Source organism: Paraburkholderia dioscoreae, from assembly GCF_902459535.1.
Classification (GTDB): Bacteria; Pseudomonadota; Gammaproteobacteria; order Burkholderiales; family Burkholderiaceae; genus Paraburkholderia; species Paraburkholderia dioscoreae.
Genome location: NZ_LR699555.1, coordinates 111204 through 204567 on the forward strand (window position 1 = coordinate 111204; position 93364 = coordinate 204567).

The 93364-nt window shown below is 60.4% G+C and carries 91 protein-coding genes, 1 tRNA gene and 2 pseudogenes (1 of these 94 running past the window's edge); 29 read left to right on the plus strand and 65 right to left on the minus strand.

Annotated elements, in window-relative coordinates; all coding sequences use genetic code 11:
- The 31 genes and pseudogenes from PDMSB3_RS36410 to PDMSB3_RS36555 form a co-directional block, all read right to left on the minus strand.
- Positions 1-272 carry the start of a ParB N-terminal domain-containing protein gene (locus PDMSB3_RS36410; RefSeq protein WP_165189956.1) on the minus strand. 2035 nt of this gene lie to the left of the window's left edge, so the window shows 272 of its 2307 coding nt (coding positions 1-272); its start codon is at positions 270-272; its stop codon lies beyond the left edge, outside the window.
- Positions 273-826: 554 nt separating this feature from the next.
- Positions 827-1021, minus strand: a complete 195-nt coding sequence (locus PDMSB3_RS36415) for a hypothetical protein (protein WP_062092946.1) — start codon at positions 1019-1021, stop codon at positions 827-829.
- A 41-nt stretch (positions 1022-1062) separates the two neighbouring features.
- On the minus strand, positions 1063-1536 hold the full coding sequence (locus PDMSB3_RS36420; RefSeq protein WP_165189958.1) for a hypothetical protein: 474 nt from the start codon (positions 1534-1536) through the stop codon (positions 1063-1065).
- 51 nt (positions 1537-1587) lie between these two features.
- Entirely contained in the window at positions 1588-1974 is a 387-nt protein-coding gene (gene bamE, locus PDMSB3_RS36425) for an outer membrane protein assembly factor BamE domain-containing protein (protein WP_062092944.1), read from the minus strand.
- A gap of 67 nt (positions 1975-2041) precedes the next feature.
- Complete coding sequence (locus PDMSB3_RS36430; RefSeq protein ID WP_137954140.1) at positions 2042-2320, minus strand: hypothetical protein; 279 nt, start codon at positions 2318-2320, stop codon at positions 2042-2044.
- Between the two features lie 582 nt (positions 2321-2902).
- Positions 2903-3274, minus strand: coding sequence for a hypothetical protein (locus PDMSB3_RS36435; protein ID WP_165189960.1), 372 nt, complete (start codon positions 3272-3274; stop codon positions 2903-2905).
- A gap of 9 nt (positions 3275-3283) precedes the next feature.
- Complete coding sequence (locus PDMSB3_RS36440) at positions 3284-3475, minus strand: hypothetical protein (protein WP_165189962.1); 192 nt, start codon at positions 3473-3475, stop codon at positions 3284-3286.
- Positions 3476-3478: 3 nt separating this feature from the next.
- Entirely contained in the window at positions 3479-3832 is a 354-nt protein-coding gene (locus PDMSB3_RS36445; RefSeq protein ID WP_165189964.1) for a hypothetical protein, read from the minus strand.
- A gap of 585 nt (positions 3833-4417) precedes the next feature.
- Positions 4418-4906, minus strand: a complete 489-nt coding sequence (locus tag PDMSB3_RS36450) for a hypothetical protein (RefSeq protein WP_165189966.1) — start codon at positions 4904-4906, stop codon at positions 4418-4420.
- A gap of 112 nt (positions 4907-5018) precedes the next feature.
- The gene (locus PDMSB3_RS38115) at positions 5019-5573 is read right to left on the minus strand and encodes a DUF5983 family protein (protein WP_232064457.1); all 555 of its coding nucleotides are present in this window, start codon (positions 5571-5573) and stop codon (positions 5019-5021) included.
- Positions 5574-5615: 42 nt separating this feature from the next.
- Positions 5616-6101 (minus strand): hypothetical protein, encoded by a 486-nt coding sequence (locus PDMSB3_RS36460; protein WP_165189968.1) that lies wholly within the window; start codon positions 6099-6101, stop codon positions 5616-5618.
- The gene (locus PDMSB3_RS36465) at positions 6098-6382 is read right to left on the minus strand and encodes a hypothetical protein (RefSeq protein ID WP_137960347.1); all 285 of its coding nucleotides are present in this window, start codon (positions 6380-6382) and stop codon (positions 6098-6100) included. The genes PDMSB3_RS36460 and PDMSB3_RS36465 overlap by 4 nt, the downstream gene beginning before the upstream one ends.
- A 583-nt stretch (positions 6383-6965) precedes the next feature.
- A complete protein-coding gene (locus PDMSB3_RS36470; protein ID WP_165189970.1) occupies positions 6966-7337 on the minus strand; it encodes a hypothetical protein in 372 nt (123 codons plus the stop codon).
- A gap of 65 nt (positions 7338-7402) precedes the next feature.
- Positions 7403-8218 (minus strand): class I SAM-dependent methyltransferase, encoded by an 816-nt coding sequence (locus tag PDMSB3_RS36475; RefSeq protein WP_165189972.1) that lies wholly within the window; start codon positions 8216-8218, stop codon positions 7403-7405.
- A 57-nt stretch (positions 8219-8275) separates the two neighbouring features.
- Entirely contained in the window at positions 8276-8557 is a 282-nt protein-coding gene (locus PDMSB3_RS36480) for a hypothetical protein (RefSeq protein ID WP_165189974.1), read from the minus strand.
- A gap of 574 nt (positions 8558-9131) precedes the next feature.
- Positions 9132-9359, minus strand: a complete 228-nt coding sequence (locus PDMSB3_RS36485; RefSeq protein WP_165189976.1) for a hypothetical protein — start codon at positions 9357-9359, stop codon at positions 9132-9134.
- Between the two features lie 47 nt (positions 9360-9406).
- Positions 9407-10012, minus strand: a complete 606-nt coding sequence (locus tag PDMSB3_RS38510; protein ID WP_407670670.1) for a methyltransferase — start codon at positions 10010-10012, stop codon at positions 9407-9409.
- Between the two features lie 72 nt (positions 10013-10084).
- Positions 10085-11362 (minus strand): annotated as a pseudogene (locus tag PDMSB3_RS36490) (DUF3560 domain-containing protein); the annotation flags it as partial.
- A gap of 565 nt (positions 11363-11927) precedes the next feature.
- Positions 11928-13001, minus strand: a complete 1074-nt coding sequence (locus PDMSB3_RS36495; protein ID WP_165189980.1) for a hypothetical protein — start codon at positions 12999-13001, stop codon at positions 11928-11930.
- 26 nt (positions 13002-13027) lie between these two features.
- Positions 13028-13204, minus strand: coding sequence for a hypothetical protein (locus PDMSB3_RS36500; RefSeq protein ID WP_165189982.1), 177 nt, complete (start codon positions 13202-13204; stop codon positions 13028-13030).
- Between the two features lie 814 nt (positions 13205-14018).
- Positions 14019-14459 carry a hypothetical protein gene (locus PDMSB3_RS36505; RefSeq protein WP_165189984.1) on the minus strand — a complete coding sequence of 147 codons (441 nt, stop codon included), beginning with the start codon at positions 14457-14459 and terminating at the stop codon, positions 14019-14021.
- Positions 14460-14582: 123 nt separating this feature from the next.
- A complete protein-coding gene (locus PDMSB3_RS36510) occupies positions 14583-14966 on the minus strand; it encodes a hypothetical protein (RefSeq protein ID WP_165189986.1) in 384 nt (127 codons plus the stop codon).
- 69 nt (positions 14967-15035) lie between these two features.
- On the minus strand, positions 15036-15569 hold the full coding sequence (locus PDMSB3_RS36515) for a hypothetical protein (RefSeq protein WP_165189988.1): 534 nt from the start codon (positions 15567-15569) through the stop codon (positions 15036-15038).
- Positions 15566-16075 carry a hypothetical protein gene (locus PDMSB3_RS36520; RefSeq protein ID WP_165189990.1) on the minus strand — a complete coding sequence of 170 codons (510 nt, stop codon included), beginning with the start codon at positions 16073-16075 and terminating at the stop codon, positions 15566-15568. Before PDMSB3_RS36520 ends, PDMSB3_RS36515 begins: the two co-directional genes overlap by 4 nt.
- 544 nt (positions 16076-16619) lie before the next feature.
- Entirely contained in the window at positions 16620-17294 is a 675-nt protein-coding gene (locus PDMSB3_RS36525) for a hypothetical protein (RefSeq protein WP_165189992.1), read from the minus strand.
- Positions 17295-17306: 12 nt separating this feature from the next.
- A complete protein-coding gene (locus PDMSB3_RS36530; protein ID WP_165189994.1) occupies positions 17307-17840 on the minus strand; it encodes a hypothetical protein in 534 nt (177 codons plus the stop codon).
- A gap of 600 nt (positions 17841-18440) precedes the next feature.
- Positions 18441-19097, minus strand: coding sequence for a hypothetical protein (locus PDMSB3_RS36535; RefSeq protein WP_165189996.1), 657 nt, complete (start codon positions 19095-19097; stop codon positions 18441-18443).
- A gap of 55 nt (positions 19098-19152) precedes the next feature.
- Positions 19153-20049 carry an ArdC family protein gene (locus PDMSB3_RS36540; protein ID WP_165189998.1) on the minus strand — a complete coding sequence of 299 codons (897 nt, stop codon included), beginning with the start codon at positions 20047-20049 and terminating at the stop codon, positions 19153-19155.
- Positions 20050-20057: 8 nt separating this feature from the next.
- Positions 20058-20264: a hypothetical protein gene (locus tag PDMSB3_RS36545; RefSeq protein ID WP_165190000.1), complete on the minus strand. Its 207-nt coding sequence runs from the start codon at positions 20262-20264 to the stop codon at positions 20058-20060.
- A gap of 668 nt (positions 20265-20932) precedes the next feature.
- Complete coding sequence (locus tag PDMSB3_RS37700) at positions 20933-21643, minus strand: DUF6884 domain-containing protein (RefSeq protein ID WP_197740327.1); 711 nt, start codon at positions 21641-21643, stop codon at positions 20933-20935.
- A gap of 55 nt (positions 21644-21698) precedes the next feature.
- Positions 21699-22826, minus strand: coding sequence for an adenine nucleotide alpha hydrolase family protein (locus PDMSB3_RS36555; RefSeq protein WP_232064458.1), 1128 nt, complete (start codon positions 22824-22826; stop codon positions 21699-21701).
- A gap of 125 nt (positions 22827-22951) precedes the next feature.
- Here PDMSB3_RS36555 and PDMSB3_RS36560 point away from each other — a divergent pair, with 125 nt between their 5' ends.
- From PDMSB3_RS36560 to PDMSB3_RS36570, 3 genes are all read left to right on the plus strand, one after another.
- Positions 22952-24052, plus strand: coding sequence for an IS5 family transposase (locus PDMSB3_RS36560; RefSeq protein ID WP_165187363.1), 1101 nt, complete (start codon positions 22952-22954; stop codon positions 24050-24052).
- Positions 24053-24760: 708 nt separating this feature from the next.
- Entirely contained in the window at positions 24761-25174 is a 414-nt protein-coding gene (locus PDMSB3_RS36565; RefSeq protein ID WP_232064459.1) for a hypothetical protein, read from the plus strand.
- Positions 25171-25380: a hypothetical protein gene (locus PDMSB3_RS36570; RefSeq protein WP_165190004.1), complete on the plus strand. Its 210-nt coding sequence runs from the start codon at positions 25171-25173 to the stop codon at positions 25378-25380. Before PDMSB3_RS36565 ends, PDMSB3_RS36570 begins: the two co-directional genes overlap by 4 nt.
- 27 nt (positions 25381-25407) lie before the next feature.
- Here PDMSB3_RS36570 and PDMSB3_RS36575 read toward each other — a convergent pair whose 3' ends face one another.
- The 6 genes from PDMSB3_RS36575 to PDMSB3_RS36600 all read right to left on the minus strand — a co-directional run bounded on the left by PDMSB3_RS36575 (position 25408) and on the right by PDMSB3_RS36600 (position 31666).
- Positions 25408-25683 carry a hypothetical protein gene (locus tag PDMSB3_RS36575; RefSeq protein WP_165190006.1) on the minus strand — a complete coding sequence of 92 codons (276 nt, stop codon included), beginning with the start codon at positions 25681-25683 and terminating at the stop codon, positions 25408-25410.
- Between the two features lie 1781 nt (positions 25684-27464).
- Positions 27465-28586: a replication initiator protein A gene (locus tag PDMSB3_RS36580; RefSeq protein ID WP_165190008.1), complete on the minus strand. Its 1122-nt coding sequence runs from the start codon at positions 28584-28586 to the stop codon at positions 27465-27467.
- A gap of 22 nt (positions 28587-28608) precedes the next feature.
- Positions 28609-29022: a hypothetical protein gene (locus PDMSB3_RS36585; RefSeq protein WP_165190010.1), complete on the minus strand. Its 414-nt coding sequence runs from the start codon at positions 29020-29022 to the stop codon at positions 28609-28611.
- A 71-nt stretch (positions 29023-29093) separates the two neighbouring features.
- A complete protein-coding gene (locus tag PDMSB3_RS36590; protein WP_165190012.1) occupies positions 29094-30452 on the minus strand; it encodes a ParB/RepB/Spo0J family partition protein in 1359 nt (452 codons plus the stop codon).
- Positions 30453-30462: 10 nt separating this feature from the next.
- Positions 30463-31248 carry a ParA family protein gene (locus tag PDMSB3_RS36595; RefSeq protein ID WP_165190014.1) on the minus strand — a complete coding sequence of 262 codons (786 nt, stop codon included), beginning with the start codon at positions 31246-31248 and terminating at the stop codon, positions 30463-30465.
- A 16-nt stretch (positions 31249-31264) separates the two neighbouring features.
- Positions 31265-31666, minus strand: a complete 402-nt coding sequence (locus PDMSB3_RS36600) for a hypothetical protein (RefSeq protein WP_165190016.1) — start codon at positions 31664-31666, stop codon at positions 31265-31267.
- Between the two features lie 584 nt (positions 31667-32250).
- On the opposite strand from PDMSB3_RS36600, the gene PDMSB3_RS36605 reads away from it, so the two are divergent.
- Both PDMSB3_RS36605 and PDMSB3_RS36610 read left to right on the plus strand, forming a co-directional pair.
- Positions 32251-32433, plus strand: coding sequence for a hypothetical protein (locus tag PDMSB3_RS36605; protein WP_165190018.1), 183 nt, complete (start codon positions 32251-32253; stop codon positions 32431-32433).
- An 87-nt stretch (positions 32434-32520) separates the two neighbouring features.
- Positions 32521-32763 (plus strand): helix-turn-helix transcriptional regulator, encoded by a 243-nt coding sequence (locus PDMSB3_RS36610; protein ID WP_165190020.1) that lies wholly within the window; start codon positions 32521-32523, stop codon positions 32761-32763.
- Between the two features lie 36 nt (positions 32764-32799).
- Here the strand turns inward: PDMSB3_RS36610 and PDMSB3_RS36615 are convergent, their stop codons facing one another.
- The 5 genes from PDMSB3_RS36615 to PDMSB3_RS36635 all read right to left on the minus strand — a co-directional run bounded on the left by PDMSB3_RS36615 (position 32800) and on the right by PDMSB3_RS36635 (position 39424).
- Positions 32800-34068 carry a replication protein O gene (locus PDMSB3_RS36615; protein WP_165190022.1) on the minus strand — a complete coding sequence of 423 codons (1269 nt, stop codon included), beginning with the start codon at positions 34066-34068 and terminating at the stop codon, positions 32800-32802.
- A gap of 267 nt (positions 34069-34335) precedes the next feature.
- Complete coding sequence (locus PDMSB3_RS36620; RefSeq protein ID WP_232064460.1) at positions 34336-35310, minus strand: ParB/RepB/Spo0J family partition protein; 975 nt, start codon at positions 35308-35310, stop codon at positions 34336-34338.
- Positions 35311-35316: 6 nt separating this feature from the next.
- Positions 35317-36501: a ParA family protein gene (locus PDMSB3_RS36625; protein ID WP_165190024.1), complete on the minus strand. Its 1185-nt coding sequence runs from the start codon at positions 36499-36501 to the stop codon at positions 35317-35319.
- 239 nt (positions 36502-36740) lie between these two features.
- A complete protein-coding gene (locus tag PDMSB3_RS36630) occupies positions 36741-38660 on the minus strand; it encodes a phage integrase family protein (RefSeq protein WP_165190026.1) in 1920 nt (639 codons plus the stop codon).
- Positions 38657-39424 (minus strand): hypothetical protein, encoded by a 768-nt coding sequence (locus PDMSB3_RS36635; protein ID WP_165190028.1) that lies wholly within the window; start codon positions 39422-39424, stop codon positions 38657-38659. Before PDMSB3_RS36635 ends, PDMSB3_RS36630 begins: the two co-directional genes overlap by 4 nt.
- A 428-nt stretch (positions 39425-39852) precedes the next feature.
- Between PDMSB3_RS36635 and PDMSB3_RS36640 the strand changes: the two genes are divergently transcribed.
- The 9 genes from PDMSB3_RS36640 to PDMSB3_RS36680 all read left to right on the plus strand — a co-directional run bounded on the left by PDMSB3_RS36640 (position 39853) and on the right by PDMSB3_RS36680 (position 59597).
- Positions 39853-40659 (plus strand): hypothetical protein, encoded by an 807-nt coding sequence (locus PDMSB3_RS36640; RefSeq protein WP_165190030.1) that lies wholly within the window; start codon positions 39853-39855, stop codon positions 40657-40659.
- 758 nt (positions 40660-41417) lie between these two features.
- A complete protein-coding gene (locus PDMSB3_RS36645; protein ID WP_165190032.1) occupies positions 41418-41813 on the plus strand; it encodes a hypothetical protein in 396 nt (131 codons plus the stop codon).
- Positions 41814-41849: 36 nt separating this feature from the next.
- Positions 41850-47012: a DEAD/DEAH box helicase gene (locus PDMSB3_RS36650; RefSeq protein WP_165190042.1), complete on the plus strand. Its 5163-nt coding sequence runs from the start codon at positions 41850-41852 to the stop codon at positions 47010-47012.
- Positions 47009-49864 carry a helicase-related protein gene (locus PDMSB3_RS36655; protein WP_165190044.1) on the plus strand — a complete coding sequence of 952 codons (2856 nt, stop codon included), beginning with the start codon at positions 47009-47011 and terminating at the stop codon, positions 49862-49864. Before PDMSB3_RS36650 ends, PDMSB3_RS36655 begins: the two co-directional genes overlap by 4 nt.
- Positions 49861-54177: an Eco57I restriction-modification methylase domain-containing protein gene (locus PDMSB3_RS36660; protein WP_165190046.1), complete on the plus strand. Its 4317-nt coding sequence runs from the start codon at positions 49861-49863 to the stop codon at positions 54175-54177. The genes PDMSB3_RS36655 and PDMSB3_RS36660 overlap by 4 nt, the downstream gene beginning before the upstream one ends.
- A complete protein-coding gene (locus PDMSB3_RS36665; protein WP_165190048.1) occupies positions 54161-56131 on the plus strand; it encodes a DUF2326 domain-containing protein in 1971 nt (656 codons plus the stop codon). The genes PDMSB3_RS36660 and PDMSB3_RS36665 overlap by 17 nt, the downstream gene beginning before the upstream one ends.
- Before the next feature lie 697 nt (positions 56132-56828).
- Positions 56829-58214: a Mu transposase C-terminal domain-containing protein gene (locus tag PDMSB3_RS36670; RefSeq protein ID WP_232064461.1), complete on the plus strand. Its 1386-nt coding sequence runs from the start codon at positions 56829-56831 to the stop codon at positions 58212-58214.
- An 8-nt stretch (positions 58215-58222) separates the two neighbouring features.
- Positions 58223-59092, plus strand: a complete 870-nt coding sequence (locus PDMSB3_RS36675; protein ID WP_165190052.1) for a TniB family NTP-binding protein — start codon at positions 58223-58225, stop codon at positions 59090-59092.
- Positions 59070-59597 (plus strand): TniQ family protein, encoded by a 528-nt coding sequence (locus PDMSB3_RS36680; protein ID WP_165190054.1) that lies wholly within the window; start codon positions 59070-59072, stop codon positions 59595-59597. Before PDMSB3_RS36675 ends, PDMSB3_RS36680 begins: the two co-directional genes overlap by 23 nt.
- 39 nt (positions 59598-59636) lie before the next feature.
- On the opposite strand, the gene PDMSB3_RS36685 is transcribed toward PDMSB3_RS36680, so the two are convergent.
- Both PDMSB3_RS36685 and PDMSB3_RS36690 read right to left on the minus strand, forming a co-directional pair.
- Complete coding sequence (locus PDMSB3_RS36685; protein ID WP_165190056.1) at positions 59637-60677, minus strand: hypothetical protein; 1041 nt, start codon at positions 60675-60677, stop codon at positions 59637-59639.
- A gap of 359 nt (positions 60678-61036) precedes the next feature.
- Positions 61037-62050 carry a MerR family transcriptional regulator gene (locus PDMSB3_RS36690; RefSeq protein ID WP_232064462.1) on the minus strand — a complete coding sequence of 338 codons (1014 nt, stop codon included), beginning with the start codon at positions 62048-62050 and terminating at the stop codon, positions 61037-61039.
- A gap of 174 nt (positions 62051-62224) precedes the next feature.
- On the opposite strand from PDMSB3_RS36690, the gene PDMSB3_RS36695 reads away from it, so the two are divergent.
- Positions 62225-63070: a class I SAM-dependent methyltransferase gene (locus PDMSB3_RS36695; protein ID WP_165190060.1), complete on the plus strand. Its 846-nt coding sequence runs from the start codon at positions 62225-62227 to the stop codon at positions 63068-63070.
- A 153-nt stretch (positions 63071-63223) separates the two neighbouring features.
- Here the strand turns inward: PDMSB3_RS36695 and PDMSB3_RS36700 are convergent, their stop codons facing one another.
- The 9 genes from PDMSB3_RS36700 to PDMSB3_RS36735 all read right to left on the minus strand — a co-directional run bounded on the left by PDMSB3_RS36700 (position 63224) and on the right by PDMSB3_RS36735 (position 70840).
- A complete protein-coding gene (locus PDMSB3_RS36700; protein WP_165190062.1) occupies positions 63224-63685 on the minus strand; it encodes a phage virion morphogenesis protein in 462 nt (153 codons plus the stop codon).
- A complete protein-coding gene (locus PDMSB3_RS36705; protein ID WP_165190064.1) occupies positions 63607-64119 on the minus strand; it encodes a phage tail protein in 513 nt (170 codons plus the stop codon). The genes PDMSB3_RS36700 and PDMSB3_RS36705 overlap by 79 nt, the downstream gene beginning before the upstream one ends.
- On the minus strand, positions 64112-64348 hold the full coding sequence (lysC, locus tag PDMSB3_RS38120; RefSeq protein WP_232064463.1) for an Rz1-like lysis system protein LysC: 237 nt from the start codon (positions 64346-64348) through the stop codon (positions 64112-64114). Before lysC ends, PDMSB3_RS36705 begins: the two co-directional genes overlap by 8 nt.
- Positions 64236-64631, minus strand: a complete 396-nt coding sequence (gene lysB / locus PDMSB3_RS36710) for an Rz-like lysis system protein LysB (RefSeq protein WP_232064464.1) — start codon at positions 64629-64631, stop codon at positions 64236-64238. Before lysB ends, lysC begins: the two co-directional genes overlap by 113 nt.
- 376 nt (positions 64632-65007) lie before the next feature.
- Complete coding sequence (locus PDMSB3_RS36715) at positions 65008-65430, minus strand: hypothetical protein (RefSeq protein ID WP_165190066.1); 423 nt, start codon at positions 65428-65430, stop codon at positions 65008-65010.
- Between the two features lie 192 nt (positions 65431-65622).
- The gene (locus PDMSB3_RS36720; RefSeq protein ID WP_165190077.1) at positions 65623-67104 is read right to left on the minus strand and encodes a diguanylate cyclase domain-containing protein; all 1482 of its coding nucleotides are present in this window, start codon (positions 67102-67104) and stop codon (positions 65623-65625) included.
- A 746-nt stretch (positions 67105-67850) separates the two neighbouring features.
- Positions 67851-68249, minus strand: a complete 399-nt coding sequence (locus PDMSB3_RS36725) for a host attachment protein (RefSeq protein ID WP_407670669.1) — start codon at positions 68247-68249, stop codon at positions 67851-67853.
- A gap of 46 nt (positions 68250-68295) precedes the next feature.
- Complete coding sequence (locus PDMSB3_RS36730) at positions 68296-69510, minus strand: alkene reductase (protein ID WP_197740328.1); 1215 nt, start codon at positions 69508-69510, stop codon at positions 68296-68298.
- A 502-nt stretch (positions 69511-70012) separates the two neighbouring features.
- Positions 70013-70840 carry an AraC family transcriptional regulator gene (locus tag PDMSB3_RS36735; RefSeq protein WP_165190079.1) on the minus strand — a complete coding sequence of 276 codons (828 nt, stop codon included), beginning with the start codon at positions 70838-70840 and terminating at the stop codon, positions 70013-70015.
- 142 nt (positions 70841-70982) lie between these two features.
- Between PDMSB3_RS36735 and PDMSB3_RS36740 the strand changes: the two genes are divergently transcribed.
- The 3 genes from PDMSB3_RS36740 (at position 70983) to PDMSB3_RS36750 (ending at position 74410) form a co-directional block, all read left to right on the plus strand.
- The gene (locus tag PDMSB3_RS36740; RefSeq protein WP_165190081.1) at positions 70983-72248 is read left to right on the plus strand and encodes an IS256 family transposase; all 1266 of its coding nucleotides are present in this window, start codon (positions 70983-70985) and stop codon (positions 72246-72248) included.
- 428 nt (positions 72249-72676) lie between these two features.
- A complete protein-coding gene (locus PDMSB3_RS38515) occupies positions 72677-72805 on the plus strand; it encodes a maleylacetate reductase (protein WP_165190083.1) in 129 nt (42 codons plus the stop codon).
- 1110 nt (positions 72806-73915) lie between these two features.
- Positions 73916-74410 carry an MgtC/SapB family protein gene (locus PDMSB3_RS36750; RefSeq protein ID WP_165190085.1) on the plus strand — a complete coding sequence of 165 codons (495 nt, stop codon included), beginning with the start codon at positions 73916-73918 and terminating at the stop codon, positions 74408-74410.
- 90 nt (positions 74411-74500) lie between these two features.
- On the opposite strand, the gene PDMSB3_RS36755 is transcribed toward PDMSB3_RS36750, so the two are convergent.
- Positions 74501-74935, minus strand: a complete 435-nt coding sequence (locus PDMSB3_RS36755) for a PRC-barrel domain-containing protein (RefSeq protein ID WP_154566746.1) — start codon at positions 74933-74935, stop codon at positions 74501-74503.
- A 296-nt stretch (positions 74936-75231) separates the two neighbouring features.
- Between PDMSB3_RS36755 and PDMSB3_RS36760 the strand changes: the two genes are divergently transcribed.
- The 4 genes from PDMSB3_RS36760 to PDMSB3_RS36775 all read left to right on the plus strand — a co-directional run bounded on the left by PDMSB3_RS36760 (position 75232) and on the right by PDMSB3_RS36775 (position 80260).
- On the plus strand, positions 75232-75807 hold the full coding sequence (locus PDMSB3_RS36760) for an HdeD family acid-resistance protein (protein WP_165190087.1): 576 nt from the start codon (positions 75232-75234) through the stop codon (positions 75805-75807).
- Positions 75808-75957: 150 nt separating this feature from the next.
- Positions 75958-76590 carry an Hsp20/alpha crystallin family protein gene (locus PDMSB3_RS36765; RefSeq protein WP_165190089.1) on the plus strand — a complete coding sequence of 211 codons (633 nt, stop codon included), beginning with the start codon at positions 75958-75960 and terminating at the stop codon, positions 76588-76590.
- Positions 76591-76913: 323 nt separating this feature from the next.
- The gene (locus tag PDMSB3_RS36770) at positions 76914-77405 is read left to right on the plus strand and encodes a hypothetical protein (protein ID WP_165190091.1); all 492 of its coding nucleotides are present in this window, start codon (positions 76914-76916) and stop codon (positions 77403-77405) included.
- Positions 77406-77425: 20 nt separating this feature from the next.
- Positions 77426-80260, plus strand: coding sequence for an ATP-dependent Clp protease ATP-binding subunit (locus PDMSB3_RS36775; protein ID WP_165190093.1), 2835 nt, complete (start codon positions 77426-77428; stop codon positions 80258-80260).
- Positions 80261-80313: 53 nt separating this feature from the next.
- On the opposite strand, the gene PDMSB3_RS36780 is transcribed toward PDMSB3_RS36775, so the two are convergent.
- The 4 genes from PDMSB3_RS36780 to PDMSB3_RS36795 all read right to left on the minus strand — a co-directional run bounded on the left by PDMSB3_RS36780 (position 80314) and on the right by PDMSB3_RS36795 (position 82513).
- On the minus strand, positions 80314-80586 hold the full coding sequence (locus PDMSB3_RS36780) for a UBP-type zinc finger domain-containing protein (RefSeq protein ID WP_165190095.1): 273 nt from the start codon (positions 80584-80586) through the stop codon (positions 80314-80316).
- A 58-nt stretch (positions 80587-80644) separates the two neighbouring features.
- Positions 80645-81859 carry an NAD(P)/FAD-dependent oxidoreductase gene (locus tag PDMSB3_RS36785; protein ID WP_232064465.1) on the minus strand — a complete coding sequence of 405 codons (1215 nt, stop codon included), beginning with the start codon at positions 81857-81859 and terminating at the stop codon, positions 80645-80647.
- Between the two features lie 198 nt (positions 81860-82057).
- The gene (locus PDMSB3_RS36790; RefSeq protein WP_154566753.1) at positions 82058-82297 is read right to left on the minus strand and encodes a DUF6566 family protein; all 240 of its coding nucleotides are present in this window, start codon (positions 82295-82297) and stop codon (positions 82058-82060) included.
- 27 nt (positions 82298-82324) lie between these two features.
- Positions 82325-82513: a hypothetical protein gene (locus PDMSB3_RS36795; protein WP_232064466.1), complete on the minus strand. Its 189-nt coding sequence runs from the start codon at positions 82511-82513 to the stop codon at positions 82325-82327.
- 1035 nt (positions 82514-83548) lie between these two features.
- Here PDMSB3_RS36795 and PDMSB3_RS36800 point away from each other — a divergent pair.
- The 4 genes and pseudogenes from PDMSB3_RS36800 (at position 83549) to PDMSB3_RS38540 (ending at position 86611) form a co-directional block, all read left to right on the plus strand.
- Positions 83549-84115, plus strand: coding sequence for a phosphate-starvation-inducible PsiE family protein (locus tag PDMSB3_RS36800; RefSeq protein ID WP_165190099.1), 567 nt, complete (start codon positions 83549-83551; stop codon positions 84113-84115).
- Positions 84116-84586: 471 nt separating this feature from the next.
- Positions 84587-85216, plus strand: coding sequence for a hypothetical protein (locus PDMSB3_RS38530; RefSeq protein ID WP_456093779.1), 630 nt, complete (start codon positions 84587-84589; stop codon positions 85214-85216).
- Between the two features lie 272 nt (positions 85217-85488).
- A complete protein-coding gene (locus PDMSB3_RS38535; protein WP_456093780.1) occupies positions 85489-85959 on the plus strand; it encodes a Tn3 family transposase in 471 nt (156 codons plus the stop codon).
- Positions 85959-86611, plus strand: a pseudogene (locus tag PDMSB3_RS38540) (Tn3 family transposase). Before PDMSB3_RS38535 ends, PDMSB3_RS38540 begins: the two are co-directional and overlap by 1 nt.
- A gap of 432 nt (positions 86612-87043) precedes the next feature.
- Here PDMSB3_RS38540 and PDMSB3_RS36810 read toward each other — a convergent pair.
- The 5 genes from PDMSB3_RS36810 to PDMSB3_RS36830 form a co-directional block, all read right to left on the minus strand.
- On the minus strand, positions 87044-87538 hold the full coding sequence (locus PDMSB3_RS36810) for a carboxypeptidase regulatory-like domain-containing protein (protein WP_165190101.1): 495 nt from the start codon (positions 87536-87538) through the stop codon (positions 87044-87046).
- A gap of 146 nt (positions 87539-87684) precedes the next feature.
- Entirely contained in the window at positions 87685-88191 is a 507-nt protein-coding gene (locus PDMSB3_RS36815) for a hypothetical protein (protein WP_165190103.1), read from the minus strand.
- Between the two features lie 18 nt (positions 88192-88209).
- Positions 88210-88539, minus strand: coding sequence for a hypothetical protein (locus PDMSB3_RS36820; protein WP_165190105.1), 330 nt, complete (start codon positions 88537-88539; stop codon positions 88210-88212).
- A gap of 83 nt (positions 88540-88622) precedes the next feature.
- Positions 88623-88844, minus strand: a complete 222-nt coding sequence (locus PDMSB3_RS38520) for a hypothetical protein (protein WP_197740329.1) — start codon at positions 88842-88844, stop codon at positions 88623-88625.
- Between the two features lie 929 nt (positions 88845-89773).
- Complete coding sequence (locus tag PDMSB3_RS36830; protein WP_165190107.1) at positions 89774-89935, minus strand: hypothetical protein; 162 nt, start codon at positions 89933-89935, stop codon at positions 89774-89776.
- Between the two features lie 55 nt (positions 89936-89990).
- On the opposite strand from PDMSB3_RS36830, the gene PDMSB3_RS36835 reads away from it, so the two are divergent.
- Positions 89991-90179, plus strand: a complete 189-nt coding sequence (locus PDMSB3_RS36835; RefSeq protein WP_165190109.1) for a hypothetical protein — start codon at positions 89991-89993, stop codon at positions 90177-90179.
- 354 nt (positions 90180-90533) lie between these two features.
- On the opposite strand, the gene PDMSB3_RS36840 is transcribed toward PDMSB3_RS36835, so the two are convergent.
- Both PDMSB3_RS36840 and PDMSB3_RS36845 read right to left on the minus strand, forming a co-directional pair.
- Positions 90534-90594: transfer RNA gene (locus tag PDMSB3_RS36840), tRNA-OTHER, on the minus strand.
- A gap of 252 nt (positions 90595-90846) precedes the next feature.
- Positions 90847-91377: a DUF1269 domain-containing protein gene (locus tag PDMSB3_RS36845; RefSeq protein ID WP_165190111.1), complete on the minus strand. Its 531-nt coding sequence runs from the start codon at positions 91375-91377 to the stop codon at positions 90847-90849.
- 436 nt (positions 91378-91813) lie between these two features.
- Here PDMSB3_RS36845 and PDMSB3_RS36850 point away from each other — a divergent pair, with 436 nt between their 5' ends.
- Together PDMSB3_RS36850 and PDMSB3_RS36855 are read left to right on the plus strand one after the other, a co-directional pair.
- Positions 91814-92467, plus strand: coding sequence for a BON domain-containing protein (locus tag PDMSB3_RS36850; RefSeq protein ID WP_165190113.1), 654 nt, complete (start codon positions 91814-91816; stop codon positions 92465-92467).
- Between the two features lie 185 nt (positions 92468-92652).
- Positions 92653-93336: a type 1 glutamine amidotransferase domain-containing protein gene (locus PDMSB3_RS36855; protein ID WP_165190115.1), complete on the plus strand. Its 684-nt coding sequence runs from the start codon at positions 92653-92655 to the stop codon at positions 93334-93336.
- Positions 93337-93364 lie beyond the last annotated feature (28 nt).

Consider the following 93364-nt stretch of genomic DNA (forward strand, 5'->3'; position numbering starts at 1 on the left):
GCAACGCCATAGGTCTGCGCTTTCTTTGCGCGCTTCTTCATCGGATGTACGACGAGATTCTGCAGCAGTCCGACTGCCCTGATGTTGTCCGCGAATTCCAAGATAGTCGCCTCGGTGCGCGCCTTCTTGCGCTGGTTGTACGGCGACTCGACCAACGACCGGAGCGGAATCATTTCGACTGCCGCCCCGGCGCTAATCGCGTTCGGCAGTTCGACGGCGGACGCGTTGTCCGTGGTGTTCACGTTGGCATCTTGGGCGTTCACGGTTTGCATGGCAGTTCCTCACAGAAAAAATTGATGGTGTGGTGGGACCGCCGGGCCCCAAGATTCTGAAGTCCCGGCCTAAGTTGTTTTCCCGAGTCGACGGCTTCCTTCCGAAGCTGCCGCCGTTCCCCTGAGTTCATCGTCCCGCGGCAAAAGGAGCGTGAAGCGTGCGGCGGTCAAGGAGTCAAGGGCGGGAGGTGGTGCGGGCAGTCGCGAAGCGACAACACGGTCCCGCCCGCCTTGACCGGCAAGCGTGAGCAGCTACTGTCGCGAAAAGGACGGGAACACAGGGGACGGGGATTTCGGCAGGCAGGAACGCAACGAGGCAAAACGCCCCGCGCGGCGAGCGCGCTCACTGAGCCGCTGCAGGCGGCGAAGCTGGAGGGGATGGCACGCGCCGGGGCAAGACCGCGGAGCGGCGTAGCCCCAAGAGCGGGCGTCTCGAGATTCCGGGGCGCGGAAGTGGGCGGCTTGCGTGCCTGACGTCAGGCAGGAATGCAAGGTGCCGCGCCCCGGCACGATAGCTGCGGGCGCGCGACGCTGCGTGCCCTGTCATGCTGGGGTTAGTCGCCGGAGTAAAGCTGTTCGGCAACCTTGTCGGATTCCGGGCGTTTGGCCCAAAGGGCATCCATGCGCTCGAAGGCAAGACTTTGGGTGGGGACGTTGTCGACTACTATTCCGTCGCGCAGGACGTTAAACGAGACGACTAAAATCCCCAACGGGTTGCGGGTCTGGATGCGCTGGCTATCGAGTTGCAAGGCTTGCTCCGTTTCAGTAACCGCCAGGTCGAGGGCGAGTCTTAGCCCGCAACCTCAAAATAGAACCCGCTACGCTTCGCTTCATCCCACGCAGCACACCAAAGGATCATTGCCTCTTCGGGCAAGCTCGAAAACGTCTCGCTAATGATCCCGACGCTCTGGAGCGCGTCAAGCATCGCCATATTGGCGTCGCAGAAGTCGTGGGAATGACATACTAGCGGGTTCATCTGACTTCTGTTTCGCTCGACCACTGCTGCCTGCTCCGCAGGGGTGAGCCAGTCGGCCAGAATCTCGGCGAAACGCTTGGCGCAAAACTCAATTGCGCATGCGTGCGCTGCCGCAGTGGTCGGCACCGGTTCATCGCCGACCGGCTTCGGCGTGCCCTCGGCTCCGACAATGTAGGGCATCCACCCCGCAGCGGTTTGCACTGCCACCGGCACACCGGGCGCGATGCCGGACATTTCGGGTCCGCCTAGCGTCTTTGCAAGGCCTTTCACTTCTGCTGATTTCATCATTTTCCTTTCAGGGTTGGCGGGCGCTGCACCCTCGCCCGCCGTGTTTTCCGGTCATCCGAGCAATCCCGCCTTCAACTCGTCCACCGAGTCGGAGAACGTGAATTTCTTCACGCGGCCAGCGTCGTCAAACAAGATCAGCAATTGCTTTTTGTGAACGTCTGCGCCGCGTGCAAAGGCCGAGACAATCGGTACAAAGTTGATTGCTTTGGGGGTCGAGCGGGCATACTCGTACGTCCACTGTTCAACGCCCATTTCGTTGAAACTGACCTTGGACGGCGATCCGAGCGTGCTTTGAATCTCGGCCTTGGTTGTCTTGCCTTCAGTGATCTGCGCGTTGATACTCTCCGCGCTCTGTTCCTTCATGGCGACGTTGCCGACGCTGGTTGCGCAACCTGCACAGAGCACTGCTACTGCGATAGCGAGAAAAAGCGATTTCATGGTGAAGCCTCCTGTGTGATGGAAATGACGCAACGGCAAACCAACTGCAATCCACGGCGTGACAGCCCTATCGAAGGCGCTCCGTCACGTCGCAAACATCCTGAATAAAGCGGCCTCCAATCGAGCCACCGGCAATGCGGCTACCTTCTGCGGTGAAGCCTTCGGCCAAGGTGCCGAACAGACCGCGATAGCACGAAACAACCTCGTCCAATGATTCGCAAGCGGGCGGATCGTAGTGGCGCACGATGCGGCGAGTTCCGCATTCGGTGGTGCTGTACACCGTGATCTGGTGATAGTTGCCTGCTGCGATAGCCTTTGCGATGGAGCGCCCCTCCTTGACCATCATTGCCTCCTGTTGGCGGTTCAAAGCTGACCGGGCCCCTAGATTCCGAAGTCCCGGCGTGAAAGATGTTTCTGCTGAGTCGGCGGCGTCTCTCGCCGTTGCCGCCGTTCCCCTGAGTTCGTCGTCCCGCGATCAAAGGAGACGCGGCCGTAGCTGGGTCAAGGATTCAAGCGCGGGGTGTGGGGCGGGATGGAGCGACTAGCGACAGACACGGCCCCGCGCGCCTTGACGCAGCGCAGGGCGTGGCTACGATCGCGAGAAAAGGACGGCGAACGAGGGGGACGGGGTTTCGGCACTGAGAGCTGCTGCCCGACGAAGCGAAACGCCCCGCGCGGCGAGCGCGCTTACCGAGCTGCCGCAGGCAGCGAGGCTGGAGGGGATGGCGCGCGCCGGGGCAAGTCCGCGGGACGCGGCGCAGTCCCAAGAGCGGGGGTGCATGTTCACCGGGACGCGAGGTCGTCAGCTTGTGTGACAGGCAGAGCCTGGCGCGCAAGGTGCCGCGTCCCGGCTGGATGGCTGCGGCGAAACCGGAAACAGAAACGCCGGCACTCGGCCGGCGTCGGATGCGTACCGCCATTTGTAGCATTAGGCTACCTGTATCGACAGACGATTGTTATCGTACATGTGGAGCATTGACAGGAAGTAGCTCGGATCCGCTGGCCATTTGCATTGCTGCCAATAGGCGAGCAATGCACGGCGGACGGGCTCCGGATACTCGCGGATCCGCTTGCGCCCCCTGCGCCAATCTTCCGCGCGTCTGGCTCGCTCTGTCACCGTCTGACGCGCCCATTGCCGTTGACGCTGCTCCATCTCTTCATCAACGGTGATCTGCTCTGCCTCGATCTGGTCCGCGAAAAGCGGGAGCGCCTCCCGCTCTTTACGCTGCTTCCGAGCGAATGCAGCGCGTTTGCGGCCGGTATCGCGAAACTCATACCGTTCCTGCCGTTTGAAGCGCATAGCGTTCCCCTAACGGCAGTTGGCGGGCGTCCCGCTGGCCTGAATATGGCGCGTGATAGCGCGTTTGGCGCCGATCAGCGTCCGGCGACTTTTCAGGACGAATCCGCCGGACGCGTCAACGATCTGCGCCTCGATCTTCTCGACGCGATCGACGTATGACAGGTGAATGTAGTGTCCCTTGTAGCCGATGGTATGAAACATGGCTCAGGCCTCCACACTGACCGGGAAACCGGCTTGCGCGAGTTCGGCGCGGGCTTCATCATCCCATGCGGTCGGCGAGTTTCCTTCGCAACGATACGCGTACTCATACGCTGCCTCGCGCTCATCCGCGTTGGTCGCCGTGATCTTCACCGCGACCTCGCGATACGTGCCGTAGTCGTGGCCGTGGTTGCTCTTGGTATAGAGCAATGCCCCCTCGGGCGGCTCACCGAGCACGCGTTTGATCAGATTGATGAACGCCCTGCACTCGGCCCGATTTCGTTCCGGGAAATCGGCCTTGCCGATGTCCGCTGACTCTTCGTCGCATGGGCCGGGTCCAACTTCGATGCTTTCTACCAAGGCATTTCCCCTTGTCGTTGGTGCTGCGGTTTGTGCTGACCGGATCCCTAGATTCCGAGTCCCGGCGTGAAAGATGTTTCTGCTGAGTCGGCGGCGTCTCTCGCCGTTGCCGCCGTTCCCCTGAGTTCGTCGTCCCGCGATCAAAGGAGACGCGGCCGTAGCTGGGTCAAGGATTCAAGCGTGGGGTGCTGGGGCGGGATGGAGCGCAGCGACTGACACGGCCCCGCGCGCCTTGACGCAGCGCAGGACGTGGCTACGATCGCGAGAAAAGGACGGCGAACGAGGGGGACGGGAATTCGGCACTGAGAGCTGCTGCCCGACGAAGCGAAACGCCCCGCGCGGCGAGCGCGCTCACCGAGCTGCTGCAGGCAGCGAGGCTGGAGGGGATGGCACGCGCCGGGGCAAGTCCGCGGGACGCGGCGCAGTCCCAAGAGCGGGGGTGCATGTTCACCGGGACGCGAGGTCGTCAGCTTGCGTGACGGGCGCAGCCTGGCGCGCAAGATGCCGCGTCCCGGCTGGATTGCGGCGGCACCAGAAGCGACAACGCCGGCACTCGGCCGGCGTCGGACGTGCAACCTGATGCGATTACCACGTGAGACGGGGATGCTCGTTCGTCGGCATGAAGTTCAGAAAGTCCATCCGCCGCGCAACGATGGCGGTTGCATCGTCGAGTGATACGCCCGATTCCGTGACGAATAGCTGGATCAGTTCCTCGTCTGACGCGGCCTCGTCGTTGCTAAGAACCGACTCAAAATATTCGCGTGTCTTCTCGTCCAGCTTTGCACTCAACCTGGTCTCAGGCTGCGCGCCCTGACTGCTATCGCCGCGCGAGTCGAGCGGTTGTGGTGCGGTGAGCGCGATCACCTCCGCCGCTTCGATCAATGCGGCGTGCTCAGCCGTGGTCAGTCCAAAGGCCTTCGGCCATGCTTTCGCCAGCGCGTCGAGCGCCGCACGCATGCGCCTGTGCATGTCGTGTGCGGCATCAACCTTCGTGGCCAGTTCTGTCAGGCTGCGCCGCGCATTCGCCTTGCCTACGTCTGTGCCGTTTTCCAGCGCAGCGAGCATGATAGGCATCAACGCCTTCCATTTTGGTTCGAGACTGACGGCTTCGCCGCGCGTTACTCGACGTGTTTCGGTTGTCATTGTCGTTCTCCCAACGGGGTCGATATCGGCCCCACAACATCAGTTAAGGATGCTCAAATACAGGTAGGTTCGGGACATGATCGGCGTCCGAATCGAGCCTGACCCACTGAAAACCTTCGCCGCGTGCCCACGCCCACAGGTCGCCGAGGTCGTCCGGCGGTGGCTCGCACGGCCGCATGATGGCGATCGTTTCCGCAGTCGGCACAGAGACAAAGAAGCCAAATTCATACGGGCCGCAATAACACCACGGGATCGAATCGCCCTCTCTTTCGAGTAGGTCGAGCGTCTGGCGCGATAGGTGGGCGGTGCCAATCGTCGGGATCGAGGCGGTCTCTGGTGTGCCCGCCAAAGCGTCCGATGCGCGCTGAAGCCACTCGGCGCGCTTCGCGGTTCCCAGCGGCATCAGTCGAACCGCGTCGCGCACGACAGCCAGAAGCGCGGCGCCGCGTTGCAGGTGCCCTGCTTCAGCGTCATCCAGTGCGCGCAACGTCGCCGCGATGCCGTGATTGGAAAGCTCGTTTTCAAGGTACGACAGGCCGTCAAAATCGGCGTCTGTACGGTCGGGAAAGCTGACCAGAACATTTGCGGGTGCATTCATGGTGTAGGCTCCGTGGACCGCCTTGGCGGTCCCGTCCAATGGTTAGAGTCCTGCTGTGATGGGGCGGCGGCGCTCGGGGTGGTTAGCAGCCGTCGCCGCAAACTGGTACGCGCGCAGCAAGGTCGTGAACAGCCCTTCGTAACGGTCCGCTATGTACGCCTTGAAGCCTTCCGCGTCCCGTCCGATCAGGACGTCCACACCGTTAATTTCCTGCCGGAAATTCGCGTCGTCATGGTTGGTCGGCACCGTCATGACTTCCACGCCTTTGCGCCGACCGACGAGACAATCGGCGTGTCCGAAAACGTCAGCCATGCCGTGATACGTCCAGCCGAATCGGCGCGCAGCGATCGAGGTAGGCCGCTCAAACATCTTCATGCCCCGCTGCAAATAGACTTCGCTGACGTGCTGGCCGCATACCTCGCAAGCGCCGAGGCGTTCGCTTGACTGCCCGGTTGCCTTCAACGTGTAGCGCAGTACTTCGCCGTCATGGTCGTGGACGGTGGTTTCAATCGGTGCGCGCTGGCTCATTGCTTGCCCGCCTTTTCGGCTGCGGCCTTCGCCAGTCGCTTCGCTTCCAGCTTCAGTGCATACGGCAGCTTGTCCGCGATCTGCTCATCGCTGAGGGTTTCGAGCAACGTCAGAACGCTTCCGCCGTTCTCGTTCACCATGATGGTTTTCTCGCCTGCATGCTTTCCCCATTGCGGGCCAGCCTTGCCCTTGTAGTCGCGGTGTTCGTGCCGGTAAATGATGGCCAGCTTCTGCTTGCGCGAAAGCGTCGCCGAGTCGATGGGTTGCACTGCATCGGACATGTCTCGTTCTCCCTACGGGTTGAGCTGACCGGGCCCCTAGATTCCGAGTCCCGGCGTGAAAGATGTTTCTGCTGAGTCGGCGGCGTCTCTCGCCGTTGCCGCCGTTCCCCTGAGTTCGTCGTCCCACGATCAAAGGAGACGCGGCCGTAGCTGGGTCAAGGATTCAAGCGCGGGGTGTGGGGCGGGATGGAGCGCAGCGACTGACACGGCCCCGCGCGCCTTGACGCAGCGCAGGACGTGGCTACGATCGCGAGAAAAGGACGGCGAACGAGGGGGACGGGAATTCGGCACTGAGAGCTGCTGCCCGACGAAGCGAAACGCCCCGCGCGGCGAGCGCGCTCACCGAGCTGCTGCAGGCAGCGAGGCTGGAGGGGATGGCACGCGCCGGGGCAAGTCCGCGGGACGCGGCGCAGTCCCAAGAGCGGGGGTGCATGTTCACCGGGACGCGAGGTCGTCAGCTTGCGTGACGGGCGCAGCCTGGCGCGCAAGATGCCGCGTCCCGGCTGGATGGCTGCGGCGGTACCGGAAATAGAAACGCCGGCACTCGGCCGGCGTTGGGCAATCAGATCCCAATCTAACAACACTAGAGGACAGGGAAATGGTTGAACATGTCCGGTGTGGGAAACGGTGCCAGCGGTTCGTCGTCGGTGTCCGCGTCCTGTGAGCGCTCTTCCAGCTGGGGACCCAGATTGTCCTCCGCGATCTTGATGATGCCGCGTTCAAGGGCGCCGACGATGATCCGCCTTTTGTCTTCGTCTGTGTCGACGGGGAGACCCTCTATCAATTCCCTGACATCGAAGTTGAAGCCCGACCCCTCCCCTTTCGCATACGAAGTCGTGAACCAGTATTCCATCGGCCCCTGTTCAACGTCATCATCAAGATAGCGGCGATACACCTTCACGCCGTTGTGTTCCGCGAACAGCTCGGGACTGACGAAAATCTGCTGGTACGGCATGGTTTCTCCTTTCGAGCAATATCAGTGCATGGTGTTTACGCCCGCCGGATAGCGGGCGTCTGCAATCAGGCCGCCATCGCGAACAGATCGAGCTGGCTTAGCGGCTGGGCCATCGAAACCGGCTGCGCTGTGGGAATGTCTGCCGGCTCTTCCTGTTCAACGGATTCGAAATCGCAGACCACAACCTCACACACCGGCGAGACACCGTGCCAATCGTTGCGATAGGTCTCCGTGTCGATTCCGCAATTGGCGTCGAGCGATATCGCCGTTTGATCCAGGAATTTGCGGCACTTGTCGGTGATGCTCTCCTGATAGTCCCGCTTTCCGGAATAGCGAAACGGTGCGGACATCTGCGGCACAATGAACGTCCCCCATCGCGCGATGCGCGAGGCCAGTTCGATTACCTTGTATTCGAACTCTGCGCCCTTGTAACGACCGTCGTAACCGTCGGCTCTCACGCGGCCAAACGGTGGATTAGAAATCGCCGCGTCGAACCGGTCGAACTCTTTCCACCAGTCGCCAAATACGTCCGCGTGAATCCAGATCGCATCGGGGGCTACCTTTCGACCAACGCGCACATATTCTGCGCAACGCTCGACGCATACGATTGATTTCGCTTTGCCTTCGCAGGCGTACGCGAGGGAGCCGATCCCGGCGCACAGATCGACAATCGAGTCACAACCGCTCGGCACTTCGATGGAAAAATCACGGGCGAGACCCCACGGCGTGAAAAACGCACCCATCGCGCTGTTATCGTGATTCGCCCCTTCCTGAAAATTTTCGAGCACGAACAGACGTTCATCCTCCGTCAATCGACGGTCAAGGGCGACAAGCCGGTTCACTTCTGCCATCGACTTAGTTTGTGCCTTAGTCAGTTTCATATGCTTCCCCGTTGGATGTTCAATCGGCGGCCGCGTCATCGCGCGGCCCGCGCTTTTTCAGTTGATGCGTCGCGCCGTACCAAGGCCATAGAAGCCACCGACGCCGAGAATGTCCGCTGCGATGTCTGCCAGCGCGAAAAGACTAGGACCGCCCGGGTATTCGCAATGCCACTCACCAAGCAGCGAAAACGAGACAGGCTCCCTCGGGCGCTCGAAGTCAGCACGCAGATACGCGCCAGGTGCCGGGCCAGTAAAAAACGACCCGGCTACCTCGATGCGATCGAATTTGTAGGGATAGATGCACTGCTGGTAATCGCTGGCTTCTTCGGCTTTGATCATTGCGCGTCCTTTAAAGCTGACCGGGCCCCTAGATTCCGAAGTCCCGGCGTAAAAGATGTTTCTGCTGAGTCGGCGGCGTCTCTCGCCGTTGCCGCCGTTCCCCTGAGTTCGTCGTCCCGCGATCAAAGGAGACACGGCCGTAGCTGGGTCAAGGCTTCAAGCGCGGGGTGTGGGGCGGGATGGAGCGCAGCGACTGACACGGCCCCGCGCGCCTTGACGCAGCGCAGGACGGGGCTACGATCGCGAGAAAAGGACGGCGAACGAGGGGGACGGGGTTTCGGCACTGAGAGCTGCTGCACGACGAAGCGAAACGCCCCGCGCGGCGAGCGCGCTTACCGAGCTGCCGCAGGCAGCGAGGCTGGAGGGGATGGCACGCGCCGGGGCAAGTCCGCGGGACGCGGCGCGGTCCCAAGAGCGGGGGTGCATGTTCACCGGGACGCGAGGTCGTCAGCTTGTGTGACAGGCATAGCCTGGCGCGCAAGGTGCCGCGTCACGGCTGGATGGCTGCGGCGAAACCGGAAACAGAAACGCCGGCACTCGGCCGGCGTCGGTGGCAATTGACGCGAGCGCGTGGTTACTGACTCGTCGCCGGAGCTGGATAGGTGACGTGAATCTTTCCGTCCGGCGTGAGCGTGAACTCACCCGGGCCCGCGAAACCTGCGGGCTTGGTCGGCTCGTAAATGTAGATCGCGCCGGGTTTCATATTTCGTTGCGCCTGGGTTTGTGTTGGCTGCGTCTGAGCACAGGCGGAAAGCACGATAACAGCGGCAATCAGGGCGACACGGTATGCGGTGGCAAGCATATTTCTCTCTCTTCGTTGGCGGCCGCGCACGCACGGCCGCTTGCTGTTTAAACGTCGATCGTCAACAGAACGGTCCGAACATTCGTGCCAGATTCTACAAACGTTCCCTCCGGCAGTTCTTCCCACGTACCGCCTCGAGCTTCAACAAGCGGCAAAAGTTTTTCGTTCTGTCGTGGGCCATTCGCACAGATCGCAATCAGACGCCCGCCCGGTTTCATAAAGTCCAGTGCATGTGAAATATGCGCGATGTCCTGACCATTGGCGAAAGGCGGATTGATGATGATTCGGTCGAACAGGCCCAGCTCGTCGCCGCACTCCAGAAAGTCGGCGCATACGACCTTTATATCGCCATGTGACGCTGCGAGCGTCCGAGAAAGCGCGTGATTTATCTCGACGGCAGTAACAGTAATGGTGGTGCGGTCGATCGCTTCGAAAATCGCGTTGATGATGCGGCCGGTTCCAGCGCTGAACTCGCCGACCGAATCCCCCTCCCCGATCGCCGCCTCTTCCACCATACGCGCCGCTAGGGCGGACGGTGTCGGGAACAGTTGCGGCGCGCTGACTACCTGCACACCCGCCCGCAGCAATTCGCGCAAGTGGTTGAACTCCTCTCCCTTTTCCCGTGTCTCGACCGGGGCCGCCGGCTCGGCCATGCGCGATTCAACGCTTGACGGCTCGCGCTGGCTTTCGATCCTGACCGCCTCGGGCGTGTTGCTTTCCACCGCGGGCGGGTCGACGCGCTTCTGGTCCGTGATGTACACCTGAGCCAACCGGTAGCCGTCTCCCGCGACCAACGCACGGCGAATGCGGTGCGCGCCGTGCTTGTCGTCGGCGGCGATCTTCCGGACGCTCTTGTAGTCGTCCGGGCGGTTCTTCCACTGCGCAGCAGTCATTTCGAGAAAGCCCTCGCCGGGGTAGTTCGTGAGTGGAGACAGTTTCTTTGTGGCCTTCACGGCTGCGGCGTCTGTGGCTTCGGGTTCGCGGTATCCCTTCACCTCTTCGATTCCATATTTCCACTCATTGCGCCAATGAACGACGGCGGGCGCGCTCGTGGTAACGCTATTGATGCGACCGCTTGCACGATTGACCCGGATCACGACCAGCCATTCGCCGCCGACAAGCACGCGCCCGCCTGGCTTGATGTCGTGGTGGTCTGACGCAATGCCGCCGTTCTCGTCCAGCATGGCGCGCTCATATGCAAGCCGGTTTTCCAGGTGCATGATCCAGCGCTGACGCCAGGCTATGGTTTGCCTATGGACTCGAATGCAATGTTCGCGCGCCTGCTCGACGGTCATTTTTTCGTCGGCCAACATCGAATAGACCGACGTCCCCCAGGTCTTTCCTTGCTCGTAGATGGATACGTGGTCAAACGCTGCGATCTGTTTCGCCTGTTCCAGCGTGAGGCCCTCGGTCTGCCACTTCGTGAGGTTCTCGCTTGCCTCGGCGCTCTCCCGCCGATGTTTGCGGAGGTCTGCCTCCAGTGTCTTGATGCGACGGTGGCGCACGTCTGGCTTTTGCTTGTATTCCGCGTGGCGACGTGCCCCGGTTGCGCGACGCGTCCAGTATTCGGATGTTTCCCAAAGATTGACGGCACGACGCATGCCGTTTTCGATGCGCTCAGCGTCACGGCGCGCGTGGCGCTCGCTGTGATGGCCAACGAGGATAGGCTGTCCGAGCGGGATATGATCCGCGATAGCGGCGACGGCTTCACGCGCCGTGTGCGCTTCGCTCGCGCGCTTTTCGCTGTAGTCCTCGAACCGGTCTGCCCTGTCTTCTGCCCGATCAACTAGCGTGGTGTCCTCGTCGCCAACCTCGCCGCAAAGTTCCAGCAGCAGATCCTCGCGCGACGGCGACCACGCCGGAGCTACGAAAAGATCCTGTTTCGGTGCAAAACGGAAACCTGCTTCGTGAACGCGTTTGTACAGGCCATCGTCCAGACGCGAAGTCGAGTAGAGCCGCAGCTTATTGTCTTCGGGTGAATAGGTGGCGCTGAGATTTTGCATCTAAAGTTCTCCTTACAGGTTGAGCTGACCGGGCCCCTAGATTCCGAGTCCCGGCGTGAAAGATGTTTCTGCTGAGTCGGCGGCGTCTCTCGCCGTTGCCGCCGTTCCCCTGAGTTCGTCGTCCCGCGATCAAAGGAGACGCGACCGTAGCTGGGTCAAGGATTCAAGCGCGGGGTGTGGGGCGGGATGGAGCGCAGCGACTGACACGGCCCCGCGCGCCTTGACGCAGCGCAGGACGTGGCTACGATCGCGAGAAAAGGACGGCGAACGAGGGGGACGGGAATTCGGCACTGAGAGCTGCTGCCCGACGAAGCGAAACGCCCCGCGCGGCGAGCGCGCTCACCGAGCTGCTGCAGGCAGCGAGGCTGGAGGGGATGGCACGCGCCGGGGCAAGTCCGCGGGACGCGGCGCAGTCCCAAGAGCGGGGGTGCATGTTCACCGGGACGCGAGGTCGTCAGCTTGCGTGACGGGCGCAGCCTGGCGCGCAAGGTGCCGCGTCACGGCTGGATTGCAGCGGCGGTACCAGAAGCGACAACGCCGGCACTCGGCCGGCGTCGCTGGGCGATCACGCAAAGGCAAGCTGCCCCTGCGTCGCGCTTACCGGCTGAAGTGCGGGAGCAACCTCTGGCGCGGCCGTCTCGGGCACGTCCCACGTGAGCACGTCGCGCATCGATCCGACGCGATAGCGCACGCTATCGGCGTCTTCGCCTTTGATGTCCGAAAACAGGAACGTGAATTCATCCGCCGCCTGGTCGCGTTCGCCGATGAGGCCGAGACCTCGGGCCAGTTCATCCACCGCGCGACGGTGATGATCCTCCTTGCACGCGGTGCGGCGCACAGTAATGCGCGTGTCCTTGGGCAACGGCGCCGCATTCCTCAGCGCTTCACGCACGACCGGTATCGTTGCCTTCGCAAAGCCGGGTTGAACCAGTTCACGCTCAAGCGCCGGTCCGGTCACATACTGTGCAAGCGCGGAATAAGCCCATACGCCGTCTGACCACTTGCCGTCATCGCCTGCGACGAGTCGCACGTCTGCGTCGATGGCGAAGCAACGCGGAGACGGCAGGTCTATCTCCCGCGCGGAAACATTGCGCACGGGCGGGACGTCGATAGGTACCGTGCCAGTGTCGCTGTGAGTGAATACACGCCACGGCGACAGTTCACCATCGACGCCATAGATCGCACGTAGCAAGCCGGTGTCGCCGTAGAGCGTCGCCGTAATACCTTCATTCCTGACTACGTCGAAGCGGTCTGCCAGTCCTGCACGCTGCAGGACGGATAACACCCTTTCGTTGGCATCCTCGGGCAGCGCCGCACGCCAGCCGGTTTCAAATTTCAGCGTCACGACAACGTCGCGCATCTGGACCGGACGATTCAGTTCCTGCTTCCACGATTCGATGTAGTTCTCCGGCTTAATGTCGCCGCTACGGCTCTGCAACATGCCGCCGCAACAGTCGGATGCACCTACAAATGCCCGCCGCAAAACTTCCTCCCGCGTGCCGAACGCGAATGCGCTCCAGTGGTCGGTGTGCGGATAGCAATTTTTTTCGTATGACCGCTCGAAAAGGATGTAGAGCAGCTCTCCCTCGTTCGAGCGGAAAGCGGCTGCACATTTGCCGGTGGTAACAGTTGCGCCCATGTGTGACTCCTCAAAAAGTTGCTGGTTTAGACGTTGAACGAGATTGCAACGAACGGCGCGTGCGATTCGATGTGTACCGATACCTTCGGTTCAGCGCGCGGGCCGATCATGTCGGGCGACACGAAACCAATCCCCTCGATCAGCGAGTAACCCGATATCGTTGCGAATTCCCGTTGTACCGTTGCTTCGAGTACGAGAATCATCGGTATTCCCCTTGGTGTTTGCCCGCCGTAGCGTGCGCAGTTGTTATGCAGCGCGTCGCGCCAAGTAGTCGCAACGTGCCACTGCGATAGACAGTCCGTCCGAATCCAGTGAGTACGCGCTCTCGACCGTTGCATGCGTCGTCCCGGACACGCAGACCGCATACGACTTCTGGCGGCGGTCGCGCAAGACAAATACCTTGCCGTTTTCATGGACGATGTCTTCTTCCCTGTACATAGGGTTTCTCCACGCGGTTTTTAAAAGCTGACCGGGCCCCTAGATTCCGAGTCCCGGCGTGAAAGATGTTTCTGCTGAGTCGGCGGCGTCTCTCGCCATTGCCGCCGTTCCCCTGAGTTCGTCGTCCCGCGATCAAAAGGAGACGCGGCCGTAGCTGGGTCAAGGATTCAAGCGCGGGGTGTGGGGCGGGATGGAGCGCAGCGACTGACACGGCCCCGCGCGCCTTGACGCAGCGCAGGACGTGGCTACGATCGCGAGAAAAGGACGGCGAACGAGGGGGACGGGAATTCGGCACTGAGAGCTGCTGCCCGACGAAGCGAAACGCCCCGCGCGGCGAGCGCGCTCACCGAGCTGCTGCAGGCAGCGAGGCTGGAGGGGATGGCACGCGCCGGGGCAAGTCCGCGGGACGCGGCGCAGTCCCAAGAGCGGGGGTGCATGTTCACCGGGACGCGAGGTCGTCAGCTTGCGTGACGGGCGCAGCCTGGCGCGCAAGGTGCCGCGTCCCGGCTGGATCGCTGCGACGGTGCCAGAAGCGAAAACGCCGGCACTCGGCCGGCGGGAGTCGCGCGAGTGATCCGCTTACGCGCGGTTGCTGCTGTACACGGCGAGGCCGACGACAGCCGGTCGTACGAAGATTGACCGGCCGACTACTGAATCATGGTAGCTCGCGATACACGCGAAGCCCTTTCGTGCAAATTCCTCTTCGTTGCTCGCGATCAGACGCTCACGCGTTCCGGCTGGCCGGTTCAGCCGGTCGCTTTTATAGAATCGATCCATCGCCTGTGCGATGTCCGCCACCTGGCCGATGTGCGTATACGTTTCCCAGTCCGGTTCGTAAAGGCCCCTGCTCTTGCGCGCGGCCTGCTCGGTCTCGAATGCGTCGAGTTGCGCCAGGTAGGCCGCATCGGCGAGGTCCACGCACCGCGTCAGCGGCGCCTCTGCATTGAGAATGCGGCGGCTGTCTTCCATCAGACGCAGATCGGCATCATCTAGCTGGTCGCGTCGAGACAGATCGCGCATACGCTTCTGGTGGTGCAATCGGTCATAGTGCGATTGGCGGTCGTGAAATTCTTTGGCTGTGTTGATCATCGGCGTTCTGTCCTCTGGTGATATGGCTGTCGTACTCCCTGCGTCCCTGATCCGCTACTGGCGTCGCGCATCGTTTAACGCGCTGCTGAGGCGCACGACTGCCTCGGGGAGCGGTTCGCCCTTGCGATGCACGAAGCTGCGGATTCCCGGATCGACGTTCGCGGCGAAGAACTGCAGGGCAACGGCACGCGCTTCGGCTTCCAGAATTCCTGCCTCCGGATACAGCCGGTCAAGCGTGCGCAGTTGCTTGTGAACCAGACGACCGATGTCGCTCCATGTGCGACGTGGCGCGCGACGCCAAACGGCTAGGGCGTCGGTTACGACCGTGTTCAGCAGCACGCGGATCTGCGCGCAGCGCACGGGTTCCTGTGTACGCAATGGCCAGCGCGCCGGAAGTGTGAGGCTGGCGGATATTTGGATTTGCATGATGATTCTCAATCGAACTGGAGCGCTGACGCAGCGCTCCACGATTTGTTTAGTTAGTGAGCGCCGGGGCGCGGCTCCAGGTCAGAGGTCGCTCCAGGCGACATCCGCAGTGACTTCACGGCCCATGCCAAACGAGCGCGTAACGCTGTGCTTGATGCGCTCGCGCGTGCCGTCGATAGTCAGCGTGCCCTTCCCGAAGAAGCGCCCGAACAGCGCGCGCTGCTCGGCGGCCAGAAGCGTGCCTTGCCACTTCGCTAGACGGTCACCGGTACGCGCAACGAGAAACAGCGCGAGCCTCGCGGCAAGTTCGAAACGATTAGCCTGCGCGGTCAGAAGCGGCTCGCTGTCTCGCACGACCGGCGCGAGTTTTGCGTCGCGGTAGGTTCGCTTGTACGGCGCGGGGCCATACGAGAGTGCCCAATCGACCGCGTGCTGCACGCGATCGCGCGCTTCAGCGGGAGACCGTGCAACCGTCGAGCCATATTGCTTCGCATCGCGCATCAGGCGAATGTCGAAAAATTCGCGGCCCGGACGCGGTTCGAATCGCAGTACGTCGATCTGATAGCGCCCGCCCTTCGCGGCCCCCTCCCAACGTTCGACCAGTTGCGCGCTCATGCTGCCTCCACACGCTTGCCGAACATGGTCAACGCGATCTTTTCCAGTCGTCCGATTGCGTCCAGTACGTCGCCTCCGTTTGCCGTGCTTGCGACAATGTGATGCGCGGCGTTGCGAGGACGACCCGCAAGGTCACGGGCGACATGCACCATCGTTACGCCTGCGGCAACGAGCGCACGACGCGCGAATTCCGCAAAGTTCGGGGCCTCGCCCAGCGCTTTCTCATCCTTCATCATCCGGCTGCGGATGCGCTCGATCTTCCGAACCGCCGCACGCATCTCGTCCAGTTCCGCACCGCAGACATTGCTGAACACGACGCGACGCCCGAACGATTCCGCGCTGTGGTCACTCACGTTCGCGCGGAATTCGATATTGCCCGCATGTACATAGCCGGTCGCACCGATGACGGCATGACTCAGTTCGACAATCAATTCCGTTACACAGTGTTCGTGCTGCGCAAAGACAATGGCGTGAATCGCGGGCTTCGGGTGGCGGCGTCGTGTCATGGCATAAGCTCCTGTTTTTTGCTGACCGGGCCCCTAGATTCGGAGCCCATCGTAGGGTTTTCCTTTCGGCGGGCGCTTGTCAGGTTCCAGCGTTGCCGCCGTTCCCCTGAGTTCATCGCCCTGCGACGACGCAAGCCGGTTGAGGCCGTGCGTCAAGGAGGCAAGTGCGGGGTGTTGGGGCGGGCAGGCGCGCAGCGACAACACGGCCCCGCACGCCTTGACGTCAGGCCGAGGCCGGCTAAGGTCGCGGGTATGGGCGATGAGGGGGAATGGACGGCATGCGACCTGTGCGATCGCGCGAAAGGCCCGCGCGGGTAGCGCCCCTTCGCAGAGCAGCGCGACGCGACTGGATTGGGTGGCCCGCGCCGGGCAAAGCCCTAGAGCGGTCCGCTTCTGTTCACCGGGACGGGGAACTGCGAGCGGCGCGTCAGGCGAAGTCTGGCGGGCGGCTCGCCCCGGCCCGGCTGACTGCGGGCGCGGCTTCCGGTTTCGCATGCGAAATGGCGAAGAGCCTCTCCAGCTCCTCGCCCGCTTGGGATACGGACTATTCGGCGCGCTGCTCGATCAGGTCGAAAAGGTTGGCGCCGTCCAGTTCAATGGTCTGCGTACCGGTGAAAAGAGAGTGCGAGACCCGGATTACTTCCGATGCTCCGATCTGTGCGAGTGCTACCAGATCTTCATGGCTGAGCGGCACGTCCAGCGACCCGAACCGGACGATGCCTTGCGGGGGTTTCGCGTGGGTCCACGGCGTCATACTGACGTCCATGGTTGCGATGGTCTGGCCGTGCTTTGCCACGGTATGCGTGCCAGTAACGTAATTGAAGCGTGCCATTTCTTCGCGCAGCTTGCCCTCCGTTACTGCCTTCACTGTCGCGTTGCGCGCGTCGATCAGATAACAGTCGCGACTCGGGCCTGTGTGGAGCGCTGCGTCCAGTTCCTCGTTCATGCGCGGATGTCTGCCGAGCTGTACAAGATGGGTTCCGCTCTCGCGGATGACCCAGCCGTACATCCCTGTCGCATAGGTCCGGTGCAGATATGCCCGATCATGCTCATAAAAGTCCACGGTGTAATGCCGCAGTCGCCCATCCGGCTTTTCGACAATGGCGCGCATGGCGTCGAAGATTCGCGCAACGCGTGACATATGCGCAGAGTTCTTCTTCGCTGCCGTGATGGCTTCGGTTGCGATGGTTTCAGCGGACAATGAAAGTTCGATCTGCATGATGCGCTCCTGTTACGCGAAAAGAGGAAGTTGTTTGCTGACGACGTCTTGCACATCAGCGGCAAGAACACTGTTGACCCAATCCGGCTTCGTCTTTTCACCGGCCCATGCCTGCGCGAATTCCTTCAGGCAGGCCACGCAGCACTGCGCGCGATATTCACCACGCTCGACGGGCGCATACACCGCATGGTGGGCGGCGCTGCCGTCGCGCGGTGCGCCGCACAGCGTTGCGCCGGCAGCGGGGCCGGTGTGCGTCAGATGGATAGGGGACGGCTTTCGCGCCTCGGCTGAGTCCTGTTCGATGGCCGGTGTTGCCCCGGCGGCCACCGCCTGCAGGTGTCGGTCATACCCTGCCCGCTCTGCCTGCGAACGCTTCGGGAAACAGACGCCTGGAGCATGCTCGTGGGCATAGAAGTACTCGCCAACTGCGGTGCGCTTGTTGTGCCCGAGCCGGTGGCTCGACGCGTGGTTCGCGCGCTGCTCGCTTGTGTAGCGCTGAAAACCGCGCTTGGCCGGAAAGCGTTTTCTGAATTCCTCAAACGTCATAAGCACCCCTCTGATGGTCTGTGCTGACCGGGCCCCTAGATTCCGAAGTCCCGGCGTGAAAGATGTTTCTGCTAAGTCGGCGGCATCTCTCGCCGTTGCCGCCGTTCCCCTGAGTTCGTCGTCCCGCGATCAAAGGAGACACGGCCGCAGCTGGGTCAAGGGTTCAAGCGCGGGGTGTGGGGCGGGATGGAGCGCAGCGACTGACACGGCCCCGCGCGCCTTGACGCAGCGCAGGACGTGGCTACGATCGCGAGAAAAGGACGGCGAACGAGGGGGACGGGGTTTCGGCTCCGAGAGCTGCTGCACGACGAAGCGAAACGCCGCGCGGCGAGCGCAACCTCGCGCAGCAAGCGGTAGCGCCGCGGAGCGACATTTCGTCGGGGTGCTCGCGAAGAAGAGCGCAGCTCGAGGCGCGTGTTCTACTGTTCCGGGGCGACCATGTGCAACTGGCGTGACAGGCGATCGCCTGGCTCGCGAGTTGCAGCGTCCCGGCTGGATCGCAGCGGATCCAATGGTGAGGTGAGCTTTTTCAGGATCACAAAGTAAAGGAAAAGCACCCCTGCTCGTCTGCCTGCAGGGGCCTCAAACATCATCGCGCGGTCAATGTCGGGTCCGAACATGCGCCGCGTTCAGGACGTCGATCTTCTCTCGCCACCTACCGGCGGCGTCCGCCGAGTCTGAGCGTCCAGAGACAGCTGCGTCTGCGGCACGCAACCGATAGGTGAGATAAGAGGTCAGTGGACTGTCGCTGTCCAGATGCCCAACACGTTCAAGATGGTCATGCAGGGCGCCGACGGCGTGATGCAGATCCATGAACACACCGCGACGAGCAAGCTCCATCAGCAACTGCTCGGCCGAAGCGGATCGAAGTTCGTCCGCCTGAGCGTCTGGCGAGGCGGACACCGCGCCGTCCGCCATCGGCTCATTCTGCGCGTCGACCAGCTGCGCCGCCTCCGGAAACCGCTGTCGTAGGTGCGGATACTCGGCGAGTGCCGCGGCGCTGGGCAGCTCGTCGTCGAACGGAAGCCCCGTCGGCGAATGTGAATAGAGGGCGTTGTTTAATTCCCTTTCGTGGGCCTGCACCAGTCCCACGACGCCCAGGTGATCAACGAAGCCAAGACTGGCCCCTCGAAAGAACACTTCGGCTGCCCGGCCGTGATTTTCGAGCGGCTTGAGAAATGCCTCCCGGCAGAAGGCTTCAAAGATCATCTGTTGCGGCCGCAGCTCTTGCGGCTCGGCGTTGTTATATTCGGACATCGGGGATTCTCCTGTTAAATATTCCGACTTGCTTTCAATGGCGCTTGTGTCGTGGTTATGCCGCTGCGGCCCATTCGATTGAGGGCGAGTCCGTCATACGCGCGCGCTTCATCACATACGAGTAGGCATCGTTGGCACGGCTGGCCGCCGTGAACAGTGCGTTCTTGTCTTTCTTCAGCACTCGAGTCCATGAATCGAGATGGGACGCGTGATGCTCGATCTGCCCATGTGGCATGCCGATGCGGGCAAGGCACAAAGCCGCGCCAAATTCAGCGACCAGCTCCTCGAGCGCATCTCCGTCCTCGCCAAATCGGGCGCCGAAGTCACGGGCCAGTCGCGACGAGTGCGCGGTCCAGTGCATCAATCCTTGGGTGGCAGCGCGATAGAAACTGGACAGATCCGCGAAACGATCTCGGTCCGGCAGAAAACACTCGTCGGTGCTCTTCCGGTAGAAAGTGCGTTCTCCTGTCTCGACAATCCGGGCGCCTGTCTGCTTGAGGATATGTTCCGCTACCTCGACCGGTGCGAACTCTTCAGACCGCGCGACCGACACAACGCCGTCGATCTCCTCGACGTTAAACACACTGAACGCAACCGGATCCGGAAAAAACTCAATCTCGCCCGTCTCCGGGTCGATATGCTCCTCCTTGTTAAACCGGACAAGCCGACAGCCCTTCGCACCGCGGCGCACCTGCGCACCAATCGCCTGCGCCTGGTTGTAGGTCATCCACTCGTTGCGGGCGAAACCCCTCTCTGCCGCTTCGAGCCACAACAGCAGCACGTTCGCGCCGTTGAACATGTTCTTGGTGGCGAAGTTGACAGGCAGACCTCCAGACGCGCTGCTGACCCATAGATTCGCCGGCGACATCCGCCCCGTTTCAATGGCATTCACAAGACGGTCGGTGACTTCCTGTTTCAAGTCGCGTTTGATGGTTTGCTTCACTGCTTTCATGATCGGTGTTATCCCTTCAGTTCGTGGATCAGATGGCAGCTCTGGCTAAGCGCGACCTGCTGCGCGTGCTCGATGCTGTCGCAGTCGATAAACTCGCGCGCCATTGCGCCCGAGCGCCTTCCGCCGACTTCGCGCCATTCGTCCGATACCATCACATATGGCAAGCCGTGACGGTCCAGTCCGTAATAGGCAATGCTGTAATGCACGATGCTCACGCCACTCCCCCTTATCTTTGTTGACTGTTTGCGCCGCGTGCGGCGACTTCCCGGTTGTACATTCGGTCGCACAGCGATCGACCGTCCAAGGTTCCGTTACGCGAACGCGAGCCAGCGTGGTCTTTCTGGCATCTGTCACAAAACCACGGCTGCGATCGGAAACCACCGCGATTGCCGCGCATCTATCCGTGCTTCCTGTTTCCACCCATCGAATAGGCTCCGGTTCTTGCGCTGACCGGGCCCCTAGATTCCGAAGTCCCGGCCACGCTTGTGTTGCTGAGTCGGCGGCTTCTCTCGTCGTTGCCGCCGTTCCCCTGAGTTCGTCGTCCCGCGATCAAAGGAGGCACGGCCGCAGCTGGGTCAAGGTTCGAGCGCGGGGTGTGGGGCGGGATGGAGCGACTAGCGACTGACACGGCCCCGCGCGCCTTGACGCAGCGCAGGACGTGGCTACGATCGCGAGAAAGGACGGCGAATCAGGGGTCGGGGTTTCGGCAAAGAGAGCAGCGACGAAGCGAGACGCCGCGCGGCGAGCGCCCCTTCGCTGTGCGTGCGTAGCAGCACAGCGACATCTTTCCAGGGTGTAACGCGCGGAAAGGGCAAAGCCCGAACCGCGCGCGAAAAATTTCACGGGAGTGCACCCGCTGCCCTCCGGTTTCTCTGTAGGTCGCTTACGCATGGAGCGGCTTCAGATCGGACAACGAGATCCAAGTCTGCGCTGGTGCGCCCGGTTTCACGTCGAGCATCGCGATGCTCGCAGTGTCGCCGCCGGGACCGTCGAACAGCTCCTCGATGCATGCCGGTCGCGCTGGCAGGTCGGGCCGAGCCCGGTAGACTACCTGGACGGTGTCGCCGACGACGTAGGCGCCGAGCTGCCGATAAAGCGGCGTGCCGTTCGGGTGGAACCCGACCACATTGTCATCCGGCTTCGAAATAGCCCGGAGATACGCGCCGAGTTGAGAGCGCTGGTAACCGATACCTCCATTCGTTTCTTCAACACATGCATCCGAAACCAAACAGCCTCTGGAGGAAAGGTGCGAAACAGCGGCACGCATCACCCTGCGATATTGCTTGCCACCGACCAGCAACACATTGCTGACCTGCGCGGGCCAACCGTCGCACAGGTAGCGAGGAAGGTCATTCAGCATCGCGTCGGCCCGCTCAGTCGTCATACGCTGTTCGTACGGCGCGATGACGGTATCCGCACGCACAAAGCCGTGACGCGCCGACAGGATCATTACGTCGGGCCGTGCCTCATGCAACACATTCGCTCTGTAAGTGCTATACATGACGCCACGGTAGAGGTCGAACGCCTGTGCCGGCTTCTCCAGCTTCGTAGCGGAACAGGCCATGATGATGAGATGTTTTCTGATGGTAGTCATTCGTATTCCTGACGGCTGCTTATAGCGGATCGACGTGTTGAACGTGCGTTCGCGGTCACTCCCATGCCAACTGCAACTGCTCGGCGAACGGGACAGGCACACTGGGGATACCAGGGCTGCGGGAGTCGAATGCGTTGTCTTCGTCCCGGAGCGTGTCGGACAGCAATGCGAAGCGGGCGCGATCGGCATCGCCGCGCTTCACTCGAAAGTCGGCGTCTACAACGTCATTCACTCGAGCCCATTGGTTCCAGGCGAAGTTGCGACCAAGGCCCACTGTTGTCGAAGTACTCGGAAATCGGTCTGCGTTGCGTACCAGCTCGTCCCAGCTCGCTCCGAATTCGACAGCGTCGAATCGGCTGTGCCGGCCTGTAAGTGCGGTTCGCTCCAGGAGCAAGGCCCGCTCGAGGAGGTCCGGATGATTGGCGGCCAGCCAATACAATTCCCATCGTTTTGAGGCTGGACAAAAGAAGCATGCTGACTTGACCGGCACCATCTCAGCGCCGAGTGCTTCGGTGATGGCGCGAACACAGTCTCGGCGAGCCCAGCGCACAAGCTGTAACGGGTAGACGTACTCGAAGTCCGCATCGGACGGCTTCAGCCCTTTCGACCGACGCATGTCGGCGGGTCCGCAGTCGTAGCCAATCAGTTTGATGATTCGCTCGCCCCTGGCCTGCGTCGACACCCAAAGTGGGTGTGGCGGCCTCGCATTCGGGCCGGACTTCGCACCTTTCAGAAACTGGTCCTGCGGTGACTGCTTCCATTTAATGCTGCAGGATTTCATGCCGAACGCCAGCGATGGCAGAGTCTCATTCGCGAGGCAATTTCCATACAGATCGGAGTAGCCAGTGGACGCGAGAGGAACCTTGCGGCACACGTCGATCCGTGGCCAACCCCAAGAGCGCAGAACCGCGTTCATCTTGTCGACGTGTGCAATGGTTTCCTCTTTTTCTCCGCCGGTGTCTGCGAAGGTAATGACATCAGGACGAAGGTCAGCCGCCCGAAGCGCGACGAGCATCGCGGTCGAGTCAACGCCAGAACCAAAGCACACAGCCAGCGACCGCCCGCCCAACGCATCGTGGAGCGCGTGTCTCTGCAACGGCGACAGCATTGTGCGCAGGTTCGCCGTCAATTCACCGTACCGATGACGCGCTCCGCGCTGCTTGCCAATGTTGTTTTCCATCATGTCCTCACACTCGTTCAAAGCTGACCGGGCCCCTAGCAGGCCGGTGAAATACCTCAAGTAGCGGTCATCCGGGACGCAGGCGTAAACGTTGAACTGATGTCATCAATGAGAGCGAGATGGAACGGATGCGTGGGCCAGATGGTTTTACCGAGTCAATGTTCACGGTGTTGAAGCTGGATGATTTTGTGCCGAAGGACCATCCGTTGCGTCCGATTCGCACCTGGCTCAATGACGCGCTTACACGCATGGACGATGTGTTCGCGCGGATGTACGAGGCTGACGCGAAAGGAGGTCGGCCTAGCATCGCACCGGAGAAGCTGGTGCGAGCTCTTTTGCTGCAGGTGCTGTATTCGATTCGTAGCGAGCGCATGCTGGTGGAACAGATTTCCTACAACATGTTGTTCCGCTGGTTCGTCGGCCTGCCGATGGACGGGACCGTGTGGGACCACTCGACGTTCAGCAAGAACCGCGACCGGTTGCTCGAACACGATGTGCTGGTGTTGCTCTTCAACGAGACAGTCGAGACCGCGCGCGAGCGCGGATATCTTTCCGGGGAGCACTTTAGCGTCGACGGCACGTTGATTCAGGCATGGGCCGGGCACAAGAGCTTTGTGCCCAAGGCAAGTCCGGACAAAGACGACACGCCTCCTGACGAACCGCCCGCGCCGAATGACAACTGGCACGGACAGAAGCGCAGTAACGAGACGCACCAATCCACGACTGACGAGCAGGCGCGCCTGTTTCGCAAGAGCAAAGGAACCGGAGCGATGCTCTGTTATATGGGCCACGTGCTGACCGACAACCGGCATGGCCTGGTGGTCAACGCACAGGTGACGCTGGCGACGGGCACCGCCGAGCGCGACGCGGCCGAGCTGATGCTTGCCGATGCCGCATGCGTTGCGCCGCTCGGCATCACGGTCGGCGCGGACAAGAACTACGACACCGCCGGTTTCGTGGCCAGTTGTCGAGCGAACCGTGTGACGCCGCATGTGGCGCAAAACGATGGGCGTCCAGGAGGTTCAGCAATTGACGGGCGAACTACGCGCTGGCCGGGCTACGCGGTCAGCCAGCAAAAACGTAAGCGCATTGAGCAGGTGTTCGGATGGGGCAAGACAGTCGGGCGAATTCGACAAGCGATGTATCGGGGACTTGAACGCGTAGACCAGCTCTTCGTGCTGACGCAGGTCGGCTACAACCTGACGCGTATGCGCACACTTGCCGGTTGAGGGGCAGGAAGCGATGGATAACACCTATATGGTGAACCCGCGAGTAACGCCGAATGCCCGCAAACGTGTTCCGCGTTTCAAAAGTGCAAACCCGGCATCCGTCGTAATGCATCTGAGCGCATCAACGACGGATATTTCAACGGCCTGCTAGATTCCGAGTCCCGGCGTGAAAGATGTTTCTGCTGAGTCGGCGGCGTTTCTCGCCGTTGCCGCCGTTCCCCTGAGTTCGTCGTCCCGCGATCAAAGGAGACGCGGCCGCAGCTGGGTCAAGGATTCAAGCGCGGGGTGTGGGGCGGGATGGAGCGACTAGCGACTGACACGGCCCCGCGCGCCTTGACGCAGCGCAGGACGTGGCTACGATCGCGAGAAAAGGACGACGAACGAGGGGGACGGGATAGCGGCAATGAGAGTCGCGGCGAGGCAGAACGCCGCGCGGCGAGCGCCTTCTCGCGAAGCGAGCGATAGCGCTGCGAAGCGACATTTTTCCGCAGTTAAACGCGCTCAAGGGCGAAGCACGCGTGCGCGGACCTGTCTCCGTCGCGCAAATGCGCGGCGGCTGAGCAAAGCGTTTCAGTTGATCGGTTGCGAAGCTGGACTAAAGAAACTGCCCTATTCGTCTAATATAATCAGTGGCACGAGTTCCGACTCCCTCATTGACCGGGGTGAAACATGAAGTGTGGTGATTTTTCGAAGGCGTTTCAGGAGAACATGGCAGCGCTCGGCCTGCCGGCGCCGACAACCCTGTTTGGCAACGTTCAGGCTGCAACGGCCAACCTTGCAGCTATGCTGAATGCATTCAAGTCGGTAGGCCCGACCGCTACGATCGCTGAAATTATCGGCGCGACAACCGGCCTCGAGGTGCTGGGCGTAATCGGCGCGGTAACCGCCTCGTTCTATATTGGTGCTGTGATCGGCAGTCTGATCGTCGCGGCCAACGTCGCAATGAGATGCACAAACGCGGTTGCGACCAGCTCGACGATACGTCACTGGGCCGGTATGAACGGCGTTGCAATTCCACCGGTTATGTACGCCTTTCTGAACCGGCATCCGGAAGTGGTGATGGACATTCCCTCCCGTCGCAGCTATGCATTCCTGGCCTCGCGCCAGAAGGCGGCCGCATGAGCTGGATCACCGACAAGCTCGCGCTGATCCTCGGCGCATGCGCCTGTGCGGCAGCTGCGTGGGCGATCCTGCACTATTCGCGGGAATGGTTCTTTCCAGTCGTGACGGTCATCGCGATCGTATGCTTCTACGTCGATAACCGGCGTTTGCGTAGCCTGCTGAAAGAGCACGGGATAGATCCGCAGAGAACGAAGCGCGGAGCATAGGTCAACGCCGGCGCCGCGCGCGGCCGATCAGTTGCTGAAGCGCGCGCCGATGCGCGGCTCGATGAAGCGATACACTGCGGCCGACTCTTGCGGTGTGAGCCCGCCCATGAGCGCATAGTCGATGCAGCGCTGGGCGAGCACCTTATCGGTTTCGTCCATCACGCGCAGCGCGAACAGGCTGCAAACCATGTCGGGGTGAACGATCGACGCGAGCACGTCGAGCAACAGCGCTCGCTTGCCGGTCTTATCGAGGAGGATTGCCTCGATGGCGTCTGAGAAGGGATAGGGAAGCGGCTCGTTCATGAGAATGTGCAAAAGGAGCCTTCTAGTATAGCCGGGCTGTCCGTACACTCACTCGCATATTAAGCCATGCCTGGCAGATGATTGGCAGGCATCCTGCTCGCGTTTTCTATACCACGCGAATTGGGAGTTGAGTAAGGCGCGCGAGGCATTTTTAAATAAAAAATCTTCACAAGAATACTTGCGTTCAGGGTTTCAGCTACGGTTAAATAACGATGTTCCGGCGGGTTTTATTGAATGCGCTGGGCAAAGTAAATTTTCTCCTAAAAGGCAGTTGAAGGCCCGTCCTAACCGACGGGCTTTTGGCTTTCTGGCATACCGATTTCGTGCCGATGCAGATCCGGGCTCCTGGATTGCGCTGCGGCGCCGGCGGATACCGGGATGCATCACACCGCTGGCCAGCGCGTCGACAGTTCCGCGTCCCCTTGTGGGCGCTGCCAGGCGAAGCAGCCACCGCCGTCTAGGTTCGGGCGTAATTGAGGCCCGATTCTCCACCCACTTCGATCGGGTACGAAACGGCTCGGCGCGCAACAGGTGGGCCGTCTTCATTTCGAACTGCGCCATTAATAACGGCGGCCGCGACAACACGACGGTCGAGCAAAGTCTTGCAAGCTGGAGAGTGGTCCGATAGACGCTGGCTTCGCGGCATCGGCGGCGTTTTGACGCAACCCGTATTTAAGCGCCTGGCGAGGATTCTGGCCCCTACCCCCTCCCGTGGGCGCGCGAACCGCCCTGCGGCCCTTTGCGTGGGCAGCGAGGCACGATTAGCGCGAGCGACCCCCCTTCCTTGCAAAACGGGTTTTAACGGCCCGGGTGAAACGATCGCGTGTGACGGCAAAAGGCGAGCACACGAGCGCGTGGAGCCGGAGTCCGACTTGTCGGGCGCCGGCGATTATCGCGCACTTAGGGGTGCGGGGTGCCGTAGGCGCCCCGTAGCCCTTAGTGCCTGCCGCGTGGTTGCTTCTGTGATTGGTGGGTGTGATCGTTCAGGCTCTGCCCCGTAGGGGCCACGATTATGCATTTGGGGGGTGTGGCCGGGTGGGTGGGGACGGCTTTAGCCGTCGAACCCGGCCGGGGGGTGCTTGCACCCCCCTCATCGAGGGTGGGGCGTTGTTCAAATCGCAGTTAAAAACAGTTAAAAAAGGTTGAGTTAACCGCGCGCGCGTTTACGGTTCGGCAACCGCTTGCCTGGCGTGGCTTTGCGGGCGGCTGGGTGGTGCGATAGACGCAGCATCGGTGGTGCGATAGACAGGGTGTGGTGGCGCGATAGACGCGCCGGGTGGTGCGATAGACACTTTACCCGCTGAGTTATCCACAAAACCACGCATGGTGGTGCGATAGACGCTGTGAAAATACCCTTCATTTACCTTTCATCATACGATAGAATTTTCACTCTAATCAACGGCTTAGCCCAATTGCATATGGCTTACAGGCAACTAGGCCTGAAAGCGGAGTGGTCCGATAGACACGTGAAACGGTGGTGCAATAGACACTTTCGCCGGAATGTTGAGAGGGGGTTTGGTGGTGTGATAGACACTTAGGTTCGGTGGTGCGATAGACGCGTCCGAAGCCTTATGCAGCGGCTATGCAACCGGCATAACGGCCTGCTGCCTCAAAGAAGGCTGGTGGTGCGATAGACGCGCCGACGCAGCGGGCGAGTAAGCCGGATGTGGTCCGTTGGCGATGTTGGAGAGATGGCACGGTCGGCGTTGAAACCAGCGTATCGGAATGCTGATACCCGGCCTGGCGGCCGTAGCCGACGCGTGCGGATGCTGCGGAGTGAGCTAAACGGGCAAGAGATCCAATTGGGCCTTTGGATCTGATTTCGAATCCCAGCGGCGCAAAGCGTAGTACCAGTTCATCAGTTTCTTGGATAGCAATTCGCGGTGAATGCCGGCGATAAGCTGTGCGTTCTGTTTCTGATTATCTCGATCGCACCTGAAGAAAACGATCATTGCCTTCTCGTCGTCCAGCGCAATGTGAAATTCCGGCATCCTGTCGGCTTCCATCGCGGCCAGCACGTCACGTCGGAAATACTTTTGAGCCTGAGCGGATCCCGATTTCGCATACAGCTTGTCGAGCCCGATTTTCCACCACAGCTTTTCGCCGCAATGCTTCTTTGCGAGGTCGTACAGCCGGCGCTCAAGACCCTGCGCGAGATCGAAGTAACCGGGATGGATCGTCAGCACTTTGCGATTGATCAGCGAATCAAAAGTCCAGGTCGACAGTATCAACTCTACTTCGAGGGCGCCCTTCTTGTTGCCCGTGTACGTGACGATCTTGTAGTTTTCGATGAGGCCGTACCCGTAAAGACTGTCGTGGATGCCCTCCTCGTTGGCACCCGGCCGTGACGCATCGAAGTTGGTTTCAATGATCGTCCCCTTCAACCGACGGCAACTGTCCACGATCCGCTCATACGATGCCCCGCCGGTGCTGCGGCCGGTGTATTGGAGGAATTCACGGACCTTGAAGCGGATCCGGCGGGAAACAGGGAGATTGGCGTCTGCGGCCTTGCAGATCTGAGTCGCCGCGTAGACGAGAACGTCCTTGTCGAAGATGTTCGCTGCGCCGACAACGCTAGGAATGATTCGAACGATCTGCTCGCCGTTGCGATATACCCTGACGCGCGTGTCCTTGCCTTTCTGCAGGGAAAACAACGGGAACTCGAGCGAGTGAAGATCCTCGCGAGGTTTCCAGGTGGCGAGCAATCGTTCCGCTGCGAATAGCTCAAGCTGTTCCGCGTCGTGTATCTCGTCGTCCTGTGACAGAGAGAGATCTGCGTCCTGCGTTTCAACGGGCAAACTGGCAATGTTTGTGTCCGATGCCGAACGATGCTTCTTGGTCTTGGTATGCCCCGGTATTGGCCTGCGCAGTGAGTGACTGCTTTCTTGTTCGATGGTACTCATGGTCTCGTACTAACCCCTCAGTTCATTCCAGCTTGCTCGACTGCGAGTTGATCGCCTTAATGATCCCGGCGATGGCTGACTGGATCTTCTTTGGATCCTTGCAACGCCTCGCTTGGTTAAGAAACGCGGTGAGTGGCTTGACCAAGGTATTCGGGAGTTCGAAACCGTGATTCAGCCAAAGGATAGCCGCGTCACCTTCTGCTTGATCCATAGCCAAGTACCCAGCGTGATAGCGCGTGATCACCTGGCTGACCCATTGGGGGGTCACCTCATATTCCCTCGCGACCGCGGTCGGCGCCCCGCCCTCCACGATGACCGCGTAGGCAACCAGTCGACTCTTCTCGCCAAAGCGACGCCCGGCTCGCTGGCTGGCCTGCTCACGCAGCGTCGCATCGAGTAGTTCGAATTTCTTTGGAGTAAGACGGAAGCTTGCCAAGTTTGATTTCCGACATCGTGGGAGTTGACGGGCATAAGAAAAGGGGCGTTTCCGCCCCATTTCCTGCCTCGTTAAAGTGCCCAATTGTTGGGCGCAAGAGGATGAATCTCACGCTCCGTATCGTACCTGAAATCATCTGGCAAAACCCCTGCTTTGCGGCTTGGATGCAACGCATTGAGCAGTTCCAGCGGACCCTTTGAATTTAACTCCTGTGTCAACCTGATTAGCATTTGGTCTGCACGCTGCGGTCCAACCCCGACCAATGCCGAGCAGGCCATCTGCGCGAAGGCAACCCACAATCGCCAATCAGCATCCTCTTTGCTTACGCCGGCGGCGGCCAGATCAGCCTGCAACTGCCGGAATCGTTGGATCGAACCGGTCGATGTCTGGAACATTTCCTCCATTCTCCAGATCACGCTCTTTAAGGGGTCTCCCCCCCCTGCCCGCTCGAACCTTGGTTTGGATGCAGCCCCGGCCGGGCGCGCGGCCGGCTGTTCTTCCACGGCCTGCTGCACAGCCTGCACGACTGTTGCCGCCGCGACCGGTTCGGGCACCTTGCTCCCACTCTCATCGTTCGACGCCGCGGATTGATGTTCCCGCTCGGCGCTGTCGTCGGTCTCGCGTTCTGCTGTCGTTCCTGACGTTGACGATGCCACAGGCGCACTGGCTGACGGCGATAGGATGACGTTGGCGCGCGCTCCTTGCCCTGCCTCCTTGATCAGCACGAGCCGCGCATCTAGCGCCACGCGTCCGATTTTTTCGCCGGCCTTCATCCGGTCGGCCAGCTCGCCAGCGACCTCGGCGCTTTGCTCTTCGATGTCGTCCATCTTGTTTGCCGCTTCTATGTCGTCGAACAGGCCGGCGTCAAAGAGTCCTCGGGTAATCGGACCATACTTGCGAAAGCGCAGATGCTTTGAGATCCACGACTCGCTGCGTTGTTTGCCGTTCGGGCTCGTCCAGAGCTTCGCCGCTTCGTCGCGGCCAAATCGTTCGATATCGCCAGCTAGGCCCAAGGCCGTTTCCTTCGCGGAGAGAGGTTTCCGGTCGAAGTTTTCCGATACCTGATAGAGGCGAATGACATAGTCGGGCGTCTGTGCTGGAAAGACCTTGGCCGGGATGGAGGGCCATCCATTAAGAGTGCTCCCCCGGACACGACGCTCACCGGCAATCAGCTCATAGCCACCTCCTTCGATGGCACGGACGAGAATCGCCGTGTGGACATGGCCGACTACGGTCAAGCGGTCGGCGAACACTGCAATGTCAGCGAAGTCGAGCCGGTCCTGCGGCTTGATCCTGATGTCGACGATCAGGATCACGGTCGTAATGGCGCCGGTCGCCTCTTCAATGGCTGCAGCCGTAGCGGGACCAGCTGTCATTTTGGCCAACTCGCTTAGCTTGCTGATCTGCAGTCCACGTGGTTTCGTCACCATGGTTGTTCCTTTACAGTCCAATTCGTTTAAAGACAGCTTCACAGACCGCGCGCATTTCAGCTGCTGCCCGGCGATCACTATCGCCTCGTGGGTTCTTCCATACCGGTTGCAGCTTCGCCAGCTTGGTTGCCGATCGCTCCGTCAACTCAACACCGAGGACAACATCGCCGAGCTGGTCGCGGAGAACTTTCAGATTCTCGACATCGTAGTTACGCCGCTTGTTGACCTTGTTCGGCAGCACACCGAGCACCTGGAGCGCCGGATTCCAGCGTTGCCTTGTTACGTTGATGTTGTGAAACAGAGTCGTCAGGCCGTCCGTCGCGTCTTCATCGATATCGCATGGCATGACAACGTAATCGGCGCAGACCAGTCCCGCAAAGATCAGGTTGCTCATGGTGGGAGGCGTATCGATAAAGCAGAAATCGAACGTGTCGTTGAGTTCTCTAAGTACGGTCGGGGCATCCTTGGGTATCTGTTCGACCGGTAGCGTGATGGCGTCTCCCAGCTCCGGGGTGCCAGCGAGCAGCGAAACGCCGGGACAGATTTGCATCGGTCGGAGACCAACTGCCGTCTGAAACAGCAGGTGCGCGCCGGATGCAGGGTCTATGTCCGGAAGTTCGTCACCCGCCGAGCAGCGCATTGCAACGTGGAGCATGGTCTTCGTGAGATTTGCCTGAGGGTCCAGATCAACAACCAGCGCCCGCAATCCATTCTCGATCGCATGAAAAGCGAGGTGCCGCGTCAAGGTCGTTTTGCCAATCCCGCCCTTCTGGTTTGCCACCGCAACTACTTTCATTTATGTGCTCCTCGTCTCAGGCGGACACGGCAAGGTCGATCGGTTCAAAGACCCGTCCGAGCGTGTTGAAAACCGAGAGCCAGTTCGCTGCGTAGAGGTTCACCCGAGCCGAATCGGCATCCGAATGCTGGCTTGCGATACTGTAGTGGCAGCCTTCCAGAAAACGCGTCACGCGAGCTACATGCTCTGTAGGATCGACTTCGAAGCAGATCCATGACGCAGGTAGCTTGCACCCGCGGGCGGGTTGGTCATGAGCGATCTCAACCGACAGGCGTCCGTCGTTGATCTCGTCCACCGTGCAGTGGACTGCGATGTCCCCAGCGACACGAGCCGGCGCGAAATGTGTGCGGCTTTCGCAAAGGTTGGGGATCAGTTCGATGAGTGTCCGATAGATACGCGACTGCACGGTGTTGGTCATGGAAGGCTCCGTTTTCTGTGGTCTAACTACGCTTTTGTTCGTGGCTCATGAGCCAGTGAACATACATTAAATATAATTAACTTTAGCGTCAAGTTAATTAGCGAGTCGGAGGAGAGAAAGGAACCGCGGTCGCAAGTGTGTTCCGTTAGAATCGTGGCTGAACCGAAGGTACTAGCGAAGACGTGCAGCGTGATGGTCGAAGCATGTGTAGCGCACCACCGGCACCTATCAGGACAGGTCCCCGTCAGAGCCGCGCGTTGAGACGTCGATGTCATTGGATAACGACTCGTGTAGAGCGCGATTGCTGCGGGCGGCTTTCTCGAACAGTTGAGTACAGTCACTACAGGGAGTGAGTAAAATTTCGCATGCGAAATTGTGAAGCTGATGGCGCTATTACGGTGGCGCAAGTGAGCATCGTGTCGCTGCTCGACTCGGGCTGTTCGCGATCTGAGATTGCTGAACGCTTGAACACGTCGGCCGCAGTCGTAGGCCGGCAGATTTCCCGGATCAGACAGAAAGTCCGCTCAGGCGCGTATGATCCGCCACCCCTACCTATTGAACTCGCAACGACAAGCTGAGAAAACATGATCCGTTTTGTACTTTGCCTGCTGGGGGCACTCTTCATTCAAGCCGCAGTGATGGGTCGTATGGCCAACAGCGGTGCCGACTTCTTCACGAGTTTCGGTGACGGCCTTCGTGCGTCGGTGGACTTCGACACCAACATCGTCAAGAATGCCGCCGGACTCATCCGGGCAAAGCTGAACTGACCTATCGTCTGATGGTTTGGCGTACCGGCCGATCATATCGTAATAGGACGAAATGGCCTATTTGCCTATTTTGGGGAGCATTCACCCATGCCCCCAAATATCCACGACGACCGGTACAGAATCCTTCGCGAGCATTTGCTCGCGCTGCGGCTTAAGGCCGGACTCACGCAGGCCGAACTTGCACAAAAGCTTGGCGCTGATCAATCGCATTTATCAAAGATTGAGCGCGGCGAGCGTTATGTCGACACGCTCCTCTTTCTTGACTGGTGCCGCGCCTGCGGCAACGATCCACTCAAAGCGATGCGACGTCTGATCGACGGCGGTGCATGACCGTCGAGTGCCTCTGGAGCCCACGGCGCAAATGCGTCAGCTTCGCGCCTGCATAAAGGAGTGTCGATCTCGGCGGGTGGTGGCGGCGCCTGCGGTCACTTTCCGCAGGAGCTGCTTGATCGAATCCAAGTGTCCAGAGCCGTTGCCGCGGGTGGGCGCATCGGCGGGCGCATCTTTGACCTCGAGAGATTTCGGTGCCGGCCGCAGCGCGATGGAGGAACCGCGAAGATTTTGGAACCGCCCTGCCCGTTCGTCCGTTTGGACCAACAACTTACCGTCCAGTAGCGCACGAACGAATTCCAGCGTCCAATTTGCCGGAGCCGTTCTAGGGTCACGCTCAGACGCGAGCAGAACCGTGGCACTCTCAGAATCGTTGCTCACCGTGATCCGGCGCGTGCAGTCGACGTTGTAGAACGACTCCCCTGCACAGCTCCTTACGATCTCCAACGCCTTCGCATGCTCGGCAGCATTGCGCATTTGGTCCGCGGCCGCGGCCTGTTGAACGCGCCTGCGGTGCGCGAAGTCGGTCGGCTTGGCGAGGAGGGCGCGGAGATAGTTGATCGGGGCGTAGGCTTTTCGGAGGGCTTCCCAGCTGACGGCGACGACGTCGGACAGAAGCTTGCCGTTTTTCTTTGCTTCGAGCATCAGCTTGAAAACCAAAAATTCATGAAAGCCCAGCGAAGTGAGGCGTTGGAGATCCGCGGGGAGGGTGCCTGGTTGTCTCTTTTGAGAAGCAGGGAATAGATCCTTATATATAGCTCGGTCTGCCACAGTGGCAGACGGACTGGGCAGCGACTCTCCCTGGGCTTGCGTCGGTCCTTCGACCTTGGCATCTGTCGGCGCCGTTTGATTAACGGGTGCCTCCTGGGCGACGAGGCCAAGCAGCAGCGCCGCGCTTTCAGTGAGATGGAGATAGGCGCGGCCAAAGAGGCCAGCTTGACCGTATCGGCTTTGCGGGGGTCGCGTGATCAGGCCTGCAGCTTCGAGGTCGTCGAGGCTTCGATAGAAGGTCCGCATCGATTGCATGGCGCGGCCCGTAAGCAACTCACGGCGAGCGAATATCGCGGCGTAGGGACGTTTGGCGTCCACGGTGCGGGCGAGCGCGGCCAGCAGGGCGCGGCCGCGTGCGGTTGTGCCGTTTAGCTGTCCGGCACGGTGGACGGCCCGGAAGATAACCCAGGGCAGGTTGGTTGTGTCGCAGGTGAATTCGGCGCGCGCTTGTGCATCGCCTTCTGCGGTTTGTGTTTCTGCTGCGCAAGGATGAGCTTCACCCTCGCCAGCAACTGAGCGTTGCGCGATAGACATGTCTAGCGTCCACTTTCAAAAAATGGAAGACACATGCTTGACTGCCGATCGCTTTCCGCTACACTCCGAAGTGTCAGTCCTCGCCCGATTAGCCGTCGGGGGAGTGCAGCAGGAGGGGCGAGCGACAGCAAGCCCAATATTCAAAAGCCTTCGGAATTAGCCGTTCCGAAGGCTTTTGTCTTTCTAGCTTTAGAGCGTCATTGACCGCATCCAAGCCCCTTTCTTTTCCAGTAAGTCACTGATTTATAACGATGTACGACTCGTACATCACTCCTTGCTCGTAATCTGGCCAGCGATAAACTCACGAATCCGCTGCGCCCAATCGCTGGCAGACTCTGCGTCCGCGCCCTTGAATTGAACTCCTACGACGCCCTTGCGAACCGAAATCTCGCAGACGTGCCGCTTACCGCTTTTGACGAACAATTTTTCTGTCGCTGCAGCAGTCGGGCGCTTTGCCCGAGCCATGCTCACTGCTTGCTCTTGCGTCATGGCGTCATCGTTGACGAGCTTTTCGATCGCCGCAATGACTGCCTCAGCGCGTCCCGACTCCGCTATCTGCGAGAGGGCCTGCGCCGCGGTACTACCTAGGCGCTCAGGCCGCCGAAAGAGGATCTCCTTTGCTTTCTCCGGCAATGCGTCGTAACGCATGATCCGGGTTACATGAACGCGGCTAATGCCAGCAATCTCTGCCAATGCCGCATGGTCCAGTCCCGTTTCGGTCTGCAGCTGAAGAAAATTCCAATACTTCTCGAAGTCCGAAAGTGAGGGCGCCAACAGGTTGCTGAAAAACGCAAACTTGCTGACATCCTCATCGGCAATGTCTTGGGTGACGGCGCGGATGCGTTGCCGGCCCAGCTCGCGATAAATGGCGGTGCGATTGTGGCCAGCGACCAATTCACGTCGACCGTTAGGCCGCCGACGGAGCACCACCGGTGTAATCAGCGGGTTGCGTTCAAGGTTGGATCTGAGTTCAGCGTATTCTTCCGGACTCAGCTTTCTGCGCCGGCCTTCTACCTCGTCGATCTCGTCGAGGTCGACTTCTTCCTCGGCGGTGCGCTCGGCAAGTGCGCGCTTCAAACGCTCGATCTCGTCATGTTGTTGCTCGGCGGTTGCCTGCAAGTGCATGAGCTGCCCCGGAGCCGTTCGGGGGGAGCCGACCGGACGACTTCCGGCGGCGGCCACCTCTTCGCTGGTGAGCTTGATGCCTGCCGCCTTTGATGCGAAATTCTTCATCGTTGCCATGGTCGTCTATCCTTTTTGCCAGAGACTCGAGATCTTGTCGTCCACCCGGTCGACGAACTGGTCGCACGGGGTCCGAATTCGCCGGAGAGTCTCTGCGCCACCCTCATACACCGTCAGGTCATAGACGGTCGCGAACCGCATATTGGTGTTTCGCGCAACGTCGGTTTCGGGTATCTCGACAGGTATCACCCGCGAGCCATAGAGCTGCGAAATCCAGGACTGAACGGCTTTCGCAGCGGGCTTTGGCGTCATCCGGGTCACCAAGATGTCGATGAAATCGAATTCCTTCCTCGACTCATCACCTCTGGCGGCCATGCCGGTCACCAAGTCCGAGAAGAGATGCCAAAACTGCACCATCGACGCGAAAGCCAGTACGTCCGGAACGACGGGCACAATCACACCGTCAGCCGCGAAAATGGCATTGATCGTCAGGTAGCTAAGGGTGGGGGCTGTATCTAGGATGATGTAGTCGTATTCATCTCGCAGAGCTTCGAGCCCCTTATGCAGTACGTTCTCAAAGCGCTCGCCACGGGCGCCTGCGGACGCCCGAGCGGGCAGCATGAACTCCGCGTTGAATAATTCCGTCGACGAAGGAATCAGATCGAGGTTGGGCCAGTAAGTAGACTGAGGAAGCGCCGACATGTCGAACGGCTCTCCCTTCAGGAACGCTTCCACTAGGGGCATGATCGTCTGCGACGAATCAACCTCGGCATGCGGATTTATCCCATAAAGCGTCGTGGCGCTTCCTTGCGGGTCGAGGTCGATATGGCAGACTCGTCGACCTCGCCGCAACGCGAGCCCCTGTGCCAAGATGGTCGACATCGTGGTTTTCGTGACGCCGCCCTTGAAGTTGGCCACAGCAATGACTTTGCCTGGACCGCTACGCGGCGCGGGGTTCAGTTCGGCTTTAACCCACTGGACCGCCTCCTCCACGGTAAACTGTCGCGGAGCGCCTCGGCGGGACTGCGTGCCTTGTGGCAGCTCCCCTTTCTTAAGGGCATATGCCATGCGTTGGGTGTCTATGCCACACATCTCCTGCACCCGCGCCGAACTGATTAACGGCGGGACTTTCCGCGGGAACGGTTCAAGCAGCTCGTCGCGAATCTTTTGAAGCATGAAGTCAGATAGGCCGGCGAGCTTGATGAGGTCTTCGGGCGTCGTCTTTCCGGGATTCGCGAGGTCGAGATCCATAGCGTTCTTAGGGCGTTCCATTCCGGTGGTTGTGTTCTATCGTTTGGCCGAAAATATAGCCAGCCGATAGAATTTCCCCGAAGCGTAGCTGTCGCCTTGGGTAAACGCAAGTTAACTTTTACGGGGATGGACCGCCTGGGACCCCTTTAAATGCTGGGGTTGGCGAGTTTTCGTGAGAATTTACGTGAGGAAAAGCGCTGGTCCCCCGAGTTGGCACCGGCGCTTTCGCATGCGAAAAACTACTTGTCCGCTTCCGCAAGCGCGCCATCGAAGAAGGCGTTGACCGCCTTGTAACGTCGCGCGCTGTCCCCTTTTGTATAGATCGTGGTCGTGCCAAGGCTGGCGTGGCCGAGGTTCACCTGGACGTCTCGTACATCCGCTCCGCTGTCGAGCGTGTGGTTCACGTGCGTATGGCGCAGCCAGTGCGTACTGGCCTTTTTCAGGTCGTCGGCCGAGCCGGGGTAGGTGGCCTCGAGCTGGTCGGCCGCGCGCTTGAAAATCCGCTTGAACAGCCGCGCAACCGCGTCAGGAGTCAGAGGCTGGCCGGTCTGCAGATGCGCAATCAGCGGGGTCTCTTTCGGGCACTTGCCGAGGGGCGGCTCGCGCCGGGCCTGCAGCGTACGTTCCAGTTCCGCCATCAGCCTGACCGGCATCGGCACGTGCCGCTTGCGGCGCCCCTTACCGTGGACTTTCAGCTCCCACGCATCGGCCAGCGCGCCGTCCAGCGCGGTCCGGGACAGATCTCCAGTGGTTGCCCTGGCCAGTTCCGCGCGACGCAGGCCGGTCGCATAGGCAAACAGTAGGATGAAGTGGTCGCGTTGCTCCTCCCGCGTGTACGTCACGCGCGTTGTCGTCTGCAGCACGTACTTCCATTGGGCGTGCGTGAGCGTACGCCCGGTTGCATCGATTTCGTCAATGTCGTCCGACTTCGGCAGGCCGTGGAACGGGTTGCTGGCCAGATACCGCTCTCCGACCAGCCAGCTGCACATCGAGCGCAGGACCTTGCGCGCGATCTCGCGGCTGCGATCGCTCAGGGCTTTTCCGGTGAACGGCCGCCAGGCCGGCTCGAAACGCTCGACGCGACGATTGCCAACCCAGCGCTCCGCTGGCTGCGGATCCTTCAGGAAAACCTCGATGTACTCGCTGCAATCCAGCGTATTGAGTGACGACAGCGGTTTGCGTTTTTCCACGACCGCCCACAGCAGCAGGCGTTCGGCCTCGCGCCGGTAAGCCCGGGCCGTATCCGGGCTGCGGGCGCCGCGCACGTTCACCCACGCGGCGATCGCAGCGAGATCCGTAGCCAGCTCGGCCTGGTGCGCGGGAACGGGTGCGCGGTTCAGGCCGCGGGAGCCGTCGAGTTCGGCCGATACGCGCAGGGCTTCCATCGGCACGACGTCCGGCACCGTGCCCGCGATCGGCGGTCGGGAGAGCGCGGGGTGACCGGCGTGCAGCTGCCGGCGGGGCGTGGTGGCCAGCGGCGAGAGCACCTGACCGAGAGAGCTGGCGTGTAGCGACAGCCAGTCCAGGATGCGCTGCGCGCCCTTCGGACCGAGTTTCGGCACCTCCATGTGCCAGCGGTTACGGCGTCGGCCAATCAGGGCCAGCAGATCGGCCAGCGTTGAGAGGCCGGCAGCCCGCAGCCTGCCGGCGACGACCGGCTCGAACCAGCCGTCGAGCGGGTGGTCCGGACGCGGATCCTGAACCAGCGCCTTTTCCATGCGGGCGAGCGCCGTGGCCTGGCGCTGCCGCAACCGGGCATTGCGGGCAATCCGCCGGTCCATGCGCGGGGTGGCTTCCGGCGGGTAGTCGGCCAGGTACAGGTCGAGCAGCTCGGCTTCGCTGTAGACGTGGTCCGGGTCAACGCGATCGCGGTACACGTCAAGCGTCGGTACGTCGTCGGTGCCGTGCAGCTCGGCGAGCGGGATGCTGCCCGGTTTCAGGCGCAGCAGGTGCGCCGCCTCGATATCGCGCGCGCGTCGCGCGGCGACGGCCAGCGTGTCGCGCAGCGTGGCGATCAGCCGGCGTGTCACGCGCACGTCGGTGCCCGGCTCACCATAGGCGGTGTGCAGACCCTCGATCGTCGCGCCCTCAAGGTAGCCGCGGTACAGCGCGAAGTGCTGCCGCGTGAGCCGGCGCACAGCCGGCCTGACCGGCGTCATGCGGAATCCGCCCGCTGTGCCGGTGCGACCGGTGCGGCCGGCGGTGTCAGGGTCGCAGTCAGGCGCTCCATCAACGCTGGCAGCACTTGGCACAGGCGGATACGGCTGTCCAGCTCCTCACGATAGAGCTTGAGCTTGGCCTCGTCGAAGTGCCCCCCGAGATGGAAAACCCTGGCTCCATGGAGTTCGACCCGGTGGGTGATCGTCGTGGTGCCGCAGTGGCTGAACGCGTTGTAGTGCTTCTTCGCGCGGCGCAGCTGTGCGACCGCGTCGGCGGTCACGCCCAGCTTGACGGCGTTCAGTCCCAGCTGGCCGACCGCCCGATATCCCTGCGTCCGCTCGTCTTCGTCCCAGACCTTCTCCCAGTAGCGCGCCATGACCGGCGGCTGCTTTGACTTGGTGTCGATGATCAGCAGCTCGTCGGTTGAGCACAGGATGGACATGGCGATGCCCTCGACGACCTGCCGCATCAGGTTGCCCGCGGCAGGCAGCTTGCCGGTTAGCAGCAGCTTGGTTGAGATCACGAGGTCATCGAGCACGCCAAACACGAAAGCCCCGACGAGCAAATTGCGCTTCGTCTCCACACGGGTGGCCGCTTCGTTGAGCGGACCCATCAGGCGGAAGCAGGTGGCCAGCGCCTCGCATAGGTCGAGCAGCGGCTGGCCCAAGTGCTCGGCGAACCTGTCCTTCGGCCAGCGCTCGTCACTGAACAGCTCCTGCATCAGGGCTTTGGGGTCGGTCGGGTCGATGGTTGGCGGTGGCATCAGGGGCGCTCGAGCCGGAGACGGGTTGATGGGGTTGCCCGCAACCCCTTGCGGGACGGGCATTTCAACGAAGGGTAACGGAGCGCGCGAAATCTGCCAACAAAAAACAGCACTCCCGCTAACTCCAGTTATCAGATGTGATTGTTTTCGGATGGGAGCAAGAAACGTTTTTTCGGACGGCCCGCCGGTGCGCCGGCGCATGGCAGCGACCGGCGCGCATTTGCGGGCCGCGGTCGCTCCGACGACGAAGAAAAGTCTGGTTGCACGATCGCGAAACAGCACCCGTGATTACTTCCGTTATCAACGGTGCGGTTTCTCGAAAGGCACGCTTCGCCGTCCGTGCCTATTTCCACTGGTGAAAATGGCGGACGGGCGCGTTCACGCGCGCCTAAGCTGAAAGAACAGAAAGCGGCCAGTGGGGAGCGCCCATGAAAAAGCGAAGTTTGCGTGGGGGCTGGAAAATCGCGGTGATCGTCACTGCCATCGCGGTTTGCGGATGCCTGCTATTGGCAGTTCTCTGGACTAGAAGCCCTCAGTCCGGTGTCCCGCCGGCCGACGCTCCGATCTCAGGCTCGGTCGACAAACTCGATGCCCAAATAGGATCTCCGGCTGAGCACCCCGACATTAGGCAGCTAGACCAAATGCATTTGTTTGCTGCAGTGGATGAGGTACTGGCGGCGCTGCCGAAAGCCCCGATGGCGTTCAACACGCCTCCGCCTATGAACATCGACGCCGCCGCTGCCAAAGTCGAGTTGCGCGTCGGTCCAAGGCAGTCGCCTGCGGAACTGGTCAAGTCGATCACCGCTCCCGGCGAGGTTCAGGTGCATGAGGTGCAGATCGCCAACCGGATGAAGGCAAGTCTGTTTGGCGACCCAGAGGGGCTGACGATCACCCCCCTGTCACCGGCTTCGCAGTTGGTCAGCCGAACGACCCCGTCCATCTGGGTCTGGTCGGTCAAGCCCCGCAAAGCGGGTCAATACCGCGTCCACGTTGAACTGGAAGCCGAGGTAAAGATTGACGGCGAGGACACGCCCCGCCTGATCGACGTGTTCGACGGAACCATCGCCGTGACCATCACCGGCCCTCAGCGCGTCGAGCATTTCGCCAAAGACAACTGGCAGTGGCTCTGGACCGCCTTGCTCGTGCCGGCTGGCGGCTGGTGGTGGAAGCGGCGCGAGAAGAAGCCCGAGGACACGAAGCCGGACGACGGACCGAAGATCATCCTGCCGAAGTAGGGTGGTGGGAGGCGCAGCACCGCTGGGGGGATTTTCAGCAGTGAAAATGGCCGATCGCCAGGCGGTCATGCGCGCGACTCCAGCGAGGCCGCGACCCAATCCGCCATGAATGTTTCTAGGCACGCCGTAAACGCGTGATCGCGGGCCAGGTCTTGCCATGCGTTGCACGGTACGCGCGCCAGCGGTGCCTTTTCGTACGTCGCGCTGGCTGTACTTCAGCGGCACGTCAGATCAACGTGACAAATGCGTCAGACTAGAGTCGGTTCTGGCATTGTTCGCGTGTTCGGCGCCTGCGCACCTGACTGGTCAGTCCTTGTGGGACAAGGATATGCACGGACCTGGAGACCTATCTGCAAACCCCGGCCGTAACGGAATTGTTCGCAAGTTGCGGAACGGATTTCGGGGCGCTGGCAAGGAGAACCTGAGCCTCTGCGCCGTTGGTCAGCTAAGTGCCGACCACTCGCCGCGCGCGGGCAGCGGTCCGGGAAAGCGCACAAACCCTGCGCTCAGTAATCCAGCCGAGCGTTTTCACCGGACGCCAAACCATTGACTTTGTTCATTGTGCGATGCGGCTAACGTACACTTTCGTCCGAATTCTGCGTTCACCCCATTTGGTCATCCTGCGGACAAATCCGTGAATTGGCATCGTTTGTTCGCGCAATTTCGAGCCAGGGTGGCAACGATGTTTCGCTAGAATCGCAGCATCTTTAGGTTCGACACCTAGAATCAGACAAATAGAGTGGAGCGGAACGGAAGTAATGATTGGACGGAACCTGCGCGAAGAATTTCGGCGAAAGCGCCTCAAATGGACCGCCATCGACTACGACTCCAAGTACTGCGCCGACGAGCTCATCCGCCGGCGCAGCGCAGGTGGCATTGATCGCCTGTCGCAATCATTGGCCAATACCAGCCTTGATCTGTCCCCGAATCGGATCGAGGCCGATCTGTTCGAACCTCCCAATCCGCTGGAAATCCGCTGCAGCAGGGGGCGTCCTGGCCGACGCCTCGGCAAGACCATCGAAGCGGCGCTGGTGCAGTGCCAATACTGGACCGAGCGGTCCAGGCGGTGCTCATCGATCAACTCCTTCGTCGGGTTGGCTGATGTTCGCCACGAACTACGATTTGACGATCGAATGGAAAGTCTTCGGAAATGATGAGCGCTCTACACGCGAATAAACCAGGGGTACCGCATGCACGTTCTTGAGACACATGGGCAAATCATTTCCGACTATGCGAGCTACATCCGTAGCTTCCTGAACATTGAGGATCCGAAGATCCTCGCTGAAGTCGAATCGAAGCTTTCGGACGGACGATTGTGGCCAGAGCCGCTGCTCCAGTTCAATCCCGCCTTTCAGATGGTCGGCAGTGTTGCAGAGCAAGCGGCAAAGGGTGCATTCCATCCTGCCTTGTCCGACATCTTCAAGGACTACTCTTTGTACAAGCATCAGCTCGATGCCATTGAACTCGGTAGCAAGGGTAAGGACTTCATCGTTACCTCTGGAACTGGATCTGGCAAATCGCTGACCTACATCGGATCGATATTCCACGATCTTCTAGAGCGGCCAAGCGAAAACGGGGTGTGCGCTGTTGTCGTCTACCCGATGAATGCGCTCATCAATTCGCAATTCGAGGAATTCAAGCGTTACGAGCAAAACTATATAAAGAGTACTGGCAGGCCGTTCCCGATTTCGTTTGGTCAATATACCGGCCAGGAAAACGAGAACACGCGCAGCGCGATGCGTGATCACCCGCCACAGGTTCTGCTCACAAACTACATGATGCTGGAGCTGCTGCTGACCCGCACTGCCGAGAGGCCAATCCGGGACGGCATCTACGCCAACCTGCGATTTCTGGTCTTCGATGAACTCCACACCTATCGCGGCCGGCAAGGTGCGGATGTCGCGATGCTCATTCGCCGAATTCAGGCGCAATGTGAACGTCGCGCCGTGTGCATTGGCACCTCGGCAACGATGGCATCAGGCGGCAGCGTCTCGAGCCAGAAGAGTCGCATTGCCGCGGTCGCTACCCAGCTTTTTGGCCGCCCGTTCGAACCTTCACAAATCATCGGTGAGTCGCTTGCACGATCACTTGCCCCAAGTGGAGACGTACCGGACAGCAAGCAGCTTGCTCAAGCCATCGCCCGGTCGCTAGATGTTGACGCACCGCTTGCCTCATTGAAAAGTCACCCGTTGGCCGTCTGGCTAGAGAACAGAGTAGCGCTGGCTGAGGTTGGTGCCGATTTGGTTCGAGGTCAGCCGAGGCGAATTTCGGAAGTTGTCGACGAGCTGGTACGCGACGCGGGCGTGTCACGGCCGGAAGCGGCATCGGCGGTGAGCTCGCTCCTGCAGTGGATCAGCAACGTCAACGAGAGACTGCAAGCCGATGGACAGCGCTACACGGTGCTTCCGTTCAAGTTGCATCAGTTCATTTCTCAGACGGGTTCGGTCTACACAACACTTGATCAGGACGAGCATCGCTTCATCACGTTGGAGCCGGGTGTCTACAAGGTCGACGAGAAGGAAAAGAAGCCGATCTATCCGAACGTCTTTAGCCGTATCAGTGGGCATGCCTTCATCTGTGTCACGCGGGTTGGCGATCGGCTTGAACCAAGGGAGTTCCGAGAATCGTCGGAGGACGACGAGGGGGCAAGTGATGGATACTTGATCGTCGGCGACGACGTCTGGGACGAACACGATGACCTGGCCTTCTTGCCAGACTCCTGGCTGAACCGGAACAAAACTGCACCCGATACGCGCAAACGCGCGCAGTTTCCCGTTCGATTGGGCTTCGATGAAACAGGTCGCTGCTCGGAAACAGAGCCGCTTCGGTGGTGGGGATGGTTCATGAGGGCCCCACTGCTATTCGATCCCACCGCTGGTGTGTTCTACGACACCAAAACGAACGAAGGCACGAAGCTCACCAAGCTGGGCAGCGAGGGGCGCAGCACGTCTACCACGATAACGACGTTCTCGATTCTCAACAGGCTCAGCGATGCTGGGTATGCCGTCCGCGATCAGAAGCTGATCAGTTTCACTGACAACCGGCAGGACGCCGCACTGCAAGCGGGTCACTTCAACGACTTCGTCGAAGTGATTCGTCTGCGAGCTGGTATTTACCAGGCTTTGTCGCGAGCCGGAGAAAGCGGCCTCACCTTCGAGCGTTTGGGGTTAGCGGTCTTCGACGCGCTCGGACTCCCGTTCGTTGAGTACGCCAATAAAAAAGAGGAGCCAGAGCTCGCTCACGTCCGGCGAAGCTATGAGGAGGCCTTTCAGACGTATCTGTTGTACCGCGCATTGGCAGATTTGCGCCGGAGTTGGCGAATCGTGCTCCCGAATCTTGAGCAATGCGCGCTACTCAGCATCGGGTACGCAGACCTTCCCGAGGTTGCCGACAACGACAAGTACTGGGACAAGGTACCCGTGCTGGACGCACTTTCACAGGAGGATCGAGCGGCATTCATAGCGACGATCCTCGACTTCTTCCGCCTCGAATATGCAGTCCACAGTGAAAACTATCTGACGCAAGCCAAGATCCGCGAGAACGAGAAGCTGTTTCGCGAGCGGCTTCGAGCGCCGTGGACACTCGACCCGAACGAAAACATCCGTGACCCGTTCTACATGCGTCTGGAGACGTTGCATCGCGGTGCAAAGGTGTCATCCAAGAGCATGGGCCCCGCCAGCGGCCTAGGTAAATTTATCAAGCTGTTCATCAAACAACAGAGCATTGACGTCGATCTCCGCGGCGATCACTACAGGGACTTCATCCGGCTTCTGATGCAGAAACTGGAAGGTGCGGACTACCTTGTTTCGCAGGCTGCCAAGGGAGAGACGAACGAAAATGTGCCGCTATACCGCTTGCGGATCGAAAAGCTCATCTGGCGGGTCGGCGATTTGAAGACGGTCAAGGCTGATCTCATCAAGCGGCGCAGCTATAAGGGCCAGGCGCCACAGCCGAATCTGTTCTTCCAGGACCTTTATCAGCGTAACTTCGCTCGCGCAAAGCGGCTTCGCGCTGAAGACCATACAGGTCAGCTCGGCGTCGACGAGCGCCGCGACCGGGAAGATCGGTTCCGAGCCGACTGGTATCTGGATCAAAACCAGAAGCTGCTGGACGATTCACGCATTCGGAGCCAATCGATCAGCGCGTTGTACTGCTCGCCAACGATGGAGCTTGGGATCGATATTGGTGGTCTGAGCGTCGTCCACCTTCGTAATGCGCCACCGAACCCTGCCAACTACGCTCAACGTGCCGGGCGCGCTGGCCGCGGAGGGCAGGGGGCGCTGATCTTCACGTACTGTTCGACTTACTCACCGCATGATCGTCACTATTTCCAGCATCAGCAGGATCTGGTGGCTGGCGCTGTTCAGCCGCCGCGGCTTGACCTCGCAAATCGCGAACTGCTTCAGACGCACCTCAATGCCTTGGCAATTTCTGAGGTAGGTCTTCCAGGGCTCGAAAACCATGCTGGCAATCGCCCCTCGGTCACCCGCTTTATCGACGAAGAGCGGCGCGAATTGCCGCTGCTCCCTTCGATGTATGCCGGCCTGGAGCTTGGTCCCGCCACTCGTGATCGCCTGCGTGCGACGTTTCAGCGCGCCATTAAGGACATCTCTGCCGATCTGGAAGCGCGGGCCGGCCATTGGTTTAACGACACTTGGATCGAACAAACACTGACCGGCCTTGCTGCGCATCTGGACAAGTCTATTGACCGTTGGCGGGCGCTTTACCGCTCCGCGCGAACGACGCTGGACAGAGCGACCCAAAAGATCCAGAGCGGCACGCTTGGTCTCAGCAGCGACGAGTACCGAAAGTACAAGCGCAGCCAGGATCAGGCCACTCGCCAGTTGGATCTCCTGCGCAACCAGGGCGGCGGCTCCTCGGAGCTTTCTGAGTTCTACCCGTACCGATACCTGGCTTCCGAGGGTTTTCTGCCGGGCTACAACTTCACGCGCCTGCCGATCCGTGTATTCCTTCCTACTACGGACACGTCCGGTGAATTCATCTCGCGTCCGCGGTCTATTGCACTGAGAGAATTTGGCCCGCTCAACATCATCTATCACCGCGGCCGAAAGTACCGCGTTTCACAACTGGTTGTGCAGGACGCGGACTCGGTGCTCATCGAAGCGAAGGTCAGCACGAAGGCAGGCTATTTCCTGACGGGCGAGCAACTGCAACTCGAACATTGTCCATTCTCGGGCGTGAGCCTGTCAGACAACGCTAACAAAATCCATCTCCATCACCTTATGGAGATGGCCGAGTCGCGCGCCGAGGAGGTGGACCGAATTTCGTGCGAGGAAGAGGAGCGCACCTCCCGTGGTTTCGCAATTCAAACCTACTTTAGCATCGACGGTGGCAACACAGACCGCGTCAAGCGGGCAGCGATCAAGGCTAATGGTGAACCGTTGCTGAACCTCATCTACGTTCCTGCGGCGCGTCTCGTGCATGTCAACGAAAAATGGCGCGCTCAGCAGGCAGATGGGTTTCCGATTGGCCTGACTACAGGCGAGTGGCGCAGCTCAATGCCCGAAGATGAGGCACAAAGTCGGGAAGAGTTTCGACGTGTCAAGCTCTGGACATCTAACCTGGCGGACGCTCTTTACATCGTTCCGATTCAGCCTCTTGGCCTGGAGTCGGATGGTGTGATTACGCTTCAGTACGCGCTCAAACGGGCCATTGAACAGGTCTTTCAAGTCGAGTCAAGCGAGATCGGTGTTATTGCCATCGGCGAACCCAAGGCGCCGAATATCCTGCTCTATGAGGCTGCCGAAGGCAGCCTCGGCATACTTTCACGTTTCGTTGAAGACGTGAGTGCCTTCCAGACCGTAGTTAGCCTCGCTAGAGACCTATGCCGTTTTGACGACCCCAAGTACCTGGGTCCGGCGTCCTATGACGATCTGCTGAGTTATTACAACCAGCGCGATCATCAGATCATCGACCGCCACCTCATTAAGGATGCCCTGTCCAAGCTCGCTGCCTGCACCCTCGAGATTCAGGCCAATTCAGGATACGGCAGCTACGAAGAGCACTATCAGAGCATGCTGAAGCACTTGGATCCGAGCTCGTCGACCGAGCGCAAATTCATCGAGCATTTGTATAGCCATGGCCTGCGCCTGCCCGATGCGGCGCAGAAGCGGGTCGATGGTATCTATGTGCAACCTGACTTCCACTACGAGCCGCGCGTCTGGATTTTTTGCGATGGCACCCCTCACGACGACCCCACTGTTCAGGCCGACGATGCCGCCAAGCGGCAGGCCATCCTGTCCAAAGGGGACGAGGTCTGGGTCTACCACTACAAGGACGACCTTGCCGCCAAAGTGGCGGCTCGGCCCGACATTTTCAGGAAGGTCCGATGAGCGTCTCACTCCAACCCGGAAAGCTGGTGTCGCTGCGCGGGCGCGATTGGGTAGTGCTGCCTTCTGATGAGGAAGACCTGCTCATCCTCAGACCCTTGGGTGGCTCGGATGACGAGATCACCGGCCTCTACCTTCCGCTAGGTGGTGACCAGCCATCTGACGCCCGCTTCGCACCGCCAACCGCCGAAGATCTTGGTGACTTCTCCACCGCCCGGGTTCTGTATGACGCCGCCCGCCTAGCATTTCGAAATGGCGCCGGCCCGTTCAGGTGCCTGGCCAAATTGTCGTTTCGGCCGCGGTCGTACCAGATGGTTCCGCTCGTCATGGCCCTGCGCGAGGAGCCCACCCGACTGTTGATTGCGGACGACGTGGGTGTCGGCAAGACGATCGAATCCCTTCTGATCGTCCGCGAACTGATCGAACGCCGCAAGATCAGGCGCTTTGCGGTGATCTGTCTACCTCACCTTTGCGAGCAGTGGCAGGCCGAGATCCGCGCCAAGCTAGACCTCGAGGCCGTGATCATCCGCTCCAGCACCCAGGCCCGACTCGATCGCCAGATCCACGGTGACACCAGTGTCTATGACTACTATCCCTACCAGGTCATTAGTATCGACTTCATCAAGTCCGATGCGCGGCGCGATGTCTTCATCGAGCAATGTCCGGAGCTGGTCATTGTCGATGAGGCACACACCTGCGCTCGCCCGGCTGGCGCATCGGCCAGCCAGCAGCAGCGCTATCACTTGGTCAGCCGAATTGCGCGCAAGCCGAATCAGCAACTCATCCTGCTCACCGCCACCCCGCACAGCGGCAAGCCGGAGGAATTCCAGTCATTGCTGGGGCTCATCCGGCCCGAATTTGAAACCATGGATCTCCCGTCCAGCAGCCAGGTGCAGCGGCGAGAGTTGGCCAAGCACTTTGTTCAGCGCAAGCGCGGCGACGTCGAAAAGTGGCTGGGCGAGGACACGCCATTCCCGCAGCGTGACGCGTTCGAGCTGAACTATCCGCTGGCGCGTGGATACGCGGCGCTGTTCAATGAGCTCATCGACTTCTCGCGCAAGCTCATCGCCCCTGTCGAGGGCAAGCGCGAGCAGCGAGTGCAGTACTGGACCGCACTCGCACTGCTTCGCGGCGTGATGTCCAGCCCTGCCGCGGGCGTTGAGATGCTCAACACGCGTATGTCGGGTCTCGCCAAGGCCGCGATAGCCGATGACGCCAAGGGGGAACAGGAAGACATCCTGAACCCCGTCGGTGACACCGAGTTTGGCCACGAGGGGGATAACGCACCGACGCAGGTCATCGAGCGGGCGGACTGGTCGGAGCACCAGCGCCGGCAGCTGCGCGACTTTGCCGTGCGCCTTGGCGAGCTTTCGGGCAATACGCACGACCAGAAGCTCGCCATCACCGAACGTCAGATCACCGATTGGTTGCGGGAGGGATTTTGTCCGGTGGTCTTTTGCCGCTACATCGCCACCGCCCAGTACGTGGGAGAATGGCTGGCCCCCGCGTTGCGCACGAAATACCCGGAGCTCGATATCCAGGTCATCACCAGCGAGCTCCCCGACGACCTGCGCAGGCAGCGCATCGAAGAAATGGGGCGCTCAAAACTGCGGGTCCTGATCGCCACAGACTGTCTCAGCGAGGGGATCAATCTGCAGGAGCAGTTCACAGCCGTCCTGCATTATGACTTGCCGTGGAATCCAAATCGACTTGAACAGCGAGAGGGGCGTGTTGATCGTTTTGGCCAACAGGCATCCATCGTCAAGGCGTGCATGCTCTATGGCGCCGACAACCCGATTGATGGCGTCGTGCTGGACGTCCTGCTGCGCAAAGTGAAGGAAATCAAGCGTGCCACCGGTATCAACGTGCCTTTTCCGGAGGACTCGCAAAGCATCATCGACACCATCACCCAGGCGCTGTTGCTTAACCCCAAGCGGGCGATCCGCACCCTGCAAAACGCGCAGGGCGTGCTGTTTGACTTCAACGACTTCGAGGAGGCCGCCACGGCCAAGGCCGCCGTCACCCACAAGCTGGACGAAGCCGCCGCCCGCGAGAAGGCCTCGCGTAGCATCTTCGCCCAGCACGCCATCAAGGCGCACGAGATCGAGGCCGATCTTCGCGAGGTTGACGAAGCGATCGGCGACCCCAAGGCCGTGGAGTCTTTCGTGACGAGCGTACTCAACAACTTGCTGGGCGTACAAATGGTGCCGCAAGGCAAAGGCTACCGGGTCGTTACAGCGAACATGCCGGCGCAATTGCGCGAACTGCTCCCTGCCGGCGAAACCCTGTTCGTCAGCTTCGTATCTCCCACGCCCGAGGGCTTCCATTACATCGGTCGCAACCACCGTTTCGTCGAGCAGCTTTGCCAAGCGGTGATGGCCAACACGGTTAACCGTCAAGACAAGCGCGCAGCGCGAGCTGCCGTGATCCGTACGCGCACTGTACAAACCAAGACCACCTTGCTGCTGTTCCGCTGTCGCAACGTTATCGAGCAGACGAAGAGCCACCAACAGATTGTGGCGGAAGAGATGCTGCTATGGGGCTGGCGTGGCACGCCGCAGGAGCAGCGCGAATACCTGGATCACGCGGCGGCCAAGACGTTGATCGCCGAAGCTGCCGCGTCGTCCGACCTTTCGCCTCAAGCCCGTGCCGGCTTTCTGGACAACGAGCTCATGCTGCTTGCTCAGCTTGGCGACGCGTTCGAGCAAGTAGCCGAGCAACAATCGAGGCGCCTCGTAGACGCGCACGAGCGCTTCAGCTCCCTCATGGAAAAGCAGCGCTTTCAGGTGGTGTACCCAGTGCTGCCGATGGATTTACTCGGCGTATATGTGTTGCTGCCGGAGGGGCCACAATGATCTACCCCAGCATCCGCATCGAAGGTGCAATCCTCTCGCCCGACGTCCTCGATCGCCTCGACGATCTGGCGGGTCAACGTCCTGCAGATTTCGGCCTCGACGGCACCAACAAGGTCAAAGACGAGATCGCCCGCGCCTGGGCCGACGCGCAAGACTACTGGCGCATATTCCAGCGCAAGTTGGAGTCTCTGCGTGAAGACAGCCTCGCCACAACAGAGACTCGCCAGCAGTGGGTGCTGCCCTTGCTCGGCCTGCTGGGCTATCAGCTCGAATACCAAGCCAGGAGCAGTGAGGTCAACGGAAAGAGCTATCCGCTGTCGCACCGCGTGGCTAACCGCGGCCAGACGGTGGTGCATATCAGTGGCTACCGCGACCCCGCCGGCCTGGACCGGAAGGCCGAGCAGCGCAGCGGTGCTTTGCGCATGTCGGCCCACGCGATGGTGCAGGAGTACCTGAACCTTTCCGACGAGCTCTACGGTCTGGTGACCAACGGCCGCCTGCTCCGCCTGCTGCGCGACAGCTCGCGCCTGATCAAACTCACCTACCTGGAGTTTGATCTCGACCGCATCTTCACGGATGGTCTGTTTGCTGACTTCGCTTTGCTCTATCGGCTGCTGCACGCCTCGCGCCTGCCGGCCGGCCGCGACGAGGCGGCGCAGAGCTGGATCGAGCGCTACCACCAGGACTCGCTCGACGCCGGCTCGCGCATCCGCGAGGGCTTGAGCAAGGCGGTAGAACAGGCCATATTGGGCCTGGGCAACGGCTTCCTGCAACATCGTGACAATGAGAGCCTGCGACAGGACATCGCGAGCGCCCGGCTGGGCGAGCGAGACTTCTACAAACATCTGCTGCGATTGATCTACCGTTTGCTGTTCCTGATGGTGACCGAGGAACGTGACCTGATCTTCCCGGCTAGCGCCAACGCCAAGCACCGTCGTTTGTACGATCAGTTCTACAGCGTGATGCGCCTGCGTCGGCTGAGTGAGAAGCGCCACTTGGCCGACCGCCGCCACACTGACCTCTGGCCGGCGCTACTCGCAACCTTCTGCCTGTTCGAAGCCGACGGTCCCGGCGTCAAGATAGGCGTCGCACCGCTGGCCGGAGATCTGTTTGGTGCCCAAGCCCTTGGTCCGCTGGCTCGCTGCACGCTGGGCAACGACGTAGTTCTTACCGCCTTGCGAGCGCTCAACCTCTACGCCCACCCGGGCAACGGCCAGCTCATCCGCGTCAACTACGGAGCGCTCAACGTGGAGGAATTCGGGTCAGTCTATGAAGGGCTGCTCGAGTACGAGCCGGCCTTCATCCACGACGGACCGAGAACTCAGTTCCTGTTCAAACTGGGGGACGACCGTGCCAACACCGGTTCGCACTACACACCTGACGAATTGGTGCAGCCGCTAATCAAGCATTCGCTCGACCACTTGATCGCAGAGAAGCTCAAGGAGAAGGACCCGGTCCAGGCCCTTCTCGAACTGCGGGTGGTTGACGTAAGCTGCGGGTCCGGTCACATCCTGCTGGCAGCGGCGCGGCGCATTGCGACCGAGTTGGCCGTCGTGCGCACGGGAGAAGACCAGCCGTCGCCCAGCGCATTCCGCGCCAGTATCCGTGACGTGATTTGCCACTGCATTTACGGCGTGGACCTGAACCCGCTGGCGGTGGAGCTGTGCAGGGTGGCGCTGTGGCTGGAGGCACATAACCCGGGCGAGCCGCTGAACTTCCTGGACCACAGAATCAAATGCGGCAATGCCATTGTCGGCTATGCGCGTCGCGAGGAGGTCGAGCGCGGTGTGCCCGACGAAGCCTTCGCCACGATGCCGGACGACGACAAGGAGATCGCCGCCGCGTTGCGCAAACGCAATAAGGCCGAGCGCAAGGGGCAGGCGTCGCTGACGTTCTCGCCCGAGATCGAGCGCCAACTCGGTGAGGTGCTCAAGGGCTGGGAGGCGCTGGACGCCTTGCCCGAGCTGACGCTAGAACAGATCGAGGCCAAGAAGACGCGCTTTCTGGGTCTGACACAGTCAGCTGACGCGCTGCTGATAGCGCAAATGGCCGCGATCCCGATCGCGCAATTCTACATCCCCAAGGAGGTCAACCAGCCTGGGCAGCACGTCACTGAGGAGGAGTTTCGTCGTTACTGGAAGGGTGAGCGCCCGCCACATGGACAGGGGGTTACGCTGGCGTGCTCGGTGGCTGAGCGCAAGCGCTTCTTTCACTGGTTCCTGGAGTTTCCAGACGTAATGTCACGGGGAGGCTTTGACTGCATTCTTGGGAATCCACCGTACTTGGGAGGACAGGACCTTAGCGGAAGTTACGGTCATCCGTTCTGTCACTATGTGAAATGGCAATTTGCACCGACTGGTTTGAGCGACCTGGTCGTGTACTTCGTCCGTCGCATCTACAGTCTGTTGCGGCCTGGAGGTTTTGCCGCGTTTCTGACGACGAACTCGATCAAGGACGGTGACGTCCGCAAGGATGGGTTGGAGCAGGTGCTTGCGACTGGTGGGCAGATCAACTTCGCCGTGCGAGGAATCAAATGGCCTGGCAGGGCAAATCTTGTGATCTCCATGCTCGCTCTATATAAGGGCGATTGGCCCGGGAAGAGAATCCTTGACGGGGCGGAAGTTCCATTCATAAGCGCGTTCCTCGAAGACACCAACGACGGAGGAGGGCCAATACCGCTGAAGTCGAACGCAGACACTATGGCGTCTGGCTCTTACTTCCTGGGTGATGGGTTTCTTCTAGATAGCGGGTTGGCAGAACAGTGGGTGACCGCTGACAGGAAGATGCAAGCGGTGCTTTTCCCAGCAATCAATGGGGATGAGCTCAACAATCAACCTACCCAGGTGCCGTCGCGCAGTGCAATCTTCTTCGAGGACTGGCCGCTGGAGCGAGCTCAGGCCTATGAGTTGGCGATGCAGCGTGTTAGAGAGCTGGTAAAGCCCGAGCGTGACCTGAGCCCGGAGAAGCCGGTTCGCGAAAAATGGTGGCTATGGAAGCGGCCCGCCATGGAGATCTATCGAAAGGTTCGCCCTCTCCAGAGATGTTTCGTAGCTGCCAGGACGACGAAACATTTTAATTTCTCGGCGCTGCCCACAAACTACGTTTTCACAAATGCCACCTACGTTTTCACCACTGACCGATGGGACCTCTACGCAGTCGTGCAATCCACCCTGCACGAGGTCTGGGCCCGCAAGTACAGCGGAGCGTTAGAGACACGGCTGCGCTATTCGCCGTCGGACTGCTTCGAAACTTTCGCCGTCCCCGGTGACCTTTGGCAGGCCGCCCAGCCCGAGCTGGCCGTGATCGGCGAGCGCTATCACGAACACCGCCGCGCGCTGATGCGTGAACTCTCACTCGGTCTCACGGACATCTACAACCTCTTTCACGCCCGCGACCTGAACCCGGCGATGGTGACGAAAGTCAGCAAGAAGCCCGAGGCCACGGCCCGAGCGGGCGTCGACGGGCTATTGGAACTACGCCGCCTGCGTGTGCAGCTCGATACCGCCGTGCGCGACGCGTACGGCTGGACCAACCTCGCCCTCGATCACGATTTCGTCGAAGTTGAGACCCTCCCTGAAAACGATCGTGTCCGTTACACCATCACCCCATCCGCACGGAAGGAAGTGCTCAAGCGGCTGCTCGCACTGAACCACGACCGAGCGAAGCTAGAGGCCGAGCGGCGCATAGTGTCCGCACCGGTCAAGCGGAAGCCGCGCGTCGGCAAGCCGCCAGCGGATTCGAGTTTGCCACTGTTCGACACTGATTTCGTGGTGCACGCGCCGATCGAAGCTGCGCCATTTGCGACTTCCAGCGTCGAGATGGCGGCGCTTCCGGACGGCGCCTGGAGTCGGTATGGCACCGATCGATCAAATGACGAACTAGCCAGCCTGGTTGCTGTTCTCAAGACACTGGGAAGGCCAACACCGATGCGCGAAGTGCGCATGATTGCGCTCATGTGCATGGAGCCTCGTCTGATGATGCCATTGCTCACTGCCGAGGAAGGGCAACAGTGGTTGCGCTTGGTGGGAGCCGAGGCCCAAGTGTTGCCAGCGGGTGTAGCGCAGCTCGGGCCGCAGGCCGACGGAGCCTGGGGCCGCGCCGTCATCCAACTGCGGGGGAGCGCTGCACTGATCGAGGACGCTGTCGCCAGAACCTGGGGGCCTGGGGTGGGGTTGGCCGAGTTCGAGACGGCTGGGTGGCCCGATGGTCGTGCAGGGGTGGCTGTCCACATGCTCCGAGCCCGTGGTGCCGACACCATGCTTCTGTCACTGCCAGCGGAGCTTCGGGAGGCTGTTGATGCCAAGGCAGCCTGACCTGTTTGGCCATGCTGCGCTGACGGTTCAGCCGGAGTCGGGCCGTGTCCAGCCTCGGCTATGGGTACGCCGGCTCACAATCTGGAGTGATTCGGACACGCGCCTCCGGGATATCGAGCTACGGCCGGGTCTCAATATCATCTGGTCACCAGATCCCGGTGACCAATCGAATGGCGGCGACACCGGCTATCTGGGTCACGGCAGTGGCAAGACGCTGTTCTGCCGCCTACTCCGGTTCTGTCTGGGTGAGGACCGCTATGCCTCAGACGAGCAGCGATTGCGAATCGCTGCGGCCCTTCCAGAGGGGTGGGTGTCGGCCGAAGTGCTGGTAGACGGTGCATTGTGGGGTGTGCTGAGGCCGCTCGGTGCGGGCCGGCCTCACTACGCTGTTCCCGACGCGTTGCCAGAGCAACTGTTGGAGGGGAACATACCTCCGACCGGGATCGAGCCATTGCTCGAAGTCATCGAACGGCAGATCGTGACCCCAGGCATCGCGGCGCTGATTCCAGGCGAGCATCGGCTCGACGCCTGGCGAGTTGCACTAGCATGGCTCACGCGCGATCAGGAGTGCCGTTTCGATCGTGTGTTGGAGTGGCGATCCGCAGATTCAGATTCGGGGTCGCCGACACGCTCGCTGTCGGCAGCAAAGCATTTAGATGCTATGCGTGGCTTTGTCGGCGCCATCGTTGCCGAGGAGCTGCAACTGCGGTCCGAGATATCTGCGCTCGAGGAACGTCACAAGGTTTGCAGCCAAGATGTCGCGCGCCGAAAGTGGGAGACCGACCGGCTCCGCGCTAACGTCGCGACTGTCGTGGGGCTGGACCTAGACGATCTTCCAGAGGGACGGCTTTCGATCGAGGTGTTGCGCAAGGCTGCTACGCAGAACGTGGCGCGGCTGGCAAGAGTGGGTCCGACTTGGGACACCGGTGACCTTGAAGCGCTTCGAGCCGAGTATGACGAACAACGCCAACTCGTCTCTGCTCTCGAACAACACCTCGCGGTAGGGCAAGCTCAACTTCCCGAGATCGATATGTTGGTCCGGCGGATGAAGGGAGAAATGCCGGGCATCTCGGCGCAAGTCGCCAAGTCGGCGACGCCCATCTGCCCTGTTTGCGAAGTCCCGATTGACCGTGCGTTGTCCGAGGGCTGCGGGATGTCCCACAAACTGCCTGATCTCCAGGCAATTCGCCATCGGCGTCAGTGCAATATCGACGAGATCGCCGCTGAAGAGAGGCGCCGCAGGGAAATAAGCGAGAGTGTCGCATCAACTTTGCAGGCGTTGGCACCGGCGCGCATCGCGCGGGACGCACTGCGTGCCCGAGTCCGGGCGGCGGAACACATTCACGATGCCAGATCTGGTGCTTGGTTCAAGGCGCGCCGAGTCATTGACGACGTGAAGCGGCTCGACCAAATGTTGAGCGAGCTGGAACTCGAAGAGGCAAAAGCCGCCTCTCATGCGGTCGAGGTGGAAGAGAAGCGAGAGCTGACGGGCACGTTCCGGGCCGCGCAGCGCGAGGTGTTTGACCGACTGTCACGTTTCTTCGATGGGGTGATTCGCGAAATTGTCGGTCCCATGGCGCAGGGCAAGGTCTCTCTCGATGGCAATGGGTTGAAGCTGGTCGTGGAGTTGGGAGGCGAGCGCTCGACCGCGGCGATTGATTCGCTCAAGGTAATCGCATTCGATCTGGCCGTCATGTGTATGAGCGTTGAAGGTGGCACTCGACTCCCTGCCTTTCTGTTGCACGATAGCCCGAGAGAAGCCGATCTGGGTTTGAGCGTCTACCATCGGTTGTTCGCGCTGGCCAAAGGATTGGAGGCGCCTGAGCCACCCTTGTTTCAGTACATCGTGACAACAACGACGCGGCCGCCCGATGACGTTCAAGTGAAGCCCTGGTTGCGTGAAAGCCTGCGCGGATCGCCGGCGCAGGAGCGCTTGCTGCGCCGGGATTTGTAGCCCGTGGATAGGCGTCTCCCGGCCGGACCGATCCGGCCGCTTGCCGCGGACATTGGGGTACCCTGGGCAGGGCCGCGACGGAGGGTGTGGTGCTTGAAGGCGCCGTATTCAGCATTGTGGACAGGATCATTGCCAAAGACGCGACGGCATTTGTTCCCAGCCAGATCGGATAAACCAAAGCTGAAGTCGCGAACTCGCGAGCCGCGACACGCTGAATTCGCTGAATGGTTACTGTTGAAGCCCTTCAAAACGGCTAATAGCGTCCATAGATTACGCTAATGTAAGATTCGCGTTTGAGCCCACGAAATAAGGCAGAGCAGCGGTTTCGTGCGCCATTTTAGGCGTTGCGTTTCAGCAACGCACGCACGCTCGAATGCTCGTTTATTTTGCTAACGCGTTCGTCCTGTCCTTTAATTCCGCTAACGCGTCTGACGAGGCTCGATAAGGAGCGGCAATGACGGCTTTGCAGGAAACGGATAGCCGTGCTGCAAAAGTAGCGGGCATACTCCGACCGTTAGGGCGAGGACCACTTTCGAAAAAGCTCGCGGTGGTAGCTGCGAATTTGCTGGGCGTCCATTGGACTACGGTATATCGCCTGCGGCGGAAGTTTCTTGCAAACCCGGTCGCCAGCGCTGTTGCCCCGAAACGCCGAGGTCCTTCTAAGGGGGATCGTCGGTTAGGAAGGGCTGTCGATACTGTGATCGACGAAGTGGTGCATGTCTGGCTGCCCACTCAACGACAATTGGCGCACCCTGCGACCGATCTCGTGCTGGAGGTTCGACGCAGATGTGAACTCGCCGGACTGCAACCACCAAGCCGGACCACCATTGGCCGGAGGTGGGCTCAGCATCGTGAGGCGGACGCTCTGAAGCGCGCGGCCGCTCCCGACGCGCTGACAGCGCCAGGTTCGCTTGTCGCAAAGTACCCTTTGGAAATCGTTCAGGTCGACCATACACAAGCGGATGTGGTTCTGGTTAGCGAATACGACAGAAAGGTGATCGGCCGCCCGTGGCTAACTATCGCTCTGGACGTCGCGACCAGGTGCGTGTTGAGTTTTTACGTCGGAATGGACCGTCCGGGAGCGGCTACCGTTGGTTTGCTCCTGACCAGGGCGGCACTATCCAAAGCCCCTTGGCTCGCAAAGATCGAGGCGGACGCAGAGTGGCCGATGCGTGGAATTCCGCGAGTTCTCCATCTCGACAATGCGGCCGAATTCAAGAGCAGGGCGCTTCGCAGTGGGTGTCGGGAATTTGGCATCCACCTCATGTATCGTCCAGTCGGGCGTCCTCATTTCGGTGGTCACATCGAGCGGCTGAACCGCACCCTGATGGAGCGCGTCCGAGGCCTTCCGGGGGCAACCGGATCATCTCCAAAAGGCCGCAAGGCGAGGCAGTCCGAAAAGACCGCCTCGTTGACACTTCGAGAATTCGAGCAATGGCTCGCGATCGAGATCGCCAGACGTTACCACCACGTTCCGCACCGTGGGCTGCTTGGAGCAACGCCAGCCGACACGTGGCGGATGCTCGCGCGCAACCCCGATCCGCGGCAACTGCCCGCGTCCACCGACGCTGAACTCAGGTTCCTGATTCGCTTTTTGCCCGTTGCGCAGAGAAAAATCCAGGCCGATGGACTGACGCTTTTCCATGTTCGTTACTGGCATCCAATATTCGTTGCCTGGCGCCAGACCCGGCGTGCCGTCACCGTTCGGTACCATCCTGAGGATCTCTCGCGTGTCTTTGTGACGGCAGGAAGCGGCGAGTACCTCGAAGTCCGTTACGCAGACATGCGCCGGCCGGCCATTTCTCTTTTCGAACATCGGGCAGCGTTGCAAGCCATTCGGTCGGAAGGGCAGCGCACTGTCTCGGAAGCGATGATTTTTAGGACGATAGAAGAGCAACGGCGCGTGATCGCCAAAGCCAGGCAGATAACGGCCCGCGCCCGGCGACGGTCACGCAAAAAGAACGTCCCTCTGGAAGAGTTGCTTGACAGGATTGTCCCGTTCAGGGGTGAGACGACGGAGCAGCAGGCCGAAACGGTCGATTACGCCGCGCCCGTTCAGGCCTTCGATGTCGAGCAATGGTGAGGTGACACATGAAGGACGGGACGCTTGCTCATTTGCTACCGGCCGCAAGAAAGCAGGCGGAGTTAGGAAACGACGAACGAATTCTCGGACTTCTCAGCGACCGTTGGATCGATTATCCCCGCGCGGCTCAAGCCCTGCAGCAACTTGAGCGCCTTTATGAGACGCCACGCCGTGACCGGATGCCGTGCCTGCTCTTGCACGGTGATTCAAATATTGGCAAGACGAAAATCACGTCCAAATTTCGGCGTGCGCATCCCAACGAGTTTGACGAGCGAAGCGGGGTCGAACGCTGTCCTGTCGTGGCAATGCAGATGCCACCGACCCCGGACCAGCATCGATTCTATTCGGGCTTACTGTTCGAGCTAGGCGCCCCTCATAACGCCGCGGCCGGACTTGCATCCCTTGAACGATTAGCTCGCGAGATTCTGAAGCGGGTGTCGCCTCGCGTGCTGGTTGTCGATGAGGTCCACCACCTACTGGCGGGCACGTATCGCGAGCAGCGCGCATCGCTGAACCTCCTCAAGTTCCTGGCCAACGACCTTCAGATCAGCATGGTTCTGGTCGGCACCCGCGACGCAGTACTCGCGCTTCAAACAGATACCCAGATGATAAGTCGTTATACGCCGTTCGAAATCCCACGGTGGCGGGAGAGCGATGGTCTGAGGCGGCTTCTCGCGGCGTTCGAACGCGTGCTGCCACTGCGCAAGCCATCGGATCTCGCGCGACGCGAGATCGTTCAATTTGTTCTGGGCGCGAGCGGCGGACTGACTGGCGAGATATCCACGTTGCTGAACAACGCCGCCGAGCTATCAATTCGCAACGGCGACGAATTTATCGGCCTCACTCACCTTGAACATGTCTGCCGAATCGCCCAGTAATGTCGTCCCGTGGCCGATTGCTCCGAGGCCCTTCTACGAAGAAGCCTTCGGAAGCTGGTTAGGCCGTGTCGCGGCCCGATACCAAGTGAGCGTTGCAATGCTGTGGGAGGTCGCCACAAGCGAGGAGCTGCCCGCGCTCGGAACTGCCGGATGGATCCTTTTCCCGCCGATTTCGCAGTCAGCGGTCCACCGATTCGCAACGCTCGCACGTCTTGATGACGAGAGATTGAGGCACATCCAGACGCCATCGGCCTGGCTCATTGATCGGCGTTGCATGCCGTACTGCTTCAGATGCCTTGTGCTGAATGACGCCGACGTATCGGCGCCTCGCTGGAAACGTGAGTGGCTGGAACCAACAGCGAAATTCTGTCGCGTGCACCGCACGCTCCTAGAGACAGTCCCCGCTTCTGTATTTCGCCGGTCACGTCACTTCGGTGCTGCGCTGGACGCGATCAGCCGTCATCGCGAGATGCGTATGTTCAACAACAGCGGTCGGCTGCGTTAGCGGAATTAATGGACACGATTAGCGCTCCAACCGACGCTATTAGCGGAATTTACGAACTTCAACAACAGCAAATTCGCAGAATTCGTCGGCGAGCGCGAGCAAATCGCGTAGATTGAAGTTGACGATGTGATAAAGATGCTTCACGTCGTCCAATGCTATTGGAAGCTCGTCCTCTGCCCGTTCCGGATCAGTATGAAATTCCCTGAGGCGCGCACGCACAACTTCATCAATCGCCGCAGGGTGCACGTTAGCGATATTTATCACGGGGGTATTCAAAAATGCAGACAATCGCGCAGATGCAGCTAAGCTGTGGATGACACCATTCGCCCCGCAAAAGACCCACCGAAGACCGTTCACGTTGAACAATTTGTCACGGAGTGCCTCAAGTGTTCGCCGGGCTGCGAGTCCCGTCTCAAGCAACTCGATGTTGTCGATGACACATACGATCCCACCGTTCCCTTTCTCTCCAAAGATCTCATTCAGCAGATTCCTAACATTCAGTTCAAGACCGTTTTGGGCGAATCCGGCAGATTGATTCACCTGGTTCGACGTGCTGCCGCCACCCTTTACACCAACGTTGACAACTTTCGGAATGCTGACACCAATTGATCCATCAGCGGACACGTTCAGGTGCTGAACGATTGGCGAGTTCATCCAAGCATTCAACTGCGGCAAATTTGCACTCTTGATATCGTAGCCGTTCAGATACTCTCGATACTGACAGAGGGTCTGCGCTACGCGTTGGAATACCTCCGCACAAAACTGATCGACGTTCCCGTCCTTCTTCAGTTGGAACGACGCGATTGCAGGGATGAGAAGCTGTGGGGTTTCCGCTTCCAGATAGGCTTTAAAGCAATCATATGCTGCGACATTGACTAGGCTTGTTTTGCCTACCCCAACGTGGCCATCTAGGCACGTAATTTTCCCGTGCTTGTGCAAGCGTTGTGCAACCAATCGAATGTCTTCGTCCCGCCCAACCAGCAACCGCTTGCCTTGCGCGTCCGATTTTAGCGCTTGAACCATAAAAGGATTCTCGGTTAAACCGATGGAGGCGTACGGATCTAAGCCGAATTTGGTCATTGTTGTATTTTCGTTAGAATCAAGTGAGGAACAATCCTCGTGCGCGGTGCACCAACGATTATGCAACTAGTAGGCTATAGTCGAGGGAACAACGAGTCTCACTATCCCTTGCGGGTTGAGACAATAACTGGCGCGACTTCACGTCGCACGCGTACGAAAAAATCCGTTTCTTGAGGGCACCCCGCCTTGACCGCCACCTGCGACACGGTGGTGACTTCCGCGACGTCGGCTGATCCAGTTCGAGTATCGGCATGTTTCGTAGTACACAGTGCGCCTCATCGAAGGCGGCGGCGTCGCGATGCTTAGCGTATTTGGGCCGCTGACGCCGGGCTTACACATCCATCCTCGAGTCAGAAACGCTACAGGGTCGTCGCCTTCACGGCGGCGCTCAAGAAAGTCCGTGACGCCGCGTCCATCCAGGTCCCAAGGGTCAACTCCGGTTCACGTGTCATCGCTTCGCGAAACCGGGCGAGCGTCGACGGTTCCTCGCCTGCAAATCCTCGGAACAGTTCAAGCCACTCCGTGGCCAACGCACGGGCCGTTTCCGACGCTGGCGATTCATTCGACTCCGCCGCGTCGCGCACCCGGCTCATCAACGCTGGCCACGCGAGAATCTGTTTCGCATAGTTCGCCCTGAGAAAGTGCGCTTCTTCGACCTTCAGGTATCGCTCGAAGATCCTGATTCGGGATTCAGCGAACGCGACCAGCATGTAGTCGCGCATCTCGGCCGACGCGCCAATGCTCGACCTCATTGAGGGTTCGCTCGCGTGCATCCGGTCTACCCGCTCCAACAACCGAGGGTCGCCGGCAGTGTCACGCTCTAACATCTTCATCCACTGGATCGACAATGTTTGTGCTCGTTCGTCGTTGGGGGCTATTCCATCGCTCATCAGCGCCTGAGCCTCGTTGACTAGCGCGGCCCACTCGTACTCGCGGGCCGCGCGGTACAACGGCAGACGATCCAGCTCTGCCCGGGAAAAATACTTGTCGTACGCCAGCATCATCTCAGCCGCGGCCAACCAGTCGTCTGCAGCAGGGTCGTTTCCCCCAACGAGATCGTCGCGAAGCGACTGCAAGCGGTCCCGCAGTAGCACTGAACGTTCAATCTGCTGATCGAGCACTTGAATATGTCGGTCAATGAGCGTTTGCGCGGACTTGTCTGGCTCTGCCAGATATTGAGCTATCTCCCCAAGAGCCAGGCCGAGCTGACGTAACAGCTGGACCTTATGCAAGCGATGAATGTCGTCCGCGTTGTAGAGGCGGTAACCTGCGGCGGACCGTGCAGACGGGCTCACCAGCCCGATCTGGTCATAGTGGTGCAGGGCTCGCACGGTCACTCCGAAACGCGCCGCAAGTTCTCCAACCTTCAGCAAGACCAAATCTTCCTTCGTCCTCTCGACCAACCCGAAGCCCTCATAGTTTACCTGGACACCTGACACGGTCGCGGCCGCGGCCGCGTCTGCAGCGTTGTGCGCAGCAATGCCGTTGACCCTGACGTAACGTCAGGCTCTACATTGCTACCTCCTTCGACTACCTACGCAAATTCAATGGTCACCGTTGACACCCGCCCACCGTCTCAATCAGCGCTTCGTGTAGCGATGCTGCGAGCCGCGCACCAGTTGCTCGATGAACCAATTATCCTTGACGATCCGTTTGCATTACAAGTCCTGGGCGACCACATATCCGCTGCCGTGCGTGAAGATCGATACACGTTCAACGATCCGATCATGAGGACGATGCGTGCCGCAGTCATCGCTAGAAGCCGTTACGCCGAGGACATGCTGCATGCAGCATACGCGCGAGGGACCAGGCAGTATGTGCTTGTAGGAGCGGGGCTGGATACGTTTGCGCTCCGCAATCCCTATCCCGACCTGCGGGTCTACGAGATGGACTTAGTCGACACCCAGCAGTGGAAAACCGACAACCTTCGTGAGCGCCCGCGAGCCACAGATTACGTCAGTTGCAACGTGAACACCGAGTCCCTTCTCGATGCGCTCGACCGCACTTCTTTTGATCGGACCGAACCAGCGCTCTTCTCGTGGCTCGGCGTCACACCGTACGTCGAGGAAACCTCGATTCGCGGCGTGCTGCGGGACGTAAGCCGTCTTGCCCAAGGTACCGTTATTGTCTTCGATTACCGCGTAGCGACCGAGGCTCTTTCCCCTCTCGAACAGGCGATCGAGGCTCATGCGGCGGAGATTTTCCGGCAGATGGGGGAGCCATGGGTCGCCTCGTTCACGCCTGAACGACTGCAGCTGTTGCTTCGGGATTGCGGGCTAACCTCGGTGGAAGACCTCGGGACAGGTGAGATCAACGCTCGGTACTACGCTCGTCGCAAAGATGGTCTGCAGTCGTCCGGCGGCGGCTTCAGAATGACGTGTGCCAGCGTGTGACCCGTCGTCGCGGCACTGCAATGGCGGTGCCGCGACGTTGCCTCATCACGCGGACTTGAAGCCGGCGCTGAGCCAACGCTGGTACTGGCTTCGTTCTGCTTCGGACGCCGGATCAAGTCCTAACTGTCCGATAGAGTCTGACGACGGCTGCCGCTAGCCAACCAAATGGGCGAGCAACATATTGCGGATTTTCGCGCGGTCCTCGCTTGTGAACGCAAGCAACACACGGGCCGGGTATTTGTACATCGGGCCGCCCTTCGCGACGCGATCGGTTTCGCCGTATTGGTGGACGCGAGCCACGCGTGCGACGCGGCCGGCGAAGCCGATCACGAGGCCGGCAGCATCAGACTCGGCGCGCAGGTAGCGGGCTTGCCTCAGCTTCGCGAACATCGCCGCGCGCTTGATGCGGCCGGCCTTGTCGCGCAGGTGCTTTTTCGGGCGCGGCTTGCGCCTTTCGTAGTCGGTGCCGTCCGGGTTGTGCTGTTGCGCGATGCGCGTGCGTTGACTGCGTTGTAACTCGCGCGCTATCTCGCGCGTTACGGTGCGACGGGCCGCCGGCGCGAGCTGCGAGAGCAGTGCGCCGGCCCATGATTCGAGCGAGCTTGGTTCGTCCATTGCGGATCGACAAGACTTTGCATGTCCCACTCGGGCACGGGTTCGTCGACGTGCGTGATCGTCTGCGCGCCGGCGTCGTCGGTCGCGACGAGCACGCTTTCGGTGAGCCTGAGCTTGATCGACAGGTCGACGGTCGTTTGCGTGAGTTGATCGGCTTCGAAAGAGATGCCGGCCTTGCGCAGCTCGTCGTTTGTGAGCAGATCGGATTGATTGAGCCGAACCCATCGCAGCAGCGCAGCGAACACGATATCGGCGTCGCCGGCGAAGTCGAGCAGCATCACATTCAGCGTATAGGCGTAATCGAACGAGGCCGATTGCACGCCCGTCGCGATGATGTTGCCGGCGTCGATGAACACGAGCAGCTTGTCGGGATCGGTCGCGAGCGAGGGCACGGCAGCCGTGAGCGCGCGGCGCAGGCTGTTCGCCTTATTCATGGCCGGCCTCGTCGGCTACGGGCAGGCCTCGGGCCTGGCACGTCACGATCATGTCGACGCGGGCCGCACATTCGCCCCATGCCGCCTCGGTCACGTCGAGCGTGCGGCGCAGCTCGTCATTCGTGCGCGGGGTCATCGCCGGCAGCGTGCAGCGCGCGACGGGCGCGCATTGCAGAATGGTATTCGTCGGCTCCGGTGATCGCGGGGCGGTTGTACAGGCGTACAACATCGTCAGGCAAAGCGCCGTCAGCCCATGCGCGTAGCTCGTCGTTTTCATTCTTCAAGGCCTCAAAGTCGGTTTCGGATTGCAATAGCTCGGCCGCGATGCTTTGGCGCTTCGCCTCGAGCTGCGCGAGGTCGCGGGCGTCGTCGAGCGCCTTGCGCTGTAGCTCGGCGATCGTCGCGTCGCGCCGGCCAACCGTCTCTTGCGCCGTGCGCGTGGCGTCTTGCGCGTCGGCCAGCTCGGCGCGCAAGGCCTTCACGTAAAATCCGCCGGCGATGAGCGCGAGCACGATGAGCGCGATCGCGCCAAGCGTCCGCCGAAGTAAAGTTAAGACAATTTGCGAAGTAAAACTATGACTTTGCCGGAATTTGATTGATTTGCCGTATACGTGGCGATCTATTTTCCATATAAATCAACGAATTGCCGCTGTTGGCGAAGCAAAGATGAGACTATTTCGGCCTTGTGACCGACATTTGGAAGGAAACGAGAGAGGAAACGGCTGAGACTGACTCGTTTTCAGAGTAGCCACTTAGGCGTCTCGATGCAGATGGCAAGATAATAATTGTTATCTTGTCAGCACGTATCTGAAATCCGGATTCAGCTACACCATTACCTTCCGGTAGGGATCTCGTGCCGGTTGCTCCGCGATCGAGCGATTGAGAGATTCATGTCGCGGTTTGACGTGGCGCGACAAACGAACCGAAATGCTCGGGTACATCGAACCAGAAAGTGCGCGTGGGTAAAAGCATCGGCGAGAGAACATAGCGGCCGTTTTCCTGCATGCCGGATGCGATCGTACACCAGGCGTTCCAGGTCTGCCGAAGTGCATAGGTGAAGTGCCGAATGAGCCAATCGTTGCGATCGCCGGGACCCGGGGGCGGCAAGCAGACAGGCATGAACGCCAGCCATTCGAACAGACCGAACGGCGGAAAGGTTTTCGGACACCGCGTGAGCGTCTGCACACTGAAGCGCCGTTCCCATGACATGCGCCAACCGAGCAAAGCAACCGATATCATGGGAGCCGTTCCGTCGATCAGGAACAGGCCATAGTCGGGCAGGCAGATCATGGCGTTGGAATCGAGTTGCACCGGCCCGATCGAACGTGTCAGGCGCCGGGCATGATTTCGGCGTGTGTTTCGGTAAATGGCGTTCAGTGCAATGCATGAGGGGTCAACGTGTGGCCAGTTGCGCGACCAGGCACAGCGGCCACTAGCAATGCGCCTTGCCCGTCCAGCGCGACGCCGAAACGCAGCAGGGCATCCTTGTCGGAGACAAGTAGATCATAAGCCCACCACGAAGCTTGTTTTCGCCGGTGTGTTGCGTAAAGACCGTCGATTCTTCGCTTCGTACATCGCGAAATCGGCTTTCCTGATCAGTTCGCTGGAGTCGTCGCCGGCTTCCATGACTGAAACACCCAGGCTTGCGCCAATGAGATCGACCTCCCAGCGTGAGTTCAGGGGAATCTGAAGCGCGGCGCTCAATTCATCAGCGATTCGCTTGACCACGACAGCCGCGGACTCAGCCTTGATCACGATGAGAAACTCGTCACCACCGAGGCGGCCCACTACGCCGCGGCCCTGTACCGTGGCCCGCAGGCGTGCGGCCACTGTGGCCAGAATGTCGTCTCCACACTGGTGGCCGAAAGTATCGTTAAGTTCTTTGAATCTATCCAGATCGACGAAGATGGCCCCCACCTTCCCAACCGCGTCCGGGGCGGCGATAGCCTCGTCAAGCAGGTCAACGATTCTGCCGCGATTGGGTAAATCCGTGAGGCGATCGGTCTGTGAAAGATGCCGCAACTTTTCTTTGCCCTTCAGCATTTTGAGGATCAGCGCAGTAATCCAGGTGGACAGTGCCACGAGCACTAGAGAGATGGCCGATGCCATGATCACGTACACGCGGCGCATCTTGAAGTAGTCGTCCAGCGCCTCGTTGACGGACAGACCGGCGACCACGGTAAGACCGTATTGTTCGAGATAATGACTTGCTACCACGCGCTCGATATGATCGAGGGGATCGGGAAAGTCGTCCGGGTCCGTCTTGCGGAGCGTGGCATAGCCCTTCGGCAGCACGTCTCCGATCCTGCTCGGTGCATCTCCGGCGCGACGAGACAGCATGAACCCGCGGCCAGACAGGACGGCGATCATGCCGTGCTCGCCAAGCGCAGCACTGTTGTAGAAACCGTCGGTCAGATAGGACGGATTTTCCGAGACGATCACTACTCCGCCGAAGCTCCCATCGCGGCGGTTTATGCGTCGCGTGCCCTGAATGGACCACTTGTTTGATATACGTCCTAGCAAAGGCTGGCTGATGAAGAGTCCCGAGTTAGCGCGCAGACGATGAACACGAAAGTGTTCCCGATCGCTCAGATCAATCGCACCGGAAAATGGCAGCGTCGAGGCGATGACGTGGCCCTCTGCTCCCGCTATCGTGACCTGCAACGCGGTGTCGGCGCTGATTAAACCGTATGCCTGGTATCGTGCAAGATCGAATGCCTTGGGCGCGCTTTCGTATCCGAATTTCACGAGCAGTGCGATCTCGTCGACATCGTGCACAGTCTTGAGCGTATGGGTTGCCAACGCATCGGCCAGTGTGCGTGCCGCCGCCCGCGTATCGCGTATCACCGCCGCTTTCTCAACCTGCAGGCGCAAGAGAATTGTCATCCACAAAATGCCGAGGATGAGAACGACGAGCATGGGCGCGAGGATAAGCGCCCGACGGCTGGATTTCGTATTGTTTGCGTCGTGGGGTGGTCGAGTCATAAACTTATCCCGGTTGCCCGGTCAAACGCGGCTCTCTCATGCCGCTGATTTATTGGTGCGTCGCCAGTGCCCCTTACGACATATGTCAATGTGCCGTTAATGGCGAAATGGTCTTCAGTCGTCTGTCGTGATGCCAAATCACTATAACGGCAACTCGCCTCAAAAAATTTACTCTTCCCCTAAAATCGGGCGACAAACGAACGATCGTTTTGTATGAGGATATTCTCTCATCATCACGTTGCACTCGGCTGGTGCTATTGGTGGTTATATAACTGATTGGGAGCAGTTTTTCCTTGCGACGGGCATTGCCACATTTGTCATCGATAGATACTCGGCCCGAGGGATCGTGAACACTCTCGATGACCAATCGCAACTTGGGCGACTGGTCCAGGCTGAAGACGCATATCGCGCGCTCGAGCTTCTGGAGAAGCATCCTCGAATCGATCCGGACAAGATGATTTTGATGAAGTTCTTCCACGGCGGCGTGGCGTTCGCAACTCGCGGTCGGTGGCCGGATCGTCATGCCAGTGGGGCGCGAGCCATACCATCAGCGATTGATCAAACTGGTACGCCACCGCGAACACGATTATCACGAGCGCGCTCGGCGAGGTGAGCTTCGTACCACTAATCGGCGAAGACGGCTGGGCTGCTCATTAACGGCCGAGTGTCCCTCGTGCGTCGGTAAGCGGCCATGCAGCTTCGGTTCTCTAAAGTCGGAGGTGGGTCCACGACCGGGCAGGTCGCCGTCAATGCCTTCGCAGGTGCGCTTGAATTTCGCGCGCATCGAGGGCCGAGAGATCTTCGTTGATCTCTTCGAAAATCATCTGACGGGTCTCCTCGCTCAGACGCTTGCGCAGCATCCCGAGAAACTTTGGCTCCACGGCAAAACGCAATCGCTGATACCGTTGATGAAGCCGTCCCTGTTCGACGCGGTCGGCGACGGTCTTCGCGAATTTTTCGCGATCCTTCTCGCTCAGCGCCGGTCCACTCGGGGCGATATTGACGAGGTCTTCGATTTCCCGCAAATCCAGTTTGAGTCCCGGTGTCTCGAAGAATCGTGCACGGCTGCCGTCGGCAACGACAACCCAGGTAGTGACAGCCATGATGAGCCTCTCTGCGTGATCGGTCGCCAGATCGGCGGCCATCGCAAATCGTCGTGTGACGCCAGCGAGCTCGCCGGCCCACGACAGTCTATCTCCAACGCCCATCGATCACGGACCGTGGGGCCTCCCCGCGCTCCTGCGCGAGCGACGGATAGTCGGTATACCCGCGCTCGCCGCCTCCGTAGAACGTGGACGGATCCGGCGAATTGAGCGGAGCGTGCGACCGGAAGCGTTCCGGCAGGTCTGGATTGGCGATGAACAAGCGTCCGAACGCGATCAGGTCCGCATTGCCGTCCTCGAGCCATCTTTCCGCACTGCTGCCGTCGAACCCGCCCGCGACCATCAGCACACCACGATAAGTGCGGCGTATCATCTCGCTCATGCGTTTCGCGCGCTCCGTGAAAGCGACATCCTCACCGGTCGCCGCCAGCGCGGGATTAACGATGTGCAAATAAGCCAGCCCGTATCGATTGAGCTTCTCGATGACGTAAGAAAAGGTCGCCTCGGGATCGTCGTCATGCATGTCGTTGAAGATGCCGAGAGGAGAGAGCCGTACGCCGACCTTTTCCGGCCCCCACACTTCGCAAACCGTTTCGATCACCTCGAACATCAACCTGGCTCGACGCTCGCTCGATCCGCCGTATTCGTCCGTGCGGCGGTTCGTGCCGGACAGCAGAAACTGGTCGAGCAGATACCCGTTCGCACCGTGCACTTCGACGCCGTCCATACCGGCAGCCTTTGCGTTGCGCGCACCCCTGAAGTATTGGCGCACGAGATACGGCATCTCTTCGACCTGCAGCGCGCGAGGCGTGACGCAGGGCGCGACGACACCTTCGCCGCGCTCGTTCTCGATGAACGCCTCCGCTTTCGGCTGGACCGCAGAGGGCGCAACGGGCAGCATTTCATCGGGCTGCAACGAGGGGTGCGATATGCGTCCGACGTGCCAGAGCTGCATGAACATCAACCCGCCCGCCTCGTGCACGGCGTCCGCCACGAGCCGCCAGCCTTCGACCTGCTCGCGACTATGGATCCCAGGCGTCCATGCATAGCCCTGTCCTTGCATCGACACCTGCGTCGCCTCGCTGATGATGAGTGCGGCCGCTGCGCGCTGCGCGTAATAGCAGGCGTTCAGCTGCGACGGTATGTTGCCTGGCCGGCTCGCGCGCGAACGCGTCAGTGGCGCCATCACGACACGATGACGCAGGTTGTGCGGTCCCACCTTTAAGGGTTCGAAGAGCTTGCGCAGCGGGAATTGCTCGTCGTGCTGCCCGGCTTCCGCGGGCGCGATTTCCGTATCAGGCATAAATTTGCTCCTTGCTTTTGATTCGGCCCGAAAAGTGCTGCCATCGACGCTTCGAAGCGTCGGCGTCAAATCACATCGACAGGATCCCGCTTTCGGGCCAGTCTAGCCATGGCCCGCGCGCGCATCTTTCCGGTTTCTGCCCAGATGTGCCACGATCCTGCGCTCACCCGGTGCATCGCTCCATCGGGTCCGATGCGGGCCGCCATGCCCTCAGCTCTGGGCTTTTACAATGCGCGCCGTTACACTCGACACTCGACTAGGTCAGTCCCATGCCATTTGAGAAGAACTGGTTCGCGGCTCAGCAAAGCGAACCCATAATTCCCCCGGCTACGGGATTCGTCAAACGGGGGCAAGGTCAAGGTGCCGGAATTATTGTTCAGGAATTCTTGTTCTGATCAACCCCGGGGGCAGTATCCACTTCGAGATACTCGTGTCGCTCCGGTCTAATCGCGAGCGCGCAAGTCCCGCGGTCATTGTTTTGCTCGCAATTTCGCCAAATGAATCAGCTACCGACGTTCCGGTGGGCAAGTCGGTATGCGCGCGGCGTCACACCGGTGTATCGATGAAACACTTCGGTGAAATGCTGCTGAGTCTGGAACCCCGCGCGCGCGCCAACGTCAACCAGGGGAATGGTTGTCTCGCACAACATTGTCTTGGCAAATCTCACCCGTTCGAGTGTCACGTAACGATGGGGCGGTTTACCTGTTGCCGTTTTGAAAGCACGCGCAAAGGTTGATGCACCCATGTTCACCAGCACTGCGAGTTGCTCGACCAAAATGGTTTCGGCTATGTGCTCGTGAACGAAGGCTTCAATGCGAGTCAGCATTGGACGCGTAAGAGGCGTCTCCGGCTCGGCCGCACCAGCACAGTGTCCGTAGCGCAGAGCGATGTGCACCGAGATGACATCTGCAAAAGCGTCGGCGCAGGCAGCGTCGATGAGATTCGCATGATGCAAAGCAGCCAATGTGTCCGCGGCCTCGCGCAGGAACGGATCCCAAGACCTGGACCATTTCGGGACCGCGTCAAACGCTTCTTGCGAGACTTGCCCAAGTACGCCCGGTTTGAGTGCGATAACCCATCCCGTGGGATCGTTGTCAGCGTCTATGGCCAACTGCGCCCCCGCCGGAATGATTGCGACAAATGGTGCACTGATCAGGATGGAGTGACTCATTCCGGGACCGTCGCTGCCCGCAGCCCGCGCAACAGTGCTACCTGTCGGTATAACGAGGCGAAGTCCCTGCACCGAATTCAGGCCGCCATCGGCGAAAGCGACATTCATTGCTTGGCAGCGTAACCCGTGATCCGGGGTTGATCTTGTTTCTTGCTTCATGATGAGCAGAAGTCTCCTCGTTGAGAGATAAAGTCAGAACTGGTGTACGGGGGGATTGAGGCGGGAGATTGAAGGCGGTGGAGGTTTCAGCTGAGAATCTGATTGTCGAAGTCGGAAACCAGCAACCAACAAACCATCCACCATGAGCAAGTTTACGGAAAAAGAAGTCGTAGGTCTATCGGCAACCGGTCTGGGTCTGGACGAACTGGTCCGGCAGGGAGCGCGGCAGGTGATCCAGCAGGCAATCGAAGCAGAGCTGTCGGCGCTGCTGGAGCGGTTCTCGAACGTCAAGACCCTGCACGGACAGCGTGCCGTGGTGCGCAATGGCTATCTGCCGGAGCGCGAAGTGCTGACCGCGGCCGGCCCCATTGCGGTGAAGGTCCCGAAGGTTCGCGATCGATCAGGATCAGGTGTGAAGTTCAATTCATCGATTGTGCCGCCGTACGTGAGGAAGTCGCCGCGCGTGAGTGCCGCGCTGCCGTGGCTGTATCTGAAGGGCATCTCGACGGGCGACATGAGCGAGGCGCTGAGCGTGCTGCTGGGAGATGACGCCAAAGGCTTGTCGGCCAATGTGGTGAGTCGGCTGAAAGCCCAATGGGCCGACGAGCACGCCAACTGGAGTCGGCGGGACCTATCAAAGTCGCGCTACGTGTATTGGTGGGTTGACGGCATTCACACCGGGCTGCGAAGCGAGAACTCTGACGGCCAGTGCCTGCTCGTGATCATCGGAGTGAGGCCCGATGGACGCAAGGAGCGTGTGGCAATCGGCGACGGGTATCGCGAGTCGAAGGCGTCCTGGCAGGAGCTGCTACTGGACCTGAAGGCGCGCGGCTTGCAGGCCGGTCCGCTGCTGGCAGTCGGCGATGGGGCGATGGGCTTCTGGGCTGCGCTGGAAGAAGTGTTTCCTGCGACACGCGGCCAGCGCTGCTGGTTTCACAAGATGGGCAACGTGCTCAACGCGCTGCCGAAGTCGCAACAGGGACGCGCGAAGGCAGACCTGCAGGCAATCTGGATGGCCGCTACGCGCGCCGACGCGCACACTGCGTTCGATCGTTTCGTAGCGGTCTACGCGGGGAAATACCCGAAGGCGACTGAGACGTTGAAGAAAGATCGGGAAAGTCTGCTGGCGTTTTACGACTTCCCGGCCGAGCACTGGCAGCATTTGCGCACGACGAATGCGATTGAGTCGACGTTCGCGACCGTGCGCCACCGCACTACGCGTACGCGCAACTGTGTGTCGCGACCAACCTTCCTCGGCCTGGCATTCAAGCTGATCGAGGAAGCCGAGAAAACCTGGCGCCGCATCAACGGCCCCGAACAGATCAAGCTGTTGCTGGAGGGAATTGCCTTCGGGGACGGCGAACCGGTGCAAGGCGATCAACCGGGTCAGCAGAAACTCGCCGCTTGACGTCGCCGGCCATCAACTGCTCATACACCAGACTTGACGTTATCTCCCTCGTTGACTCGTTGCACATCTAAGCTTAGGTCGAATTCAAGGCTGCTTAAGGCAGATTCGTAATATGGGCGGAAGAAACCCGACCTCGTTGATGGAGATGCTGCTGAGCTATATTGCTGCGCACCTCGGAACGACGCTCGACACGCTGTTAGCCGGGATTCAAAGCAATCCATCGCTCCTGAAGGCATTCAGCAAGCTGTCGCTCACGCCGGGTATTGCGTGGCGTTCGAAAGCGGTCAGGTTCGTGAAGCGGCATGCCATGCGCACCGCACGCGCGTCCGCGATCTGGGGACATCGATCGGACTTGGCTTGGGTAAGGCGTCGCGCTCGAATGGAGCCTGCCGATCATCGCGATCCCGACCAGGTATGCAGGCTCAGAGATGACACCGATCTATGGTCTGACCGAGGACGGTCTGAAAGGTATGGGACGCAACCTGCGTGTGTTGCCGAAGACGCTTATCCACGACCCGGGCTGTCACGTGAATTGCCGCCCGACCTGTCTTTCGTGAGCGGCCTCGATGCCACTGCGCATGCAGCGGAGGGGGTTGTATGCTCATGATGGCAATCCAGTCATGTCCCTGATGGCTGATGACTGATGGCTGACAACTGGATGACGGAATACGTGCGTTGGCGACCGGATTGCGCGGCATCAAGAACGAGCCCTAGATGCCTGTTAGCGCACAGTGATTGTCTCTGCGGTGCATGGCTATGCGGCTGTGTGCTGGGCACGTTGGAATGGCGCTGCATCACAAGCTTTGTCGTACTCTTGGCGAAAGCTTCAACCTGCCGCATGCGGAAACACACGCGATCATATTTGCCTTGCGCACTGGCATACAACGGCGCGGCGTCGCCTGAGGCCATGACACGAATCTGACACGCGCAGGCCGCGAGAGCGCTGCGCATGGTGTCTTCGATGCCTGGACGAAGGCTCGGCGTTCCATCTGGCTTGCGCGAGACTGGCATGCAGGAATCTGACCTCGATAAAGCATGCGAAATAACCCTGTCGAATCCCTATTGGAATCCGCGACCTTTCAAATGTGAGCCGGTTGGGGCGCTACTTCAGAACGCCTGGAACGGAAACGCGCCCCGCACCTGAGGGTCGAAAGTTCGGGCAGAAGGCTTGCTTGCCACGCGACCGGCCGGTGGGCGGGCGGGCGCGGGATGCCTGTCGCGCTCCAGTGGGGCTGCACGCGCGGTTTGATATGTTGCGCGACAACATTGTCGTCGGCTTCCCATTAAGTAGTTGAAGTGTAGTGATACTGAAAATCGTGCTCGACGAGGCAGTCAACACTTCGGACCAGTTGAGCTGTTTTGCTGCATCGGCTTATTGTCAAGCCACCCCACGGTTTCAACGTCGCACCCTTTGCGGAGCGGTTCCCGAAGCTCGACCGCTGGCGCGAGTTGCTGCACTACATCTGTGCGCGCATCACCGCGCGTACGCCGCTGCAACGCCGACCGATCGCTGCGATCACAAGAGGATAACTGCGGGTTTTAGGGTAAAGGGTCTCCTGAGCGGCGCTTGACGCTCAAGCAGTTTGCTCCCTTCGACGCTGGACTGTAGTGAGCAGCCAGGTGCTCGCCGAATGCGACGTTACCTGGAAACCTTAGCGGGAATGCCGATGATTTCACACGTGCAATTGCTTGAGGCGATCTTGCGCATGGTCGCGGCAGTGCTGGTGGGTTGTATCGTCGGGCTCGATCGAAACCTGCACGGCAAGCCAACCGGTGTCAAGACGCTAGGCCTCGTTGCGCTTGGTTCCTGTCTCGTCACAATGGCCGGCATGTCCTTCGAACTGCACGGTTTCAGCGACAGCAGTGACGCCGGCCGTGCGATTCAGGGCGTCATTACGGGCATCGGTTTTCTCGGCGCCGGGGTGATCCTTCAAGACCGCGCCACCGGAAGGATCAGCGGCTTGACGACGGCGGCTTCGATCTGGGTCACCGCCGCGCTCGGCATTGTGTGCGGCATCGGCGCATGGCAGATTGCGGGTATTGCCACCGCCCTGCTCCTGCTGCTGCTCTCGGTGGGCGGCAGCATTGAACGTGCGTTGCACCGGCGCTGGTTAAGAAAGTCGCCTGAAGAGCAGGCGGCGGTCATGCGGCACGACGAATAGTCACGCAGCCGCGCACTAATCCGCGCACTGCCCATGGAACGAATGTGCCGCGCGTCAAATGCATCGATCGTGGACGATGCGAGACATAAGTCAGTGATGCTCGCTGTAGTCGGACCTCGCCTTAGGTGTCGCGCGTACCTTTGCGTATTGAAACTCGGGCAGCGCCTTGATCGCATCTTTCGTCGCACCGGCAAGCACTAGTTTGCCATTGACGAAATCGAGCTGCTCAATCGGAATGGCCACGTCGTGATGCGACACCCCCAGAAACTGGTTTGCGGCGACGATTGCAAACGATACCGACCGATCCGGTGCCACGATAATGTCATGAATGACACCGACACGCTCACCCTTCTCGTTGAAGACCGGCTTGTCCATGATCGACTTTCTCACGCTCCAGCCTGCCACGATCGCGGCCGACTCTTCCACGCTGACACCAAGCGGTTGGGCGCCGGCCACCTGGGCGTTCGCGTCTGGAGCGAGTCCAAGCGACGACGCGAGCAGCAATACAAGGAGATTCGCTTTCATGAGATTCCCTTCGTTCTGAAGTTGACGGTACGACACCGGGCCAGCAATGATCGGGCTAACGCTAGACCGTGCGCGGCGTAAATTCATGTTAGAACGCCTCACGGCGAGCCGCTATAAAAAAAGCGGTGATGGATCGGGTTATTTTGGTGCGTCTGGGATGCCAATCTGGATGCCATTCAGCACGCGTCCTGAATGAACGCAGAATTGCGAAACGCATGGCAGAAACGCGAAAGAATCGCAGCTGCGTGGAGCCTAGACTGAAGTTCATCGCATGACGGTACAGCTTGGAGTCCCACATGGATGAACTGTTTGGACGCGCTTGGTGGATGCTCATTCTGCGTGGCACGGTAGCGCTACTGTTTGGCGTTCTGGCGTTATTCTGGCCCGGCCTCACTCTGCTACTTCTTATCACCCTCTTTAGCGCCTACGCAATCGCCAGCGGCATTGTCGCGATTGTCGGGGCCATCCGCTACCGCGCGACGCACGGCGGCTGGTGGGTGCCCTTGCTGCTCGGCATCTGCAGCATCGGCGCCGGTATGATCGCCGCGTTAGTGCCGGGCATTACCACGCTCGTGCTGGTCGCCATCATCGGAGCAAACGCGATTATCACCGGCGTATTCGATCTGATCGCAGCAACGCGGCTGCACAGGCGCCTGCGCAATGCGTGGATGCTGGTGCTAAGCGGAGTGCTGTCCGTGCTGTTCGGCATCTTCGTGCTGCTCTTTCCGGGCGCCGGCGCACTAGCGCTCGTCTGGCTGATCGGCGTGTATGCGCTGTTCACGGGCGCGCTGCTGTTCGTACTCGGCATCACTGCGCGTGCCTGGCGCCGTGACGGCCTGACCGGCGAGCCACACGCGCCATTGCATCCGTAAACGCACCTCTCACGAGCACTCGTAGGTTACAAGATCAAAGCCGCGGCCAACCCCGCGCCGCTCGCATCTGGAGGTCGAATGGACCACCCGCCATCTCCAGTGGTCCAGCCTCAGGTCTGGCACTGGCGCACCTCACGTAAGGAGAATCACATGCTTCTGGATCTCGACAAATGGAATCCGTTCCGGTTTTTACGCTCGCACCCCGCGCAAAAAAACGCATCGGGCCAGACCGGTGCGCCGCGCATCAATCAGGAGAGCGCCCGGCAAAATGGGCAACAGACGGGCGGCACGCAAACGGGTAACGGGGCACCGATTGCAGCGGCTGCTGCGCCGGTACTCGCGCCTGCCAGCTGGCCGCTGCCTGATCCGATTCATCTGTTCGCCGAATTGATCCGCGATCCGTTCGGCGGGCGTGGACCGCTCGGGAGCTGGTTCGGCGACTTCAGCGCGAGCGAGTTTCAACCGCGGATTGACGTCACCGACGAAGGCGACGCACTGCGTATTGTCGTTGAATTGCCGGGCATGACCCGCGACGACGTCGAACTCGAAGTGATTGAAGACATGCTGATCATCAGCGGCGACAAGCGTTTCGAATCGACGAGCGAAGAACAGGGATGCTATCGGGTCGAGCGGTCGTTTGGACACTTTCAGCGCGCGGTCCCGCTGCCCGCGGGCATCGATCTCGATCGGGCAGAGGCCAGATTTGAAAACGGCATGCTGACGCTGCGCGTCCCCAAAGCGGCCGGAGAACCGGCAGCGAAGCGGCGCATCGAGATCAAATAACATCATCCGTACTCTGTGGTCGGTCCTATCGTGAACCAACTCGTCAGCTTCCGAGGTCTCGATGATTCGGCCCACGCCAGCATCGAGCAACAGATTGGTGAACTGGCCGCGCACCATCCGAAGCGGCATCTGCACCCGTCTTCGACGGAACTGGTCAGTTTGCGGGTGGGTGTGGAAAGGGACACTCTGTGTAGCGGCGACGCTTATCGCGTAGAGCTGCGACTGGTACTGTCCACTACCACGCGAACCGCCGGGGAAGAAGCCGAACACGTGGCGGATTTCAGCGCCTTCGCGGGCATCCCGGCATATTCCATTGAAGGGGGGTGCTGCACCGCTACGCTGGTTGGGGTCCCAGACGAAGTCGGCGAGGCGAACAGCAGATTTTCGGATTCTGGCAACCGGACGAAACGCTCAAGGTCGAAGACGCGCTGCCCGGCAGCGGCGAAGAACCCGAAGAGGCAGCGAGCGGGCATGAAGTGCGCGCACTCACGGGCAAGCTACTGAGCCCGTTGCCCGCGTGGCGGCACGCGGTGCTGCCAGTGCAAGTGGACGATGTGCCACTGCGGGAAGTCGTGGTACACCTCGACACGGACGAAGCCACCGTGCGGCGCGGGCTTGAGCATGCCGATGCGTTCCTGCGCACGGTTAGGGGTACTGGGTACCACGGGAACAATGGATCGATCGGCGTGCCGTCCACTGGATTGCCCCGTTTCGAGTGCAGCGCGAGCCCAGCGCGCAAACAAGGCGACATCGGAATAAGCAGCGGAACAGATATTTCCACCCACCCATTACCCGCCCGGGAAGCGATGCCCTAGCGGACGAAAAGGAGTTCATCATGGCCGAGTGCAGTGTTTGTGGAAAGCCCGCAACCTCGCAGATCACGATCACCGAAAACGGCCAACGCCGTCAGCTGATGCTATGCGATGAGCACTACATGGAGTTCATGGCGCGCAATCAACGCCGCCTGTCGCCGCTGGAGTCCCTCTTTCACGGCGGACTTTTCGAAAGTCTGTTCGACGACATGTGGCCACAGACGGAAGGCGGCCGCGGTAGCCGGTCACACATCGGACGCGCGCCCGGACAATCCGCCGGCGCGGATCAGGGTACAGGCGCCGGTAGCGGGCAAATGGGCGATTCAGCGGACGGACACCCAGGTGGCCGCACACGCCGACATCGCCGGGCGCGTGAAGCGGTGGACCTGCAGACGTATCTGAGCCAGAGCGGTCTGGACCGCCTGCAGGCCGCGGCGCAAGCGGCGGTCGAATATGGCAAGAACGAAGTCGATACGGAACACCTGTTGCTAGCGCTTGCCGATAACAATGTGGTGCAGGAAATCCTGCGTGAATTCAAGCTTGATCCCGAAGAGATCAGGAAAACCATCGACCAGACCGCGCCACGCGGCACCCGCAAGGAACCGGGCGACAACGAACAGATCGGCGTGTCGCCACGTGCCAAGAGTACGCTGGAAAATGCGTTGAAGTCGTCGCTGGAACTAGGTCACAGCTATGTCGGACCAGAGCACATTCTGATTGGGCTCGTCGAGGAAGAAGACGGCTTTGCCGGTGAATTGCTGCGCAAGCTCGGGCTGTCGCCGCAATCGCTGCGGCAAAAAGCAGTCAAGGTAGTCGGCAAGGGTGCCGAAGACGGCAAGATGGAAGACCGCTCCACCACGCCCACGCTCGACAAGTACGCGCGCGATCTCAGCGCGCTTGCGCGTCAAGGGAAGCTCGATCCGGTGATCGGCCGTGACAAGGAAATCGAAACCACCATTGAAGTGCTCGCACGGCGCCGCAAGAACAATCCGGTGCTAATTGGCGAACCCGGTGTGGGCAAGACTGCTATCGTCGAAGGCCTCGCGCAACGCATTGCTCAGGACCAGGTGCCGGAAGTGCTGCGCGGCAAGCGCGTGGTCGAACTGAATATCAATAGCGTCGTGGCGGGTGCGAAGTATCGTGGCGAATTCGAGGAACGCGTCAAGCAGGTGCTGGATGAGATCATCGAGAACCAGGACCGTCTGGTGGTGTTTATCGACGAACTGCATACGATTGTCGGCGCCGGCCAGGGCGGCGGCGAAGGCGGCCTCGATATCGGCAATGTCTTCAAGCCGGCGCTCGCTCGCGGTGAGCTGCACCTCGTGGGTGCGACCACGTTGAACGAATACCAGAAGTACATTGAAAAGGACTCGGCATTGGAGCGGCGCTTTCAGCCCGTGATGGTGCCTGAGCCTAGCGTCGAGGAAACGATCGAGATTCTGCGTGGCCTGCGTGACCGGCTTGAGGCGCATCACAAGGTGAAAATCAGTGAAGAGGCGATCGCTGCTGCGGCAAAGCTCTCGGACCGCTACATCGCCGCGCGCTTTTTGCCCGATAAGGCAATCGATTTGCTCGATCAGGCCGCCGCCCGCGTGCGCATTTCATCCAATTCGCGTCCGCAGCCATTGCACGATATCGAGGCGAGCATCCGCCGCATCAAGCAGGAACAGGACGCGGCCAGCGCTGCAAAGCAGTTCGATAAAGCCAAGGAACTGGAAGAACGGCTCGTCGCGGAACAAAAACGCCTGCGTGAATCCACTGAAACGTGGAAGAAGGACCGCGGCACCAGCTCGCAGGAAGTGACGGCGGAAGACATTGCGCAGATCGTTTCGTCGCTCACGGGCGTACCGGTATCTGAACTGACTGCCGAGGACCGCGAAAAGCTGTTGCGACTGGAAGACCGCCTGAAGGAGCGCGTGGTCGGCCAGGATGAAGCCGTCTCCGCGGTCGCCAAAGCGGTGCGGCTTTCGCGCGCCGGTTTGACGGAGGCCGGCAAGCCGACCGCGAGTTTCCTCTTTCTTGGACCTACGGGTGTGGGGAAAACCGAACTCGCGAAGGCGCTTGCCGCTTCGGTGTTCGGCGACGAGAACGCGCTGGTACGCATTGACATGAGCGAGTATTCCGAGCGTCATACGGTGGCACGGCTGGTTGGCGCGCCACCCGGATATGTCGGCTACGAGGAAGGCGGGCAACTCACCGAGCGCGTGCGGCGCAGGCCATATTGCGTGGTGCTGCTCGACGAAATCGAAAAGGCGCACTCGGAGGTGCACAACCTCCTGCTGCAACTGTTCGACGAAGGGCGGCTCACCGACGGCAAGGGACGTCTGGTCGATTTCACCAACACGATCATCATCGCGACCAGCAACGTCGGCTCACAGCTGATCCAGGACAACATGAAGGCTGACTCGAAGCAACTCGATTATCCTGAGCTGCGGGACCGGTTGATGGAGATCCTGCGACATCATTTCAGGCCGGAGTTTCTCAATCGCGTCGACGAGGTGGTCGTGTTTCATGCGCTCGGCAAGGAGCAGATTCGCACCATCGTCGATCTGCAACTTGCGCGCGTACGGCGTACGGCGCTGGCCCAGGGCATCGAGCTGTCGTTCGACGATGCGTTGCGCGATCACCTTGCGCAGATCGGCTATGACCCCGAGTTCGGCGCGCGAATGCTCAAACGCAAGATCCGTCTTGAAGTGGAATCGCAACTCGCCGATGCCCTGTTGGGAGGCGACGTGCGCGACGGCGACAAGGTCATGATGACCTACGACTCCGGTACGCACTCCGTGCGTGTGCTGAAAGGACCAACGCCCACAGAAGCGCCCAGCGAGGCGTCTAAGGAGGCGCCGGCGCATGCGTGAGGCTCGCCTGCCGAAGAACGCGACGCCGCCCGCACGTGCGGGCGGTGTCGCCGTCAGGATTCAAGTTCACCTGCGACGATCTCGTCGCGGTAGCACCAGATCCACGTTTCGCCGGGTTCGAGTGAACGCACCAGCGGATGGCCGGTCGCATGAAAATGCTTGCTTGCATGCCGGTTGGGCGACGAATCGCAACAGCCGACGTGTCCGCACGAAAGACAAAGCCTCAAATGTACCCACGGCTGGCCAAGCTTCACGCAGTCCTCGCAATAGTCGATGGGCGTGTGGAGAATGCGGGCCTCGCCCAGGTGTGTGCAACCAGGGGTCATGATCGTACTCCTCGGACAGGTGTGCGCAGACGTGCGCGGATCAAGATTGCGCTTGCGCTCAAGCGCTATTCAGATAGCGATGCACCAGCGCCACAGCCATTGCACCCTCGCCGACTGCCGACGCCACGCGTTTGATCGACGCGTGGCGGACGTCGCCCGCGGCGAATACGCCAGGCACACAGGTTTCCAGATGCAGCGGCGCGCGTTCGAGCGGCCATTTCAGGTTCGCCCGATATTCCTGCAGGTCGGGACCGGTCACGAGATAGCCGCCTTCATCGCGGACAATGCCAACTTCGCGCGCCCATTCGGTCTGCGGTACGCCGCCAATGCAGACGAATAGCCAACTCGTCCTTACCGTGCGTTGCCGGCCGGTGCGCACATCGGTCAGCGTGATCTCCTGCAACACGTCACTGCCTGCGAGCGCGGAAACTTCGGTGCACGTGCGTACTTCGATGTTCGGCGCCGACGTGATGCGGTCCACCAGGTATTGGGACAACGTGTTCTTAAGCGATGCGTCACGCACAAGCATATAGACGCGGTTGGCGGACTGCGAAAAATGCATGGTGGCCTGTCCCGCCGAATTGCCGCCGCCCACCACATATACGTCTTCGCCATGGATCAGCGCGGCCTCGCTCGCGCCGGCGCCGTAGTAAAGGCCCGCGCCGAGAAAGCGCTCTTCACCTGCCAGGCCTAGCGTGCGATATGCTACGCCGGTCGCGCAGATAGATGTGCGCGCCGTGATACGTGTGCCGTCTTCCAGATACACGATGCCCTGGCCGGGCAGAAATTCCGCGCGTACGCCGGCGCGAGCCAGCAGGATTTCGGCGCCGAACTTGATGGCCTGGGCGCGCGCCCGTTCAGCGAGCTCCGCGCCGCTCACGCCCTGTGGAAAGCCCAGATAGTTCTCGATCTTCGAACTGCTCCCTGCCTGGCCGCCCAGTGCCAAACGCTCCACCAGTACGGTGTGCAGCCCCTCCGATGCACCGTACACCGCCGCGCTCAATCCCGCCGGTCCTGCGCCGTAAATCGCCAGATCGTAGGCCTCACGGGATGGACTCGCAAACCAGCCGAGCTTCTCTGTGATTTGCCGGACGGTGGGACATTCGAGCCGCGTTCCGTCGTGGAAGACGCAGACCGGCAAGCGCGAATCGGAAAGATGCTGCACGTGCGCCAGTTCCTCCGCTTCTTTATCGCTGCCCAGCTCGATCCATTCGAACGGTATGTCGCAGCGATGCAGGAAGTCGCGTATCGCGTAGCCATTTGCGCTGCGCATGCGTCCATAGATCCTGACCATGAATATGCTATCCGCCATTGAGGACGTTCAGAACTTTCTTTCGTTTCTCGCGCTTCACAAGCAGGCGGCCGCGCCGGGATAACGGTGGTTGGCCGTATTCGTGCACTGTAGGTCCATCGAAGGGTAGCGTCTTTCGCTCAACTGCCGGGTTTTGTTCGCTTTTCGCTGATGGTTCCATCACGTCGGGTCGTGCGACTCTTCCAGCTTGTGATCGACAAAACGCATGCCCCATTCGATGCCGTCCCGCACCGCCTCCTCCTGCGCAAGCCATTCCGGCTGAACCGTATCCGGACGGAATTCGGCCACGGTGCCATCGGCATGGCGCACACTCACTTTCGCCTGCCACGCGCCGTATGCGTTCTGCTCCGGCTGTACCACGATCTCGTAGCCTCGATGTTCAAACACGTGCGTTTGCATGAGCCGCTCCGGTTTCGTATCAAGGCGTCAATCTGGAAGCACGAACTCGGTACGCATGTCTTCGATCACCTTCTGGAGATGATGTGCGCAATCTGCGCCGGGGTCATTGAGCGGCACTATGTTCCAGTTGCGGCCGGATGCGTCCGGCGGATGCCGCTCTGGCAGCGGTATGCGCACGCGCAAAGCTCCCGGCATGTCAGCGGCGATTTTCGCCATTCGGTTCTGCAGTTCGTCGCGAATCTGCTCAGCGGTTCGAACGGTCTTCGGCATCGGACTGCCTCCCTCGGTCGCACGTCCTGATCGTGACTGAATGGCGCATACGTTCCTCTTGCGTGAGCATGCGCCAACGATGCTTTAAGTCTAGTCGCTAATCCGGGTATGTTTGGACAATCGGTCGCTTCTGCGGGCTGCATCAAGGGAGGGCGCGCCGCAAAGCTGCTTTTCGGAAAAATGCGCAAAAAGCCGAAAGACGCCGGTGTGCAAAGGCCCGATCCTCTACAGGTCAGCCCGCATCGTATCTAAAGCGGGTGTCCGCGGCTGATGAGCTGCTGGTGAGCCGGCAAAAACGAAGATACTCGACCTGCTAGACCCAAGGGACCGGGCCAGGCTTGAACAAGTCGTACAGGCGCGGGATCGGGGGCGCGGTGTCGAGGTCCTGACGCTCCACGTAATGTTCCGGTTGCGCAATAACCGAAGCAAGCCAGCGCGGATGCAGGTGGCCTTGAAGCAGGCGACACCGGCCCGCGACGGAGACTGGTTGTTTGTTATTCAAGATACGCAAGCGGACCAACGCGAAAAAGCCGCGCGTGACGCGCGCGGGGCTGCATTGAACCGTGCGTCACGCGATGCCTCCCAAGACCTGCATAGATCGTATGAGCGGTTGACGACCGGTCGGCGCATCCTGGGTGGGGCGGTTAGTGACGTAATCCCTGATGGGCGCTGCCCAAATGGCGTATTCCATATTGCGCTCTTCAGGGTACAGTGCATGGACCTGCTGCTTCAAGCCTGGCACCCCTTCGAGTAGATGACAGGTACCCTGTATCAGAAGCGCAAATAGTTCGACCTCTCTTATCAGTAACTGAATACGTCAGTTCTACTTTGGGCAGCTATCCGCAAAGAACCCGCGCAAACGCGAAGGACCGTAGCATGTGCGTTACGCGACCGTCGAATGAACTGAGCACGGCGCATGCGCAATCCATGCACGCGCACGGTGCGTACGCGGCGCAGCGACGGCCGCCCGGGAGCCAAATCATGGAAACAAAGAAAAGCTGGCTGCGCAAGGATCTCGATGCGTTGCGTCTGCAGTGGGACATGCTCACCTTTTATGAACGATTCGAGCAGCTTGTCGCGCATGTGCTGAGCGTCGTGATTTCTATCATCATCCTCGTGTCGCTCTGGCAGTTGATTCGCGCGGTGATTTCATTGCTGGTTTCGGACGCGCTGAACCCGCTGGATCACGCGGTATATCAGACCATCTTCGGCATGGTCATGACGCTGCTCATCGCTATGGAGTTCAAGCATTCGATTACGCGCGTGATGGCGCGGCGCGATCACATCGTGCAGGTCAAAACGGTGCTTCTGGTTGCGCTGCTGGCTATCGCCCGCAAATTCATCATTCTCGATCCGGCCAGTGCGCCCGCCCAGATCGCGGCGCTTGCGTTTGCGCTGGTGGCGCTGGGGAGCGTCTACTGGCTGATGCGGCAGCGTGATGACCCGGTCGACGGGACGGCCGCCGTGCAAGCGGAGCGCGATCGCGTGGCGCACGCGCAGCGACAGCAAGCCGTACGGCCCGGTGAGGGCGGGCAGCGCGACAATTGACCCGACTCGCCATGCTCGTCACGTTATGGCAGCGTAAGCGTCAATCTGGCGACGGCGTCGACGGTCACGCGAAGTCCGGCCGTCTCCGGTTGCAAGTCCGAGGCGGCTGCGGGAATGCGGTCGTTATTGACTGCCTCGCTCGTCTCCCTCATTTCATCGTTGTCATCGCGTCGGTAATCGTTGGCGCTATAACGACGACTGCGTTCCGCCGCTTTCGACACGTCTGTCGCCCTCAGCCGGCATCGCGCCGATCTGGCCCGGCTGCTCCAGTGCGCGGTGGGCGAGCGGTTCCGTCATCGCGAGGCCGCGACCCAAGCGCTGGATATCCTGCCAACGCTTGCGATCCCACAACCGCAGGTGAGCGATTCGGTCGATGTCTGGCTGCCAGCCAGTGCTGTATCAGCATGGCATCCGGACGCTAGCTGATCTGACCGGGTCCGGCTGCAGAAATACCAGCTTGAACACGCCGATGTGCTGGAGGAACTGGTCGGGCAGTTCCGAGACGTCCTACAGATTCTCCAGGATGAGGACGTATCGGAGCGCAACCGGTTGCCGAAAATCCGCGAGTCGCTCGGCGACCCGGCCGAAGCGCTCGCGCAATGCAACGAGCACATCGCTTATGCCGGGCAGTTCGATCTGCCGTTCATGCTTGTGCCGTACCGCACCCAGTGCTCGCTGCTGTTCATGCGCCTGGACGTGCTGCCGCTGCAATCGAACTCGCAGGACGGCGCGGTGCTAGTCGCGCTCGCGTGGCTGCAAGGTTTCCGGAACGCGCTCCGCGAATGCCTGCTGCTGACCGACAAGGACCTCGCGAACCTGCCGCTGGACTGGTTGCCGGAGAAGTGGAGGCACGCGGTGTTCCCGCACGACCGCGACAGCCGGATGCTGCTCCGCCGGTTCTTCGAGCTGGGTGTCTTCAGCCAGATCATGCGGGAACTGATTTCCGGCGATCTTTACGTCGAGGGTAGTGATCGCTTCGACGATTATCGGGTGCATCAGGTCTCCGACGAGCATTCCGGCGTGAGCTGCCGCGCTACTGCGAGATCGTGGGCTTGCCCACGGACGGCAAGAGCTTCGCGAAGGATCTGCGAGACAGGCTGAACGCAGCGCTCGACGAGGCCGATGCGAACTTCCCGGCAAACGACAGCATCGAGTTCGTCGATGAGGAACTCGTCATTCACAAGCCGGGCAAGGAGCGCGGAGCCGGCGAACCGCACGCTGATCTATCAGGCCATCACGGCGTCGATGCCGCAGCTCAGCATCCTGGATCTCCTCACCGAAACCGAGCAGTGGCTCGACCTGCATAAACTGTTGGCCCGCTGTCCGGGTTTGACGCGAAGATTGACGATCCGCGCAAGCGTTTCATCACGACGCTGTTCTGCTACGGCGGCAACCTCGGTCAGAGCCAGACGGCGCGCTCGGTGAAAGGGCTCACTCGCAAAGAGGTCGCCTGGCTGAACCTGAAACACGTCCCGGAGGAGCGACTCGACAAGGCGAACGTGAAGGTGATCAACGCGTACAACCGGTTCGCGTTGCCAAAATACTGGGGCAGCGGGAAGCGCGCGTCGGCCGACGGCACCAAGTGCAGTCCTGTACGAGCAGAACCTGCTGTCCGAGTATCACGTGCGCTACGGTGGATACAGCGGGATCGGCTGCTATCACGTATCCGACATGTACATCGCGCTGTTCAGTCACTTCACCCGTGCGGCGTCCACGAAGCCGTCTACAACGTCGATGGGCTGATCCTGAACGGCGCCGACATCAAGCCCGGTACGATCCACGGCGAACGCCGGCGCAAAGCGGTCCGGTCTTCGGTCTGTCGTACGTGGTGGGAGTCAACCTGATGCCGCGCATGCGCAACATCAAGGATCTCGTGCTGTACAAGGCTGACCGGCGTCGCAAATACAAGCACATCGACAGCTTGTGCCGTCAGGCGATTGACTGGGCGCTGATCGAACGGCACTATGCCGACATGATGCGCGTTGTGGTGTCGATCAAGGCGGGCAGGATGACGCCGTCGAGGATCCTTCGCCGCCTCGACTCGGAGAGCACGAAAAGCAAGGTCTACTTCGCATTCCGGGAGCTGGGGCGCGTGATCCGGAAGTTGTTCCTGCTGAAATATCTCAAGGACCCGGAGCTGCGTCGCACGATTCACGCGGCGACCAACAAGAGCGAGCAGTTCAACGACTTCGCTCAGTGGCTAATGTTCGGTGGCGAAGGCGTTATCGCTGAAAACGTCCGGCGCGAGCAGCGCAAGGTGATCAAGTACAACCACTTGTCGCAAATATGGTGATCCTGTACAACATCCAGTGGATGTCGCGCAAGCTGAAGGAATTGCAGGAGAAAGGGCATCCGGTCGACGCCGAGATCCTCAAGGTGCTGTCGCCGTACCGGCGCGAGCACATCAACCGGTTCGGGGACTATCTGCTGGATCTCCTACGCCCCGTTCCGCCGCTCGATCCGATCATCGATTTCGCATTCAGGTCAGCTGCCTAGACTGAGATATGGCGGATTTTTAACGATCCCGGGCAAGCGTCGTCACGGATCGCGGGCAAAGGTCAACCAGCACCGCGACGTGGATGTCCGCTTCCGAAGGGGCGGAGGGATCACCCCTGACCCTTACCGGCCCTTCGCCTAGAAAAAAGGGCAAGTGTTCGTCAGCATCGGTTGGGCAGACGTATTACCGCATCCGTCGGCAAACAGTTCTACTGTGCTGCGCAAGCAAGCACTGTGTGGACACTGCAGTCGTAGCCTGATGTCGTGTGCGGCAGCGCGCCGGCGCGTGACAGCCAATTCTGCGCGCCCACAAGCGGCCAGGCGACGGGTGGCAAAACGGCATGCAGCCGCTAAAAACAAAAGCCACGGGGCGAGCCCCGTGGCAATTCACTAGCGGCGAAACCTGGCCCGCCTGGACGATCTTCCAGCGCGCTATTCGACGTTCCAGTAGAACGCCGCCTGCGTGCTGCCTTTGCTGGCAATGCTGACGGTCTTCGTCTGATCACGGTCCTTGTAGGTCGCGTGCACCGTATAGCGGCCGGGACGCAGCTTGACCAGCATGAACGGGCCGAGCGAATCGGCTTGCAGCACCTCGTTGTTATGTGCGTCGACAATCCGGACGTGGACATCAGCGAGAAAGTCCGATCCCGGTCCGATAAACTGCATCGATAGCGGCCAGTGGCTTCGCGCGCGCTTCAGCGCCGACGATTCGTCCTGGCCGACGCCGCCCGACACGTAGGACACGTCGCCCTGTTGCTGGATCTGCGGCAAGCCTCCGCCGTTTGCGTTGCCGGCACCGCTGTCGGTGACGGTGCCGCCGACCGCTCCAGTGGCCTGCGCCGCAAACGCGGTGCCGGCGGGGCCGAACGCGAACGCAGCCGCGAGGGCCGCGGCGACAGCCATACGCTTGTTGCTTTGTGCTTTCATAGCATCCCTCCTTATATCTGAACGTCTGGATTGCACGGAAAATCGCTGGTACGCGCCCGCCCTCGTTGATCGACGGGACTGCGCTCTCCTGTTACGAACCGGCTATTTACCTCCGAGCCGCCACACCAATGCAGTGTGCCTCATGATCAGCTCGCCGGAGGCGGCGGCGAACCCGGGGGAGGTGGTGGCGCGGGCACATAGCGACCGGTGGCCGGCGCGGTCATCATCTGGCCGGGGAGCGGAACGCGATCGCCGGCCGCATACATGCATTGCTTGTATGCGTAGTCGTAGCGACGCTGCACATCGTCCGCGGTGGTTTGCGCAGCGCCAGCGCCGAGCACGCTACCCGCAAGCAAGCCGGCACCCGCGCCCACGGCAGCGCCACGGCCGCCGTTGAACGTCGCGCCTGCAGCCGCGCCGAGTGCAGTACCTACCGCGGCGCTGCCCACCGCGCTGGTCGTCGCAGCCTGGTTTGCGGAGACTCCGCCCACCTGCTCGGATGCAAATTGCCTGCACGAGCCGTCGTCGATGCGGAACTGATCAAGCGTCTTGCCGGTGCCCGGCAGTGCCATGACGCTCGGAGCCGTCGGCGCGATCGTGCAGGCGCTCACGCAGGTCAGCGAGGCGAGTAGGGCGAACGCAGAACGTTTCATTTCGTATTCCCCGGATCGTCAATTGGATGATGCTGGCTGGCCCGGCACTTCACGCCACCCACCAGGGCATTCCTTCACATACGGGTAGTAAGCTTTCGACGCGTCGCAGTAGTACCAGGACCCGCCTGGTCGCGCCTGTCCGGCTGACGGCTGCCCTTGTTCGACGTAGTTGTCCGGGACGGCCGGTACGGCTACGACAGGCGGGTAGTAATACGGAACCGGGGTCACCGGGTAGTAGTATGGGTATACCGGCCCGACGAAGACGCCGACGCGTGCGGCATGCACTACGCCGCTCGCGCAGCCGCCGGCAATAGCTAACAGCATGATGAGAGTTTTTAGCCACTTCATAATGTTCTCCTAAGCAAATAGATAGAACACACATGAATCGCGAATCCGCACTGATTCGCCGTAACAAAAAGCAGTAACGAACGCTAAACCATTCCTGTGCGCAACAGAATTACCCGTGGCATCACTGGATTTTCCCGGTTGTCACACGGCGGGCTTCCGCGCTGTTCCGGCTTCATGCCGGGCGCGAAGGCGCCGCGCCTGACGGAGCGGATGCTGGACAGGAAGCCCCAGAAGAGTTCGTCGATCCGCCGCTGAAAGCGGTCGAACTCGCCGAAGAGGTCTCTCTCGAAGTAGAGATCACTCATGGTCGTGTCCTCCTTGCATTTACCAAAAGAAGGCGAACGGGCATACGCGCTCGAGTTCACCTGCCAGGCCTCTGGCAAACAAATCGAAACACGCAGCGCGATAACGCGACTGCCTGAGCGAATCCCAGAATAGGAACACCCGCGCGAAATTTCAAGGGGGTGCCGGATAGCCGCAGGGGCGCGACGGCTGTCGGGACAGCCGTCGATCGCCGCCCTGTGCCCTTGAAAAAACGAGGGCTCGACGCGGTGATTTCTTAGCCGCTCCTGACCGCCAAGGCCTCGGTTCGTAACAAGCCGTCCAGGGCGAAATTGTGAATTTCGCATACTGAATCGACGGCACCGAGCCGAGTTTTGTGCGAGCAGGCGTTCATAGACGCCAAAATTCAGATTGACCTCGGCCTGCGCAACCGTGTTCACCGTCAGCTGCTCGGGCAGCAAGCCGAGCAGACAACGTGACCGCGCCGTCCTTGACCGCGACCCCGATGTCTGACGGATCGATGTCCGGATCCCACTTCAGTTCGTACTCCACGTCTGTCTCGCTTGATGTTGTCGTCGGTACTCATCGCTGCGCTCGTCGGTTTGTTGATGGACTAACGCGCGCACGCGGGCCGCGCCACGCGAATTCATCCATCGTAAGGCGTGCCGGCGTGCATGTCTTCCCTCTGCCTGCGCAGTTATTGCGCAATGCTGCTTTTAGTTCCGCCCTTCCTTGCGAGTGAGCATGACGACTTCGCGAACGTGGACGGCACTGTCAACGTAAGGAAATGGGCCTGAAGCCTAGCCCCCGATCACGGTAAATTTCCACGTTGGGCCGCGAGACCTTCCGACTTGTGCGGGCGCCTCGAACAAATCTACGCACACTGGAAACGCTGTTTGCAGCCCGTCGAGAAGCTCGCTCTGTTGCTTTCCAGTACCGACGACGGCTGAGTCTAGTTCTTCGCAGGTTGTTTTTCGGGCTCAGGGTGAACAGCAATCGGATCGCTCGCAGGGAAGGTCTCTTCGAGCGCTTCGTCGAGTTGTTCGTCCAGGGTCATCGGCGCTTCCTGGCCTCGACTTTCGACTTCCGAGGTCGACGCGACTGTTTTTGTCATGTTGCCCTCCATAAGGGAACCAGCGGAATTTCGCTATTGCAGCGGCGTTGTGTGCATGCAATCACGGCTATTGGAGGCGGAGACCGCCATCTTCATCACGCAGATCGAAAATCGTGGCATCAACGACATTCAGATCGACGTCACCGATCTGCCGGGGGGCGCGAGAGATCGGCGCGTGCATGAAGCAGGGGATGCTCGACCCCGGCATCGCGCCCAACAAGCTGCTCGCGAAGATCGGTTCTGAGTTGACAAGCCTGAAAGGCTCGCCTTTCTGACGCACGATCTGGCATGCAGATGCTCCCCGGGTTTCTCGATTTGGCGGCGCTTTGTGCGCCTTGGAACCCGAACGCTAACGGCGGGCATTACCTAAAGGGAACATGTCGCTCGTTTCACACACATTTTGTACTTCCGGCGCGCTTCCGTCTTACAAGCGACCTGGATCTTAGACGCAGCGCAGACGACTATGTCGAGTGCCTTGCCTTCGGCGCATAGCGATCTTATCTGTGGGCAATTCACATAGACGAGCCCTGTCAGGACGACCGCTGCGAGCGCCGCAATAGTGGTGCTTCCTGCTTGCATACCGTCCTCCACGGGACGCGCCGTACTGGATTCGAACCGGTGACCAACGGATAAAAATCCGTTGCTCTACCTTCGGAGCTCAAGACCCGAAAGAGACCTTGCCCGGCCGACGCTCAGTTCGCGCAACTGCTGAATTTCGATTTTCCGGCCTCCAGATGCAGTCGTATCAGTCTTCGGAAGTTTAAGCGTGAGCACCCTCCAATGTCGAACGGCGCGTCGATGTGATCGACGTCCACACGGTATGGTCCGCATAGTGGTCGGAGCGCTGATCCGACCCAGATGCGAACTTGAACAGAATTCAAGATCACAACCCTGATGCAGCGCAGGGGGGCTCATGCTGTCGTGCCGCTGCTGTTCAGGCTCTCTAGCGCCTTCTTCAGGCGTTCCTCCTGATCGTTCGTGAGAGACGTCTTTAATATCTTTCCGCCGAAAGGCTTCAGCTCTGGGAGGACCTTGTCGAAATTCACGCGACGCACGAGGATGAAGAGCGCCGACGAACCCGGCTCAATATTCTGGCCCGTCGAACGCATGAAATCGTCATCGATTCCATAGTCCGAGAGCGCGCCCGACAACGCGCCCGTGCTAGCACCGATGGCCATGCCCGTTGCCAGCCCGACGAGCGGATTGAGCAACATCAGCCCAACCAGCGCGCCAAACATACCGCCCCAAGCCGCACCGCTGAGCGCGCCGATCTTGACTAGATCGACGGCTTGCTTGAGGTGTACCTTGCCCTTTGCGCTACGGACCACGATGCAGGCATCCTCAAGGTCGATCAGGTGCTCCTTTTGCATCTGCTGGAGCTTGGTCAACACCTGGTCGGCCGTGTCTTCGCCTTTGAAGCTTACAACGACTAGATCGCTCATCGATTTGCTCCTTTCTCTGGGAAATAGGCCGAGGCCCTTCCGCGGCAAGACGGTTGAATTCATGCCCAGCGCAACGCGCAAGCCGGTCGACCGCGCCGCAAAGCAGCGGCGGTGCCAGCCAGCCTTGCGTGTCCCGGCCGGCCCGCACCGTCGGATGTTGACGGGGCCATTGATGCGATGACTATGACATCAAGACTAGGTTCTTGCCGGGTGCACTTCTTCCTCATTCCTGCGAAGACGTGTCGGATCTCTGCGCTCCTGCTGCGCGGATTTCAGATGTGAACGTACGGCAGCATTCCGAAAAAATTGCGCAGGCGCAGGGAAGAAAATCGGCCCGGCGCGCCCTACCGTTGTCCTACCGTGGACGGATGCGTGTGGCGCTGCGCGTGGCCCGCGTGCGCGCGTTAGTCCATCAACAAACCGACGAGGAGCAGCGATGAGAACCGACGACGACATCAAGCGGGACGTGGAGTACGAACTGAAGTGGGATCCGGACATCGATCCATCAGATATCGGGGTTGCGGTCAAGGAAGGCGCGGTCACATTGTCCGGTTTCGCGCGCAGCTTCCGGCAAAGGCGCAAGGCCGAGGAGGATGCGACGCGTGTGCGCGGCGTGCGGGGGGTGGCAAACGATGTGGAGGTGCGGTTGCCGCTGATCAACAAACGGCCCGATCCGGAGATCGTGCGCGAGATCATTGCCCAACTGAAGGCCGAGCTCCCTTATGCGGCGGACACCGTCAAGGCGGTCGTCAGGGATGGAAACGTGACGCTGAAGGGCGAAGTCGAATGGGACTACCAGCGCCGCCGCGCGGCCGACACGGCGCTGCGGGTGAGCGGCGTGACCGGCCTGACGAACGAGATCGAGATCAAGCCGAAGGTCAAGCCCGAGGATCTCAAGCGCAAGATCGAGGACGCGTTCAAGCGCAACGCGGAAGTCGACGCACAGCACATCACGGTCGAGGCCGAAGGCAATAAGGTCGTCCTGCGTGGTACGGTCCGCTCGTGGGCCGAGCGCGAGGAGGCCGAGCGGGTCGCATGGCTTGCCCCCGGTGTGATACACGTCGACAACCGGATCAACATCGGGCGCTGACAGGCCACTGGAGACAGGGCGGCTCGCTTGTATAGCCAGTGGCCGAGGGGCGGGAACGGACGCAGCACCAAAACCGGAAACCCCCTCAGCGCTCCTGACAGCCGCATACTGCCAGAATGACTTGGGTTGATGACACCACTCTTCGGCTCGTTGCAAAATGAATTGAACGGACTCGCGAGGTTGTCATGAAAATTCTGGTGGTACTGACTTCACACGACCAGCTCGGCGATACGGGCCGGAAAACCGGATTCTGGCTCGAAGAGTTTGCCGCACCTTATTACGTGTTCAAGGACGCAGGCGTCGAGATGACACTCGCTTCGCCAAAAGGCGGGCAGCCGCCCCTCGACCCCAGGAGCGACGATCCGGATTCGCAAACCGAAGCGAGCCGGCGTTTCAAGAAGGATAAGGAAGTGCAAGCGGCTTTGGCAAATACAGCTAAGCTGTCAACTGTCTCGGCCGCGGACTATGACGCCGTGTTCTATCCCGGCGGGCACGGACCGGTATGGGATCTGGCAGAAGATCCGCAGTCGATCGCATTGATCGAAACCATGTATGCGGAGGGAAAGCCGGTCGCCGCGGTTTGCCATGCTCCCGGTGTGCTGCGTCATGCAAAGGCGTCCGATGGCTCTCCGCTTGTGCGCGAGAAACCCGTAACGGGCTTTGCCAATTCGGAAGAAGCGGCCGTCGGTCTTACCGAAGTGGTGCCTTTCCTCGTCGAGGACATGTTGAAGAAGAATGGAGGCAAGTATTCGAAGGGGCCGGATTGGCAATCCTACGTGGTTGTCTCTGCAAACCTGATTACTGGCCAGAATCCCGCGTCGTCGGAAGCAGCAGCAAAAGCGCTGCTCTCGAGGCTGAGCATGGCCTGATACGACGCTTGAGTTGAAGGAGTGAGTC

Coding starts and splice junctions, on each gene's coding strand:
- PDMSB3_RS36755 (WP_154566746.1), bottom strand. CDS start 74,935: ATGAAAGCGAATCTCCTTGTATTGCTGCTCGCGTCGTCGCTTGGACTC.
- PDMSB3_RS36530 (WP_165189994.1), bottom strand. CDS start 17,840: ATGACGTTTGAGGAATTCAGAAAACGCTTTCCGGCCAAGCGCGGTTTT.
- PDMSB3_RS36480 (WP_165189974.1), bottom strand. CDS start 8,557: ATGATCAAAGCCGAAGAAGCCAGCGATTACCAGCAGTGCATCTATCCC.
- PDMSB3_RS36620 (WP_232064460.1), bottom strand. CDS start 35,310: ATGGCAACGATGAAGAATTTCGCATCAAAGGCGGCAGGCATCAAGCTC.
- lysC (WP_232064463.1), bottom strand. CDS start 64,348: ATGTTGTACGCCTGTACAACCGCCCCGCGATCACCGGAGCCGACGAAT.
- PDMSB3_RS36660 (WP_165190046.1), top strand. CDS start 49,861: ATGATCTACCCCAGCATCCGCATCGAAGGTGCAATCCTCTCGCCCGAC.
- PDMSB3_RS36720 (WP_165190077.1), bottom strand. CDS start 67,104: ATGACTCGACCACCCCACGACGCAAACAATACGAAATCCAGCCGTCGG.
- PDMSB3_RS38515 (WP_165190083.1), top strand. CDS start 72,677: ATGACACCGATCTATGGTCTGACCGAGGACGGTCTGAAAGGTATGGGA.
- PDMSB3_RS36610 (WP_165190020.1), top strand. CDS start 32,521: ATGCCCCCAAATATCCACGACGACCGGTACAGAATCCTTCGCGAGCAT.
- PDMSB3_RS36525 (WP_165189992.1), bottom strand. CDS start 17,294: ATGCAGATCGAACTTTCATTGTCCGCTGAAACCATCGCAACCGAAGCC.
- PDMSB3_RS36740 (WP_165190081.1), top strand. CDS start 70,983: ATGAGCAAGTTTACGGAAAAAGAAGTCGTAGGTCTATCGGCAACCGGT.
- PDMSB3_RS36815 (WP_165190103.1), bottom strand. CDS start 88,191: ATGAAACGTTCTGCGTTCGCCCTACTCGCCTCGCTGACCTGCGTGAGC.
- PDMSB3_RS36645 (WP_165190032.1), top strand. CDS start 41,418: ATGATTGGACGGAACCTGCGCGAAGAATTTCGGCGAAAGCGCCTCAAA.
- PDMSB3_RS36680 (WP_165190054.1), top strand. CDS start 59,070: ATGTCTGCCGAATCGCCCAGTAATGTCGTCCCGTGGCCGATTGCTCCG.
- PDMSB3_RS36790 (WP_154566753.1), bottom strand. CDS start 82,297: ATGCAAACGCACGTGTTTGAACATCGAGGCTACGAGATCGTGGTACAG.
- PDMSB3_RS36495 (WP_165189980.1), bottom strand. CDS start 13,001: ATGGGCGCAACTGTTACCACCGGCAAATGTGCAGCCGCTTTCCGCTCG.
- PDMSB3_RS38510 (WP_407670670.1), bottom strand. CDS start 10,012: ATGGCCGAGCCGGCGGCCCCGGTCGAGACACGGGAAAAGGGAGAGGAG.
- PDMSB3_RS36435 (WP_165189960.1), bottom strand. CDS start 3,274: ATGCGCTTCAAACGGCAGGAACGGTATGAGTTTCGCGATACCGGCCGC.
- PDMSB3_RS36725 (WP_407670669.1), bottom strand. CDS start 68,249: ATGGCCGCCGATCTGGCGACCGATCACGCAGAGAGGCTCATCATGGCT.
- PDMSB3_RS36820 (WP_165190105.1), bottom strand. CDS start 88,539: ATGAAGTGGCTAAAAACTCTCATCATGCTGTTAGCTATTGCCGGCGGC.
- PDMSB3_RS36650 (WP_165190042.1), top strand. CDS start 41,850: ATGCACGTTCTTGAGACACATGGGCAAATCATTTCCGACTATGCGAGC.
- PDMSB3_RS36535 (WP_165189996.1), bottom strand. CDS start 19,097: ATGTCCGAATATAACAACGCCGAGCCGCAAGAGCTGCGGCCGCAACAG.
- PDMSB3_RS36675 (WP_165190052.1), top strand. CDS start 58,223: ATGAAGGACGGGACGCTTGCTCATTTGCTACCGGCCGCAAGAAAGCAG.
- PDMSB3_RS36785 (WP_232064465.1), bottom strand. CDS start 81,859: ATGCGCAGCGCAAATGGCTACGCGATACGCGACTTCCTGCATCGCTGC.
- PDMSB3_RS36540 (WP_165189998.1), bottom strand. CDS start 20,049: ATGAAAGCAGTGAAGCAAACCATCAAACGCGACTTGAAACAGGAAGTC.
- PDMSB3_RS36595 (WP_165190014.1), bottom strand. CDS start 31,248: ATGAAAGTAGTTGCGGTGGCAAACCAGAAGGGCGGGATTGGCAAAACG.
- PDMSB3_RS36775 (WP_165190093.1), top strand. CDS start 77,426: ATGGCCGAGTGCAGTGTTTGTGGAAAGCCCGCAACCTCGCAGATCACG.
- PDMSB3_RS36750 (WP_165190085.1), top strand. CDS start 73,916: ATGATTTCACACGTGCAATTGCTTGAGGCGATCTTGCGCATGGTCGCG.
- PDMSB3_RS36515 (WP_165189988.1), bottom strand. CDS start 15,569: ATGAGCGCGCAACTGGTCGAACGTTGGGAGGGGGCCGCGAAGGGCGGG.
- PDMSB3_RS36795 (WP_232064466.1), bottom strand. CDS start 82,513: ATGGCGAAAATCGCCGCTGACATGCCGGGAGCTTTGCGCGTGCGCATA.
- PDMSB3_RS37700 (WP_197740327.1), bottom strand. CDS start 21,643: ATGACTACCATCAGAAAACATCTCATCATCATGGCCTGTTCCGCTACG.
- PDMSB3_RS36560 (WP_165187363.1), top strand. CDS start 22,952: ATGCGTGGGCCAGATGGTTTTACCGAGTCAATGTTCACGGTGTTGAAG.
- PDMSB3_RS36430 (WP_137954140.1), bottom strand. CDS start 2,320: ATGATGGTCAAGGAGGGGCGCTCCATCGCAAAGGCTATCGCAGCAGGC.
- PDMSB3_RS36780 (WP_165190095.1), bottom strand. CDS start 80,586: ATGACCCCTGGTTGCACACACCTGGGCGAGGCCCGCATTCTCCACACG.
- PDMSB3_RS36625 (WP_165190024.1), bottom strand. CDS start 36,501: ATGGATCTCGACCTCGCGAATCCCGGAAAGACGACGCCCGAAGACCTC.
- PDMSB3_RS36700 (WP_165190062.1), bottom strand. CDS start 63,685: ATGGACGAACCAAGCTCGCTCGAATCATGGGCCGGCGCACTGCTCTCG.
- PDMSB3_RS36485 (WP_165189976.1), bottom strand. CDS start 9,359: ATGCTTGCCACCGCATACCGTGTCGCCCTGATTGCCGCTGTTATCGTG.
- PDMSB3_RS36850 (WP_165190113.1), top strand. CDS start 91,814: ATGAGAACCGACGACGACATCAAGCGGGACGTGGAGTACGAACTGAAG.
- PDMSB3_RS36565 (WP_232064459.1), top strand. CDS start 24,761: ATGGCAGCGCTCGGCCTGCCGGCGCCGACAACCCTGTTTGGCAACGTT.
- PDMSB3_RS36465 (WP_137960347.1), bottom strand. CDS start 6,382: ATGTCCGATGCAGTGCAACCCATCGACTCGGCGACGCTTTCGCGCAAG.
- PDMSB3_RS36630 (WP_165190026.1), bottom strand. CDS start 38,660: ATGACGCCGGTCAGGCCGGCTGTGCGCCGGCTCACGCGGCAGCACTTC.
- PDMSB3_RS38520 (WP_197740329.1), bottom strand. CDS start 88,844: ATGAGTGATCTCTACTTCGAGAGAGACCTCTTCGGCGAGTTCGACCGC.
- PDMSB3_RS36520 (WP_165189990.1), bottom strand. CDS start 16,075: ATGACACGACGCCGCCACCCGAAGCCCGCGATTCACGCCATTGTCTTT.
- PDMSB3_RS36695 (WP_165190060.1), top strand. CDS start 62,225: ATGGTCACCGTTGACACCCGCCCACCGTCTCAATCAGCGCTTCGTGTA.
- PDMSB3_RS36575 (WP_165190006.1), bottom strand. CDS start 25,683: ATGAACGAGCCGCTTCCCTATCCCTTCTCAGACGCCATCGAGGCAATC.
- PDMSB3_RS36760 (WP_165190087.1), top strand. CDS start 75,232: ATGGATGAACTGTTTGGACGCGCTTGGTGGATGCTCATTCTGCGTGGC.
- PDMSB3_RS36810 (WP_165190101.1), bottom strand. CDS start 87,538: ATGAAAGCACAAAGCAACAAGCGTATGGCTGTCGCCGCGGCCCTCGCG.
- PDMSB3_RS36735 (WP_165190079.1), bottom strand. CDS start 70,840: ATGAAGCAAGAAACAAGATCAACCCCGGATCACGGGTTACGCTGCCAA.
- PDMSB3_RS36830 (WP_165190107.1), bottom strand. CDS start 89,935: ATGACAAAAACAGTCGCGTCGACCTCGGAAGTCGAAAGTCGAGGCCAG.
- PDMSB3_RS36590 (WP_165190012.1), bottom strand. CDS start 30,452: ATGGTGACGAAACCACGTGGACTGCAGATCAGCAAGCTAAGCGAGTTG.
- PDMSB3_RS36855 (WP_165190115.1), top strand. CDS start 92,653: ATGAAAATTCTGGTGGTACTGACTTCACACGACCAGCTCGGCGATACG.
- PDMSB3_RS36605 (WP_165190018.1), top strand. CDS start 32,251: ATGATCCGTTTTGTACTTTGCCTGCTGGGGGCACTCTTCATTCAAGCC.
- bamE (WP_062092944.1), bottom strand. CDS start 1,974: ATGAAATCGCTTTTTCTCGCTATCGCAGTAGCAGTGCTCTGTGCAGGT.
- PDMSB3_RS36440 (WP_165189962.1), bottom strand. CDS start 3,475: ATGTTTCATACCATCGGCTACAAGGGACACTACATTCACCTGTCATAC.
- PDMSB3_RS36640 (WP_165190030.1), top strand. CDS start 39,853: ATGAAAAAGCGAAGTTTGCGTGGGGGCTGGAAAATCGCGGTGATCGTC.
- PDMSB3_RS36765 (WP_165190089.1), top strand. CDS start 75,958: ATGCTTCTGGATCTCGACAAATGGAATCCGTTCCGGTTTTTACGCTCG.
- PDMSB3_RS36615 (WP_165190022.1), bottom strand. CDS start 34,068: ATGTCTATCGCGCAACGCTCAGTTGCTGGCGAGGGTGAAGCTCATCCT.
- PDMSB3_RS36470 (WP_165189970.1), bottom strand. CDS start 7,337: ATGCCGTACCAGCAGATTTTCGTCAGTCCCGAGCTGTTCGCGGAACAC.
- PDMSB3_RS36555 (WP_232064458.1), bottom strand. CDS start 22,826: ATGATGGAAAACAACATTGGCAAGCAGCGCGGAGCGCGTCATCGGTAC.
- PDMSB3_RS36635 (WP_165190028.1), bottom strand. CDS start 39,424: ATGCCACCGCCAACCATCGACCCGACCGACCCCAAAGCCCTGATGCAG.
- PDMSB3_RS36845 (WP_165190111.1), bottom strand. CDS start 91,377: ATGAGCGATCTAGTCGTTGTAAGCTTCAAAGGCGAAGACACGGCCGAC.
- PDMSB3_RS36665 (WP_165190048.1), top strand. CDS start 54,161: ATGCCAAGGCAGCCTGACCTGTTTGGCCATGCTGCGCTGACGGTTCAG.
- PDMSB3_RS36600 (WP_165190016.1), bottom strand. CDS start 31,666: ATGACCAACACCGTGCAGTCGCGTATCTATCGGACACTCATCGAACTG.
- PDMSB3_RS36570 (WP_165190004.1), top strand. CDS start 25,171: ATGAGCTGGATCACCGACAAGCTCGCGCTGATCCTCGGCGCATGCGCC.
- PDMSB3_RS36420 (WP_165189958.1), bottom strand. CDS start 1,536: ATGATGAAATCAGCAGAAGTGAAAGGCCTTGCAAAGACGCTAGGCGGA.
- PDMSB3_RS36580 (WP_165190008.1), bottom strand. CDS start 28,586: ATGAGTACCATCGAACAAGAAAGCAGTCACTCACTGCGCAGGCCAATA.
- PDMSB3_RS36655 (WP_165190044.1), top strand. CDS start 47,009: ATGAGCGTCTCACTCCAACCCGGAAAGCTGGTGTCGCTGCGCGGGCGC.
- PDMSB3_RS36685 (WP_165190056.1), bottom strand. CDS start 60,677: ATGACCAAATTCGGCTTAGATCCGTACGCCTCCATCGGTTTAACCGAG.
- PDMSB3_RS36460 (WP_165189968.1), bottom strand. CDS start 6,101: ATGAGCCAGCGCGCACCGATTGAAACCACCGTCCACGACCATGACGGC.
- PDMSB3_RS36730 (WP_197740328.1), bottom strand. CDS start 69,510: ATGCCTGATACGGAAATCGCGCCCGCGGAAGCCGGGCAGCACGACGAG.
- PDMSB3_RS36505 (WP_165189984.1), bottom strand. CDS start 14,459: ATGCGCGATCTGTCTCGACGCGACCAGCTAGATGATGCCGATCTGCGT.
- PDMSB3_RS38115 (WP_232064457.1), bottom strand. CDS start 5,573: ATGAATGCACCCGCAAATGTTCTGGTCAGCTTTCCCGACCGTACAGAC.
- PDMSB3_RS36450 (WP_165189966.1), bottom strand. CDS start 4,906: ATGCCTATCATGCTCGCTGCGCTGGAAAACGGCACAGACGTAGGCAAG.
- PDMSB3_RS36475 (WP_165189972.1), bottom strand. CDS start 8,218: ATGAAACTGACTAAGGCACAAACTAAGTCGATGGCAGAAGTGAACCGG.
- PDMSB3_RS36800 (WP_165190099.1), top strand. CDS start 83,549: ATGGAAACAAAGAAAAGCTGGCTGCGCAAGGATCTCGATGCGTTGCGT.
- PDMSB3_RS36705 (WP_165190064.1), bottom strand. CDS start 64,119: ATGAATAAGGCGAACAGCCTGCGCCGCGCGCTCACGGCTGCCGTGCCC.
- PDMSB3_RS36835 (WP_165190109.1), top strand. CDS start 89,991: ATGCAATCACGGCTATTGGAGGCGGAGACCGCCATCTTCATCACGCAG.
- PDMSB3_RS36500 (WP_165189982.1), bottom strand. CDS start 13,204: ATGATTCTCGTACTCGAAGCAACGGTACAACGGGAATTCGCAACGATA.